The organism is Leptospira koniambonensis, assembly GCF_004769555.1.
GTDB classification, from domain to species: Bacteria; Spirochaetota; Leptospiria; order Leptospirales; family Leptospiraceae; genus Leptospira_B; species Leptospira_B koniambonensis.
In genome coordinates this window covers 171033-286375 of sequence record NZ_RQFY01000007.1, presented here as the reverse complement: position 1 = coordinate 286375, position 115343 = coordinate 171033, and the positions used below count along the sequence as shown (strand labels likewise).

The 115343-nt window shown below is 39.5% G+C and carries 102 protein-coding genes and 2 pseudogenes (2 of these 104 cut by a window edge); 68 read left to right on the top strand and 36 right to left on the bottom strand.

Annotated elements, in window-relative coordinates:
- A protein-coding gene (locus EHQ52_RS16705; RefSeq protein WP_244244938.1) for a hypothetical protein crosses the window boundary here: on the bottom strand, nucleotides 1–1429 show its 5' portion. The gene continues 26 nt to the left of window position 1, outside the view; 1429 of the gene's 1455 nt are visible here — the first part of the coding sequence; the start codon lies at nucleotides 1427–1429; the stop codon falls past the left edge of the window.
- Nucleotides 1430–1610: 181 nt separating this feature from the next.
- Between EHQ52_RS16705 and EHQ52_RS16695 the strand changes: the two genes are divergently transcribed.
- A complete protein-coding gene (locus tag EHQ52_RS16695; protein WP_208653522.1) occupies nucleotides 1611–3089 on the top strand; it encodes a hypothetical protein in 1479 nt (492 codons plus the stop codon).
- Here EHQ52_RS16695 and EHQ52_RS16690 read toward each other — a convergent pair.
- The 6 genes from EHQ52_RS16690 to EHQ52_RS16665 all read right to left on the bottom strand — a co-directional run bounded on the left by EHQ52_RS16690 (nucleotide 3074) and on the right by EHQ52_RS16665 (nucleotide 9542).
- Complete coding sequence (locus EHQ52_RS16690; RefSeq protein WP_135616306.1) at nucleotides 3074–4519, bottom strand: MBOAT family O-acyltransferase; 1446 nt, start codon at nucleotides 4517–4519, stop codon at nucleotides 3074–3076. The genes EHQ52_RS16695 and EHQ52_RS16690 overlap by 16 nt on opposite strands.
- Nucleotides 4520–4619: 100 nt before the next feature.
- Complete coding sequence (locus EHQ52_RS16685; RefSeq protein WP_100707384.1) at nucleotides 4620–4835, bottom strand: hypothetical protein; 216 nt, start codon at nucleotides 4833–4835, stop codon at nucleotides 4620–4622.
- Nucleotides 4836–5643: 808 nt separating this feature from the next.
- The gene (locus tag EHQ52_RS16680; protein ID WP_208653521.1) at nucleotides 5644–6018 is read right to left on the bottom strand and encodes a phosphatidylinositol phospholipase; all 375 of its coding nucleotides are present in this window, start codon (nucleotides 6016–6018) and stop codon (nucleotides 5644–5646) included.
- A gap of 5 nt (nucleotides 6019–6023) precedes the next feature.
- The gene (locus tag EHQ52_RS16675; protein WP_244244937.1) at nucleotides 6024–7013 is read right to left on the bottom strand and encodes a hypothetical protein; all 990 of its coding nucleotides are present in this window, start codon (nucleotides 7011–7013) and stop codon (nucleotides 6024–6026) included.
- 80 nt (nucleotides 7014–7093) lie between these two features.
- Nucleotides 7094–8128 carry a hypothetical protein gene (locus EHQ52_RS16670; RefSeq protein ID WP_135616303.1) on the bottom strand — a complete coding sequence of 345 codons (1035 nt, stop codon included), beginning with the start codon at nucleotides 8126–8128 and terminating at the stop codon, nucleotides 7094–7096.
- A gap of 4 nt (nucleotides 8129–8132) precedes the next feature.
- Nucleotides 8133–9542, bottom strand: coding sequence for a helix-turn-helix domain-containing protein (locus EHQ52_RS16665; protein ID WP_244244936.1), 1410 nt, complete (start codon nucleotides 9540–9542; stop codon nucleotides 8133–8135).
- Between the two features lie 218 nt (nucleotides 9543–9760).
- Between EHQ52_RS16665 and EHQ52_RS16660 the strand changes: the two genes are divergently transcribed.
- From EHQ52_RS16660 to metF, 5 genes are all read left to right on the top strand, one after another.
- Nucleotides 9761–10513, top strand: a complete 753-nt coding sequence (locus EHQ52_RS16660) for a ParA family protein (RefSeq protein ID WP_135616301.1) — start codon at nucleotides 9761–9763, stop codon at nucleotides 10511–10513.
- The gene (locus tag EHQ52_RS16655) at nucleotides 10497–11342 is read left to right on the top strand and encodes a ParB/RepB/Spo0J family partition protein (protein ID WP_135616300.1); all 846 of its coding nucleotides are present in this window, start codon (nucleotides 10497–10499) and stop codon (nucleotides 11340–11342) included. The genes EHQ52_RS16660 and EHQ52_RS16655 overlap by 17 nt, the downstream gene beginning before the upstream one ends.
- 386 nt (nucleotides 11343–11728) lie before the next feature.
- Nucleotides 11729–12622 carry a helix-turn-helix domain-containing protein gene (locus tag EHQ52_RS16645; RefSeq protein WP_135616299.1) on the top strand — a complete coding sequence of 298 codons (894 nt, stop codon included), beginning with the start codon at nucleotides 11729–11731 and terminating at the stop codon, nucleotides 12620–12622.
- 21 nt (nucleotides 12623–12643) lie between these two features.
- Nucleotides 12644–15151, top strand: a complete 2508-nt coding sequence (locus tag EHQ52_RS16640; protein ID WP_135616298.1) for a discoidin domain-containing protein — start codon at nucleotides 12644–12646, stop codon at nucleotides 15149–15151.
- 33 nt (nucleotides 15152–15184) lie between these two features.
- Nucleotides 15185–16057 carry a methylenetetrahydrofolate reductase [NAD(P)H] gene (metF, locus tag EHQ52_RS16635; RefSeq protein WP_135616297.1) on the top strand — a complete coding sequence of 291 codons (873 nt, stop codon included), beginning with the start codon at nucleotides 15185–15187 and terminating at the stop codon, nucleotides 16055–16057.
- Here metF and EHQ52_RS16630 read toward each other — a convergent pair.
- On the bottom strand, nucleotides 16054–16881 hold the full coding sequence (locus EHQ52_RS16630) for a 1,4-dihydroxy-6-naphtoate synthase (RefSeq protein ID WP_135616296.1): 828 nt from the start codon (nucleotides 16879–16881) through the stop codon (nucleotides 16054–16056). The two genes, metF and EHQ52_RS16630, sit on opposite strands and share 4 nt — an antisense overlap.
- Before the next feature lie 247 nt (nucleotides 16882–17128).
- Between EHQ52_RS16630 and EHQ52_RS16625 the strand changes: the two genes are divergently transcribed.
- From EHQ52_RS16625 to hemG, 11 genes are all read left to right on the top strand, one after another.
- Nucleotides 17129–17956, top strand: coding sequence for a Cof-type HAD-IIB family hydrolase (locus EHQ52_RS16625; RefSeq protein ID WP_208653527.1), 828 nt, complete (start codon nucleotides 17129–17131; stop codon nucleotides 17954–17956).
- 303 nt (nucleotides 17957–18259) lie between these two features.
- On the top strand, nucleotides 18260–19147 hold the full coding sequence (locus tag EHQ52_RS16615; RefSeq protein ID WP_135616295.1) for a glutamyl-tRNA reductase: 888 nt from the start codon (nucleotides 18260–18262) through the stop codon (nucleotides 19145–19147).
- Nucleotides 19132–20694, top strand: a complete 1563-nt coding sequence (locus EHQ52_RS16610; protein ID WP_135616294.1) for a hydroxymethylbilane synthase — start codon at nucleotides 19132–19134, stop codon at nucleotides 20692–20694. The genes EHQ52_RS16615 and EHQ52_RS16610 overlap by 16 nt, the downstream gene beginning before the upstream one ends.
- Nucleotides 20691–21656, top strand: coding sequence for a porphobilinogen synthase (gene hemB, locus EHQ52_RS16605; protein ID WP_135616293.1), 966 nt, complete (start codon nucleotides 20691–20693; stop codon nucleotides 21654–21656). The genes EHQ52_RS16610 and hemB overlap by 4 nt, the downstream gene beginning before the upstream one ends.
- Entirely contained in the window at nucleotides 21656–22951 is a 1296-nt protein-coding gene (hemL, locus tag EHQ52_RS16600; RefSeq protein ID WP_135616292.1) for a glutamate-1-semialdehyde 2,1-aminomutase, read from the top strand. The genes hemB and hemL overlap by 1 nt, the downstream gene beginning before the upstream one ends.
- Entirely contained in the window at nucleotides 22948–23874 is a 927-nt protein-coding gene (locus tag EHQ52_RS16595; RefSeq protein WP_135616291.1) for a sensor histidine kinase, read from the top strand. Before hemL ends, EHQ52_RS16595 begins: the two co-directional genes overlap by 4 nt.
- A complete protein-coding gene (locus EHQ52_RS16590; RefSeq protein WP_135616290.1) occupies nucleotides 23871–24563 on the top strand; it encodes a response regulator transcription factor in 693 nt (230 codons plus the stop codon). The genes EHQ52_RS16595 and EHQ52_RS16590 overlap by 4 nt, the downstream gene beginning before the upstream one ends.
- On the top strand, nucleotides 24556–25578 hold the full coding sequence (locus tag EHQ52_RS16585) for a uroporphyrinogen decarboxylase family protein (RefSeq protein WP_135616289.1): 1023 nt from the start codon (nucleotides 24556–24558) through the stop codon (nucleotides 25576–25578). Before EHQ52_RS16590 ends, EHQ52_RS16585 begins: the two co-directional genes overlap by 8 nt.
- Nucleotides 25575–26924 carry an oxygen-independent coproporphyrinogen III oxidase gene (gene hemN / locus EHQ52_RS16580; protein ID WP_135616288.1) on the top strand — a complete coding sequence of 450 codons (1350 nt, stop codon included), beginning with the start codon at nucleotides 25575–25577 and terminating at the stop codon, nucleotides 26922–26924. Before EHQ52_RS16585 ends, hemN begins: the two co-directional genes overlap by 4 nt.
- 125 nt (nucleotides 26925–27049) lie before the next feature.
- Nucleotides 27050–28015, top strand: a complete 966-nt coding sequence (locus tag EHQ52_RS16575; protein WP_135616287.1) for an LA_0442/LA_0875 N-terminal domain-containing protein — start codon at nucleotides 27050–27052, stop codon at nucleotides 28013–28015.
- 81 nt (nucleotides 28016–28096) lie between these two features.
- Complete coding sequence (gene hemG, locus EHQ52_RS16570) at nucleotides 28097–29401, top strand: protoporphyrinogen oxidase (RefSeq protein WP_135616286.1); 1305 nt, start codon at nucleotides 28097–28099, stop codon at nucleotides 29399–29401.
- Here hemG and EHQ52_RS16565 read toward each other — a convergent pair whose 3' ends face one another.
- From EHQ52_RS16565 to EHQ52_RS16535, 7 genes are all read right to left on the bottom strand, one after another.
- Nucleotides 29402–29818 (bottom strand): SRPBCC family protein, encoded by a 417-nt coding sequence (locus EHQ52_RS16565; protein ID WP_135616285.1) that lies wholly within the window; start codon nucleotides 29816–29818, stop codon nucleotides 29402–29404.
- A 4-nt stretch (nucleotides 29819–29822) separates the two neighbouring features.
- Entirely contained in the window at nucleotides 29823–31055 is a 1233-nt protein-coding gene (locus tag EHQ52_RS16560) for an RNA polymerase sigma factor (protein ID WP_135616284.1), read from the bottom strand.
- 33 nt (nucleotides 31056–31088) lie between these two features.
- Entirely contained in the window at nucleotides 31089–31439 is a 351-nt protein-coding gene (locus EHQ52_RS16555; protein ID WP_135616283.1) for a YciI family protein, read from the bottom strand.
- A 140-nt stretch (nucleotides 31440–31579) separates the two neighbouring features.
- Nucleotides 31580–32017 carry a PIN domain-containing protein gene (locus EHQ52_RS16550; protein ID WP_135616282.1) on the bottom strand — a complete coding sequence of 146 codons (438 nt, stop codon included), beginning with the start codon at nucleotides 32015–32017 and terminating at the stop codon, nucleotides 31580–31582.
- Nucleotides 32007–32225 carry an antitoxin gene (locus EHQ52_RS16545; RefSeq protein ID WP_135616281.1) on the bottom strand — a complete coding sequence of 73 codons (219 nt, stop codon included), beginning with the start codon at nucleotides 32223–32225 and terminating at the stop codon, nucleotides 32007–32009. The genes EHQ52_RS16550 and EHQ52_RS16545 overlap by 11 nt, the downstream gene beginning before the upstream one ends.
- A 46-nt stretch (nucleotides 32226–32271) precedes the next feature.
- Nucleotides 32272–33375 (bottom strand): ferrochelatase, encoded by a 1104-nt coding sequence (gene hemH / locus EHQ52_RS16540; protein WP_135616280.1) that lies wholly within the window; start codon nucleotides 33373–33375, stop codon nucleotides 32272–32274.
- Nucleotides 33372–34466, bottom strand: a complete 1095-nt coding sequence (locus EHQ52_RS16535; RefSeq protein WP_135616279.1) for a putative porin — start codon at nucleotides 34464–34466, stop codon at nucleotides 33372–33374. The genes hemH and EHQ52_RS16535 overlap by 4 nt, the downstream gene beginning before the upstream one ends.
- A 187-nt stretch (nucleotides 34467–34653) precedes the next feature.
- Here EHQ52_RS16535 and EHQ52_RS16530 point away from each other — a divergent pair, with 187 nt between their 5' ends.
- From EHQ52_RS16530 to EHQ52_RS16515, 4 genes are all read left to right on the top strand, one after another.
- On the top strand, nucleotides 34654–35580 hold the full coding sequence (locus EHQ52_RS16530) for a ParA family protein (protein ID WP_135616278.1): 927 nt from the start codon (nucleotides 34654–34656) through the stop codon (nucleotides 35578–35580).
- On the top strand, nucleotides 35564–36265 hold the full coding sequence (locus EHQ52_RS16525) for a ParB/RepB/Spo0J family partition protein (protein WP_135616277.1): 702 nt from the start codon (nucleotides 35564–35566) through the stop codon (nucleotides 36263–36265). The genes EHQ52_RS16530 and EHQ52_RS16525 overlap by 17 nt, the downstream gene beginning before the upstream one ends.
- Before the next feature lie 106 nt (nucleotides 36266–36371).
- Nucleotides 36372–36977: an NADPH-dependent FMN reductase gene (locus EHQ52_RS16520; RefSeq protein ID WP_135616276.1), complete on the top strand. Its 606-nt coding sequence runs from the start codon at nucleotides 36372–36374 to the stop codon at nucleotides 36975–36977.
- Between the two features lie 358 nt (nucleotides 36978–37335).
- A complete protein-coding gene (locus tag EHQ52_RS16515; protein WP_100710708.1) occupies nucleotides 37336–37734 on the top strand; it encodes a cyclic nucleotide-binding domain-containing protein in 399 nt (132 codons plus the stop codon).
- On the opposite strand, the gene EHQ52_RS16510 is transcribed toward EHQ52_RS16515, so the two are convergent.
- Entirely contained in the window at nucleotides 37735–38757 is a 1023-nt protein-coding gene (locus EHQ52_RS16510) for a GGDEF domain-containing protein (protein ID WP_135616275.1), read from the bottom strand. It lies immediately after the preceding gene.
- Between the two features lie 110 nt (nucleotides 38758–38867).
- Here EHQ52_RS16510 and EHQ52_RS16505 point away from each other — a divergent pair, with 110 nt between their 5' ends.
- The 18 genes and pseudogenes from EHQ52_RS16505 to EHQ52_RS16425 all read left to right on the top strand — a co-directional run bounded on the left by EHQ52_RS16505 (nucleotide 38868) and on the right by EHQ52_RS16425 (nucleotide 56068).
- Nucleotides 38868–39656 (top strand): SDR family NAD(P)-dependent oxidoreductase, encoded by a 789-nt coding sequence (locus EHQ52_RS16505; protein WP_425269402.1) that lies wholly within the window; start codon nucleotides 38868–38870, stop codon nucleotides 39654–39656.
- Nucleotides 39657–39668: 12 nt separating this feature from the next.
- On the top strand, nucleotides 39669–40184 hold the full coding sequence (locus EHQ52_RS16500; RefSeq protein ID WP_135616274.1) for a low molecular weight protein-tyrosine-phosphatase: 516 nt from the start codon (nucleotides 39669–39671) through the stop codon (nucleotides 40182–40184).
- Nucleotides 40177–41463 carry an NAD(P)/FAD-dependent oxidoreductase gene (locus tag EHQ52_RS16495; RefSeq protein ID WP_135616273.1) on the top strand — a complete coding sequence of 429 codons (1287 nt, stop codon included), beginning with the start codon at nucleotides 40177–40179 and terminating at the stop codon, nucleotides 41461–41463. Before EHQ52_RS16500 ends, EHQ52_RS16495 begins: the two co-directional genes overlap by 8 nt.
- A 50-nt stretch (nucleotides 41464–41513) precedes the next feature.
- Nucleotides 41514–42326, top strand: a complete 813-nt coding sequence (locus EHQ52_RS16490; protein WP_135616272.1) for an SDR family oxidoreductase — start codon at nucleotides 41514–41516, stop codon at nucleotides 42324–42326.
- Between the two features lie 15 nt (nucleotides 42327–42341).
- On the top strand, nucleotides 42342–42764 hold the full coding sequence (locus EHQ52_RS16485; RefSeq protein WP_135616271.1) for an SRPBCC family protein: 423 nt from the start codon (nucleotides 42342–42344) through the stop codon (nucleotides 42762–42764).
- A 151-nt stretch (nucleotides 42765–42915) separates the two neighbouring features.
- Nucleotides 42916–43281: a PLU-1-like domain protein gene (locus EHQ52_RS16480; protein WP_135616270.1), complete on the top strand. Its 366-nt coding sequence runs from the start codon at nucleotides 42916–42918 to the stop codon at nucleotides 43279–43281.
- A gap of 44 nt (nucleotides 43282–43325) precedes the next feature.
- A complete protein-coding gene (locus tag EHQ52_RS16475; protein ID WP_135616269.1) occupies nucleotides 43326–44414 on the top strand; it encodes a DUF1574 domain-containing protein in 1089 nt (362 codons plus the stop codon).
- Between the two features lie 99 nt (nucleotides 44415–44513).
- Entirely contained in the window at nucleotides 44514–45881 is a 1368-nt protein-coding gene (locus tag EHQ52_RS16470) for an LIC20035 family adhesin (RefSeq protein WP_135616268.1), read from the top strand.
- A 162-nt stretch (nucleotides 45882–46043) separates the two neighbouring features.
- Nucleotides 46044–46658: an LIC20036 family protein gene (locus EHQ52_RS16465; protein WP_208653520.1), complete on the top strand. Its 615-nt coding sequence runs from the start codon at nucleotides 46044–46046 to the stop codon at nucleotides 46656–46658.
- An 11-nt stretch (nucleotides 46659–46669) separates the two neighbouring features.
- Nucleotides 46670–47680 carry an AAA family ATPase gene (locus tag EHQ52_RS16460; RefSeq protein ID WP_135616267.1) on the top strand — a complete coding sequence of 337 codons (1011 nt, stop codon included), beginning with the start codon at nucleotides 46670–46672 and terminating at the stop codon, nucleotides 47678–47680.
- 14 nt (nucleotides 47681–47694) lie between these two features.
- Nucleotides 47695–48519 carry a DUF58 domain-containing protein gene (locus EHQ52_RS16455; RefSeq protein ID WP_135616266.1) on the top strand — a complete coding sequence of 275 codons (825 nt, stop codon included), beginning with the start codon at nucleotides 47695–47697 and terminating at the stop codon, nucleotides 48517–48519.
- Nucleotides 48516–49418: an LB_053 family protein gene (locus EHQ52_RS16450; protein ID WP_135616265.1), complete on the top strand. Its 903-nt coding sequence runs from the start codon at nucleotides 48516–48518 to the stop codon at nucleotides 49416–49418. Before EHQ52_RS16455 ends, EHQ52_RS16450 begins: the two co-directional genes overlap by 4 nt.
- On the top strand, nucleotides 49415–50359 hold the full coding sequence (gene batA, locus EHQ52_RS16445) for a VWA domain-containing protein BatA (RefSeq protein ID WP_135616264.1): 945 nt from the start codon (nucleotides 49415–49417) through the stop codon (nucleotides 50357–50359). Before EHQ52_RS16450 ends, batA begins: the two co-directional genes overlap by 4 nt.
- Nucleotides 50356–51354, top strand: a pseudogene (gene batB, locus EHQ52_RS20355) (VWA domain-containing protein BatB); the annotation flags it as partial. The gene batA and the pseudogene batB, both read left to right, overlap by 4 nt.
- A 9-nt stretch (nucleotides 51355–51363) precedes the next feature.
- The gene (gene batC / locus EHQ52_RS20350) at nucleotides 51364–52065 is read left to right on the top strand and encodes a TPR repeat-containing protein BatC (RefSeq protein WP_425269404.1); all 702 of its coding nucleotides are present in this window, start codon (nucleotides 51364–51366) and stop codon (nucleotides 52063–52065) included.
- Nucleotides 52062–53657, top strand: coding sequence for a BatD family protein (locus tag EHQ52_RS16435; protein ID WP_135616262.1), 1596 nt, complete (start codon nucleotides 52062–52064; stop codon nucleotides 53655–53657). The genes batC and EHQ52_RS16435 overlap by 4 nt, the downstream gene beginning before the upstream one ends.
- Nucleotides 53654–55483: a molecular chaperone HtpG gene (gene htpG / locus EHQ52_RS16430; RefSeq protein WP_135616261.1), complete on the top strand. Its 1830-nt coding sequence runs from the start codon at nucleotides 53654–53656 to the stop codon at nucleotides 55481–55483. The genes EHQ52_RS16435 and htpG overlap by 4 nt, the downstream gene beginning before the upstream one ends.
- A gap of 57 nt (nucleotides 55484–55540) precedes the next feature.
- A complete protein-coding gene (locus EHQ52_RS16425; protein WP_135616260.1) occupies nucleotides 55541–56068 on the top strand; it encodes a hypothetical protein in 528 nt (175 codons plus the stop codon).
- Here the strand turns inward: EHQ52_RS16425 and EHQ52_RS16420 are convergent.
- Nucleotides 56049–56543 carry a hypothetical protein gene (locus tag EHQ52_RS16420; protein ID WP_135616259.1) on the bottom strand — a complete coding sequence of 165 codons (495 nt, stop codon included), beginning with the start codon at nucleotides 56541–56543 and terminating at the stop codon, nucleotides 56049–56051. The two genes, EHQ52_RS16425 and EHQ52_RS16420, sit on opposite strands and share 20 nt — an antisense overlap.
- 109 nt (nucleotides 56544–56652) lie before the next feature.
- Here EHQ52_RS16420 and EHQ52_RS16415 point away from each other — a divergent pair, with 109 nt between their 5' ends.
- Nucleotides 56653–58323: a PhoX family protein gene (locus EHQ52_RS16415; RefSeq protein WP_135616258.1), complete on the top strand. Its 1671-nt coding sequence runs from the start codon at nucleotides 56653–56655 to the stop codon at nucleotides 58321–58323.
- On the opposite strand, the gene EHQ52_RS16410 is transcribed toward EHQ52_RS16415, so the two are convergent.
- The 4 genes from EHQ52_RS16410 to EHQ52_RS16395 all read right to left on the bottom strand — a co-directional run bounded on the left by EHQ52_RS16410 (nucleotide 58320) and on the right by EHQ52_RS16395 (nucleotide 63142).
- On the bottom strand, nucleotides 58320–59288 hold the full coding sequence (locus EHQ52_RS16410; protein ID WP_135616257.1) for a GDSL-type esterase/lipase family protein: 969 nt from the start codon (nucleotides 59286–59288) through the stop codon (nucleotides 58320–58322). The two genes, EHQ52_RS16415 and EHQ52_RS16410, sit on opposite strands and share 4 nt — an antisense overlap.
- 182 nt (nucleotides 59289–59470) lie before the next feature.
- On the bottom strand, nucleotides 59471–59818 hold the full coding sequence (locus EHQ52_RS16405; protein ID WP_086445757.1) for an STAS domain-containing protein: 348 nt from the start codon (nucleotides 59816–59818) through the stop codon (nucleotides 59471–59473).
- Entirely contained in the window at nucleotides 59811–60713 is a 903-nt protein-coding gene (locus EHQ52_RS16400) for a diacylglycerol kinase catalytic domain-containing protein (protein ID WP_135616256.1), read from the bottom strand. The genes EHQ52_RS16405 and EHQ52_RS16400 overlap by 8 nt, the downstream gene beginning before the upstream one ends.
- A 47-nt stretch (nucleotides 60714–60760) precedes the next feature.
- Nucleotides 60761–63142: a SpoIIE family protein phosphatase gene (locus EHQ52_RS16395; RefSeq protein WP_135616255.1), complete on the bottom strand. Its 2382-nt coding sequence runs from the start codon at nucleotides 63140–63142 to the stop codon at nucleotides 60761–60763.
- 316 nt (nucleotides 63143–63458) lie between these two features.
- Between EHQ52_RS16395 and EHQ52_RS16390 the strand changes: the two genes are divergently transcribed.
- A complete protein-coding gene (locus EHQ52_RS16390; protein ID WP_135616254.1) occupies nucleotides 63459–63938 on the top strand; it encodes a hypothetical protein in 480 nt (159 codons plus the stop codon).
- A gap of 53 nt (nucleotides 63939–63991) precedes the next feature.
- On the opposite strand, the gene EHQ52_RS16385 is transcribed toward EHQ52_RS16390, so the two are convergent.
- The 6 genes from EHQ52_RS16385 to EHQ52_RS16360 form a co-directional block, all read right to left on the bottom strand.
- The gene (locus EHQ52_RS16385) at nucleotides 63992–64798 is read right to left on the bottom strand and encodes an acyl-CoA desaturase (protein ID WP_135616253.1); all 807 of its coding nucleotides are present in this window, start codon (nucleotides 64796–64798) and stop codon (nucleotides 63992–63994) included.
- A gap of 161 nt (nucleotides 64799–64959) precedes the next feature.
- Complete coding sequence (locus tag EHQ52_RS16380; protein WP_135616252.1) at nucleotides 64960–66189, bottom strand: ankyrin repeat domain-containing protein; 1230 nt, start codon at nucleotides 66187–66189, stop codon at nucleotides 64960–64962.
- A 45-nt stretch (nucleotides 66190–66234) separates the two neighbouring features.
- The gene (locus tag EHQ52_RS16375; RefSeq protein WP_135616251.1) at nucleotides 66235–67821 is read right to left on the bottom strand and encodes an LA_3751/LA_3752 family putative glycosyltransferase; all 1587 of its coding nucleotides are present in this window, start codon (nucleotides 67819–67821) and stop codon (nucleotides 66235–66237) included.
- A 39-nt stretch (nucleotides 67822–67860) separates the two neighbouring features.
- The gene (locus EHQ52_RS16370; RefSeq protein WP_135616250.1) at nucleotides 67861–70032 is read right to left on the bottom strand and encodes a dolichyl-phosphate-mannose--protein mannosyltransferase; all 2172 of its coding nucleotides are present in this window, start codon (nucleotides 70030–70032) and stop codon (nucleotides 67861–67863) included.
- Nucleotides 70033–70048: 16 nt separating this feature from the next.
- The gene (locus tag EHQ52_RS16365; RefSeq protein ID WP_135616249.1) at nucleotides 70049–71002 is read right to left on the bottom strand and encodes a P-loop NTPase family protein; all 954 of its coding nucleotides are present in this window, start codon (nucleotides 71000–71002) and stop codon (nucleotides 70049–70051) included.
- A 3-nt stretch (nucleotides 71003–71005) separates the two neighbouring features.
- Nucleotides 71006–73021, bottom strand: coding sequence for a protein meaA (locus EHQ52_RS16360; protein ID WP_135616248.1), 2016 nt, complete (start codon nucleotides 73019–73021; stop codon nucleotides 71006–71008).
- 108 nt (nucleotides 73022–73129) lie between these two features.
- Here EHQ52_RS16360 and EHQ52_RS16355 point away from each other — a divergent pair, with 108 nt between their 5' ends.
- From EHQ52_RS16355 to EHQ52_RS16335, 5 genes are all read left to right on the top strand, one after another.
- Nucleotides 73130–74461 carry a hypothetical protein gene (locus EHQ52_RS16355; protein WP_135616247.1) on the top strand — a complete coding sequence of 444 codons (1332 nt, stop codon included), beginning with the start codon at nucleotides 73130–73132 and terminating at the stop codon, nucleotides 74459–74461.
- Nucleotides 74458–75138, top strand: a complete 681-nt coding sequence (locus tag EHQ52_RS16350) for a class I SAM-dependent methyltransferase (protein WP_135616246.1) — start codon at nucleotides 74458–74460, stop codon at nucleotides 75136–75138. Before EHQ52_RS16355 ends, EHQ52_RS16350 begins: the two co-directional genes overlap by 4 nt.
- A gap of 130 nt (nucleotides 75139–75268) precedes the next feature.
- Complete coding sequence (locus tag EHQ52_RS16345; protein ID WP_135616245.1) at nucleotides 75269–75796, top strand: hypothetical protein; 528 nt, start codon at nucleotides 75269–75271, stop codon at nucleotides 75794–75796.
- 245 nt (nucleotides 75797–76041) lie between these two features.
- Nucleotides 76042–77235, top strand: a complete 1194-nt coding sequence (locus tag EHQ52_RS16340) for a sensor histidine kinase (RefSeq protein ID WP_135616244.1) — start codon at nucleotides 76042–76044, stop codon at nucleotides 77233–77235.
- Nucleotides 77236–77238: 3 nt separating this feature from the next.
- Nucleotides 77239–77850: a LuxR C-terminal-related transcriptional regulator gene (locus EHQ52_RS16335; protein WP_135616243.1), complete on the top strand. Its 612-nt coding sequence runs from the start codon at nucleotides 77239–77241 to the stop codon at nucleotides 77848–77850.
- Between the two features lies 1 nt (nucleotide 77851).
- Here EHQ52_RS16335 and EHQ52_RS16330 read toward each other — a convergent pair whose 3' ends face one another.
- Nucleotides 77852–78979, bottom strand: a complete 1128-nt coding sequence (locus tag EHQ52_RS16330) for an MBL fold metallo-hydrolase (protein ID WP_135616242.1) — start codon at nucleotides 78977–78979, stop codon at nucleotides 77852–77854.
- A gap of 162 nt (nucleotides 78980–79141) precedes the next feature.
- Here EHQ52_RS16330 and EHQ52_RS16325 point away from each other — a divergent pair, with 162 nt between their 5' ends.
- A complete protein-coding gene (locus tag EHQ52_RS16325; RefSeq protein ID WP_135616241.1) occupies nucleotides 79142–80041 on the top strand; it encodes a haloalkane dehalogenase in 900 nt (299 codons plus the stop codon).
- On the opposite strand, the gene EHQ52_RS16320 is transcribed toward EHQ52_RS16325, so the two are convergent.
- Nucleotides 80042–80794: an enoyl-CoA hydratase/isomerase family protein gene (locus EHQ52_RS16320; protein ID WP_135616240.1), complete on the bottom strand. Its 753-nt coding sequence runs from the start codon at nucleotides 80792–80794 to the stop codon at nucleotides 80042–80044. It abuts the gene before it with no gap.
- A gap of 119 nt (nucleotides 80795–80913) precedes the next feature.
- Here EHQ52_RS16320 and EHQ52_RS16315 point away from each other — a divergent pair, with 119 nt between their 5' ends.
- Nucleotides 80914–81390, top strand: coding sequence for a hypothetical protein (locus tag EHQ52_RS16315; RefSeq protein WP_135616239.1), 477 nt, complete (start codon nucleotides 80914–80916; stop codon nucleotides 81388–81390).
- Here the strand turns inward: EHQ52_RS16315 and EHQ52_RS16310 are convergent.
- Nucleotides 81387–82775 (bottom strand): OmpP1/FadL family transporter, encoded by a 1389-nt coding sequence (locus tag EHQ52_RS16310; RefSeq protein WP_135616238.1) that lies wholly within the window; start codon nucleotides 82773–82775, stop codon nucleotides 81387–81389. The genes EHQ52_RS16315 and EHQ52_RS16310 overlap by 4 nt on opposite strands.
- Before the next feature lie 98 nt (nucleotides 82776–82873).
- On the opposite strand from EHQ52_RS16310, the gene EHQ52_RS16305 reads away from it, so the two are divergent.
- The 4 genes from EHQ52_RS16305 to EHQ52_RS16290 all read left to right on the top strand — a co-directional run bounded on the left by EHQ52_RS16305 (nucleotide 82874) and on the right by EHQ52_RS16290 (nucleotide 91525).
- A complete protein-coding gene (locus tag EHQ52_RS16305) occupies nucleotides 82874–83998 on the top strand; it encodes an oxygenase MpaB family protein (RefSeq protein ID WP_135616237.1) in 1125 nt (374 codons plus the stop codon).
- Nucleotides 83999–84001: 3 nt separating this feature from the next.
- Nucleotides 84002–84682 (top strand): transmembrane-type terpene cyclase, encoded by a 681-nt coding sequence (locus tag EHQ52_RS16300; RefSeq protein ID WP_135616236.1) that lies wholly within the window; start codon nucleotides 84002–84004, stop codon nucleotides 84680–84682.
- Nucleotides 84683–84759: 77 nt separating this feature from the next.
- On the top strand, nucleotides 84760–90018 hold the full coding sequence (locus EHQ52_RS16295; protein ID WP_244244934.1) for a trifunctional serine/threonine-protein kinase/ATP-binding protein/SpoIIE family protein phosphatase: 5259 nt from the start codon (nucleotides 84760–84762) through the stop codon (nucleotides 90016–90018).
- Between the two features lie 82 nt (nucleotides 90019–90100).
- The gene (locus EHQ52_RS16290) at nucleotides 90101–91525 is read left to right on the top strand and encodes a high affinity choline transporter 1 (RefSeq protein WP_135616234.1); all 1425 of its coding nucleotides are present in this window, start codon (nucleotides 90101–90103) and stop codon (nucleotides 91523–91525) included.
- Here EHQ52_RS16290 and EHQ52_RS16285 read toward each other — a convergent pair.
- Nucleotides 91490–92605, bottom strand: coding sequence for a GGDEF domain-containing protein (locus EHQ52_RS16285; protein ID WP_135616233.1), 1116 nt, complete (start codon nucleotides 92603–92605; stop codon nucleotides 91490–91492). The genes EHQ52_RS16290 and EHQ52_RS16285 overlap by 36 nt on opposite strands.
- Before the next feature lie 297 nt (nucleotides 92606–92902).
- On the opposite strand from EHQ52_RS16285, the gene EHQ52_RS16280 reads away from it, so the two are divergent.
- The 4 genes from EHQ52_RS16280 (at nucleotide 92903) to EHQ52_RS16265 (ending at nucleotide 97888) form a co-directional block, all read left to right on the top strand.
- On the top strand, nucleotides 92903–94123 hold the full coding sequence (locus EHQ52_RS16280) for an MFS transporter (protein ID WP_135616232.1): 1221 nt from the start codon (nucleotides 92903–92905) through the stop codon (nucleotides 94121–94123).
- Nucleotides 94124–94664: 541 nt separating this feature from the next.
- Nucleotides 94665–95549: a patatin-like phospholipase family protein gene (locus EHQ52_RS16275; protein ID WP_008589263.1), complete on the top strand. Its 885-nt coding sequence runs from the start codon at nucleotides 94665–94667 to the stop codon at nucleotides 95547–95549.
- Between the two features lie 6 nt (nucleotides 95550–95555).
- Nucleotides 95556–97457, top strand: coding sequence for a glycoside hydrolase family 5 protein (locus EHQ52_RS16270; protein ID WP_135616231.1), 1902 nt, complete (start codon nucleotides 95556–95558; stop codon nucleotides 97455–97457).
- Nucleotides 97458–97609: 152 nt separating this feature from the next.
- Nucleotides 97610–97888: a TIGR04454 family lipoprotein gene (locus EHQ52_RS16265; protein WP_100710754.1), complete on the top strand. Its 279-nt coding sequence runs from the start codon at nucleotides 97610–97612 to the stop codon at nucleotides 97886–97888.
- A 48-nt stretch (nucleotides 97889–97936) separates the two neighbouring features.
- Here EHQ52_RS16265 and EHQ52_RS16260 read toward each other — a convergent pair.
- Nucleotides 97937–98137: pseudogene (locus EHQ52_RS16260) on the bottom strand (hypothetical protein); the annotation flags it as partial.
- A gap of 542 nt (nucleotides 98138–98679) precedes the next feature.
- On the opposite strand from EHQ52_RS16260, the gene EHQ52_RS16255 reads away from it, so the two are divergent.
- The 11 genes from EHQ52_RS16255 (at nucleotide 98680) to EHQ52_RS16205 (ending at nucleotide 110323) form a co-directional block, all read left to right on the top strand.
- The gene (locus EHQ52_RS16255; RefSeq protein WP_008588970.1) at nucleotides 98680–99204 is read left to right on the top strand and encodes an RNA polymerase sigma factor; all 525 of its coding nucleotides are present in this window, start codon (nucleotides 98680–98682) and stop codon (nucleotides 99202–99204) included.
- A gap of 26 nt (nucleotides 99205–99230) precedes the next feature.
- Nucleotides 99231–100259, top strand: coding sequence for a FecR domain-containing protein (locus EHQ52_RS16250; RefSeq protein WP_208653519.1), 1029 nt, complete (start codon nucleotides 99231–99233; stop codon nucleotides 100257–100259).
- 63 nt (nucleotides 100260–100322) lie between these two features.
- Nucleotides 100323–100886: a hypothetical protein gene (locus EHQ52_RS16245; RefSeq protein WP_135616228.1), complete on the top strand. Its 564-nt coding sequence runs from the start codon at nucleotides 100323–100325 to the stop codon at nucleotides 100884–100886.
- Between the two features lie 89 nt (nucleotides 100887–100975).
- Nucleotides 100976–102058: a DNA-methyltransferase gene (locus tag EHQ52_RS16240; protein ID WP_135616227.1), complete on the top strand. Its 1083-nt coding sequence runs from the start codon at nucleotides 100976–100978 to the stop codon at nucleotides 102056–102058.
- Nucleotides 102059–102143: 85 nt separating this feature from the next.
- Nucleotides 102144–102878: a FecR family protein gene (locus tag EHQ52_RS16235; RefSeq protein WP_135616226.1), complete on the top strand. Its 735-nt coding sequence runs from the start codon at nucleotides 102144–102146 to the stop codon at nucleotides 102876–102878.
- 83 nt (nucleotides 102879–102961) lie between these two features.
- On the top strand, nucleotides 102962–103492 hold the full coding sequence (locus tag EHQ52_RS16230; protein WP_135616225.1) for a DUF1564 family protein: 531 nt from the start codon (nucleotides 102962–102964) through the stop codon (nucleotides 103490–103492).
- 102 nt (nucleotides 103493–103594) lie between these two features.
- Nucleotides 103595–104635 carry an ArsR/SmtB family transcription factor gene (locus tag EHQ52_RS16225; protein WP_135616224.1) on the top strand — a complete coding sequence of 347 codons (1041 nt, stop codon included), beginning with the start codon at nucleotides 103595–103597 and terminating at the stop codon, nucleotides 104633–104635.
- Nucleotides 104635–105948, top strand: a complete 1314-nt coding sequence (ahcY, locus tag EHQ52_RS16220) for an adenosylhomocysteinase (RefSeq protein WP_100710762.1) — start codon at nucleotides 104635–104637, stop codon at nucleotides 105946–105948. Before EHQ52_RS16225 ends, ahcY begins: the two co-directional genes overlap by 1 nt.
- 17 nt (nucleotides 105949–105965) lie before the next feature.
- Nucleotides 105966–106265: a DUF362 domain-containing protein gene (locus EHQ52_RS16215; protein ID WP_135616223.1), complete on the top strand. Its 300-nt coding sequence runs from the start codon at nucleotides 105966–105968 to the stop codon at nucleotides 106263–106265.
- The gene (gene metH / locus EHQ52_RS16210) at nucleotides 106262–109999 is read left to right on the top strand and encodes a methionine synthase (RefSeq protein ID WP_135616222.1); all 3738 of its coding nucleotides are present in this window, start codon (nucleotides 106262–106264) and stop codon (nucleotides 109997–109999) included. Before EHQ52_RS16215 ends, metH begins: the two co-directional genes overlap by 4 nt.
- Before the next feature lie 6 nt (nucleotides 110000–110005).
- Nucleotides 110006–110323 (top strand): hypothetical protein, encoded by a 318-nt coding sequence (locus EHQ52_RS16205; protein WP_135616221.1) that lies wholly within the window; start codon nucleotides 110006–110008, stop codon nucleotides 110321–110323.
- Nucleotides 110324–110347: 24 nt separating this feature from the next.
- Here the strand turns inward: EHQ52_RS16205 and EHQ52_RS16200 are convergent, their stop codons facing one another.
- Together EHQ52_RS16200 and EHQ52_RS16195 are read right to left on the bottom strand one after the other, a co-directional pair.
- The gene (locus EHQ52_RS16200) at nucleotides 110348–110968 is read right to left on the bottom strand and encodes a hypothetical protein (protein ID WP_135616220.1); all 621 of its coding nucleotides are present in this window, start codon (nucleotides 110966–110968) and stop codon (nucleotides 110348–110350) included.
- On the bottom strand, nucleotides 110965–112050 hold the full coding sequence (locus EHQ52_RS16195) for an LIC_20087 family outer membrane protein (protein WP_244244933.1): 1086 nt from the start codon (nucleotides 112048–112050) through the stop codon (nucleotides 110965–110967). Before EHQ52_RS16195 ends, EHQ52_RS16200 begins: the two co-directional genes overlap by 4 nt.
- Before the next feature lie 63 nt (nucleotides 112051–112113).
- On the opposite strand from EHQ52_RS16195, the gene EHQ52_RS16190 reads away from it, so the two are divergent.
- Entirely contained in the window at nucleotides 112114–113409 is a 1296-nt protein-coding gene (locus EHQ52_RS16190) for an ATP-dependent 6-phosphofructokinase (protein ID WP_135616219.1), read from the top strand.
- 82 nt (nucleotides 113410–113491) lie between these two features.
- On the opposite strand, the gene EHQ52_RS16185 is transcribed toward EHQ52_RS16190, so the two are convergent.
- Together EHQ52_RS16185 and argB are read right to left on the bottom strand one after the other, a co-directional pair.
- Nucleotides 113492–115240 carry a GAF domain-containing SpoIIE family protein phosphatase gene (locus EHQ52_RS16185; protein WP_135616218.1) on the bottom strand — a complete coding sequence of 583 codons (1749 nt, stop codon included), beginning with the start codon at nucleotides 115238–115240 and terminating at the stop codon, nucleotides 113492–113494.
- A gap of 99 nt (nucleotides 115241–115339) precedes the next feature.
- On the bottom strand, nucleotides 115340–115343 hold the 3' end of the coding sequence (argB, locus tag EHQ52_RS16180; RefSeq protein WP_135616217.1) for an acetylglutamate kinase. The gene runs 869 nt beyond the window's last position; the window shows 4 of its 873 coding nt (coding positions 870–873); its start codon lies beyond the right edge, outside the window; the stop codon is at nucleotides 115340–115342.

The window sequence follows — 115343 nt, the reverse complement described above, 5'->3', positions numbered from 1 at the left end:
AAGCATACTTAGAATTCATCTTATGAGTCCCTTCATACGTAAGATGATGGAAGTCCCAAAAATCTGTAGAAGGCAAAGCCCGGCTTAGATCCGCAAAATTGTCCCCGCCGCCACTGATTTCGCCAAGATAAGACAAATGCTCTTTGTACCATTCCGAATCCCCATACCAGGAAAGGCAGACTGGGTTTTCAGGATTGTTTATTAAGAGAAATGGCAAATCCTTTTCTTTGAAAAAAGAAAGTAACTTCTTCATATAACGAAAATGAAGAATGGGTCGGAACTTTTCTTTTGCGATCTTCTTCTTAGAGTCCGCCAACACCTGAATGTACTGTAAACCTGGTCTTTTTTTTAGGTCTGTAAGAAGTCGAAAGTAAAAATATTCTTCATATTCCTTATCGGACATCCCTAGAAAGCGTAGGTCTTCTGTCCTTTCTTCTCTCACTGGTCTTTTGTTCAAAAGAGAAAGATCATCTTCTTTCCCAAAAAGCTGTTGGAGTCTAATTCCTAAAACATCCCGAGCCCAATCCTTATGTTCAGGTCCCGCAAGATAAGGGACCCAAGTATTAGAAACTTCCGCTCGGATCCAGTGATCCTTCTCCCCTTGTTCCAAAAACTTAGGATCTAAAAGAATTTTTTTCCAGCCAGGGCTCTTAAATTCCAAGGTTTGCTTAACTGTATGAGTAGAATTTTCCAAGTCCAGGATCAGCTTTCCATCCTTCAGGACTTCTTCCACTACCTGGATATAAAAACCTTTTCGAGCCATATAAGGTTTAGGCTGAAAAGAAAAAACTTTCCCGGTCCAACCTCTAAAGGTCACCTTCTCAGGAATATCCACACCGTTGTATTCTATAAAGCTGGAGTTCCTACCAAATCGATGTTCATAAAGAGAAGAAGAAATTTTCCAATAAATTTCCTTATAACGATAAGAACCAAAGATAGAAGCAGCTAGATATTCCGCACTCTTCTCCAATCCTATTAAATCCCAAAACTCCAATAGAGTTTCCAAAGGAAAAATAATCTTAGATTGGGGAGCATCCCTAAAGTCCAAAGCATCCAGGATTAGTTTAGATTCTTCCGCAGTTTCATTCTTGCCGTTCTTAGGATCCAGAACATAAGTCCTGTACAATCTCCAATCCACAAAGTTCACTGGATACACAATAAGATCTGGGGATAAACTCAGGAATTGGTCCTTCATCAAGTAAGCATCCAAAGGAGGCATACCAGCATAAGATAAAAAGACTACCTCTAGATCTTTCCCAGTGACCTTACGAAGTTCTTCCTCCAAATCTTTAGGATTAATAGAATAACCTGTAACGCTGGAACCTATAACTAAAACGCGGAATTTCTGCTTCGGAATTTTTTCAAAAGTCTTATACTCGTGTAAAAAATTATAAAAATAATCAGCTCCCCAGGAAGATTCGTTAGGCAAGAGCCAAAACGAGTATCGGAACAAGAAGAAGTCCAAAAAAATAACTGAGATAATAACAGAAAATAAGATCGTTAACTTGGAACGGGGCACAGTTCCATAAACTGAAAGTAATTGCCTCTTTGTCCAGAAATTGTTTCGTTTTCTACTTTACCTAGGATGAGGCATTGGCCAGGATTCCCAAGTGGTTTGGCTCTGGACTTCTATAATTATTTTCCTAGCCTCACTTATATTCTCCCTATTTACTGCGCCTAAAGAAATTTTCTGGAACGTAGAAGCTCTGTATCTTCCTTCCGTGTTAATCGATGTGCTTAGAGATGGAGGTTCCTTAAGGGCCTGGTCGTTCGCTCCCACACCTTATTTTTTTCCGGACCTACCTATCGTTTTTATATTCGGCTATATAACTGAGAATGTTTTCAGGACATTAACACTCTACGCAATCTTCCAAACTATATTACTCGCTTATCTTTTAGGAAGATTTATACGAGCAATGGAGCCCAAAATGCCAAGGCCCCAAAGTTATGTATTCAGCTTACTCACATTATCTTTTCTGTTTCTGATCGCCGAAAAATTCCCTCTATTATACTTTTTATATTTTCCATCCGTACATATCAGCGCGTTTCTCACAAGTCTCTGGATCTGGCCCTATTTAAAAAGGGAGAAAGTTCCAAAATATTCCATTCTCCCACTTCTTTCTCTACTCACAGTTTCAGATAGGATCTTAATTTTAGAATTATATCTGCCGACCTTGCTTGCTTGGGCGAGAAGGTACGGTCGTTGGGGAGTTTCCTTTCCGCTGATTTCCATTCGATTTTTCGCAACAGGCTTAATCGGACTAGGGCTTAATTCTTTCATAAAAATATTTTTAACGATCAACTCGCCAAATAAATTTTCCGCACTCGAATCAATCTCACATTGGTGGACAGATTTTTTCACAGCGATACTGAGCCTAAAACTTTCAGGGATCTTTCTCGCATTTGCGATCCTTGGCGGGATCTTATGTTTAAGAAAGGGAAAAGAATCCGGGTATAGTTATGGATTTTTAGGATATTTCCAGCTCTGCCTTTGCATATTACCGCCTTTACTTGGGCTATATTCAGGCCAAAATTCACTCAAATACAGCCTGCCTGCAATCGTGATGGTCCCGGTTTTATTTGGGATTTTGCCTTCTATCAAAAACCAAAACTATCTAAGCCATTCCAGAAATTTTGCATTTTTAGGACTGATATTCGGACTTGGGATATTCGCTTCATTTGGAGAAGGAGCCGGGCAATTCAGAGATCCATGGGAATCTCTCCGACCACCTGAAACTATTTGTGTAGATGAATGGAAAGAAAAAGATTCGTTCGTGTTCGTACTTTCAGAACCTCGAAAAGCCAGACGAATACTTACATATTCCGAAAAAAGAGTCCTAGCTTATCCAATAGATTTCAGCACATTAGAAGGATCTTATTCAGTTTCCAATAAAGAATGGTTCCTATTCCCGCCAGAGGGCCCAATCGCGATCTTGCCAGAAGGACTCGGAGAATCCAGGATCAAATCATTCTATGGAGAACCTTCTCGAGTTCTAAATTGTGGATCCGGAAACGGAAAAATTTGGGTCTACGATGAAACTGAGAAGATCAGAGATTATCTGCAAAGACCAGTTCAAAAAACAAAATAAATAAACGGCTGTGACTCGGAAGAGAATACAGCTCCGAGTAAGAGTCCAGTACCAACCAAAATTCCGAAACTTACTGGGTGTAAACTTTCGTAAAATTTCCTAAAACTACCATCTTTCTCGTCACGATTTCCGATCCAAGTCGCGACAAAAAATAAAAAGAATGAGATAAACAAAATACGCAAAGAAGAAATCGTAGGATCCGTACCGTTCGAAAGCCTAAAAAGTTTTTCGAAAACGATCCCTGTAGTCTTCCAATTCGGAGATCTAAAAAATACCCAACAAAGAACCACAGATAAGATCACAAAGATCCTATAAGAGAACCTTCCTAAAATTCCAGATCCATTTTCAGGGGAGAAGAAACCGGGCCAAAATTTTTTACCCAATCTTTCTAACCCTAAGAAAATACCGTGAAATCCGCCCCAAACCACAAAATTCCAACTGGCACCATGCCATAAACCACCCAAAAGCATGGTTAAGAATAGATTTATATAAGTTCTGAGTTCAGATTTACGATTACCGCCTAAAGGAATGTATAAATAATTCCTAAGCCAAGAAGAAAGAGAGATATGCCATCTTCTCCAAAAATCAGAAAATCCAGACGCAAGATAAGGCATCCTAAAATTTTCAGTCAGTTTGAAGCCAAGAAGAAGAGCGGAACCCAAGGCAATATCAGTATACCCGCTAAAATCACAATAGATCTGAAGAGAATATGCAAAAACTGCTGCCCATGCATAGGCACTCGAAAGTTCCAAAGGAGAACGATAAAAAGAATCGGGTAAGATAGAAAGCTGATCCGCAATCACAACCTTCTTCCATACACCGATCAAAACTAAAACGAGGCCTTCTCTGAGAGGGAGTTCCCTCCATGCCACCCAAGTCTTAAGCTGGGGCAAAAAGGTCTTTGCTGGAACGATCGGCCCTGCAACCAACTGAGGGAAGAAGGAGAGAAAGAGTGCGTAGTTCCAGAAATTTTTTTCAGGTAAAATTTCTCTTCTGAACACATCGATCGTGTAACTTAGAGACTGAAAAGTATAAAAAGAGATACCTACGGGGAGCACAATGCGCCATACAGGAAAACTTAAATTTAGCCCAAATGCCGATATTACGGCATTTCCGGACTGCATAAAGAAAATGAAATATTTAAAAAATGCTAAAACCCCTAAATTTAAAATAAGAGAAATAGAAAGCAAGATTGCACGAGACCTTCCTTCTTTCTGATCCATTGTTCTTCCAATCCAATAATCCAGGATAGTAGTCCCAAAAAGAAGGAACCCAAATTTGGGATTCCAGGATATATAAAAGAAATAGCTTCCCGCTAGCAAAAATGGCTTCGGAACCCATTCTGGAAGGAATTTCAGCCTGGGAAGAATCCATCTCAGCCCAAATATAAGCAAAAAGAAGAATAGAAAGAGTGGAGTGGAAAAATTCATTACTTAACTTTAATCATTAATACAAATTCATAAACATGAGATCAATATTAATCATTTATTAGATTATTTTTAATCCAATTTAATACCAATAAAAAGCATATCATATTGTCCATTTGCACCGAACTCCACAATTCGGACAATCAGCGGTGATTTCTGCCTTAACACGCTTTCCTTTAGGAGTTTCTATCTTCCCAATAGCCACAAATTCGAAGTTTACGCCCTCCGGAACGTAATGCCCACCGCCATATTTGGCTGAACCTTCGATTAAATTTGAGCAGGCATGGCATTTGACTCTTAATTTGATTACTTCGGCCATTGGAAGAGGATCTCTAATCCTCCCTCCTTCCGCAAGAAGAAAGCAATATAGGCCTGCCAAAACCTCATGGGTGTGCAAATTTGATACACATGACTTTATGTCATAAATAATGCCAATTCCTACTTATCCCAAATAGCAAAAGGCGCTCTGTTAAACCCATTTTATCGGGTTTTCCCTTTGCCAGGAAGAAGGCAGGCTCTCTCCGACTCGCTGCCCAGGGACGGACAATTTTGCCGAAACGGGGCGCAAGCTTCCCCTTACAGAATGGCTCTGTCTTATGATTGCGTGTGAAAGCGAATATTCGTGCCAAAATGCGAATTCTTGGCTTTTGGAGCCGGCCTCATTGAGGGTCAAGCCAAGCAACTCCCCTATCCCTGCTTTAGCCAGTCCCTGCATTCTCATAAGAACCGGATTTAAACGCTCATTTTTGGGCAGCACGAAATCGCAACCGGATGGACGAACTTACACCCATACAGCAACAGATATCTAATTATCCACCGTATATAACGCCTTAACCTGCAGGCAAATCCAGCTGCCCCAAGGCCAATACTCCTCCTGGTTTTATGCTATTTCGCCCATGCCGCCGCGGCCGTACCCCCAAATTTCAGACTGGCAAATGTCCGATTTTACTGCTTATGATTAGGCACTTATGTAAAAGTCATAATTTCGGCGCCGAAAGCCGATTTTCGGGATAGAATTGCCCATTTATGCAGACATTTGCCCGGATATCGGCATTTAATGGAAGGCGCTGCCCTTTTATGGAATATTACTTTTGCCCCTGTGCGCAGCACAGGGAAGTTTTAAGAATTTAGGCTCTTTTGCGAGCAGGGGCTTGTTTTTTGGAAGGAGCGGATTTTTTAGGAGCTGCTAATTTCTTCTTATCCTTTTTTGATTCGATAGCACTTGCATCGAAGTTCACATCTAATCCCATTTTCTTATTTCGTTTCACCATATATACGAAATGTCTAACGTACTGAGCGTAAGGCTCAGGCACAGATTTAGGATCGAAGTCTAAAGGATTTTCCAAAAGAGAACGAACTACAGTTTGGTTCAGATCTTCTTTGCTAGTGACCATGAGAGTTTCTAATCTGCGAAGAATTTCGTGATCGTTCACCTCACTAGTGACTTTCTTCATCGCATTCAGAAGCCTCTGAAAAGAGGTTCGTTTGATCTTCACGGCCATATTTGTTAAGTTAGAATTTCTGGGGTCGGACGACCAGAAGAAAATTTATGCGAGTCTTGTCCGACCTTAGATGTTACCTTTTCGAGTAATGATTTCAGATCTTGGTTCAGGGTCTGAGCGCCCAATTTCTCTGCGGAGAATTCTCTCTCTACTTGGGATCCAATAGGAACTAATGCGGCCTTCCCTATTTCGAACCCTTGGCTTAGGGTAGCTTGGGAGAAGGTCCGGTTTTCGTAGGATTTCCCAGAAACCAGGACAATGCCCTCTAATTTGTCGAATTCCAAGCATGATCTGGATTCCAGCGCATTCTCAGAGGTTTTCCTTAAATCAGCGCCCTTAGTGGTAGGAACTCCAGGCCCCAAAAGCAGATTTCTTTGATTTTTAGTAGAACAGACTGACCAAGTCACGGCCCCTTCCACACTTAAATATAGGGAAAATAATTCCGCGCATCCAGAGAGAGCATCCGCATAGGAATCTCCTCTGACCGGAGACGCTTCGTTGTCTCGAGTTCGTCCTTGGACTGGGACGCTTGGTAGGAACTCCTGACCAAGACCTTGTCCGACATTCATATTTGCTAATAAAACTTTCAGACCAAGAAGACAGTTTTGGGAGAGGACCAGTGACTCTGAAAAAATTTCGGAGGTTCCTTTTCGATTCTGGATCCCAAGATCCGAGTTGGAGGTTTTCCCCTTCTCTACTTTTTTATCTGCAGAAATTTTTGCGACTCTGGTAGGAACACCTTCATCAGCCAGAAGAGAATCTAGATCCGGAAAGTCGGATAACCTTTCTTCTTCCGAATAAGAAATTCCTTCGGCGAGAACTTGATCCACTTCTTCTTGGTAGATTGATTTTAGTTCTTCCGAAATTGAACCTTCGGCTTCGGACATATTTCGAGAAGAAAATTCTGGACCAGAAGCTTCTTCTGCGAAGGCAGAACTCGAGCCCAAAGCCAAGGAGGCAATAAGCAAGAACTGTGCCAAAAAATTATGTCTCATTCGAAAAAACATGACAGTATAGCCCATTTTTAACCGTTTTTAGGGGAAATGGAAGCTTTTTTTACTGTTTTTCTAGGATTTTAGGCGGTCTTTCGGAACAGTCTCTTGGCTCTGAGCTTCCATTCCCAAAGAACAATTTCTTGCTCTTTGTTCTCTGCTCTGTCTTGTTCTTTTTCCAAAAGTGCATAAACCATACTCGCGATATCTTTGGAGAAACCTTTGTCTAGTTCTGCTTCGAATTCTTTTTCTTTTGTTTCTAAAATTAAGCCAGCGAGTCGGAAACCTTCGTCCAAATTTTTTAATTTTGGCGCCCAGCCCTTTAGCTCTTCTTTATTATCATCATTTCGGATCATCACATCCAAGAAGGTTCGGATGAACGCGACCTCTTCTGACTTCAATGTGAATTCTAAGAGCAGCTGTTTTACTTTTTCTAACTCCATTTTTCGGAGATGGATCCGAGCAAGGAATACTGGATTTTTGGAGTGCATATTCAAGTTGCCCTTCTCCAATAAATCCGTGGCTCGGACCTTATTAAAATCTACGATATTGGATTCTTCTCGGAGACTTTTTTCCAGCTCCTCTTTTCCAGGGGATGGCTTCTCCCCCACTGCCCCAATTTTTTGAGCCACCTTTCTTTTGATGATGAGCATGTTTAAGGAAGGGAACCTGATTTTTAGGGCCACCAATTCTTGGCGTGGGAACTCCTCGTCCAAAACCAGGTGGTGCATTTCTACACCCTCTTCTCTGGCCCTGAGAAGGCTATCCACCCGATCATAATGGTAGATGATTACTGGCAAAATATCGCACTCACTTCCGCTGTTCAGGAAGATGGTCCGGACCTCATTTCCGGAACTGGAATGCTGGTACGGGATCACTAGTTTTCCCTGTTTTACGTTTACGAAACTCAGCTCTCCTAACCTAAAATGGGAGAGATCAAAATCCTCCCCTAAAAATGCGATTCTGGGAACCGGAACCACGATGGACTGGTTTCTGGCTCCTTTCGGGACTTCTGGGCCCTTGGAGGTAAAGACTACGTACGTCATTTTTCCGAGGCGGACTTTTACTAAAAATCCGGCCGGAGTTTTTCTTTCTTCGTATAAGGAATCTAATTCCAAAATTTTAACCCAAACCTAGGTTTTTTAATTTATATTGCAACGAGCCCCTGGAAATTCCCAAGGCCTTTGCCATTCGTATTTGGTTGCCGCCGAATAATTTATCCGCCAAAAGAATTTTTTGGCGCTCCACGGCTTCCACAGCTTTTCGCAAATCAAGATCCTCCGGATCCGGAAGAGAAATCCCTTTTGAACCTTCTTTTTTAAGGTCAGAATTTCGGATCTCTCCCGAGCCGGAATTTAAAACTGCCTCTTCGATCGCATTCCGAAGATCCTCTAAATTTTGGCAGGAACTCCCTCCCACCAAAGACTCTATCGCATCCTCAGAAAGTGCCAAATCGGGACGGCCATGCAACTCGCAGACCTCTCGGAAAATCGGCCGGACCGCCGAAATTTTATCCGATTTTGCCCAGTCTTTCCAGGCAGGTAATTCTAACTTATTTTCGGCCAAAAGAGAACGAAAATATAAGAACTCATCAGTTGATTTTTTGCCTGAGTTTTCTAAAAAAATAAGACGGGATTTTCCGGACTTTCGCTGAGAATATTCGAACAAGGTTCTCTGCTGGGCCAAAGAATAATTCTCTGAATTTTCTAAAATTAGAGTCCCGGATTCGGCCATTTTTTCCCAATCAATTAATGCCTTTTCTAACTTAGATGCCTGCTCCGGAAGGATCGAAACTGTTAAAATTGGCCTGCCTGGAAATTCCCTTTTTTGGATCCATTTTGCTATAGTTTTTTTGCCTGAAGAAGCTGGGCCCGAAATACAAATACTTCCGGACTCCTTGAATTTTTCTAGCTGGGAATTTTTACCATTCCCCAATCTAAAAATCAGCTCCCCCAATGGATCTGGACTAGCGTCCTCGGAAAGTTTATAAACGGTAGAAGGTTCCGATTCTTTTTTCAAAAGCCGGGCTACCTTCTGGCATAATAAATGTAAGAGTAAAATTTGTCTTTCTTCGGCTGGGTTTGGAAGTTCTATCAGGAAAAATCCAAACATTCTGCCATCCAGTAAAACTGGAGATAATAAACATCCCAGGGAATCGTCTCGGAACAGTTCTACTTCTTCTGATCTGGGCAAGAAGAATGGAGATTTACTTCCTTCTAAACGGCTCCGGATTTGTGAACCCTTGGTTAGAAAAGGATAGAAGAATCCATCTTCTCCGTAACCCCAGGAACCCACCTCTTCCAAGGAAGAACGGTCAGATTCGGAAACCAAAGTGGCGAGTCCTGCCAGGCCATCGATTAATCTTAAACATTCCGGAAACGCAAGAGGTAATAATATCCTAAGTTCTTTAGGATTTGGATTCCCCCATATAAATTCTTCCGGAGCGGATAGCATAGAAGGGAAAATGTTTAAAATTAAGCATGGTGTCAACCATGTACCTGGACTTTCTTTCGAATGTCGGACGTCCGACATTCAGGTCCGATATTTCTGCAATTTTTAGAAAATTTAAGAATTAGTTTGAATGCTTCTCCCCTTCTTCTTACATGGAAATATAGTGTTGGCTTCGGTCCCGAAGTTGACTTTTTAATTTTTATTTTTGTTTAAATTCCTCTCATTATTCTTTCGATTTCGTACGGTAGATATAAGGACGGGATGTCGGACATCCGACAATTGAGATACAAGGGAACAGAATGATTGTAGTATCCATCGCAAACCAAAAGGGAGGAGAAGGTAAAACCACCACCTCCCTGAATTTAGCCTGGGGTCTCGCCAGAAGAGGTAAAAAAACTCTGCTCATCGATATAGATCCTCAGGCAAATTCTACAGGGATTTTCCTGAATCCAGATGGGTTAGAAAAATCCATGCATAATATTTTCCAATCCAAAGCGAAGATCAGAGAAGTTATGGTTAAGACAGAAGTGGAGAATTTAAACATCGCCCCTTCCCGTCTAACACTTGCCGAGGCAGAAACAATTGCTGCAATTGTGGACGCACCTTATATTCTGAGAGACGCTCTTGCGGACCTGGAAAAAGAAATGGATTTTTGTGTAATCGATTGTCCGCCTAGTCTTTCCATTTTTACTATTAACGCACTTGTTGCTTCCAACTTTGTGATCATTCCTTTGCAGGCGGAAAAATTTTCCGTGGATGGAATTTTGGGACTCCAGCAAACAATCACTAGCATTAAAAAAAGGATCAACCCTGGTTTGGAAATTATGGGAGCGCTAGTTACCCAGCTCAAACCCCAGACACTTCTTACTAAAACGATCATTCCTGTTCTTACCAAATATTTCAGAATTTTTGATAATAGCATCTCTGACGGAGTGGCTGTTGGAGAATCTCACCTGGCAAGAAAGTCAGTCTATGAGTACAACAAATCCAGTCGTCAGGCCCAGGAATACGAAGGTTTCATTGAGGAATTTTTGAATGAGCTCAAAAAGTAAAAGACTAGGCTCTCTCGCAGACGTTTTCCAGGCAGAAAAATTAGAAGGCACGATCCGCAAAATCCGCCTGGATAAGATCCGTCCTTCTGAAAGTCAGCCTAGACAAGAGAGGAAAAAAGGTGTAGAAGAACTTGCCCAAAGTTTGGACAAGGACGGACTTCTTCAGCCTATTCTAGTTACTAAAAAAGCGGATGAAGAATTTTATACAATCATCGCCGGAGAGAGAAGATTCCATGCGGCTAGCCTTCTCAAATGGCCAGAGGTAGAATGTAAAATTCTAGACAAGGACGCAAAAGAAACTTTCCGCCTAGCGATCATAGAAAACCTTCAAAGGGAAAATTTATCTCCTTATGAAGAGATAGAAGCGATGACCCATCTCAAAACTTCTTTTTCTTATACTGACCTGGAACTGGGAAATCTATTCGGGAAAAGTAGAAGTTATATGACCGAACTTTTAGGAATTTCTTCTCTCTCTAAAGAAGACCTGAAGGTTTGTAAAGATGCAGGAATAGAATCCAAAAACCTTTTAGTACAAGCAGCATCTGCGGCCAAAAAAGGGACCCTAAAAGATTTTCTGGAAAAATTCAATTCAGGCGAATTGAAAACTGTAAAAGACGCAAAAACTTTTAACAGAGCGGAAGAAGGCGGCTTATTCTCCCCTAGGCAGATTGAAACAAAAATTGGATCCGAAAAACCTGTAGTTTCTGCCTACCCTTATAAGATTGTAAAAAAAGGTACAAGCGTCATCATCTCCACCGAAGACGAAGATTTTCTTTCAGAACTTCATAAGTTCATTAAGAAAGAAATTTCCAAAAAATTCGGAAAATAAGATCCGAAATCTAAAAACAAAATTGATTAACACATATTGTTAAACGAAATAAAATAGTACAAACATGTACTTAGCAAAAGATTTTATGAGACTCGGCATGAAAAAATCGGGAATGAGTTGACGGAGCAGAAAAAAGCCCCAATATGTGACATAATATTCTAAACGGAAATGTAGTACTTTCTCCCAACCCGGAAGAGAGGAGGAAGAAACATTGCCGTCGGTCTGAGATAAAAAAACTCCCCTGGCTTACCAGGGGCCGGACCTTCCCGAAGGAATGTTGTTGGATGAGACATAAGTAACCTTATGTCGGATAAATGTCAACTACCTTCGAACCTTTTTGCTTAAAATTAATTTTTTTGCCTCCGGGGCAAAAGAGGATCCAAGGTATGGGCGAGCATTTTCCATATATAAAATTCCTCTCGGATATAATAGATTCCGGGGTTTGGGCCACTTTATCCCCAGCCGCGAAGACTCTTTATCTGGTCCTGCTTAAATTTAGTGACCAGACCTTTAAACCAGTCTGGCCTAGTAATGAAAGTCTGATCCGACTCACAGGCCTAAAGACTAAAAAATCTATTAATGAAGGAAAAAAAGACCTAGTAAGAGCAGGTCTTCTTCAATTTGTCCCTGGGACTGGGCATAAGAACTCCACTTATTATTTTTGCTTCAATTACCCCGGTTCCAGAATTCCACCTCAGGGGGTTATTTTTGGAAACCCCGGAGGTGTGCCAGGATCGACCCCTGGGGTGTTGGCGGGTAGCCCTGAGGGGGGTGGAACTGGAAACCCAAACAATATAAATATAACCATCCATAATACCCAAAACCAAAAACCTAGTTTAGAAAAGAAAGAGTTGAGTTTAGATTCTTTAAAGGAACGTTACGGAGATGAAATTTTGTCCGAGGCAATGGAAATTGCGAAGGCACAAGGACTAGGAGATAACTTACATTATATTCGAGGCATTTGCAAAAACCTGTCTGGAAACAGACGGCCGAATTTTGAGCATACCTCCCCTATCCAGTCCCAGGACCTGAGACATTCTCCAGGAAAAGAAGCTTCTTGGATTGGATTTCTAGAATGGTGCAAGGGGAATCTTTCTAGAAGTAGCGTGGAAGTATTGGAGAAGGTTCAGGTGGAACCGGACGGTAAGACACTTTTAGTGAAGGATCCACTTCCTGAGACACTTAGGATGATCATTACAAAGTACTTCACAGACAAAATCCACCCCTCGATACTGGTTATATTTTCTGCAAAAGCCGAAGAAAACCGGGTACATGTTTAAAAGGACCACGTTAAAGCTCTTATGAATGAAGAATCCATCCGGATCAGCCATCCTCGACAAGTTAAAGTAAACGAAATTAAGACCAAAGGTACGTTCGAATTTAAAGAAGGAGGACTTCGTTCTTATTCTGAGCAATTGGACCATCCTGGTGTTGGGGTCTTAACCTTGGTTTTAAATCCAGGCTCTAGTTTTAATCAGATCAAATTACATCAGTCGGAACAATCCGGCACATTCTTCCCTGACTCTTTTAAATTCGAAATTTCTTTGGATGGAAAAGTTTGGGAGCCGATCCTGCAAGAAACAGGTTTCAGGAGATTGAATAAAAAAGTGGGACAATGGAATTTCTCCTTGGTCCGCGCTAACTTTCTAAAATTGGTCAGTAAGGTTTCTGAAAAAGAAGGAGCCAAATTTAAAGTTTCTATAGGTGCCTTAGAAGTTGGGATCTCAGGGGTCACTAAATTAGAAGTGAGTTCTGAGAAAGATAGATTTTGGGTAAAAGAAAATCTAATTGATGAAAGACCTGATTACGGCTGGTCTTCCGTAGAATCCAATCAGCCTAAGGAAGAATTTTTCCTCATGGATCTTGGCTCTATTAGCAGAGTGAATGAGTTGAGAGTTCTTTCGCCGAAAGACGGTCACTTACCTTTTCCGGAAACTTTTACTGTATATTATAGCGAAGACGATCTGACCTGGAATCAACTTTTGGAAGAGAACCAATTCTTATCTGAATTGGGAACTTGGTACCAATGGAGATTTTTACCTACGAATATTCGCTTTTTGAAATTCGTTTCTCGCCCTCGTAAAATCCAAAACAAAGAAAAATATTCCACAAGCATCGTAGAAGTGGAATTATACGCGGCTCCATACTTAAGCGAGCTGACTCATAAGCCTACTGCAGAGCCACTTCCCTATGCCACTGTTCTTAGATCTGGTTTAGTCCGACTTGCAATTGACGGAGAAACTTCTGAAGGTGCCGCAGTTCAGGCAAATGATAGAAGGTTGAGGGATGGTTCTACTGAGTATAAAGGTATCGTAGAACTTGCTTCCGATGGTGAAGAAAAAGAAGGTGTTGTTGTCCAAGGTAACGACAGAAGATTAAAACATTCTACCGAGGCTTCTTATGGTCTGGTTCGTTTAGCTGGGAACGGCGAAAATCGGGCAGATAGAGTTGTGCAAGGGAATGATGATCGTTTAAAGCCTTCTTCTACCCAAAGTTTTGGTATTGTGGAACTTGCAGAGAATGGTGAAACCAAAGAAGGCACTGTTGTTCAGGGGAATGATGATCGTTTAAAACATGCAACGAATCAAAAATTTGGTTTGGTTCAATTGGCTCCTCCTGGTGATGCAAGTCCTGGAAAAGTGGTCACTTCTGATGATCCAAGATTAAGACATGCTACTACAGAAAGTACAGGTATTTTAAGATTCGCTTCCAATGGAGAAGAATCTGCGGATGCAGCAGTTCAGGGAAATGATAAGAGATTAAAAATTTCTACTCCTCAGTCTTATGGGATTGTGAAGCTTGCTCGTTCCGGTGAAGCAAAAGAAGGTGCTGTTGTCCAAGGTGATGACGAAAGATTACGTAACGCGAGCACCGAATATCCAGGTATAGTAACTGTGGCGCCTAAGGGGAAATCTATCCCTGGTCATGTTGTTTCTTCTGATGATCCTAGATTGTCGGACGCAAGACAACCTCTTCCCCACACTCATGATTACGCTCCAAAAGAGCATGATTTCAGTTCTCATACTGGATATTTGAGATTAAAAGGTTCTATAGAAGCGCCTTATGCAAATATCTCCCCTCCTCCTGAAAATGCAGGACTTGCATATGCAAGAAACGAGAGCGAAAAAGGAGCAGGTATTGTAGGCTCCGGTAGATTCTCCGGGATCTTGGGCTTTGGAGAAAAATTCGGAGTTCGTGGCGATAGCGCTTCTGGAGAAAAAGAATCTGCAGGTATTTTAGGTCTGGCCAAAAGAGGATTTGGTGGATGGTTCCATTCCAGATCCGGTCACGCATTATATGCGAGTGGAAAAGGGATCCCGAGTCTGAACGAAACTGGTTCAGGAAAAGCGATCTTGGCGGAAGGAGATTCTGATTTTCTTGGAACAGTATATCTCCAATCAGGAAAAGGTACAGATTGTATCGCTAGGTTTTTCCCTGTTCAATCTTCTGATGTGATTGCGGAAGGTGATCTTCTTGCAATGGGAGAAGATGGTAAACTTCATAAATCCAGACAACCAAACGCTACCAATATTGTAGGTGTCGCAGTAAAATCTGCAGCATTAGTTTTGGGAGATAAGCCCCAGGCAGAAGGACAATGGCTTGTTGCGATTGCGGGAGTGGTTCTTGCGAATGTAGAAGCTCAATCTTATCCTGTACAGCCTGGTGATCTATTATGTTCTGGTCTTACCGGAGGCCATGCGGTCAGAGTTGCGCCTGAAAATTTAAAACCAGGTGCGCTTGTGGCAAAATCTCTGGGCTTACAAAGAAACGGCAGAGGGCCAATCCAAGTCCTACTCTGCTGCAGTTGAAAAATTCCCCACGATTTGTGGGGAAAGGTTAGAATGAAAAAGATATTAGAAATTTATAAAACGGCAAAAACGCCGGTGTACTCTTTCGAGTTTTTCCCTCCGAAAACTCCGGAAGGAGAGACGAAATTATTCGAAGCTGTGGAAGAATTATCCAAGGTGGCCCCGGGTTATATCACTGTGACTTATGGAGCAGGTGGTTCTACTCGGGATAAAACAATCCGTATTACTTCCGAATTGGCTAAAAAATTTTCACTTCCTGCGGCGGCACATTTTACCTGCGTGGGCGGAAATAAAGACGAGATCAGAGTTATATTAAAACAAATCCGAGAATCTGGGATCGAAAACTTAATGGCTCTCCGGGGAGATCCTCCTAAGGGAGAAGAAGCTTTCAAAAAAGTAGAAGGTGGATTTGGCTACGCAAGTGAACTTATCTCTTTTATAAAACAGGAAGGTTTCGATTTTTGTATGGGAGCCGCTTGTTATCCTGAAAAACATCCGGAAGCTGCAAGTTTAGAATCCGATGTGGATAATCTAAAACGCAAAGTGGATTCGGGTGCGTCTTATCTAGTTTCTCAATTATTTTTTAAAAATTCAAATTTTGAATCTTTCCTAAATCTGATCCGTCAAAAAGGGATCAATGTGCCTGTGATTCCTGGGATTATGCCTATTACTTCTTTTACTCAAATAGAAAGATTTAAGGCAATGGCTGCCTGCGAATTTCCTGAAAAACTAGTTTCTGATCTGGAAGAAGTAAAAGATCAGCCGGAAGAATTTTATAAAAGAAGTGTTAACTTCTCAGTGAATCAGTGCCGTGAACTGGTCAAGATGGGAGCTCCAGGAATTCATCTTTATACTCTAAACCAATCTCCTGCGAGTTTGGATATAGTTAGAGAACTGAAAAATTAAAGGAATAAGTCCTTCTCTTTTTCTCGTGGAAGTAATCCTGTCTCGAGGGCTTTTTGCTGTAATAAGCGGATTGCCCTTTCTCCTTCTTTTCCTAAACTTTTAGAAAATTCATTCACGTACAGATCTATATGTGCATCCGCCACTTCTCTTGTCGTCGTTTGAGAATGTTTTAAAATATAATCGTACATACTTTCTCTGTTTTGATAAGCGAGAGCTAGACTTTCCTTAATCGCCGAATCCAGGTCATGTTTTGTTTGAGAAGGAATATCTCTACGGATTGCGATACATCCGAGTGGAATATGTGCGCCTGTTGTGCCTTCCCACCATTCTCCTAAATCTTCTACTTTGGCGAGTCCTCTTTTTTCGTAAGTGAATCTTTCTTCGTGGATTACAATCCCGAAGTCAGCTTCTCCATTTTTTACTTTGTCCAAGATGAGGTCATAGCGTGTGGGAACTGGTGTGAAATCCCCTTTTAAGTATAGATGTGTAAGTAAGTTGGCAGTGGTCCAAAGTCCTGGGACTAAAATTTTTTTTCCAATAGGAGTTCCTACAGAGGAGCCTGCTTTTTTTACGATGATTGGGCCGCAGTTCCTACCAAGTGCGGATCCGCTGTCCAAAAGAGAATATTTGTCTGCGACATGGAATAGAGCTGCGAATGAAATTTTCGTGGCCTGGAATTTTCCTTGGTTCGCGAATTGGTTCAGTTGTTCTACATCGTATAATTCTTCTTTTATCGAAAATGGCGCCTTGGTTTTTGCGGAGATGAGATGATAGAAGATGAATGTGTCGTTTGGACAGGGAGAATATGCCAGACTGAGTTCCATTCTTCCAGGCAATCAGTTCTGATTCTTTTGGAAACGAAAAAAGGAGGTGGAAGGAACACCTGCCCTTAGGTCTATTGGAAAAGAATCGCAGGCGCACTTGGATATCATTTCGAATTCACATAAGAGCCCGGACCAAAGGGTCCAGGCTCTTGAAGCCCGAGACCAGATACTTATCGATAACCTAAGTATTGGGACGGACTATAAATTTCCAAAATTGGACGGGCTTCTCCCCTTTCATACGATTGCTATGGATCTGGATGGAACACTTCTGGATTCGAGGGCTTCTATTTCTAGTTTGAATCATTATGTTTTGCAATCCGCGTTGGACCAAGGAATTGGGTTGATTATCGCTACGGGAAGAAGGTTCTCTTCTGCTCTTCCATATGCTCAGGAGTTCCGAGGAAATGTAACTGTGGTGGCCAATAATGGGCAGGTGCTCCGAAACTCTCCCAATGGAGAAAGAATTTCGGAAACGTATATTTCTGAAAAAGCGACATTTGCGGTTTTATCTTTGGGAAAGAAGAAGGGCCACTCTCCCCTTTTACATGTGGACCGCTTTGAAGAAGGAATCGATATTTTAATCGAGTCTCCGATCACGGATGAAAAATATCATAATTATTCAGGCGGAGATATTGCGAGGACCAAGTTGGTTGGCGATCTTCTGGATCATTCTTCTGATCGTGCGCTTGTAGTATGTTATCTTTCCTTAATAAAGGAAGAATTGATCGAATTAGAAAAGGAACTTCTGTCCTTGCCTGAGTCTTCTGAATACAGAACTGTAATTACTAAAATTCCAGGAGTTTCTTACTGTTTGGAAGTTTTGGAGAAAGGAGTCTCCAAGTGGACTGCAATCCAGTCATATTTAAAAATTTCAGGTCTGGACAAGGCCGGAGTGATTTCTTTCGGAGACGAATTGAATGATAGGGAAATGCTTTTTTCTTCCGGATATGGATTTGCGATGAAAAATGCAGTACCTGTTTTGAAAGAAGGCGCTTCTTATATTACTAAATATTCGAATAATGAAGATGGGATCGCGATGACTCTTTTGGAATTATCAGTGCTTTCGTTTAGATAAGACTTTTTGATTTTTATCAATCTTTACATCGCAGGAGGAGCAGGCGACTTCGTAACAGCCGAAACTTGTCTCCGCTTTTTGAGTTTTACTAAATAAACTTCTAATGGACGAAACGACCGGAAAGCTCAAATAAACGGCTGTAGAGCCCACTACGAGATAAACAATTTTATCTTGGAAGCCTATGTCCCAAACCATAAGGTCATTTTGAAATTCGTTCTCAACGCATGCAAGAGGAATATTTTTCGGATCTCTCTGACAGTATTTTGACAAATAAGGCCCTGAATTAGGTATGATCGAAGATAGATGTGGTCCACATTACAAGTTTTTCACTCTGAATCTTCCGACAGGGATTTACTAGCTCTGCCTGATGCGTTTTCTTGGAAGACTTGTATGCGCACTGTTCTTGTTTCAGATTCCAGGATCCATCCTCATCCGGAAAATCTTCCTGCTCATTGGGAAAGTAAATCCGGTTATGAAGCATATAGACTTCTTCTAGAAATTATCTCCGGTTTAAAATCTAAATTATTTGGAGAGACCGAAGTTCTCGCGCAGTTCAGACAAAGATTCCAAGAATTACCTGATCTTGCTTTCGGAGATTATTTGGCAAAACTTAGGGACAATTTGATTGAAGATTGCAGAACTCTTCGCTCAGGGTATTTGCAAAATTTAGGAGAACAATCTTACGGAGGTTTGGCGGATAAATATTTATCTGAAGCTGCAACTCCTCCTAAGGAGATCGTACTTTTTGGAACAGGCCAGCTTGCGGAAAAAATCCTTCCTTGGCTTTCTCATTCTAATAGAAATACTAAGATCGTAGGACGTAATTCGAATCGTTTGGAATTTTTATCTTCTGTTTCCGGTTCTTCTTCTCATATGATGGAAGACTGGTCTCCGAATGGAGAAGCTTGGGTCATCGCTGCACCTATGGACTGCTCCGCTTGGATGGATAAATTGGTTCCAGGAAATCTGGTTTTAGATTTTAGAGAAGAACCTTTGGAAGAATCTTGGCCCTCAGATATCGTATATATTTCCTTTACCCAGATGCTTTCTTCCTTGAAAGAAACAGAAGAAAGAACTAGAAAAGTAAAGGAAGAATTAAAATCCGTTTTAGACGAGCTTTTGGAAGAAAGAGAACTGGAAGCTCATCAATTTGTATTCGGTTGGGATGACCTACCTTGTCCGACGTTTTAAGAATCGGTTCCCGAAAAAGTTCCCTCGCAAAATTACAGACCTGCCTCGTACAAGATCAATTGTATAAATTGTATCCTGAGTTGGAGCTCCAACTTTTTTTCAAGGAAGCGAGTGGTGACCAAGATCTAACTACCCCACTTTGGAAAATGGGAACTAGAGGTGTATTCACCCAAGACCTAACCAAAGAACTTGTCCAAGGAAATGTGGATGTAGTCGTTCATTCCTTCAAAGATTTGGATTTAGAAGGTCATGAAGGCACAGAAATTATTATGGTGCTTCCTCGCGCAGACCAAAGAGATGTTTTACTTTTTAAAAAATCTTCTTACGAGAATCCTCCTAAAGAAATTAAGATCCATTCTTCTAGCCCAAGAAGAGAATATAATCTTTCTGCATTTCTTCCGAATGCACTCCCCTCTCGCCTCCAAAATTTACCGATCAGTTTTCATCCTGTAAGAGGGAATGTGCAGACTAGGCTCCGTAAATGGAAGTCTGATCCGGAAATTTCGGGGATTGTAGTAGCAAAAGCTGCGATAGATCGACTTCTTGCAGAGAACTTTTCTTTTTCTTCTAACGAGGAGTATTCTGAAGTTAGAAAAGAAATTAGATCTGCGATCTCGAATGAACTATTTATGGTTCTGCCTTTATCTAAAAATCCGAATGCTCCTGCACAAGGTGCGCTCGCTGCAGAAATTCGAAAAGGTGACGAGAAGACTAAAAAACTTTTACTTCCGCTTTCAAATCCAAAAGAAGAAGCAGCAGTTCTGGAAGAGAGAAAAATTCTCTCTTATTTCGGCGGAGGTTGCCACCAAAAGATCGGAGTTTCTGTTATCTTAGGGGGTCCTGCGGATTTTCTGTTCGTTCGAGGCAAAACGGATTCAGGTTCTGAGTTGGATGCTTTTGATCGTTGGAATGGAGAAGAATTACCGGTTCCTTCTTCCTTGGATCTTGTGTTTCCGAAACCAAGACAGGGTTTTAGAATGAAACGTTCTCCTATACAAGCCTCTGTCCCAAAAGAAAAGTTTTGGTTCGTTTCTCGCGCAGATTCTTTGCCTAAGGACTGGGAATTGCCAGGACCTGATACGATTTATATAGTAGCAGGTGCAAAAACCTGGGAGAAATTAGCATCCAGAGATGTTTGGGTAAACGGTTCCACGGATGGTTTGGGCGAAGAAGACGCAAAAGAAATCGTTAGTTTTTGTGAGTCCAATCCTGACTTCATCAAACTCACTCATGAAGAAAGCGATATCATTGAAGGTGTATGGAGAAGGTTTGTAACTTATAAAGTGGATTTTGATTCAGAACAACCTGATCTTTCAGGGTATTCCCACTTTTTCTGGATGAGTGCTTCTCAATTTAATAGAGCCTACAAAAAAAATCCGGAAATAGGATCTCGCATTCATTCTTGCGGAACCGGAGCCACGTATAAATATATTAGAAAAATATTAGGTGATTCTGCGAAAATTTTTGCATTCCCTAATTTTGAGTCCTGGGAAAGAGCCTGTAAAGGTGAGACTCCGGATTTTCTTACAACAAGAGGTACTATATGAGTTCCGAGAGTTTGTTGGGCCTGAGAAGAAATCGTCTCAATACTCCGCTCAGAAATTTGGTGTCTTCGGAAAGTTTGAATCCTAAAAAACTGGTTCAGCCTTTATTCGTAACTGAAAGTTTAAAGTCTCCAGAAAAAATGTCGTCTTTGCCTGGAGTATTTCGCGACAGCCAAGAATCTATTCTGTCTCAAGTGGAATCTGATCTGAAGAATGGCGTAGAACATTTTCTACTATTTTTGGTTCCCGAGAAAAAGTCGGATGATTCTATTCCGAAATCATTTTATAAAAATGTAATTGGTAATATTAAATCTAAATTCCCGGAGGCTTTTCTCTGGGTGGATACATGTCTTTGTTCTTTGACCACTCATGGTCATTGTGGACTTTTGGATCCGAAAGGTAGAATAGACAATGTATCTTCTGTCAAAAGACTTTCTGAGCTTGCTCTTTGTTATGCAGAGTCAGGTGCGGATGGTATCTCCCCTTCTGATATGATGGATGGCAGAATTAGAAGTCACAGAAGTATTCTGGATTCTAATGGTTTTCAGCATGTTCCGATCATGAGTTATTCTACAAAATTTAAGAGCCATTTTTATGGTCCATTCAGAGAAGCAGCAGAATCTGCTCCTGGTCATGGAGACCGTTCTTCTTACCAAATAGATGTTAGAAATAGAGAAGATTCTATTCTTTCTTCTATCAGGGACACGGAAGAAGGCGCAGATCTTCTGATGGTCAAACCTGGTATGACTTCTATCGATCTTATCTTACCGATCAAAGAACAAACTGGATTGCCTGTGGGTGCTTACCAAGTGAGCGGAGAATATGCATCTCTCGCAATGCTTGCAGAAAACGGATTTTGCAAATTTGAAGATGCTCTTAAGGAAACATGGCAAGTGTTTTCCAGAGCAGGTGCATCTTATCTGATTACATACGCAGCAAGAAGAGGAAAGGAGATTTTAGGCTGATGTTTCCAAGTTCTAAGGAACTTTTTGAAAGAGCAAAAAAAGTAGCGCCGGGCGGGGTACATTCTCCCGTTAGATCCTTTCGTTCCGTAGGAGGAGATCCTATATTCTTCCAATCTGGAAAAGGTGCTAAACTTACGGATGTTTCCGGAAAAGAATATATAGATTATTGTTTAAGTTTTGGCCCTTTGATCTTGGGCCATAGGGACGAAGATGTCCAAAAAATTGTTTCTGAAACTGCAGAACTTGCCTGGAGTTTCGGAGCTGCAGAACCTTATTCATTAGAACTTGCAGAATGGATTGTGTCCAAAATTCCTTGGGTAGAAAAAATCAGATTCGTGAATAGCGGAACTGAGGCCGTGATGAGCGCGTTACGTGTGGCTCGTGCTGCAACAGGAAGAGATAAGATCCTAAAATTTGACGGATGTTATCATGGCCATTTAGATGCGCTGCTTGTAAAAGCAGGCTCAGGACTTGCTGGAGAATCTTCTTCTGATAGCGCTGGAATTGGTTCAGAGTTGATCAAGAATACTTTGGTTCTTCCTTTGGACGATGAAAAAGCAGTCGAAGAGCTTTTTGCTAAAGAAGGCAAAAATATCGCTGCCTTGGTGATAGAACCTTTGCCTGCAAATTACGGTTTATTAATACAAAGAAAAGAATTTTTATCTAAGATCGTTGAGATTGCGAGAAAACACGGAACTCTTGTGCTCTTTGATGAAGTGATTAGCGGATTTCGTGTAGGACTAACCGGAATGAGCGGAGAATTAGGGATCGCTCCTGATCTTGTTACTTACGGAAAGATCATAGGCGGTGGATTTCCAGTGGGAGCTTATGCGGGAAAAGCTGAACTATTGGATCTCGTCGCTCCTCAAGGACCTGTATACCAAGCAGGAACATTAAGTGCTAGTCCTTTTGGAATGAGGGCCGGTCTTGCTACCGTCCAAAAATGTGAAAAAGATAATGTGTGGAACGTTTTAGAAAATCGCACCAAATCTTTTGTTTCCGGGATGGTTTCTATTTTAAGGGAAAGGGATCCAGAGGGAGATTGGGATTCCAGTGTACACTCTTCTTTGTTTTGGTTCCATAAAAAGTCCTCCTCTCCGATTCGTACTGTGGATAAGATCCCAGTCGGTCATAAAGAGGGTTTTGCAAAAGTATTCCATGCACTTCTCGCAGAAGGAATTTATTTAGCTCCTTCCGGCTATGAAGTTGGTTTTTTGAGCTATGCTCATTCTGATAAAATACTTTCTGAAACATTGGAGAAAGCGGACTCCGCATTAAAAAAATTGAAAGTATGAAGGTCTTCGATTCCAAAAAGATTGTTTTGCCGGTAATCTGGGTTGTGACCACGGTCTCACTCGGGGTCTGGTGGCTTTTTTTGGGATTAAGACAGAATAGAATGGCGACTGAACTTGCCTCTCGCCTCGGATCTCAGATCGATATTGATTTTTTAGAAAAATTAGAAAGGCAAAGTTCCATGATCAAGATGGAGGGGACCTTCTTTCTATTTTTACTAGTGAGCGGTGGGGCCACCTTGATCTGGCTTACTTTTAGAGAAGAAAAGCGAAACAAACTCATTCACGATTTTTTCTCTACAGTAACTCACGAAATGAAAACACCTTTAGCGAGTCTTAGACTACAGGCAGAAAGTCTGTTGGAAGAAGGTGTGGATGCAGGTAAAGACAGACTTCTTCATAGATTACTCAAGGACTCAGATCGTATAGAATCTCAGATGAACAAGGCATTGTACCTGGCAAGTCTCATGAGATCCGAAGGATTATATTTAGAAGAGTTGGACCTCCGACACTGGGGAGAAAGTCTAAGAGAAGAATGGTCCGAGTTGGATATCCAAACAGAATGGAAAGAAACCAAAGTGTTAGCAGATAGAAGAGCACTCGAAAGTATTTTTAGAAATCTTTTGGAGAACTCTGTGCAGCATGGAGGCGCCACTAAGGTAAAAATTCTTTCTGAGCCAATTTCCGGAGATAAGATTAAATTCAGATTCGAAGACAACGGAAAAGGTTTTTCGGGCGATTTTAAATTATTAGGAAGATTGTTTTTAAGACATACGAGTACCAGTGGTACTGGAGTTGGATTGTATATCGCTGAAAAATTGGCCGGAAGAATGGGTGGGAACTTCTCCGTTCAAAATTCTGAGTCAGGAGGATTTTTGGCAGAGCTTACTCTCCCCTCTTATTCTTCTCAAAGGAGAAGTATATGAAAGCGAAATTACTATTAGTAGAAGATGACCGCTCTTTAGGTGAAACTTTAAAAGAACGTTTGGAAAAAGAAGGATACGAAATGGTCTGGACCGTTTCTGCTCAGTCTGCAAAAGTTTTAGCTGCAGATTCCAAACCTGATCTTATACTTTTAGATGTTCGTTTACCTGATGGAGATGGCTTCGAACTTGCTGAAGAATTAAAATCCAGAAAAGATTGCCCTCCATTTTTATTTTTAACTGCACATTCAGGAGCGCCTGAACGTTTGAGAGGATTCGAACTAGGCGCAGAAGAATTTATACCTAAGCCATTTCATTTAAAGGAATTGCTGATTAGGGTAAAACACGTATTAGAATCTCATAAACATTCCATAAAACAGGCTAAATATTCTTACGAAGGTTACCTTCTGGATTTTTACGGATATTGTATTCTTACACCATCCAAAGAAGAGATCCATCTTTCCAAAAGAGACTGTGCTCTCTTAAACTTTTTGGTAGAAGAAAGGGGAAGAACAGTCAGCCGAGATGAGATCCTAGATCGCCTTTGGGGAGAGGAAAAATTCCCTACAAATAGAACTATAGATAATTCCATTGTTAGATTACGCCAAGCCTTCGGAGATAAAGGCGAAGATGCGATCCGTTCCGTGAGAGGAGTCGGCTACCAATGGATCGGAGACTTAAAAAATGTCTAATACTAGATTCCAAGCAGCACTTAAATTAGAACCTCAGGCTACTCCTCCTATCTGGATGATGCGCCAGGCAGGCCGTTATCATTGGCATTACCAAAATTTAAGAAAAAAACATTCTTTCGAAGAACTATGTAAGGTCCCAGAACTTGCTGCAGAAGTTGCTTTTGGTCCCGTAGATGATTTTGATTTTGATACTGCAATTTTATTCTCGGATATTCTTTTTCCTTTAGAAGCATTCGGAATGGGCCTACGTTTCGGAGATGAAGGTCCAAAACTTGGTTGGCATCTTTCTACAGTAGAAGATCTGAATAAGTTTTATCCTTTGGAACAAGCAGTAGAATTTATGGGATTCCAAAAGGATGCAGTCATTCGCACCAGAAAAAGGATCTCTAAAGATAAATCCCTGATAGGATTTGTGGGAGGACCTTGGACCTTATTCTGTTATGCTACACAAGGGAAACATGATGGAAATCTAATACTTCCTAAAGTTTCTGCAGAGCTAAGAGAAGGTTTTTACGAGAAGATCCTTGCTTTATTAAAAGAAAACATACGCCTACAATTAGAAGGTGGCGCCGAGATCGTAATGATCTTTGATACTGCGGCTGGAGATGCTTCTCCTGTATTCTTTCAAGAGGCGATCTTGCCTACCATCAAAGTTTTAGTAGAAACATTTCCAGGTAAAATTGGTTATTATGCTAAAAATCTTGCACCGAGTTCTTTACAATCTCTAAGAGAAGTTTCGGGTCTGACTGGTTTTGGGATGGATCATAGGACTGATATCGTTGGCTTCTTAGGGAACGGTTCCCATTTTGTTCAGGGGAATTTTGACCAGGCATTATTATTCATGGAGCCTGGAGAATTTAAGAAATATTTAAGTCGTTGGATCAGGCCGTTTTTAGATCTGGCCCTAGAAAAAAGAGCGGGATGGGTCTGTGGTTTAGGACATGGAGTCCTGCCAAAAACTCCCGAAGCGAATATTAGAACTTTCGTAAGTACGATACGTGAGGCATTCGTATGAGTTCCAAATCTGATCTAATTCGAAAATACGATGTTCCGGCGCCTAGGTATACTAGTTATCCTACAGTACCTTATTGGGAAGATAATCCAACTAGAGAAGAATGGATAGATGCGCTTCGCAGAAGGTTGGTTCCTGACGATTCTTCTCTAGCATTATACATTCATATTCCATTTTGTGAGACTCTTTGTTCTTTCTGTGGATGTAATACTTCTATCACTAAAAACCATTCTGTAGAGGATCCTTATGTAGAAACGGTTCTGCAAGAATTCAGAAAATACCAAGAAGAACTTCCTGAACTTGCTAAACGTGAGCTTAGAGAATTACATTTAGGTGGTGGATCTCCTACTTATCTTTCCGAATCCAATTTGGAAAGTTTATTAAAGCCAATTTTAGATTCTTGGAATGTCGCTGATTCTCCAGAATTTTCTTTGGAAGTGGATCCAAGAAGGACTCGACTTTCTCAACTTGAGGTACTTGCAAAATACGGATTTACAAGAATTAGCTTGGGAGTCCAGGACTTCGATCCAGAAGTGCAAAGATTAGTGAATCGTATCCAGCCTTATGAATTAACTGCGGCAATCACCGAGGGTTCTCGAAAATTAGGATATCATTCTGTAAATTTCGATCTGATCTACGGGCTTCCTAAACAAACCAAAGAAAGTATGAAGGAAACTATCCGAAAAACTTTGGAACTTAGGCCCGATCGTATCGCATTCTATAGTTACGCTCATGTACCTTGGATTAAAGCAGCACAAAGATTATTCACAGAAGACGACCTTCCTAAGGGAGAAGAGAAAAGAGAACTCTATGAGATCGGTAGAGAGCTTTTCTTAAGCGCAGGATATAAAGAAATTGGAATGGACCATTTTGCTTTAGAGTCTGATTCCTTATACACCGCTTACCAAAACGGAAATCTCCACAGAAATTTTATGGGTTATACCACCAAGTCCACTGACCTACTTTTAGGTTTAGGAGTGTCTGCAATTTCGGATAGTTGGGATTGTTTTTATCAGAACGAAAAGATCCTGAAAAAATACCAAAGAAGAATTTCGGAAAATGGGCAGGCAATACTCAGGGGACATAAATTAAATTCAGAAGATTTGGTCCAAAGAGAACTCATTCTAAAACTTTCTACTTTGGGAAAAGTAGAGGTCCCGGATCCGATTTTTGAAGAGGTTCGCCTCTATTTGGCCAGTATGGAAGACGATAATTTAATAGAGTGGAAAGGAAAAACCCTTGTTTTAACAGACCAAGGAAAACCTTTCTTAAGGAATGCATGTACTGGTTTGGATATGCGTTTGAGAAGAAAAAGTCCTGAAACCAAGGTATTTTCTCAGTCTATTTGACTCTCTTTCTGAAATATTCGGGTCCAATAGCTGTTTCTTCCTTTAGAAAGGACTCATTTGGAAATTAATTTCTTTTCGTCCAATACTTTGGGGACTTTAGTGGCGTAACACTTTTTAGTTTTGAAATGTCATCTTTGCGTTTAAAAAAAATAATTCCGATCTTGCTGATCGTTTTTGCTCCTGTGGGAATTTTTCCTGTCACCATTCTATTGAGAGAAGGTGGAAAAGTAAAAGGAGATATTATAACTCAGAACCAACATTCTGTTCTTCTTCAAACAGAATCAGGAAAACGTAAAGTAGATAAGGACCTGATCCTTAAAATCCTTTTCCAAGACATAAATGATGACGAAGAGGAAAAGATCCGTAAAGAAGAAGAGGACAAACTCGCTGCGGACAAAAAAGAATTAGAAGATAAAGAAGCAGCACAGAGACAACTGGAAGAAGATAAACAAAAAGAAGAAGACCTAAAAAAACAAGCAGCAGCGGAAGAAGAAGCCCGTCGCTTGGAAGAACTTCGTAAACAAGAAGCAAAACGTCCTTTAAATGCGCTCTGGAGATCCGCGGCCGTTCCAGGTTGGGGACAATATTATACCGACAGAAAGTTCCAATCACTTCTCTACCCTACTCTATTTGCTGCAGTTGCATTTATTGCCTATGATAAGTTCAGAGTTTATAGGACTTCCGTAAAAGAATACGGAGATCTGGGAAATCCATATACAAAAGAAAGTCTTACACTTGCTGCACTTGGCCAAGCCCAAGCTGCTGCTACTCCTTCTTTATCTCCTATCGATGCTTATTTGGCGAATCAATCCAGTCAGGTCCAAATAAAAAGAGAAGAAGCTGATAAAAACTTTAAAGAATACCAAGGCACCTTATTTGTGTTAGGTGGTATTTATATTATAAACCTGATCGATTCTTATATTTTTGCAAATTCTGTCAAATCAGTAGTTCAGTTTTCAGATGGCCAAAGTAGAGGTATGGTAATATCCGCAATGCCTTCCAGTATTGGAACGGGAGGCGGATTTTCTGGTGGAGGAAGTTTCTCCGGAATGGAAACCAAATATACAATGGGCTACAGATTCGATTTCTGATCTTGATAAAAACTTTTCTTCCTTTTAAAAGAAAATCTAGGATTTAATTGCCAATAGTTTCCATCCCATTACTTTGTATCCGTGGCGAAATGGGTTCCGGATCATATAGTAATTGGCGCAGGTTTTACTGGACTTCTGCATGCATTCCTTTCTTTAGAGAAAGGTGAGTCCGTATTAATACTTGAAAAAAAAGAAAGTTCCGGAGGACTGATCCGTTCCGTGAGAACGGAATACGGGATCGTAGAAAGGGCGGCCAACGGGATCTTAAATTGTTGGGAGTTAGAAAGCCTCGCCTCTCGTTTAGGGTTAGATATCCTTCTCTCCAACCCTACATCTAAAAAACGTTATATATTCTCAGGCGGAAAAATGAGAAGAATGCCTCTTTCCGTTTTCGAAATAATCTCTTTTGCGTTCTCTGCATTAACTGTGCCTGCCCAACCTCTCCCGGGTGAATCTATTCATCAATGGGGAAAAAGAGTATTGGGAGAAAATGTAATGAATAAAGTTCTGGAACCTGCATTAGGCGGAATATATGCGGGTGATCTGGATGCAATGTCCGCGGAACTTGTTCTCGGAAAATTTTTACCTGAGCAAGCTCCTCTTTGGAAGAACATTCTTCTTCTTAGAGAATCCAGAAAAGGAAAACCGAAACTTCTTCCTGGCAGAAGAGGAACTGTAAGTTTTAGAGGCGGCTTAAGCAGTTTACTTGGCGCATTAGAAGCAAGAGTATCTTCTCAGGGGAAGATCAAATATAACCAGGACATTTCTAACTTAAAGGAATTGAGAGCTAGTTATCCTAAGTCCAAGATCACGATCGCTACAAATCTCGGAACTGCATTAAAACTTCTGAAATCAGAATTTAAAGAATTTAAATCCTACCAAGGGATGTTGGAAACTTTGCCTATAGTAAGTGTGACCCGTTTCGGAAAAGATTCTATCTTGGATGGAAAAAAAGGATTCGGAGTATTATTCCCTAAGGATCATAAAAGTTTTTCTTCTGAATTAGGAATTAGATCCAGAGGGATCTTGTTTAACGATTTTATATTCTCTGGTCGGACCTCAGACGGGATCCATTCAGAAACTTTTATTATGGGCGGCGCAGGAGACAGAGAAATTTCCTCCAAAACGGAAGAAGAGATCATCTCAGTAGTAGAAGAAGATCGTAAAAAACTGTTCTCTGAAAGCGGAGTTCCTTTAAACCACTATGTAACTGTTTGGAAGGATGCACTACCAGTGTATGGGCCACAGCTTCATGCATTCAACCGGGACCTGGATAGAGTTTTACCTCCAGAGATCAAGGTAGAAGGGAATTTCAGGAATGGGATCGGTCTAAAATCCATCCTGGAACGGGCCTTCTCTTTATATAATCCGGATCTTTCGGCATGATCAGCTGACAAATTTCTTTATTAAAATTCCTTTAAGTTCTTCCAGATCTTTTTTGATCCAGTTGGAATCCTCTTCAAATTTTTCGGAAGTCATTCCTTCTGTTTGGAATAATGTAAAAATTAGTTCACTCCCGTCTCCATTCTCAATGATCCTAAGAGGATTATAAGAAATATTTTCAGGACTGAATATTACATAATGATCCAAGATCCCGTATTGGTTTTTATCTGTGAATTTTGCTGTTAGTTTGCCCATGGGAGAATCGATGGACCACTCTCCGTTTTTTAGGGGAGAAATGGATTTGCATAAACCGGATGCCCATTCCGGAAAATTTTTAGGGTCGGAAAGATATTCGTAAGCGGTCTTTTGTGCAACAGGGATAGTTACGCTGATATGTTTTGTTTTCTTTGTATTAAGCATTTGTTTACTTTGAGAATTGATCGATCTTTTTTTGGATACTGATCTTGGCCTGAGAAGTTTTTGCAAGTGAATATGCTTTGCGAAAATTTTCCTCTGACTTTGAATTATCTATATCTAAATACAATTCTCCTAAAAGAGCAAAGTAAAAATGATTTTCTTTCAGATCTAATTTTGCTGCTTCGATGATTGCTTCTTCTTTTCCATTTGCCTTAGAAAGAGCGTATGTTCTATTCAAAGCGGCGATTGGTGAATATTGTAATTGAAGTAGACGGTTGTATAACTGCAAAATATTTTCCCATTTTTCTTTTGTGTCTTCCTTTTGGGTATGCCAGTATGCAATTCCTGCTTCTAAATGATATTTTGTGAGTTTGGTCCCAGTTGCTGCCTTGGTCAAAAAAATTTCACCCTTAGCAATCAGATCGAAATTCCAAAGATTTGTGTTTTGGTCTTGGTAAAGGATCTGTTCCCCATTTTCATCCTGTCTTGCTTCAAATCTAGAAGTATGAAAGCACATTAATGACAGAAGTGCATATACTTGAGGTTTATCGGTGATCTGGTTTTCTGCAAGCATGCTGCAGAGACGGATTGCTTCTAAACAAAGATCTTTACGTAAAGTTTTGTTCTGGCTGATAGAATGATATCCTTCGTTAAATAATAAATAGATCGTGGAGAGAACCGAATCCAATCGATCTTCTAATTCTTCCGACACTGGAAGTTGGATGTTGATCTTTTCTTCTCTTAATTTTTCTTTTGCTCTAAATAGTCTCTTATTGATCGTTTCTTTATTCGTTAAGAAGGCATCGGCTATCTCTTCTATCCCGAACCCACATAAAACCCTAAGTGAAAGTCCAACCTGTGCCTCAGGTGAAATAGAAGGATGGCAAACTGCGAACATCATTCTGAGTTGGCTATCGTATATATTCTCTGGAGAAAGATCAATTTCAGTGTCGAATAGCTCAAATTGAGATTTAGTGAGTTCAGGAAGGATTTTATTTTTAAAAACTGAATTTCTTTGAAGGTAATTTTTAGCCTTATTCTTTGCCACTGTATAAAGCCAGGCTATTGGGTTTTCAGGATTTCCTTTAATTCCCCAGGTTTCAGTTGCGGTTAGAAAAGTCTCACTTGCGATCTCTTCTGCAATATCTATCCTTTCGAAACCTATATGTTTGCAAAGAACAGAGACAATTTTAGTATATTCATTCCTGAATAAATGAGGTAATATCTCCGGACTTTGCATAAAATTTGAATCAGATAAATGTGTCGGTTAACGTTATTTGTCTACACCTACAATTTTTCTCACTTCTACACTATTTCCAGGGCCATTTAGGATAGGGCATTCTTTGGCGATATTGGTCGCTTCTTCAAAATTTTTTGCCTTGATTGTGATAAAACCTGCTATGGATTCTTTTGTTTCTGCAAATGGTCCGTCAGTGATGATCTGCCCTGATTTGATGACCTTACCTTCGGTCGATAGTCCTGTCCCGCCCACAAATTTGTTTTGAGCGGCAATTCCTCCCACCCAGTCCTGGTACATTTTCATATACACTTGCATTTGTTCTGGCGAAGGTTGTGCATCCTTTGTGATCAGATCCAATCGCATTAAGATTAAATATTCGTCCATATTTGTCTCCTATAGAAGATGATTTTAACTATAGATCAATTGAGTTTTGAAAAATTGGACAGGCATTTGGAGAAAATTTGGGCTCTTTTGGTTGCCTTATTGGAGTTCCTACAAGCGGTACTTGAGAAAGATAAAAGGTATTATTTCTTTTTAGATCCGACTTTGAAAGGATTTATAATCTGCAGTCCTTCCAATTTTTGACCAGTTTGCAGATCTTCCGAATAGATCTGTGTACATCCTAGTCTTTTGGCTGCGGCCAGAATAAGGCTATCATAAAAGCCGTATTTATATTTGTTCTTAATTCTCAAACCTTCTAGATAAAAATCAGCAGAAGGATAGAATTTGCAAAGTGGGATTAGAATATCTTGTAGATAACTTTTCAATTCTGGAACGGAAAAGTATTTTTTCTTTTCACTCAATGCAACGTTCGAAAATTCTTGGATCACTTGGTAGCTGATGACGTAGTTGTCAGTTTTTACGGCTCGAGCTATGATATCAATTGCTTGTGATCGTTTTTCGTTATCTTCGCCGAATTGATACAGTAGGATATTCGTATCTAAGAATATCCTATCGCTCATTCATCTGATCTCTGGAATATTTCTCTTTGATCTTGATATGAGAGTATTTGCTAATATATTTTTTGTAATCCAAGGATTCGCGATTATCGTTCGAGAATGTGGTAAGCCACTCTACAAAAAGTTCATTCAGCGATTTATTTAAATCGATCGCTTTTGCTCTGGCTTTTTGGATCAGGTTTTCATCTATCCTGAATGTGACATTTTTCATAATATTTTAAATTTGCACGATTTCTGTGCAAATGTCAATATTAATTTTATGCACAATCACAGGATATTTTTTCCTTTTTCGGGTCCCAGCCGCCTGAAGCCTTGCAGATACAGCTTAAGGTTCTACCGTTCTGTGCAGAATGTTTTGCCTCAAATACAAATTTTGCCAATGCTTCTAAGAATGCTGGATATGTTCCTGGAGCTGGAATTCTGTAATACTCCGAGATCCCATTTTGAAGAGCATGGTCTCTAATCTGGACTCCGATCTCCTCTAAGGTTTCTAAATGATCGCTGATAAAACTGATCGGATACACTGCGATCCTTTCGGTTCCTTTTTGTCCCAACTCTTGGATCTTATCAAGAGTGTTAGGAATGGTCCATTTGCTTGGCCCTACCCTGCTCTGATAAGACAGATGTATTTGTCCTTTATAACCTTTTTCTCTTAAAAGAGTAGTGAGAGCTTTTACATTTTCTTCGATCTCTTTTGTATATACGTCGCCTTTTTTGATTAGGCGAAGCGGGATTCCATGCGCACTGAATACTATATCCAGGTTCTGCCAATCTGGGATTGGCTCTTGTTTGATATGTAAAAAATCTTTTTCGGAAAGTTTGCCTTGGAAAAAATCTAAGATCAAGTCTCGGATGGACTCTAAATATTCTTTTCTGTCTGAGAATGGTCTCACCCAATGCGGATTGGAAGCAGGGCAGTATCCTAATTGTTTTTCCATTAGCATTGCTGTGGAAAGAACTGTTGATCTGGAAAAATGAGGGAATAATGGAAGAAGTACAACTCCTTTATTCGGATCCGTCCACTCAGAAGGTAGTTCTCTGATGTCCGGATATCCGCAGCACATCGCTGTCTTGACTTCCCATTTTTCTCCTGACTCTTCTAAAAGTTTTTTTAAACCTTCTGCCTGTTTTTCGGTTTGCGCGACAAGAGGGGAGCCTCCTCCGAATCCCATGGAGGCGTAAGTCTCTTCTACTTTTTTAGCCCTTGTCTCTGCAATTTTTCTAGCAAGTCTGATCCTAAGAAATTCAGGAAGAGGAAGATCGAATACCAATGGATCTTCGAATAGGTCTTTTAGAAATTTTGGGATTTCTTCGGCGTTTCTGGGTCCGCCTAAGTTGATTAGTAAAAGTTTATTTTTCATAAAAAATGGCTCACTTGGAATTCGATGGAATACTGTTTTGTACTCAGATAATTTCTGTATCTTCCTGAATAATTTGAAAGAACGTCTTCTCTGCTCAGGCCACCTTGGGTAGCAAAACTTCCTTCTCCGTACAATCTATGCTCCGTTAATTTTAGGAAAAATAGCCAAGAGGGTAGGACATACCCCGCTCCCAAATTTGTTTCTACTCCGAAGCCAGAAGAATCTCCAATGAAGTTTAGATTTCTTTGGTAATGATAATCTCTGAAATGTGAATACCAAACATTTCCGGAAAGACTTGCTTCTAACATCCATGTCCCGTTGGAATATCTATAACCAAATCCGAATGGAACTTCCCAAGTAGAGATAGAATAGCTGAGCCCAATTCCGATTGGACCATACGTTACTGGTGAGGTCGCGATCCATTGCATCACATCATATAGATAATATTTATAATAGGTATAGTAGGCGCCGCCTGTAAGATAAATGCCTGAGCCTGGTTTTCTTGGATCAGGATTTGAGCCGCCGAAATATTTTCTGGCAAGGAAACCGATCCTATCGTCTTTCATTTTAAGTTTTCCTCTTCCATCCGCAAAGTTTTGGGTGCCTGTGAATGTATAAGGTGTATCGTAAAAACTTGTGTTCGCGAAATCGATCTTTGTCCCCTTCTCCCTGCTTATATTACCAAGAAAAAAGTCTTCGTCTCTGCCCTCTCCTGTTCTTTGGTTCTTGAAAGTTGTCCTATATTCTAGGTTGATCTCCCAAGTTTCCCACCAATGTTTTAAGCCGATCCCGCCGTATTCGAATTCTCTGTTATAGGTGATCCTGGATCCCGCTTTTAACCCGGAAAGATTCGGGAACTTTGTGCCGGATTCGAAAATATGTTGGCCTCCGTTTTCTCCGGCAAGACCTGTGATGGAACTTCTGGTCAATAGTTCGGATAGAAGGGCCTGGATTTTGGATTGGGGCGCCGCGGTTCCAGAGAGATTCGTATCTGATCGTATCTCTTTTGGGGCCACTGGTTCTTGTGCGAGCAGATTACCTGTGGCAAATAGGCAGAATAGTAAGCTTGTAATTCGAATATGAATTTTCATTTCATCCTAGAATAGGGGTGAAATGATTTCATCCCCCTGTGAATTCCTTTTCCGAGAAGAGACCTTAGCATTTTCCCCTCCCCTATCGTTTCAATTCGGTTTTTTCGCTCTTAAACCAATATGAGACATAGGTTTTCTTGACAAATTGGGTCTTTAAAGGGATCTATTATCAGGGTTAAGGTCTGAAGTGAAAGCCAGAGTTTTAAGTGTGGAAGAAGTCCTCTCCGAATACGTTTTAAGTTCGGAAGATGAGTTTCTAGAGAAGGCAGAAAAATGGTCCCTGCCAAAAGACAATAAGGGCAAGTACAAGACCGATGTTTTGGATAAGTACTTCTCCAAAAAAATGAAACACTCCTACGAATCAGTGATCATTGCGGTATCCAATCAAAAAGGTGGAGAAGGTAAAACCACAGTTTCCATCTGTCTCGCGGAAGCATTGGCAAAGGCAGGCAAAAAAGTTTTACTATTGGACTGGGATGCTCAGGCAAATATCACTCAGTTATATGTCGGCCAGGCGGATAAATCTGTTTTTCATAGTTTGGGTTATAAAGAGGAATCTAAAGTAGATATTTCCGAAATTATTGTAACTCTTGCTCCTGGTTTGGATCTGGTTCCTTCTTCCATTCATTTGGCGAATTTTACAACTCCGTATGAGAGAGACGATTTTGATCTTTTGAAAGAAGCATTATTGCCGATCCGTTCTTCTTACGAATATATTATTATAGATTGTCCTCCATCTTTAGGTTTGATCTTGGAGAATGCTTTGATCGCTGCAGATCTTGTTTTGGTTCCGATCCAGACTCGCGCTTTTAGTGTGCAAGGTTTGAAAGATCTTCATGGAACAATAGAGAAGATCCGTAAAAAAGCAAATCCTGGTCTTGGACTTTTGGGAGCGGTCTTAAATCAGTATGAGGATTCGAGAGCACTTTCTGGACTTGCTGAAACTGTCCGGAAATATTTCCCAGTGTTTGATTCTGTTGTGTATAGAAGAGAGGCGATCCCTCAGTCCCAGGCAAAACGTAAACTTTTATCCGAATATGATCCTAAAGCAATGCAAATGTTTTCTACCTTGGCGGAAGAAGTAATGAGGAGAGCAAATGGCAAAAAGATCTGATTTTGCAGGGCTGGATCTATTAACAGCTTTCGGCGGGGACGAATCCCTCAAAAAGGAAATTCTTCTCTCTGATATTATAACGAATCCAGAACAACCTAGGGTTTTCGGAAAAGAAGATGTGAGCGATCTTGTGGAATCTATGAAACGTTTGGGACTCATAGAGCCAATTGTTGTTCGTAAATTAGGTAAGAAATTCCAGATCGTTGCTGGAGAAAGAAGATTCCAGGCAGCTAAGATCATCGGCTGGAAATCAATTCCGGTCGTAGAGACCGAAGCCTCCGAAGACAGATGTTACGAGATCGCCTTGGCAGAGAACGAAAAACGTAAAAGTTTAAATCCCTGGGAAGTAGGAAGAGCGATCCAATTCCTTCGAAAAGAAAGAAAAAAAACCGCAGAAGAAGTTGGAAAGATCCTAGGTTATACGGAAAGGTATGTGAAACAGTTGAGCTCAATTGCAAGGCTGGACCAAAAATCAGTTTCAGAATTACTCAAAAGTGGGAGTGATCTTTCCGTCAAAAACCTGGAAACCCTCCTAAAGAAAAAAGAAGGACGGGGGGGTGAAACGATTTCACCCCGCAAACCTGGAGAAAGAGTTACTCTGGATCTTAAACCACTTACTATAAAGAATAGAGAATCTTTCCTAAAAGAACTTTCTAACTTAAAGAAAAAGTACGGATTGAGCTAAGACAATTTTTTTCTCGTTGGAGAAAAGTAGAGGCTTTCGAATCTGTTCTCATACGCTAGTTCGGGCGAATATTTATAATCGCTCGGATCTCTATTAAAGGAATAGAATGAAAATTGGAATCATCGTTGGCTCCCAACAAAAAGTATCTCAGTCCGCTAAAGTAGGTGAATTTTTAAATTCTAAATTAAAAGAAATGTCCGTGGAAACTTGGACATTGGACTTGGGGAAAAATCCTCTTCCTCTTTATGATTCTACTCAGACAAGTGATGATAAGGCCTGGACAGATCTTTGGAAACCTATTGATGAAAACTTAAAAAGTTCTGAAGGTTTTGTGATTATCACTCCTGAGTATGGCGGGATGGCGAGTCCTGCTATTAAAAATTTCTTCCTTCATGCAGGGCTTGTCCAGTTGGGCCATAAGCCTGGACTTCTAGTTTCTGTTTCTTCTGGTAGAGGGGGCGCTTTCCCAATCAACGAGATGAGAGCAAGCAGTTATAAAAATACCAAGATCTGTTATATCCCTGAACAATTGATCTTTAGAGATGTGGAACATCTGATCAATGGAGGAGATCCAATTTCTCCAGAAGATAGTTTTATTAGAGAAAGAAGTGGATTCGCTCTGAAAATTTTAGTGGCTTATGCGGACGCTTTGTCTGAGATCCGTGAGTCTGGCGTAGTCCATGATCCTAGGTTTAAAAACGGAATGTCTTAAGGGTTCGCACGGAGACCGCTGAGGTCACAGAGATACTAAGCGGCAGCGATGCGTAGATCTTTAGTCCGGGCGAAGCCCGGATGAGCGCTAGCGAAATCGAAGCAGCGCGACCCGAGCGATAGCGAGTGGGGCCGCCCCCATACCCCAAGTTATCATTTTTTAATGAGACATAATCCTATCGAGGCCCAGCGCCAATTTGTAACGAATCCAGCAAGTCCCTCTTGCAAAATTGAATAGGGGAGGGGAGTTCCTTCCCCCAGGAATTGGCTCAAAGATTGTCTTTTCTGACCCGATGATATATCCTGAGGGCTAACGCACTCGGTGGGAAACGAAACGTTTCCAAGTCAGATAGGAATTCATGAATAAAATTAATATCCAGGCCGGACAAATTATTTTCAGAGAAGGTGAGTTGAATAATTCGATGTACATCATCACCTCTGGAACAGTTGAAATATTTTTTACTCATAAAAACTCTGCCACTCGTTTGGCTTTGATGAAGAAGGGAGATTTTTTCGGTGAGATGGCTTTGTTCAGGGCCAAACCGAGAACTGCGACTGCGAGAGCGGTAATGGACACTGAAATGGTTGCGGTGGAATCCAAACAACAGCTGGAAAGATACTTACTCGCAAACCCTGAGTTTGCTGCTAAGATGGTGAGGATTTTGGCAGATCGTTTGGCGAATACGAACGAACTTTTGATCTCTAAATTAAACGAAATTACTACGAAAGAAATCGAATATCAGATAGAAGATACCTGATCAGGTATAAGTAATACGGTCTTTTCCGGCTGCTTTTGCTTCATAAAGTTTTGCATCGGTAAGTGAATATAACCTATTACTTTCGTCAGCATCATTTGGATATTCTGCTACTCCTCCGGATACAGTAACTTCTATCCCGAAATCGTTTTTGGAGGAGTTTCTTAGATAAGTCCTGAATCTTTCGATAGCTACTTTCGCGTTTTCTTTGCTGGTTTCCGGAAGAATGACTGCAAATTCTTCTCCTCCGACCCTGCAACTGATGTCTTCTGTTCTGAAGGCATACATTAGAGTTCCTGCCACGAGCTTAAGGATATCGTCCCCGAAAGAATGTCCTTTGGTATCATTGATCTTTTTGAAATTATCCAGGTCAAATAGGAATAAGCAGAAACTTCTTTTATATCTTTTACTTCTGGTGATCTCTTTGTTTAGCACCAGATTAAAATATCTTCTATTATAGATCCCTGTTCCTTCGTCTATGACTGCGTTTAGGATGATTTCTTCGAAGGAGTAGATATCCACGATCTTTGGGTTTTCGATGAGGCGATTCTTTAAATAAATATAATCTAGAAGGGCCACTACGAAGTTCATACTTCTGCCAAGCTGCTTGCTTAAGCTCTCTGCGTGGGCGTAGATCTCTTTCCAAAGGGATCTGGCTTCGGATTCTGGCAGGTCCAGGTTAGCTATAATTCTGAAAAAGTCGGAGTAGAAATAATCATCCTTCTTTCCCATCTCCTCGAATTTATTTGCGAGGCTTGGAAGAGGTGCCTGTTTATCGTTTACTATCTCTAAGATTGCATTTTTTCTTTCTGAGTTTACCTGACCCAGGCCCTTAAACCTGTCCCTCATTTCTATAAGTTCATTTCTGGCTAGATTGGCCGTGGTCTCGTGAGCATTCAGGGTCTGTTCAGCTGTGAGTAACTCTACTTCCCCTAACTTGGAAACTCTTTCGTAGAGCTCCAGAAGTTCCTTGAGTTTTTGGATTTCCTCTTCTTTCTCTTTTAGTTCTTCTTGTAGATTTCGCATTTTGGTTCCGGGGTATGGTCCAAGGTCCTTAGTAGGAACTCCTAAGTTTCCAGTTTGTTATGGAATACTGGTAAAATAATTCTTTTCCACCCTAGGGGTAAACCAATTTAATGAATTACTCGGCGGTTTCATCTATGTCCAAAGGTCCTCATAAGAAAAAAGTTATTATCACGGGAGCTAGTTCTGGTATTGGCAGAGAGCTTGCTTTATTGTATGGAAAAGAAGGTCATGATCTGGCCATTACTTCCAGAAGGAAAAATGTTTTAGAAGATATCGCAAAGGAGATTCGCTCCTTTAATAAAGGTGGCAAGGTAATCTTAGCTTCCTTGGATGTTTCAGAATCAGCGGATAATTTTAAAGTCCTTCCTAAACTAGCTAAGGATCTTGGTGGTGTGGATCTGTTCATTGCAAACGCTGGGATTTCTACCAACTCTTCTTTTGGCCAAAAAAGTTTTGAAGCGGATAAGAAGGTAATCGATACAAATTTGATCGGTCTTATGGCAGGCATCTCTGCTTTGCAACCGGTCTTCAGAGACCAGAAAAGTGGACAGATCGTAGGAATTTCTTCTGTCGCTTCTTTTAGAGGTCTTCCTGGTTCAGCAAGTTATTCTACTTCTAAGGCAGCAGTTTCTACTTATCTAGAAGCGTTAAGGGGAGAAGTTCGGAAGTTTAATGTGAAGGTCACAGTCATTCACCCAGGTTTTATAGATACTCCAATCAATCAAAAGTTAGAAACCCGCCCTTTTCTTGTTTCCGCAGAAAAAGGTGCTAAAAAAATTTACAATAGGATAGAATCTGGAGTTCGATCTGCTACTGTGCCTTGGTTCCCTTGGGCATTGATTGGAGTCCTGATGAGATCTCTCCCTGAGTTTTTATGGGAGAAGATCGGGCCTAGATAAGGGTTTTTGAATATGGTAGGAACTCCAGACTCTTCGAATATCTACAAGGTTCTCTTCGTATGTCTGGGGAATATCTGCAGATCTCCTGCGGCAGAAGGTGCATTCGTGGACCTTTTGGAAAAGAGAGGATTTTCATCTCTATTCGAAGTGGATTCCTGCGGAACTTCTCGTTATCATCTGGGTGAATTGGCCGATCCAAGGACCAGGCAAACAGCTCGCAAAAAAGGGATAGAACTCACTCATAAGGCGAGACAATTTAAAAAATCCGATTTTGAATATTACGATTTTATTTTAGCGATGGACAGATCCAATCATAAGGATTTGGGAATACTCGCTTCGAATGAAGAAGAAAGAAAAAAAATTCATTTGTTCAGAAAGTTCCAAAAGGGCCAAGGAAAAGAATCCGAAGTCCCTGATCCATATTATGGAACTTTAAAAGACTTCGAAGAAGTTCACCAGATAGTTTCCGAGGCTTCGGAAGGATTTCTGGAATACGTTTTGAGTAAAAATGGAGTAAAGAATGCCTAAGGGTGAAAAAAAGAAAGTAGTAGTAATCGGAGTAGGTTTTGGCGGATTGCAGGCGATCAAAAAATTATCCAAAGAAGAAGATCTGGAAATCATCGCTATCGATAAAAAAAATCACCATTTGTTCCAACCTTTATTATACCAGGTAGCTACCGCGGTTTTAAGCCCAGCGGATATCGCAATCCCAACCAGATCTCTTATCGGAGACAAAAAGAACGTAACAGTTTATTTGGGAGAAGTGGAAAAGGTAGATATCCAGGCCAAAAAAGTATATTTCCAAGGACATTCCGAAGATTATGATTATCTAATATTGGCTGCGGGTGCTAAATCGGGCTATTTCGGAAATGATCATTGGAAAAAATATTCTATTGGTTTAAAATCACTGAAAGATGCGCTTTCTATCAGAACTAAAATTTTAACTTCTTTCGAGCATGCAGAACTTGCAGGTGATCCTGAAATTGCTAAAAAACATTTAAATTACGTAATCATTGGTGGAGGTCCTACAGGTGTAGAGCTTGCAGGTTCTATCGCAGAACTTTCGCATGAGATCGTTAGAAACGAATTCCATACAATCGATCCTGGTTTAGCAAAAATCACTTTGATAGAGGCTTCTCCTAGACTTCTTGCTGCGTTCGCTCCTAAATTAAGTGAATTTGCAAAGGTCCGTTTAGAGAAGAGGGGAGTGGAAGTACTAACTGGAACAAAGGTCCTAGAGATAGATCAAAATGGAGTCAAGATAGAAGGCAGAACAATTGCTTCTTCTACAGTGATTTGGGCTGCTGGAGTTCAGGCAAATGCTATCGGTGCTACCCTGGGAGCTCCTACAGATAGAATGGGAAGAGTGACGGTAGATGAGTTCTGTAATGTAGAAGGTCATCCAGAAGTTTTTGTAATTGGTGATATCGCAAATTATTCCAAAGGTTTAGAAAAACCTTTGCCTGGTGTTTCTCCGGTTGCAATGCAGCAAGGAAGATATGTTGCTTCTCTTATTCGAGGAGATCTAAGATCCAAAAAAAGAAAACCTTTCCACTATCTAGACAAGGGAAGTATGGCGACTATCGGAAGACAAGACGCAGTCGCTCAAGTTGGTAATTTCAGACTAAGGGGATTTTTTGGATGGTTCGTTTGGTTATTCATCCATATCTTCTATCAAGTAGGATTTAAAAATAAGATCTCCATCTTCATCACATGGGTTTGGTCTTATATTACATTTCGTGCAGAGGCAAGATTGATCCAAGACGAGGTTGAAGCTAGCTCCAACGGGTCTTCTACACCGAATTAAAGCTGAAAATAATCCTTGAATAGGTCGTACATAATAAAAGAATAAGCTCGATGCGGACTGATCTTTGGAAAGGCAAGACAATCGTAATTACCGGAGGCTCTTCCGGTATCGGGCAAGCTTTATTAGAAAGTTTATCCCAGATTCCCTGCAAGATTATCAATCTTTCTAGATCGGAGCCAGAGCTTATTCGTAAAATTTCTAAGAAGAAAGAAAAACGTGCAGCGGAAATTTTCCATATTCAGGCGGATCTTTCTTCTGAAAAAGAGATCAACAAAGCAGTTGCTAAGTTGGCAAAACTTACAGATGGCATCGACGTTCTTTTTAATAACGCAGGTATAACCGCTCATTCTAGATTTGACCAAACTCAGATAGAAGCGTTTCGCCAGGCGTTTGATGTGAACTTTTTCGGTCCTGTTTTCCTCACAATGAGACTTCTTCCTTTTTTGAAAAAGAATAAGGGAGCAGTAATGGTAACTTCTACAGTTAGTGGATTGTACGGGGTCCCTGCAAGGAGTGCTTACTCTTCTTCCAAATCTGCGTTACACGCCGTTATGGAATCTGCACGTATAGAACTTTCAGAAGAAGGTCTTAGATTTATTATATTCTGTCCTCCTTATACCAAAACAAAATTAAGAGCAAATGGTATAGATGGAGATGGGCAGAAGCTGGGAGAATCCCATTACTCAGGCAAAAGTAAAACTCCGGAAGAAGTTGCAGAGAAGATGATCCGCTCGATCGAAGATCCAAACTCAAGACTTGTAGTAATGGACAAAAGTGGATTCTTCATGAAATGGATGAGAAATATTTCTCCTTCATTTTTGGAAAAAGTATTATATAAAAAACTTTATAAGGACTTTCATTAAAGGACTTAAGTCTATATGGAAACTAGAAGCATTATTAAAGAATTCAAATATGATTTTCCTTTGGAAAAAGTTTGGAGCGCTGTCACTGTTAACGAGGAATTGATCCATTGGTTGGCGGATAAGGTGACAGGACGTCCTAAGCTCGGCGGCACTTTCTCTTGGACTTGGAATTTAGGTCCAGAAGGAGAACTTACTTCTACAGGTATTTATAAAAAGATCGTTCCTTTCCAAGAGTTAATACTGCAATGGCAAGACCATCCAGCAGGAGATATAGAACTCAAATTAGAGTTCGAAAAAGAAGGTGATGATGTCACTCTTCTTAAACTTACAAACTCAGGATATCCGTTGGGAGAAAAATTCGACCATTGGATCGAGGCTGCTTCTGAAGGTTGGGACGAAGAAAGTATGCATCTACTTCAATACCTTAGAAAGAACTGATATCTCTTTAGTGTCGGATTATGTTTTTATTTTCCGCTTGAACTCTCGGGTCCTTAAAAAAAGATGACATTAGAGCCCCGATATAGGGTGTTCGCGGTCTTTTCTCCATAAGAGGCCAAAGACTGCGAGCTGCTTTTCAAGGCGGTATACAGTGAACTTACCAGAACTAGACCCTTATTTTCAAAGTCTTACGGATATCACCGATACGATTTCGATCATAAACTCTCCATACGAGTCCGAATTCGATTCAGATATTTCTAAGATGGAAAACTTCTTAAACGAGATCCAATCCAACGATTGGCTCGCAACTGAGAAAGAATACTTTAACTTATTCACCAGTCACTTTTCCTTTCATATCAAAATAGTAGAAGAGATCGTTCGTGAAGCTAGAGAGATCTTGGATCCTGAGCGCCGTATACATGTAAAACGTTTGGTAGGATACTGCAAAACAACCGAAGAATGGTTGGCAGATCTTCAAAAGCGCCGTAGAGCCACCGAAACTCTCGCAACTGCTTGATATAATCTATTGACATCCCCGGTCAGCCGGGGAGTCTTGAGTTCGTGTCTGAGAACGAACTCCAATCAAAAGAAAAAATTAATTTTTTCACCCATCCGTTTCTATTTTATCCCGTACTTCTTTTTATATTCATATTCGCTCTAGATAAAATTTTCTTTTTGGATAAGGTCAGAGACTACGTAAAAGTAGAATTGACCTATATCTACTACGACGTTAAGCAGGATCTCCTAAAAGAGATGATCTCTAAGTTTGGCAAAAACGCGGAGAGGAAGTCCAACAAAAAATTGGTACTTCTTATGGGTTCTTCTAGAATGTTATATTTCAAGAACGAGGAGATCTTGGACTTCTATCCTGATTGGGAAGTTTATAATCTTTCTTCTGCAGTAACAACTCCTGCATACTATCTCTACTTTTTAGAAAGATTATTCGAAGCAGGAGTCAAACCCGACTTTCTAGTTTTAGAAGCTGATCCTTTTCAGTTTAATGCAAACAGCACTACATTCAAAAAATCGAATTTAGCGAATAGTTTCGATCTTAGATTCGTTCTTTCCAATTCCTGGGATCTAGGTAAGGAAAATGTGAATTATTATCTCGCGAATTATTTTTTTGGAGTGAGTAAGAACAAGCCGTATTTCACGAATGTTTACGCTCATCTTACCAATAAAAAATTCGAATATGCCGACCAGATCAAAAAACTGACCATAGAATTTTTGCAAAGAGATAAGGGAAATGCAATCTCTCCTGCTGGCGGTTTTATGGAGAAGGACTACGGCAAACTGGAAGCAAGTTCTATCCGTACAATTGGTTGGATCTATCCGAAATATTCTCCATCTGAAATGCAATTTTCATTTTATGAAAAGATCTTGGAAAGGGTGAAGTCAGAAGGAGTTCCTACCTTAGTAGTCCGTCCTGAAGTATCTCTGCCTTTGGAAAATCTTCTAAAAGAATTGAATATACCGGCTCCATGGTGGGAGAGGGTTCGCCCAATCAATCAAAAGTTTGGCGTCCCTATCATAGATATGGCTGAAGCAACAGACTACGAGTGTAATACTTTCGCGGACAGTGGTCATATGGCCGTGGACTGTTACCGTCCATTCTTACGCTTTTTAAGAATGAGATATCCAGGAGAGTAATCCGCTTCTTTCTATATATTTCGCCGGGGAAAGGAGGTTGACGAGAGGAATTGTCTGCCTTAATTTTGCTTCGTTAGATTTTCCCCAAAAGGCGAACCCATGAAAAAAATTATAGTCTGTCCTAAATCTTCGGTTATCGATAACAATAAAATTTCAGGCTTCAAGAGCTTGGCTCCGTGGGGGCAAGCTCTTATATCCACAGCGGTTTCAATCTCTCTTTTGATCGGTTGTTCTTCGGCAACTGTCGTTGAGAACAAGGGCAAGAATGCCGAATTCCAAATTTTAGAGCCGAATATCAGAGTAGAAAAATTCAAAGAAACATTCAATTTAAAGGCAGAAGGTCCGGTTAATTTAGATTGTTCCGGAAAACCTTGTACTCCTGACCAAGCCAGCGCTCTAACTCCTGATCAGATCAAAAAACTAAAACGTAATGGTTCTTGGAAAGAATATGTTGAGAAGGAAGATCTTCAAAAAAATAAATTCTCCGTTCTGACCCGCGTAGGTGATTACAAGGACGATAAAAGAGAAGGTATCTGGAAAACATTATACGAAACAGGAGAAACTTTAAGAGAAACTCCTTATGTTGCCGGTTTAAAAGAAGGGGAAGAGAAAAAACTCGCAAAAGACGGGACCCAACTTGAAAGCACAATCTATAAAGCTGACAAGAAGAATGGACCATACTGGTCTAAAACAGACAAAGGGATCCTAAGCGACGAAGGTACTTACGCAGACGATAAAAAGGTAGGGACCTGGAAAGATTTTTATAATGAAGACGGAGCTAAAAAATCCGTAATCGACTTCAAAGACGGCAAAAAAAGCGGTAAAGAAACGAACTATCATAAAGACGGAAATACTGTCTCTTCCGAAGGAAACAATTCGGATGATCTAAAAACGGGTTATTGGAAAAACTATTATGAGAATGGCTCCCCTCAATCAGAAGGTAACTACGCTCCTAAAGGTACAGGTGCAGATAGAAAATCTCTTAGAATAGGCGCTTGGAAAGAATATTACAAAAACGGAAAGGTCTTTGCTGAAGGGCAGAGAGATCATACTCGTAAGGGAGATTGGACTTTCTATTGGAGCACCGGAAATCCTGCGTATAAAGGAACCATGATGAACGAAATGATGATGAGTTCCGCAGAAGTATACGATAAGGACGGAACAATCCAAGGAAAAGGAAAACTTCTTTTCGACCTTTTACTTATGGATGAAAAAACGGATGAATTGAAGGCAAAATACAAGCCTGATTTCCCTTTTGCATATTATAAAAATGGAAAGAAGTCCTTTGAAATTGCTGCAAACGGTACTGCGGTCGAGTATGACGAGTCAGGAGCAAAGATTGGACAAGGGCCGATTATGCCTGGGACAAACCAAAAAAACGATTGTTGGACCACTCCTCAGGGTAAAAAATATTACGTAAATGGTAGAGAAAATCCTAAAATGGGAGAACTACAAGGCTGTAAGTGATCTTTGGCCTTAAGTCACTCAGTTTCTCAAGTATAAAAAGCTCGGGGATTTTTCTCCGGGCTTATAATATTTAGAAAGGCTTTTCTCAATCTGTAAAATTCTTCTCTGATCTGTGTGGGAATTCCAACATGGACTCAAGAATCGAAAAAGGGAATTCTTGCCTTGGAAAAAATTATCACAAATAACGATCTCAAAAAAATCAGCCTAGGGATACTGGTCGCTGCTCCTTTATTCTTCCTGCTTGGATATTTTGTCCGAGGATGTAGTTCAGTAAATCGGCAGGCAAAGGTAACCTATAGCGGCTCCTTTACTGAAGGAACTTTGGTTTCTTTAAATTCTAAAAATGTAATATTGCAAGATCCTGATTTTTCTATTCCTTTAGAAACAGTGGAGAAGATAGAATTTCTGGAAGACGCCCAAAGTTTAAGTCCTAATCAGGTCCCTTTGAGTGACTCAGAAAAATCATTTGTAGGAACTTATAAGATACAGATCGGGACTCATAAAGGTGTATTAAGTATCTTCCCTCGTAAGACTGGAGGGATCGGAGCTACTTTACGTTTTACGAACTGGGGAAAAGGATCAAACGAGATCCTCACAGGCATTCGAGTCACAGGTAAGTCGATTCGGTTTGTAAGATCCTGTGCAGGAGCAAGATGTTCCGAAATAGGAAGTAATGTACCTTTCACTCAAACTTATACCGGAGATCTGGACGGCAAAAAAATTGAAGGCGCATACCAAGGTACTAACAGTTCAGGCCGTTGGATTGCGGAACGTTAATAGGAAATAATATGGAATCAATCGCCAAAGATCGTGAGAATATTCCTTTATCTGAATCCGATATTCATTTTGCAAAAGATACATTGGACCGGATCCGCCAGGAACTAGCTGGAGAAATTACTGGCCAAGAAGCAGTAGTTAAAAATCTGCTTATCTCTTTGGCCTGCCAGGGTCATGTTCTTTTGGAAGGAATGCCAGGGCTTGCTAAAACACTTTTGGCAAAATCTTTATCTTCTGCATTGGATCTGGATTTTAAAAGAGTGCAGTTCACGCCTGACCTTCTTCCTGCAGACTTGATCGGAACAGTTGTATTTAATCCTAAAAATGGAGAATTCACAACTCGCAAGGGTCCAATCTTCACTGGAGTCTTGCTTGCAGATGAGATCAATAGGGCACCAGCAAAAGTACAATCTGCTCTTTTGGAATGTATGGAAGAGAGAACCGTCACAATAGGAGAGAATACTTTTCCGTTAGAGAGACCTTTCTTAGTATTAGCTACAGAAAATCCTATCGATCAAGATGGGACTTATCCTTTGCCAGAGGCGCAAATGGATCGTTTTTTTATGAAGGTTCTTGTAGATTATCCTGATATGGATGAAGAACTCGCTATTCTCGAGCAACATGGTAGACTTGCAGCTGGTCCAAAACGTATTAAAAAAACTGCAACTGCTAAGGATGTATTAAAGATCTCTTCTCTTGTAGATAGGGTTCATGTAGAACCTAAATTAAAAAGTTATATAGTTCGTCTGGTAAGGAACACTCGCCCGGAAGAAAAGACTGTACCGGATCTTCTTCCTTATGTAAAACATGGAGCTTCTCCTAGAGCAAGTTTAAGTTTGCTGAAAGCATCCAAAGCAAAAGCATTATGGGAAGGAAGAGACTATGTGGCTCCGGAAGATGTGAAAGCAGTTCTTCCAGAGATACTTCGTCATAGAATTTTACTCACTTTCGAAGCAATCTCTGAAGATGTGGGGATCGAGTCAGTGGTTCGGATCGTTTCAGATGCAACTCAGGTGCTTTGATCTAATTAACTAAGATGTTCCGTAAAGAATATCAAAACCTGATCCAACTTTTGGATTTTAAGGAGAGAGGATTTTCTCTTAGGAGTAGACAAGGTACAGCTACAAGTTCCAGAAAGGGTAGGGGAGTAGATTTTAAAGATGTGCGCCCTTATGCTGTCGGCGATGATACAAGGCTGATTGATTGGAATGTTACTTCTAGATTCGGAGAATTACATGTAAGAGAGTTCTACGAAGAGAAAGAAAGACTCGGAGTTTTTTTTCTGGATGTTTCTGAATCTATGGATTGGAGCAGCTCAGAATGGACCAAGGCGGAGAATGCTTTCCAGGTTTTAGCTCTATTAGTTTTACTTTATGTTCGAAAAGGAAATCTTGCTAAGATCCTTCTCTATTCAGATCGATTAGAATGGGAAACTGGTTATATTCGAAATATGGAAGAAGCTCTCTCTTCTCTAGAAAAGGTTCGTTCTTACCCTCATCGAAAACTAAAAACAGATCCAAAACTTCCATTTATACTTTTAAAGAATAGGATCAGAAGGTATACTGATTCTTATATACTTTCTGATTTTCATGGACTTCCCTCTTTAAAAAAACTCACAGGTCTCAGAAGATTCCATACTCTACATGCGATCCGATTCAAGGACCGTTTGGAAGAGAGTGCGCCCAGAGGTTTTTTCCAATTTTTCTTATTAAAAGACCCAGAAACTGGCTCTATTCCATCTCCCTTAGGTGGAAGTATCAAAAAGAATCTAGAATTTTTATTTAAGTCCAGATGTTTGGAGTTAGAAGGAAAGGACACAGACCCGAATAAACTTCTAGAATATTGGAGAAGTATGTCATGAAGGCGGAAGGTTGCCGTCGGAGATCCTTGGATCGTATTCAATTTTTCTACTATATATTCTATGTATTTCTTTTATTCTTCGCAATACCAACATTTGCTTGGAAAGAAGATTGGGAACCTAAAGAAGTCGGGATCGGAGATCAGGCGCAATACGTGTTGGAATTCCAACAAGGAGAGATCCAAAATCCGGAGCTACCGTCTAAGGGAATGTATCCTGATCCGGAATCTCCAGATCTTCCATTATTCGAAGTAATCTCCTCTGAAATTTCAGATACAAAGATCAAGTTAAGCGTTGCTTATTATGCATCCGGGACTTTTTATTTGCCCATTGTTTGGAAAGATAAGGACGGAAAAGAATTTCATTCAGAACTGGCTTTGACTGTTCGTTCTTCCATAGGGGAGAAGGACAAAACTCCTGAGGAGATCCTACCACCTCTGGAATTTTCAGGAAAGTACGGTTTGAAGCTTGCGGCAATCCTCGCGGGTTTGGCTGCATTGGGTTTAGGGCTCTTCTATGCTTGGTATCTAAACCAAACGGCATCTAAAAGAACTATGGACGCACTCGTAGAAGCAGATCCTTGGATCCAGAAAATTCTAATATACGAAAGTAAACTAGACGAGATCATAAATACTCCTCCAGTATTTGCTCGGACCTTTTATAGGGTTTTATCTGGTTATATTCGAGAGAATATGTCTAAAAAGATGAATGCTCCATTTGCACATTTCACCGAAGCAGAATTATTCCAACGTATTTACGATTCATTTGGATTGGAAGAAGAGGCAGCCAAAAACTGGGAGAATATTTTCCGTAAAGCGCAATATTCAGGAGAAGAATTGCAGATCTCTTCAGACGAGGCTTCGAAAGCCTGGGATTATTGGAAGGAGGCTCTTTCCAAATGACGGAATGGGAGTCTCCATATTATCTTTTCCTAATTCTACCTATCTGGGCTTGGACATTTTATTCTTATTGGAAGAATGAACCAGCCCTTGGAATAGAACTTAGGATCCCTGGCAAGGTTCACGCTCAAACATTCTACTTAAAACAATTTTTATCTTCAATTGCTCCTTTAGTTCGTCCGATTGCGTTAACATTATTCGTGATCGCAGTTGCAGGTCCTGGGAAAAGATATAGATTTCTTCCGGATGAGACTAAGGGAGTGGATATCATTCTTGCATTGGATGTATCCGGTTCCATGTCTAAAAGTAGGGATTTCTTACCTGAGACACGTTTAGGAGTTTCTAAAAAATTACTCAAAGAGTTTATTAGAAAAAGAGAAAATGATCGTTTAGGATTAGTAGTATTTGCAGGAGGAGCCTATCTGCAATCTCCTTTGACAAGCGATAGAGAAGTATTAGAAGAAATATTAAGCCAAGCAGAAGAAGAAACAGTTCCAGAACAAGGAACTGCTATAGGTGATGCACTCATTCTTTCCTGTTATAGATTACGGAGGTCTCCTGCAAAATCCAAGGTGATAGTGCTCATAACGGATGGTGCTTCGAATACTGGTCGTATAGATCCTGTGACAGCAACAGAGATCGCAAAAGGTGTAGGAGTTAAAATTTATTCCATTGGTATTGGGAAAGAAGACCAATCTTATGAGGTGAATTTCGAAATTTTGGATATACTTTCCAAAAGAACTGGAGGAGTATTTTATAGGGCAGAAGATATCAGTGAGCTCCGAGAAGTTTTAGCTTCTATCGATTCTCTGGAAAAAGACCTCTTGATCCTTCCTCCTGAAGAAGTAAGAGAATCGGAATCCTTAATTTTTCTGACCTATGCACTTGCATTATTGGGTTTGGATCTGCTCTTAAGATCTTGGGTGTTTCGGTATTACGTATGAGCGAAACTTTTTTAGAATCTTTTTGGATCTCACTCGGACTCATATTCTTTGCTTATTCTTTGTTTAAGCTTGCTTTTTATTTTTATTGGAGCCGCTGGAAAAAATCCTATCCGGGCTTGCAAAGAGAATCCAAGGTTCCTCCTTTTTATATAGTTCTCGCAAGGATCTTGCTGCTTGCCTCTGTATTTTATCTTTCTTATTTTGCATACCAAAGAACTGAATCCACTAAGTCTAAGGAAGAGGAAGTCTCCAGGGGTGTGGATTTTCTATTCTTGGTGGATGTAAGTCTTTCAATGCAATCTGTGGATACTCGTCCTTCTCGAATCATAAGAGCAAAAGAAACAATCTTAAGACTTCTTCCTCAACTGAATGGGAACAGATTTGGTATGATCGTTTTTGCTGCTTCTCCATTTGTGTATTGTCCAATGACTTCAGATGCCCGCGCATTTTCCGAGTATGTGAGAGGTTTGGACGTAGATATAGTAGGAGATCGAGGAACTGATTTGAAGTCTGCGTTTAAAAAGGCAGAAGAAGTTTTGAATTCTAATCAGGTTTTACGAAATCGGATCTTAGTTTTAATTTCTGACGGAGAGGATATGGATTCTCCTGGTATTGTAAAATTTCCCGCTGAGGTTTGGGTTTGGTCTGTAGGAACTCCAACAGGAGGGCCTATAGGATATTCTGAAGATGGATCCAAAGTATACGGATTTTTGACCAAGGATGGATCTTTGGTTCCTTATGAAAATTCTCCAGGTGTTATTGTATCTAAATCCAATCCTGGATTTTTAAAAGAACTGGCATCTGCAAATGAGGGTAGATTTTTATCTTTAGATTCGGAAAGCCCTGAGACTAGTGATGTAAAATCCTGGATCAGTTCCATGGAAAAAAACACAGGACAGAGAATTAGAAATTTAAGAAGGGCAGAAGGCGCTAAAAAGTTTTTAATTCCTGCACTTTTACTTTTGTTGTTTGATTTTTTTGTATTAGAGTTCTGGGGGAAATTTTTGGTAAAACTTTCTAAAAAAATTGCTCCTGCGCTCCTACTTCTTTTTTCATTTTGGGGAAGAGATATTTATTCATTCGAATTAGATCCTGGAGGAAATAGGATCAAAGAGGGTAGGAACTCCTACGAGCAAGGTGATTATAAAAATTCCTTAGAGAGATATAAGGAAGCAGATCCTTATTTTCCAGAAGATCCTAGACTGGAATTCAATCGCGGAGATTGTGAATACAAATCAGGGAATTTAGATAAGGCAATCCGTCATTTTGAAAAGTCCTCTGATTCAAAAGATCCCGCATTGAGAGCACAATCTCATTTTAATTTAGGAAATTCTTATCTAAAACTGGGAGATCGTAAAAAAGCAGCAGAACATTATCTTCGTTCTCTGAAAGAAAATCCTAATTTAGAATCTGCTAAAAAGAACTTAGAATGGTTGCGTAAACTTCCTCCTTCAGAGGGGAAAGAAGGTTCTGAAAATAAAGAAAGTACATCTGAGGAAAAGGAAGATAAGTCTTCTGTTTCTAAACAAGGTCCCAAAGGAAAAGAGAAGGCGGACAAACAATCCAAGTCCGGTTCTGGAAAAGATCAGAAAGATAAAAACAAATCTAAAATGGAAGACGAATTGGACCGTATCATGGAGTCCATGGATTTGGATTCAGTAAAAAGAAGAAGCCCAGGCTCTCGGAACAAAGAGGTGTTCTGGTGAAACGTTTCCTTCTTCTTTTACTATTGGGAGCTTTTCCTTTATTTGCGCAAGGTCCCAAATTTTATCTTAGCCAGACCAGAGCGGATCTGGGAGATGCAGTATTTATAATTTTAGAAACAGAAGGTGGTGCGCAGGTCCGTTTAATAGAAAAAGAGTTTAATGGGCAGGGAATCAAAGCTGTTTATTGGGGCACAGAAGAGAATACCACCATCATAAACTTCAAAGTATATCGCAAAAAACTAATTAAGTATAGACTAACAGTTTCTGCACCAGGACGATTTTCTGTTCCAGAAATAGAAGTAGAAGTGGACGGACAAAAAATAGGATCTGGAATGATGGCCTTGGAAATTTCTCCAAGAAGTTCCACTGCAAATAAATCTTCCGGATTTTTTTCGAATCGTTATTTTTTTAGCGAAGAAACAGAAGGTCCTGAAGACGGAGACTTGAAAGTTCTTTTCAGAACAAACAAAGATCAGGTCTGGGTAGGGGAGCCTATATTAGGATTTTTTACTTTATATTACAGAAATGCGATACGTCCTTATATTGACCGGGATTTTTCAAGCTCTATAGAATTTCCTTATTTTAGAAGTGAAGCACTTTCTGGAATTAATCTTTTGATCCCGGAACAAGTGGTTTACGAAGGATTAGAATTCGAAACAGCAGTTTATAATAAAGAAACTTTCATTCTTACACCTTTAAAAAAGGGGGAATATTCTTTAGGATCTACAGTATTCCATTTAGAAGGAAGACAACAGTCATTCTTTCATATGAGAAGTATTAAGACGATCCCAAGCAGAATTTTTGTAAAGGATTTGCCTTCTCCTTCTCCATCAGAATTTAAGGGAGCAGTCGGCAATTTTAAAATAGGTTTAGAGGAATATCCTAAGGCAGCTTTTTTAGGAGAGCCATTTCAGTTTAAACTAACTATCTCAGGAAATGGAAATCTTTCTTCTATTAAAGATCCTTTATTGAGTGTATGTGATCCTAGTTGTTATCCTGAGATTACTTATTTGCAAACAAGACAGCAAAGAGATTTTAGAGAACTTGGTCCTGGAGAATTTGGATTTTATTTAAATCATTCTTATCATTATTCAGTACTTCCTAAAAAAGAAGGGATCTGGAAACCAGAAGATCTGAAATTTACTTTTTTCAATCCTGGTTCTGGAAGATATGAATCTGCCGCTCTTCGTTTTCCTGGTTTGGAGATTGGACCTCCTAGACCGAAGCAGGAAATTGCGATTGAGGATACTGTAAGTAAGGGAGGATCTTTTCTATTAGTTTCTGTTCTTCTTTCTTTTGTATTTATTGGAGCAGGTGCGTTTACGGTTTTAACATTGCGTAAGAAGTATCAAACCGAGGCAGTATTGAAACGACTTGACCTCTGGATAGGTTCTAAAAGAGGTTTTGTTTTGAAACATTCTGTGATGACCAAGGGATTACCTGAGGAAGAAGCAAGTCTTCTTGCAGGTTGGAAGTCCGACATGGTTCCATTGACTGAAACCTATAAGAGTTTGGGACCTTCTTCCAAAACGACTCTGATTAGGATATCAAATTGGTTGTCTGATAAATTGAAAGAGGAGCAATCCGAATGAGCGAAGAAGTAAAAGGTAGGATTTCCGTAGAAACGGAGAATATTTTCCCTATCATTAAAAAATGGTTATATTCTGAAAAAGACATATTCTTAAGAGAGCTAATTTCTAACGCATGCGACGCAATTGCTAAACTTAAGAAAATTTCCTTGAATGAAGAGTTCGAGGGAGGAACGGATTATAGGATTGATCTGGACTTTGACCAAGAAACCAGGATCTTAACTATCCAAGATAACGGGATCGGGATGACCAACGAAGAGGTGAACCGTTATATCAATCAGATCGCATTTTCTGGTGCAGAAGAATTCGTAAAAAAGTACCAATCAGAAGGGGACAAGCCTGAGATCATCGGGCATTTCGGTTTGGGATTTTATTCCAGCTTTATGGTTTCTTCTAAGGTTAAAATAGAAACCAAATCTTATAAGAAGGGGAGTACCCCTGTTGTCTGGGAAAGTGAATCGGGTACTGAGTTTTCTTTAAAGTCTGGTGATAGATCAGACAGAGGAACCAAGATCAGTTTGTATCTAGATGGAGATTCCGGAGAATATTTGGATTCTTGGAAACTAAAAGAATTAGTTCGTAAATACTGTGATTTCCTTCCTGTTCCAATTTACGTAAAAGAGGAGAAGGCAAACAAACAAACTCCATTATGGAGTGAACAACCTTCTTCTGTTAAAAAAGAACAGTATGATGAGTTCTATCAGTATCTATTTCCTTTTGCAGGAGAGCCTTTATTTCATGTTCACTTAAATGTGGATTATCCTTTTAGGCTGCAAGGTATCCTTTATTTCCCAAGACTTAAACATGAGTTAGACGCAAATCGAATGGGGATCAAACTTTATTGTAATCATGTGTTTGTCTCTGACGAAGCAAAAGAGTTGGTTCCTCAATTTTTAACTGTTCTACAAGGAACTCTTGATATTCCGGATCTTCCTTTGAACGTTTCCAGATCGTATCTCCAAAATGATCCTTTAGTAAAAAAGATCTCTTCTCATATCGTTAAAAAAGTTTCAGACAAATTGCTGGAAGAATGGACCAAAAATCCGGATGAATTCCGCAAGAACTGGGACGAGATCTCATTATTTGTTAAATATGGAATGATGACTGACGAGAAATTTTATGAGTCAGCAAAAAGTTTGATCTTCTTCCGATCATCTAACGGTGATTTAACGAAATTAGAAGAATATTTGGAAAGAAATAAAGAGAAGAACTCAGGCAAAGTATATTATGCAGGAGAAGCAGAACTTTCTTCCGTGTATATGGATCTTCTCAAATCTCAAGGACTGGAAGCTTTACTTGTAGATTCTCGCATTGATAATCATTTCCTTCAATTTTTAGAAGGCAAAAATCCAGATCTGAAATTCCAAAGAGTAGATTCAGAACTTGCAGATCAGGTTTTGGATAAGGATGCAAGTCCTGATCTTGCAGACCAAGATAACAAAACTACTGAAGATAGGCTTAAGGAAATTTTCGCTAAGGCAATTGCGAGAGAAGGTGTGGAGATCAAAACAGAGGCATTGAAGTCTGAAGATATTCCTTCTGTAATTCTATTGCCGGAACATCTAAGACGTTTAGCGGAGATGGGCCAGATGTATGGACAAAAACCAGGGGATTTCCTGAAGAATCATACTCTTCTTCTGAATCGCAAATCTAAATTGGTCAAAAACATTCTAGGTCTTTCTAAAGGTGTACATCCGGAGAAGGCGGAAAAATTGGCTCGTTCTGTGTACGATCTGGCATTGTTAGGTGCCAAGTTGATCGGAGAGGACGAATTGAGTGATTTGATACGCCGTCAAAGGGACTTGTTGGAAGATCTTTCCTCGGATTAATATCGAAAAAAAAGGGGGGAAATTGGGGATCGTACCGATATCTTTAATGGTACCGGTATGCGGACACCGATTTTCCCGATTTTAATAGCGCTGATTTTACTTACCTCTGCCGGTTTACATTCTCAAGAACCGAGCAAGGGCAAACCGTCCTCTGAGGACGAAGGCGAAGTGCATAAGGACGGCAGGTCTTTAGATAAGGAATATTACGAATATTATTTTAAAACTCTTCCCAACTTAGATGTTTTGGAAAAAGAGAAGTTGGAATACAACTTGATCCGTTCCTTAAAACTTGAGTTGAGAAAAAGAGATCCGGAAAAAATGACTCCGGAAGAACTTAAAAAAGTAAACGCGACCTCAGTACGATATGAGCGTGTGTTTGAAGATTCCATTTGGGTGCGAGGGATCAGAAAACAAATGCAGTATTTAAAATTTAAAGATTTTATGTTCGTGATTGTCTACGAAAAGTATTACTGCTTTATTTCGTATGAGATGAATCCTGCCAGATATATACAAGAGCCTTATCAGGTGCAGTTGATCTTTAAAAAGGACAGCGCCTTTAATACTACTACTCTACCTCAGCCTTAAACGTTCTGAAATAAAGACTGACCAATACTAGTCCGAAAGAGAACAAAATCCCGAATATAAAAAATTCCTGCATAAAGCCGAAACCGGGAGGTGGGGCAGTATTCCCTACGATCCTGCCTAGGATCTTTGTTTTTCCGAAACTATTCCAGACTAAAGTGCGGACTTGGACTGTATCTCCCACTCTCATTCTTCGGTTTGTGGTTTGGTCTACCTCTTCTGTGACCTCGTGTTTTTTACCTTGTTCGTCTGGTACTAAATAGGTGTACACATTTACAGTTCTGCCTAACTTACTGAGTTTTGTATTCTCTACCAAAACCCCGAACTCTTTGTTTCCAGGAAGAGATAAATTTTTGTAGATCGATTCTAAACTTTTGTTTTCCCAATAAACTGCGACGGACAGAGGAAGAAAGAACGCAAGAGAAATCCAGCCCATGATAAAAAGGATCTTATAGAATGGGGTAGAGTTCGTTTTCATTCTCAAGCTTTATGATCTTTTTCGACAGGGATTATTACAACCAAGTTTCCTTTTTCTGTAGGAAGAAAAAACGAATGGTCTAGAGAGTTAGGTTCAGTATTCTTAGGATATGAAGGTATCTAGATCCGACTTTTTGAAATATATGGGAAAGGGGATGTTGGCTGTGACTGCGGCCCGGACCTTAGATCTGTTTTCGGAGCCCGCAAATAAACCTTCTAATAAAGTACATTCTTCACATCCTTCTTCTCCAAAAACGAAAAAGGAAATCTCTTCCAAAATTCCAGGAAGTAATTTTAAACCTCTAAGGCCAAATACAAACGATGAACTGATCTTAGCTGCTGGTTTTACATACGATTTGATCGCAGTGTATGGAGATAAGATAAACTCTAAAGGAGATACTTTCGGTTATGCTGCTGATTTTAACTGCTTCTTCCAATTTCCGAATGATCCAAACTCTGCACTTCTTTGGACAAATCACGAATACTTAAACGAATTAGAATATTATGTAACCGGTTATGATTATAACCAAAAAGGTCCAAATAATAGAACTCCTGAACAGATCGAAAAATATTTGTATTCATTGGGCGGATCTATCATTGGACTACGCAAATCCAAAGGGACTTGGGTATTAGATCCAGAATCTAAATACGGAAGAAGGATAAACGGAAGGTCGGAATTCCAACTGAAAGGGCCAGTTGCCGGCTCTGAAACAATTTCAGGTAAAACAAAGGTGCATGGAACATTTGCGAACTGTTCCGGAGGACAAACATTGTGGAACACTGTACTCTCCTGCGAAGAAAACTACGAAATGGTTGTCGAAGATTGTAAACTGGAAGATCCAAAAGAGTACGGTTGGATCATAGAAGTCGATCCTTTTGATCCTTCTTCCATTCCAGTAAAACATACTGCACTTGGAAGATTCTCTCATGAGAATGCTGCATTAACTGTTTCTCCGTCCGGAAAATTAGTGGTGTATATGGGAGATGATTCTAAGGACCAATGCGTTTATAAGTTTGTCTCCGAGAAAAATTATGATCCTAAAAAAGGAAAATTAAACTCCGAACTTTTAGATGAAGGAACCCTATACGTAGGTAATTTCGAAAAATGTGTATGGGTTCCATTAGATCTGGAAAAAAATCCAAATCTCAAAAACGCAAAAGATAAAGAAGGGAGTATTAAATTCAAGACCCAAGCAGATGTTCTGGTATCATGTAGAGATGCCGCAAAAACTGCAGGTGGAACTCCAATGGATAGGCCAGAAGATCTAGAAGTCCATCCATTAGATAAATCTGTTTTTGTATCTTTTACAAATAATGATTCTCATGGAAATTTTTACGGACAAATAGTTCGTATCAAAGAAGAAAATTCTGACGCCGATTCAGTTCGTTTCGAGTTTGAAGTGTTTGTTGCCGGGGGAGGGAAGAGTGGATTTTCTTCTCCAGATAATTTGGCTTTTGATTCTTCTGGAAATCTTTGGATGGTTACCGATATGACAACTCGTTTACTCGGAAAATCCATCTTCAAAAAATTCGGGAATAATGGTATGTTCTTTATTCCTACAAGCGGAGAAGATGCAGGAAAAGCCTTCCAATTTGCTTCTGCTCCGATAGGTGCTGAACTTACAGGTCCATGGTTTACACCTGACGAAGAATACCTATTTTTGTCTGTGCAGCATCCAGGAGAAGACACCAGGGATTATGATGTTCCTACAAGCCGCTGGCCTGCCAGAACGAAGGGAGATATTCCTAGACCGGGAGTGGTCGCGATTAGAAGGGCTTAGTTTCCCTTCTTCATCCCAGACTTTCCTTTTAATAGCTGCTGTAATATTTCTTTTGGAGGAGTCATCTGTTTGATCTCTTCTTGGGAAGGCGTTAATTGTTTTTCAGTTTTTCCCGTTGTAATGCCGTCGCAAGGGCTCTCTTGATTCGCAGGTTGGGCTTTGATTGCACGGATCCATGAGCATGCTATTTTCAAATATCCATTTGCACTAGGATGGATCCCGTCATTAGAATAATCTTGCCCAGGTTGCAGCGTACTGTGCATGTCTACAAGAGTCATTCTTGCTCTACTGGCAGGAGGGAGATTGATCCAATTGCTCGCGATATAGTTATTATATTTAAAAATTACTTTATTAACAGTTTCGTAACCGACCAAAGGAGGAGCTGTCTTGATGATCTGGGCAACGAAAATATATGTCTTTGGATTGCTGTTCAGCAAGGTCTGCAACATATTGAATAAATTTTGACCGGTAGTTGTAGCAAGTTGATTGATTTGAGCATCAGTTGGATTTTGAATTTCTAAAATTGGCCACATATCGTTTGTTCCAGCATGCACCAAAGTAATGTTAGCAAAACTGGCCCTAGCGGCAATTGGTGTTAAATCTTCGACTGTCCATCCAGGATAACCATCATGGGTTTGAGTATTCGTGAGCCATTGCTGAAAATAAGATCCTCCGCTTTGATAACCTTCTGTAGTGAAAACGATACCGTCTCCGTTTAACGAAAGTAGAGTCATCCATCCACGATACCCACCACCTTTTGTTCCAGGAGGCATACATACATATTGGAAGATTTCATACATTGGACATTGCCAATCGTTCGTAAATCCGATCCCGTAGGTAATTGAATCACCAAATGGGCGAATTAAAATAGGATTGGTTAATTTGTAAGGAGCAGGCTGAGCGCTTATGATCGTGCTGAATAATAAAGAAATTATAATAAACGTCCAGATAATAGACTTTTTCATTTTTACAAGTACCTATCGAGTGGATGATAGTTTTCCCCTTGCCGGATTAGTCAATTTATTTTAATATATTATGTAAATATTGTGTACTGCCTAACTTAGGCGAAAAAGTTTGGACTATTCTTTAAGGAAAATTTAAAGTATAGATCGAAAGTCTCGATCTAACGAGCTGGATTTAAAAAAGCTTAGTTTTTAAGACAAGCAGCGATTGCGTCTTCTTCTTTTTCGAAATGAGCGAAAGGTTTCCAAAGGCCTAATAAATTGAAGATCTGTATTACCTTTTCTCCAGCTTCTGTAAGAAGAAGTTTTTTGCCTTCGCTTGTAAGTCTGTTCTTTAATTCGAAGATTGCGCGAATTCCAGAACTAGAAACATATTTAAGATCAGATAAGTTTAGAACAGTATTGTTTGCATGACTTACATCCAATACTTTTTCCTTAAATAAAGGGAAGGTGGATTCGTCTAGTCTGCCGGAAACCAAATATACTCTGATCTCTTTACCAGCATCCTGTTCTAGAATTTTCAAACTATCCATTTTTTTGCACCACCACCCGCAATCTTTCCGGAGAAACGGAAAAGTCCGCTTTGGCCCCGGGAGGGAAATCGTAAATACGTTCCGCCAAGGAATCGATTGAGATCCCCCCGCGCATTTCGGATATTAGACGGAAAGACTTGCGAACTGTGAAGTGATCCAGCTTGTACTGGAAACTTTCCTTCTTACGCAACTCTCTACAGTACACTTTGAAATATGGCTCCTGCTTGTCAAAGCTTACGTCTTTATTTTCGCAAGACATAACCCAACCGGTAGAACCCGCTCCGGTATATACCAGAAGGCCTGAACATTTCTGTTCTTCCGAGACATTCTCATGAGAGATTAGAAATCGGCTCGTTAGATCAGGACTATTATTGCGGATAGAAATTTCGCTGATCCCTTGGAATGTCTCAATCGCTTTTCCATTCGGGTATTCGATCCTAACATTGATCCTGGGCCATTCTTCTATTAGGATATTTTCCCAATTTTGAGAAACTGCCTTTGAAATATCGGAGGTATGAAAGGATAGAAGGGCACCTACAGAAGTTTCAGGATCAGAGTTACAACCCAGAACTAGATTGTCTAAGGCATGATGTGCGACATAGGTGAAATGGTTATCTCCACCTAACGCTATCACTAAATCATAGATCGCTATATCTATATTTTCTAATTCTTCTCGGAAGATGAACTTTCCATTCGGGAAAGTAAGTTTTAATTCTTCTCTGCTTTGGATCTGTCTAAGATGGGAATTGTAGATCCTAGAGAAGGAATCGTTTTGGATCTCTGCTACTCTTCTGAATTCATCCAGAGAGCCATAACTCTCCAGATCTAATTCATACTTTGTTCTTTTGATAACTACCAGAACAGATTCGATCTTTTTTCGCTTTTCCGCCGACATGGATTACCAATTTGGACGGATCTAGGTCTCCCAGAAAACGAAAAAAATCAAACCAATGCGGGTTCCGAAGAATTATTTGCCTTAGGATCCGAGTCCGCCAGGATCAATTTCAGAACGGACATAGTAGCTCTGAACTTCATTCGATTTCCTGTAAGTCTGTATAGAGCCACCAAATGTTTCAGGTTTCTAATATTTTCGGGTTCTCTGGATCTGAGTTTTTCAGCGAATTCCAAAGACTTCCAATAATCTTTGGTCTTTCTAAGGCAATAGGAAAGATAGAAGATATACTCGTTATCGAATGGGATCTTGGAAAGATAAGCCTCTGTATAGTTTGCACCTTCTTCGAATTCTTTTGCGTTGATACAGATCCTTGCCATTTGTTTGTAAAGAGCAGGATCAGAATCATCTATCTCTAATGCTTGTGCAAAAACTTCCTTGGTCTTTTCGGTATTTCCTTTTTTATATTCTTTGATACCAATTTGTAGAAGTCTGTTATATTCTTCCGAAATCGCTTTTGTGCGAGAAGAAGAAACTTCTGCTTCTTTATAACCTATGCTCAAAAGACTTAGATCATCTGAAATTTCTCCAGCTGCACTGATCAATCTTTCTAGATCTTCCAGATTCCCGCCAGAAAGTTCTACAAATCTTAAGAATAAGAACTCGTCCTCGTTCATCACAGGTTCAGAAGAATTAGGATCATAAAGTAGAATATCATCTCTTCCGTCAGATCCTAAGAAAATTTTGTCTCCTGCTTCCAGTTTATCGACTCTTACTAAAGGTTCTGTTGTATTCTCAGAAAAACCAAGTTTACGAATAGGGAAATCAGAATCCAAGAAACCTGCTTTTGCATCTCTATACAGAACCATATTAGGATGTTCTGCATTAATAGAATATAATGCTCCTGTTTCTTCATCCAGAAGACAGAGTAGGGCAGAAACAAGCATTGTTCCGTCGAATGTAACGAATACGTTTTGTAATTCCGTATAACAGTCTTTCAGCCATTTTTCAGGAGTTTTCTTTTGGTTACTTCTGGAAAGTTGAGTCCTTGTTACGATTGCCTTGAATACGGTTCCCATTACGAGTGCGCCACCCGCACCTTGTATGGATTTACCCATTGCGTCTGAGTTCATAACGCTCAGATATTTTTTACCGTATAATGTGATCTCGCTAATAGAAACTAGGTCTCCGCCGATATCTGCCTCTTTCTTTCTAAATACAAAGGTTTTCTTTTGTCTTAAGATACCGCTGATCTTAGTATTAGGACTTTCATATTTAGTAGTAGCAAGTGGGCGAAGAAGTAGGGAAGTCAGATAATAGTCTCCGTCTTGCTTTTCTTTCAAAGCACGAAGATCATCCAAAGTTTCCTGCAATTCTTTGGTCTTCTCCTCTACCTTCTTTTCTAAGAACATTTGGTGGTCTAAGAGATCCTTCTTCATTTCGATGAATACTTCTGCCATTTCTCCCAATTCATCTGAACGATTTAAATCCACAATTTTGGATTCGTCCTCGTTAGGATTCTGCATTGCAAAGTTGAGGGCCTTAACTGCATCGATGATATCTCTGGAGAATCTATAAGATGCGAATAAGATCCCTCCGAATACTGCAAGAGCGATCAGTCCACAATAGAGCCAAAGATTTCTGGTAGATTCGTAAAGTTCAGTCTCATCAATCAAAAGAACGAAATCTAGTTTAAGATTACTTAATCCTTGGTTTTCATAAGGTACTTGAGTGAGATAATAATGCCTTCCTTCTAAAGTGAATCTGGAAATTCCTGAAAGATCCTTAGGTTTTCTATCTCCCAAATATTTGGAGATGGTTGCATCTGAGAAGGAGATCAACTTATCTTTTTCATAAATGGCAAGATGAACATCTTCTGAACCTGTGATTGTTTGGATAAATTTATCATCCACCACTTGGCCGACCATCATGATCCCACCGTTCTTAAGTGGGGCTGTGACCCTAAGCCCAAGACCGCTATGACCGATCTCTAGGGTAGAAGCGATCCTGCCTTGCAGAGCTTCTTGTACGATCTTCTGCCCTGACTTATCATCTCCGTAATCGGCAGGTCTATGAAATCTAAAATAAACATGCCCAGTCTTATCGTGTATCTCAAAGATAGAGAGGCCATATTGTGTCATGATCCCTTTGATATATTCAAGATTTCCTTGAAGTATACCTCTGTTCCCCAAACCGTTTTCTAAAATAGAAAGAGTCTTTTGGTTTCTTTCTATTTCTTTGAGAAGAAGTCGGATAACTTCTTCCTTATGTTTGAGTTCCTTTCTGAACTCCAGGGAGCGGTCTAATGCTCTTTTGTCCTGAGGTTCATTTTTAACTTGGTCGATCATTTGGATGAATGTGATCGCAAGAATAAGTACTAATAGAAGCTGACTTGCTCCCAGGATGAGAAAAATTTTTTGTCTAAAGCTCATAAATTGTTCCGGAAATGGAATCTCCCTAGATCGGGAAGGCGCGCTTTGTATTTTTAGCCTTTTCTCTTCTTTAAAAAAGAGACCCAAAACTTACACTGGGAAGATCCCATTCGTACTAAGGTTTCGTGAAATTCAGGTTACAAAAATGTTCCGCCTAATAAGCAGTTAGTTGGTAATGAAGACACAGAAATTTTGAATCAGCGGTCCTAAAACTTTGCGGCTCCGCGGCTCTGCGTGAGAATAAACGCTGCGACTTATTAAAACTCTGCGCCTCCTAACACTTGACCGCAGACCAACTGTTCCGGACCCTAACAAGATGGAAGATCAGGAACCTAAAAAGCAGGGATTTCCGTTTCACCCTTTAGAGGACTTCGTATTAGGAGAGGTCCTCGGTCGGACCCTAGTTTCCTTAGGGCATTCTAAAGAAGAAATAAACAAGGCAATTCATTCACATCTGCCGGAAGGCCAGCCAGAATTCCTTTTTACCCCGAATGCAAAAAAGCAACTTCTACTACAAAGTATGCCAGTGGAACTCAGGAGTTTCCTGGAAGCAGGAAAAGAAAAAGAAGTCTTGGACATCTTCCGCAAAACAATCCAGGTAGAAGGTAGATTGGACCTGGCATTGGAACTTCTGGAGTGGATCTGCACAGGCTTTGAAAAAGAAGAATTGGTCCGTTCCTTATTCCAACTAGTATTGAACGGTAAAATTGAATTAAGCCCGGAATTTTATCCTCTCTTAATGGAAGAATACGACAAAGAGATGAGAGGTGACTTGGACAGGATCCGAGAAGAATAAAAAAAGCCGCCTGTTTCCAAGCGGCTTACAAAAACTCACTAAGTTAAAAAATCTTAAGCTACATCAGCTAAAGGAGAAGGTGCCGTACCAGAAAGTTCTTTTCTTCCTTTTTCGGTCCACACTGCTCTCTGGATGGTGATGATTCCCATAAAATGTAGTACCTTCATCACTTGATACGTAAGATCTAGCTCAAACCAACGGAATGCGAAGTTTGGAGAGTTCGGGTGAGCATGGTGATTGTTTTGGTACAATTCTCCCATGATCAAGAAATCAACTGGAAGCGTGTTCTTAGAATTATCAGGATTTTTTGCGTGGTTGCGGTAACCATACATATGTCCACACCAGTTTACAACTGCACCATGAGTTGGTCCCATTAGATAATGGATCGGTAATAAAGCATATAACCAAACTGCATCTGCAGGAACGAATGCCATATAGAAAAGAGTATAACCAGTTCCGAAGAACAAACGAATATACCAAGAATCAGCAAAACGATCGAACCAAGGGATCTCTGGATAATTTCCTTTGAATTCCTTTTCTACCACTTCTTTACGATCTAGAATGTTTTCGTAAACGACTGCGGTGGTCCACATCATATCTAAAAACCCTTTAGAAGCTACAGGAGAATGTGGATCTTTTTCTGTATCACTGTAAGCGTGGTGTCTTCTGTGAAGAATTGCATACGCTCTTGGGTTAAGGAAAGAAGAACCTTGCACAACAAAAGTAAAGAAATAGAAGAACTTTTCCCAGAAACGGTTCAGTTTGAACATCTGGTGTGCAGAATAACGATGTAAGTAGAACGATTGAACGAAAGCGGCTAAAATCCAGTGTGCCGCAAAAAAACTTAGAATGATTGCCATGGAGGGCTCCCTTTTTTTCTAAATGATAGGAGCCATTTTGGGATGGTAGGTTGCAAAAAATGTGAGGGGAAATTTGAGATTTATAGGCGATTATGGTCTCATTAAATGGATTTCCCCGCAAAAAGGCAGGATTCTTCGCATAATATAAGATGTAGGACCTTCTACTTTTTTAAACCCGGAATATTCGGTTTCTTAGATGCAGCCCTGCTTCTGGTCCCGCCTTCTTTCTCCAAAAACTCGGCAATCTCTTTACGCTCATAAGCAAGTGCCATGGATAAAGGAGTGTAACCTTCTGCTTGAACATTGATAGAAGCTTTTTTGCGAACAAGTTCTTTCACTACATTCGGAAGATCGAATACAATCGCAAGATGGATCGGCTTCCAACCTAAATAATCTGCATTTGGATCTGCACCTTTTTCGAGAGACTCTAAGGATTTGTTTTCATTCTTATCGTAAAGGCTTGCGATCAAGATACGATTTTGTTTTAGCCTTTCTTCTTCCGTAATTTTAGTTTCAGTGTCTGTATTTGAATTTTCGGATCTCAAAACATTAGAAGGATCTCCTGCAAATGCATAATCATAAACAGGTTTAGAAGCGGGAGGTCTAGTATGATAATACAAAGAAGATTTCGAAGAAGTTGGATGAGAAATTTTAGTTACTTCTTGAGGATTTGTTTGGCTGAAATAAACATCTCCATAGTTTTTATTAGTAAATAATAATGCTAGAATTGTTTGAGCTGTCCAAGGTGCCCAGGTAGCATAATAACCTTTAAATCCAGTCTCCAGAAAAGGAGAAGAATACATAGAGATCCTTTTTTTGGTTTCTTCGTCCCGGATCACTCCCATATCATAGGCCATATTCCCCGCAGTAAAACAAGCGCCTAAAAACAAAACAATAGCTCCAGGTGCAGGTTTTAGTCCTGAAGAAATTTGTTCATTCGAAACGAATTCTTTTCCTAGATAAAAACCACCCACTGATCTTTGGTCGTAAGGTGGTTGGTCCAAATTAGTTCCGACACCATGTCCTGCATATAAAACTATATTCGCATTTTGTGATGCTTCTTTAATTCCTGACCAAGGGTTATTAGGAGGATAAAATTCAAATACAGAAACTCCTCTGTCTTTTAAAACTTTCACAAGGCCCTTGATATTATTTACATATTCTCTGGTTTTTGGGCCTTCGTTTCCATCTACTTCTCCAACGATTGCTACTGCTTTTAAACCTGAACCGGAAACAGTAGGGGAGGGAAGTTCTGCTCTTTTTTTAATCCCAGAGAATGTTCCGCCAACCGCATTTGTTGGATGAACAAATTTGATCTCTTCTGAAAAAGAAGGACTGAAAGAGAACAATAGTAAAATACTAAATAGGAATAAACTAGACGGAAATTTCATCCAATGATTGGACAAAAAAATCCGTCTTTATCAATCAATAATTTATTATAATTTGGAAGAAGATCCGAAATCTCCTACCCATATATCGAAATAAGGAGAATCTATTCTTTGTACATTTGGATAATTTTCTGAAATTTTAGAAGAGATGTTTTTACTTTTCCAAGGTTCTGTTTTGAGCATGATGTCGAAAACAGGGCTTTGTCTGGTTTTTTCTAATTTTTCAGGAGTGATCAATTCTTCTTTGATCTGGATGAGTGCGATCCTTTTTCCTTTTTCTTTTTGAGAGATTGTTTCCAATAATGGAGAAAGAGATCCTTCCTTAGGAACGCATAGAACATTCTTAGATAAATAATCATTTCCGATGAAGTACATTACGGAAAAATCATGGAATACGAGTGTATCTGCTTTTAATTCATGGAATAAAGTATATGTTTTCAGAAGTTGTTTTCTGGACTGGTTTAAAAAGCTTATTCCAATAAATGTCATGATCACAGGGATCGCAATTAGAACTCCAAACCCAGACTTTTGGAAGAGATTATTCTTCTTTCTTGCAAAATAATTCCAGAACCAATATAGAACCAAAGTCACGGGAGGAATTCCTGCACTTAAATATCTAGGCCCCCATTCCCAGAATCCATAGTTTGGTGCTAAGAATGGAATAGTAAAAAGAAAGAACACCGCTCCGAGAACGATTGTTTTTTTTCTCACAGAAATTTTGCGGATATTATAAAGAAGAATACCTAAACCGATTAAAGCGAATGGTATGTAAGTAAAAAATCCTATCCTAACAGTTTCATCTATCTTATTCAGAAATAGGAACCCGATCGCCCATTGGATTTTATCAGTAAAGCCTACTCCGGTTTCTCCATAATTTGCGTGGAATCTTGGTCCTAGTAAGGAAGAATAACGAAGATAATTGAATATTACGAAAACTAAAAATATAAACGCAAATCCAAGACCAAACCTGAAAGATTGAGACTTCTTCAATTTTACATTTTTACTGAATGGAGGAAATCCTTCTGAGATCCAAGATGCAAATAGAATACAACCTGCGAATACAATTCCCTCGTGTCTGAACCATATGGATAAACCTGCAAAAATTCCTGCGTAAATCCCATTTCTTTTATATAAGAATGTAAGACTTGCGAGCAAGATCGCTACGAATAATGTATGTTCTGCAAATTCCATCATCAAGATGGGAAGATAAGATCCAAAAAAGGCGAGGGCGATAAAGGTATTAGATGCTTTCCAAAATTTTCTTAAGATCCAAAGGAATATAAATACTCCGAGTAAATTGAAATAAGGTAATCCTTGGTTTCCTGCTAAATAATAAAAAGGAGTCGCAAGTGTTGCGAGTAAAATTGGGAAAACGGATATAGTAGATTCTCCTAATTTTGTATAATTATTCGCAGGCATTGGAAGGAATTCTTCTTTTGGATCAATGGACTTTGCAGGGTAGGGAAGTTCTTCTGATCCAAAATGTGAATGGATCAATGCATGAGTTTGAATAGATTTAGTTCTGGAATCGTAAGTAAGGGATACTTCAGGCTTTGTAGATTTGATAAGAAGAGTGCAGAAGAGAAGTAAGGATAAAAATCCTAGAAGATTTCTTTTTTTAAATATAGATCTCATCTATTTCGCCTCTTTTCCATTCTTTAAGAAACTACAATATCATTCGCAATTTCCCTTTGTAAGGGTTAGGCCTGCGAATATGATCGGGTCTGTTCCTTTTTTGAGAATGGAAATTTTAGTTTTGCCCGATTTTGTGATATCGAATTCAAATTTATTTTTTTTCAGAAGCCCCGAACTCAAATTTTGATCTAAGAATATCTTGTCTTTTTGAGAGATCAAGATCTGCATATTTTCATCAGAAGGATTCTTTTCTTTTTCAACTTCTGAAAAGACCCGGGCACAATAATGTCCCGATCTAAAATATGCCGTTGTATCTTGAAAGATCTTTTCAGAGCCTAATAAAACCGAATTATTATCAAATTTGAAAGCATTTCTGTTCTCTATCGATCCCGCAGCTTCTCCTAATTGACACTCATTAATCGGTTCTATATCAAGTTCTCCTGTTATATAAGGATAGTATGCTCTGAAGGGCATTGTGTAGGGGACTCTTTCCCATCTCCAGGCCTTTTCTCGGATTGGTAATCTTTTGCAGGCTGCCCATTCCCTAAAAGGTGCATCTGAATACATAGCAGATGTATGTGCCCAAATTGAAATTACAGAGAATAATATGAGCAGAAATTTTAAGAAAGTTCTTTTATAAGAGATCGTTAATGCAGGCAGAAGTAGGATTGAAAAGAAAGGCATAAGATCGCTTAAGAATCTAGTCGCATAGGACACTCCTCCCCACCATACAAAATGTTTTCCATAGATGTACAGATAGACAAGAGTAGAAAGGAATGTAGGAAAGATCAAAAATCCGATTTTGTTTCGTGCTCGGAAAAGTCCGAAAAAAGATAATAATACGAAAGGAGAGAATATGAATAGGCCGAATCCTGGGCTGATCAATAATCCTCCAACTCCTTCCCATAGGTCTCCAGTAAATCGATCGGTCATTCCTGTAAGCGCGAAAGATTTCTCCATGAGATAATATCCACCCATTATTTGTCCGTATTCTAGATAGTTCAAGAGCCCTAAAGAACATAAAGGTAAGAATGCTCCCGCTGCAGAGATAAGAACAAGATTGATCTTGTTCTTTGCCGGAAGGGTACGAAGTCTCCACAAAAATACTAGGCCAAGAAGTCCTGCGATTATGATGGAAGGAGGTCTTACGAAGAAGAAGGTGCCTAATATTATTCCAAGAAGTAATGTTTTTACAGGAGTTAAAATATCTTTAGAAAGAAAAAGAAAGATACTAATAACAATCAGTAATTCTACGAATCCATGTTGCCATAAAGTTTGGGACGTATTCGAAAAATGTGTTGTCCCGAAAGAATAAAGAAGAGTGATCAGTAATGAGGTTCTTGCAGAAGCGATTTTGGAAATTGTACTAAAAAGTAAAATGGAAGTGATCGCAAAAAGAAGCGAAGAAGAGAATTTTTCTAAATAGAAAAAATCTTTGATTGAGTGTATTTTAGGGCCAGGACCGGAAAGATCGATCGTATCCGGGATAGTAATCTCTACTCCGATCAATTTTAAAGAAAAATAAACAACTGAATTGTATAAACCAGGCAGTAAGGGAAAGGCACTCAATAATTTACCTTCATAAGCAGTAAGAAAGAAAGGATGTTTTACATAATCCCCAGAAGGAAGCTGAGAAGGTAGCAAGAGAGTTTTTTTGTCCTTAGCCCATTCTGACGCTGGTATGATAGGAGGATTTATATAAAATTCAGAAAGATCTAGATTCCCGTCTTTTTCTAAGCTGAAAGGAATTAACTTAGCTCCATTGGAATCGTCGCTGGAGAAAAGTCTAGATACTGAAGTTGGTATTGCAAATAGTAATAAGAATAAAGTCAAAAACCCCAGCTTAGAAAAGTTTTTCCAGATATCTGAGACTTTCTTTGTCTTATAATAAGAAACTCCAATAGAAATAGAAAGTAAAACGAGAATATAAAAAATTTTAAAGTTTGCAAATAAGTTCCCGTATGCCGTTGGAGAGAAAAAATAAAATGCAACGTACATTCCGGTTAACGCGGAAATTGAAGTTTGCGATATTAATTCTTTCTTAGATTGATCTTTTATTTTGTTTTTATAGAAAAAGTATGAAAGGAAGCCAATCCCTAATCCAAAACCAAACCATGCCAAGTGCCTGGAAAAACCAGATAAAATTTGGTTTGTAAGGGAAGAAGAGATGAGTAGGATACTAATGAACAGTGAGTTAAAAATTGCTGGCATAACTGGATAAGTATCCTTATTGATATTTTTTTTCGATTTCGGTCTTAGTAAAAGTTTCTACTTCTTCGAAAGAACTTTTTGGATCGAAATGAGTTTGGGCTAAAACCTTAAGTCCAAAATTTCCATACTCAGTTTTGATCCATTTTTCGATTTGAACCTTGGTTTCCGCAGATCTTTTAATATGAGGTTTACTTTTCAAAACAAAATCTAATAGTTCTTGGATCCCTTTTTTCGTTTTTACACTGGTTAGGAAAATAGGGGGGATACTTCCTCCTGGGGTAATATCTCTTAAAAACTCGAGTGTAGTGGAAAGTGTATGGTAACTTGCTCTGGCTAGATTTTCTTCATCACATTTGTTTAATATGAATGCGTCAGGGACTTCCATGATCCCACTTTTCATGAATTGGATTTGGTCTCCTCCCAAAGGGACCATGACTAAAAAGGAAAGATCTGCAAGTTTGGAGACTTCTATTTCGTTTTGACCGATCCCTACTGTTTCCACGAATATAAAATCGAAAAAACAACGCAGTAATCGGATCACATGATACGTGTAAGGATTTAATCCTCCTAACTCCAATTGACTTGGCTGAGATCTGAAAAATATCCTCTTTTCTCTGACTGGTAAAGAAAGTCTAGTTCTATCTCCTAATAAAGATCCACCGCTGATATGACTGGAGGGGTCAATGGCAACTACTGCCATTTTTTTGTCTGGGACTGATTGTAAGAAGTTTGTGGAGATCTCTCCTAATAGAGAGGATTTTCCTGCTCCAGGAGTTCCTGTAAATCCGATCGTTACGGATTTGTCTCCATTAAAGCCAGAGTTTTCTAATTCTTTGAATAGAACTTTACGAAATTCGAATGAATCTGGTCTTTCCAGTTCGCTGATCAGCTTCGCAAGAGGATATTTTTCCCCTTGAGAAGCTTCTTGGATCAGTTCTTTGAGTTCCTTTTCTGCAAACCGTACGGTCATGCCTTAAACGGAAGCTGGGATTTTCTCAGATACGATGTCTATGATACGATCCATCACATCCATCAGATCATAATCTTTAGGAGTAAAGATTGCTTTCACTCCGATAGAATGTAATTTTTCGAAATCAGGCTGAGGGATAATTCCTCCGAAGACCACAGGTATATCCGCTTTATAATGTTTTAATTCTGCGAATATTTGCTCTGCAAGTTCTACGTGAGATCCGGAAAGTATAGACACTCCGATCACATTTGCGTTTTCTTCGACAGCAGATTGTACAATTTCTTCTGGAGTGAGTCTGATACCGGAATAGATCACGTCGAATCCTGCATGTTTTGCGGATACCGCGATCATTTCTGCACCGTTAGAATGGCCGTCTAACCCAGGTTTACCGACTACGATCTTAGGTCTTGCACCTGTTGATTTTTGGAACTTCTCCACTTTTGCTCTGACATTAGATACTTTGTCAGATTCCAAATTGAGTTTTTGCCCTTCTACTCCAGTGGATGGACGATATTCTCCGAATATTTTTCTGAGTGTATCTGCCCATTCTCCTGTAGTTACAAGAGCCTTAGCACATTCTACGGAAGCGAACATCAGGTTCTTTCCGTTTTTAGCATCGTCTTCTAATCTAGCTAGAGTTTCTGCGACCTTCTTCGCATCTCTTCTTGCTTTTACATCAGAGAGTACTTTTAAGGTTTGTTCTGCGGATTTAGGATCTACTTTGAAAATCCCTCCGTCAGGATCGTTTGTAAGAGGGGAAGGGATCCCTTCTTTCCATTTGTTTTTTCCTACGATGATAAGTTCGTCGTTATTGATCTTAGCGAGTCTTTCTGCCTGGGATTTTACGAGTTGGGCTTTCATATAACCGTTCTCGATAGCCTTGATAGCTCCGCCCATTTCTTTGATCTTTTGGATCTCTTTGTTAGCATTCTCGATCAGATCTTTTACTTTACTTTCTACAACTCTGGAACCTTCGAATAGGTCCGGATATTCAAGTAAGTCTGTTTCGTAAGCGAGTACTTGCTGCAAACGAAGTGACCATTGTTGGTCCCAAGGACGAGGAAGTGAAAGTGCTTCGTTCCACGCTGGAAGTTGGAGCGCTCTACATCTTGAATCTCTGCTTAAGGTAACTCCTAAAGCTTCGATCAAAATTCTCCAAGCATTGTTTTCAGGTTGTTCTTCTGTTAGTCCAAGTGAGTTTACTTGGACTCCGTAACGGAAACGGCGGTATTTTTCGTTTTTGACCTGATAGATCCCTACTGTGATCTCTTCCCACATATCGGAGAAGGCGCGCATCTTGCACATTTCTTCGATGAATCGAATACCTGCGTTTACGAAGAAGGAGATCCTACCAACACACTGCTCGAATTCTTCGTGAGTGAAACAGTTTCTTTCTTTCACTGCGTCAAGGATGGCCATTCCTGTTGCGAGTGCGAATGCCAACTCTTGGACTGGAGTTGCTCCTGCTTCTTGTAAATGGTAAGAACAAATATTGGATGGGTTCCATTTTGGAATTCTTTTCAAACAATATTCATACATATCCACGATGATCCGGATCGAATGTTCAGGAGGGAAGATGTATGTCCCACGAGCCAGATATTCTTTGATTATGTCGTTTTGAGTGGTTCCTTGGAGTTTGGAAACGTCTTCTCCTCTTTCTTCGGCTAACGCCACATAGAGAGAAAGAAGCCACATTGAGGTTCCATTAATGGTCATGGAAGTGTTCATTTCTTCGATCGGGATCTGATCGAATAGGATCCGGAAGTCTTCCAATGTGTTGATTGGAACTCCTACTTTTCCGATTTCCGGTCTAGCAATTGCGTGATCTGAGCTATAACCGCATTGTGTGGGAAGATCAAAGGCGATGGAAAGGCCTGTTTGACCCTTTGCCAGGTTTTTTCTAAAGAGTTCGTTGGACTCCTTCGCGTTTGTATGACCTGCATACGTTCTAAAAATCCAAGCCGGCTCTTTGCTAGGATTTCCGGTCTTATCGTAAAGGATATGGTCTTTTTTTTCCATCTTCTTGCCCTCGGAATATGCCTCTTAGTTTAGTTCAAAATGTGTTGGTATAATTTCACCTAAATTTTTAACGTAGCTCCGAAATACGTAGGAGAAGAATTCCGCCGCATGGACTTGGAAAGAAACAGAAAAGCAAACCCCGCGCTCATTTCACTCTCGACGCTGTTTCTCACAGGTCTTCTGACCCTTCTCTATTCTTGGCACGGTGACCCGTCCAATGGAGAAAGTTTCCGAACATTGGCAGAATTACGTTCTCTTTCAGAAGACGGAAAATTTTTCTCACTTCAAGAACCGCTTCCATTTTTGCTTTTATCCTTTTGGAAATCCATTTTTGGTTTAAATTATATACCGGCTTATCTCTCTTTCGCGGCGTTTTTCCTGAGTTTAGGGATACATCTTTGTGCATACATCATGGAAAGAGAAAGCTGGAAACTGAATCATTATCTGTTCTGTTATTTAGCTGCGATCAATCCATTCTCCTATTTAGTTCCTTTGAATATGCTGGGAGAATTAGTTAGTTTTTCATTTTTATTAGTGTTATTTCTTTCCTTTAGAATGGAAACAGTAGTGGATCTTTTGATCTTAGTTTCCTGTACTATTCTTGGATTTTTCTCTCATTTTACTTTTTTCCTGATCGGGTTTACAATTTTTGTGATCAAGGCCGGAACAGTAGGAATAAGAGAGAAGAAGAAGCAACAATCTGTATTCTTCAAAAGAAGAAACCTTCCTAAACTTTTCTTATTCGGATATCTATCCATTCTCGTGCTTGGGATTATTCTATTAGGAAATCTTAATTTTTACGGAGCCCATTCTTTTGGATATATGGGAGGGGCCGTTTGGAAGTACCTTTTAGGTTTCGGTTCTTTCATTCTGATTTTGTTTGTAGGTAATTTTTTACTTCGTTCCGAAAAGGAATTAAATTCTCTCCCTGCTTCGATCGGGATCTTTGCACTCATTGCAGTTTCTGGATATTTTACGATCCGTCCTATTTTAGGTGTGGATAAGATAAAATTAAACTCTCTTGCTAAGGATATAACATCCTTAAAAGGAAGATTGATCGTAGATCAAGACGAAAGGATTTATGTTTCTCCTGAAACTTCTGCCTATCTATATTTTGTTTCTAAACAAAAAACCCATTTCATTTCTTATCCTGAAATAAGAGAAAAAGATTATATTCTTTTATCAGAAGTTTGGGCAGTAGACAGAAAACTTTTACAAAGAGAAGTAAAAGCAAAGAATACCCCATATTTGTTTTTATCTGGAGAAAGAGTGCTGATCAATGGACTCTTATGGAAAAGAATACAAACTGATCCTAGTTTAAAAACTCTAAAGGCCAGATCAATTGAAGCTAAGTCTGAGCTTTCCGATCAAAAAGGTTATGATGATCTGAAAGCATTCTTCATATCTTGGCTTTCTTCTTCCAAGGCTCCTGATGTATGAGTAAAAAACCGCAAGACTCCGATTATATTGCTTACGGAGCTAACGGTCTGCCATTCGAAACTTCCTACTGGGATGAAATTTACGGAAGCGGGAAGGACGTGGATGCTTCTTTCAACGCGAAAGAACATGCAAAATACATAAAGTCTGTTTTTGATCTGATGCAGGTCCATCCTAGGAGTATTGCAGACTTTGGGTTCGGCAAGGCACTGCTTTTAAAAGAATTTGTAAAAATATTCCAGCCGAATCGTGTATTTGCAGTAGATCCTTCCGAAGACATGATAGATGCGATTGCAAAACAAAAATGGATCCGTTCTTATAATCTTTCTTTTTTGCATTCCACAATACAGGATCTGGAATTAAAACATATTCAACTTCCTCCATTCACTCTTGGCATTTGTAACTCAGTAGTTCAGTATATAGAAGATAAACATCTTCCAAAGGTTTTTGAAAAACTGCATAAGATCACAAATTATCTCTATTTTACGGTTCCTACTAAGAACGATTACACAAGAATGAAGAAGGAGATCTACTTTACGGATCCTTATGCCCACCAAAGATCCAAAAAGTATTACGAAAAACTAATTAATCCTTATTTCAGAAGAGTTGCATTCAATCTTCTGGAAAGTAGGATCACGAAAGAGAGCCCTTTTTGTGATGAGCTGTTCGTGGACGACTAGGACCATTTTCTACGGGTACACATGCATATTTTATTTGTCTAACATTATGCTCGGGCCTTTTTCCCATTTAATTTATTTTTCATTAAAAAAGAGGTTTCCGAGTAAGTAAAATGTAGTAGCTTGCTCACTTATGAAATCAAAAACCTATGATTATAGATTGATCTATAGTTTTTTTATCGTTATTTCCTTTTCAGTTTTATTTTCCTGCAAAACAGCGGAGACGAGGCAAGGTCGTTTTAAAAATCTCCCTCCTGACGTAAGTCCTGATAGCCCTGTAAGTTTACAATATAATGAAGAACTGGAGTCCGATGGACAGTTCCGTTATGTTACTGTTAAAGATAAAACGTACATGGTAGGCACCCGGATCCCAACGAATCTGGATGGAGTGAAATATATATGTCCAAAATATGATATGGTTATTCCGTATATACCGGAATTAAACGATCTATTTGAAGCGGGGGAATTTAAAGAAGATCATTACAAACTACCAAATTCACAAGTATGGACTGCTCATAAGCCTACTAAAGGGACCGCTTATTTTCATTTTATTACTTCTAATGGAGGAATTAGCCAATTGGATACCCCGTTAGCGCGAGTTTATTTTGTCTGTGTAAAAGTGGATCCTAAGGACCCTTCCAATAAAAATAGACTTAAATGAAATTTGGCTGCTGTCTCTTTCGCTCGATGTTAGGAATAATAGGCAGCACCAGAACCACTGGTGCTATATTCGCACTTCCGCCTAAACATACTCTTCCAAAGAAGCCAAACCGATTGATTTGTAAGAAAACAAAAATTAGATTCTATGTCACTAAAAGGCTATAAGGGGCAAATATTCGAATAGAGTTTTAATCTTCCATAGATACGATGTGCCAAACGATGTCTGTGCGTTAGCCAAAAGCGAATATGGAAAGTGTGAAAGAAAAGGAAATAGATAGATTTGCAAGGGAAGAATTTTATTCCCAAAATTACAGGATAGCTTCTTATTTTTTTGGGATAGTATGCGCGATCACCATTTGGGGAGCGATTTTAGAATACGTTAGATCCAATTTTCTCTTACTCTATTTAGATCTGATCTCCGCTTTTATATGTTTATTCAGCCTGGGAGTGATTCATTTTTACTCCAAGAATTATTTTAAAAAGAACCTGATCGTATTTGGTGGATTATTTATCCTCCTGGTTTTGGAAGTAGAAACTCAATTCCACGACAACGAATATTATTTTTATGATAATAATATGTGGATCACTAACCAAGTGATCCTCTTTTTGGTGAGCTTGTTCTTTAACGGAAGACCAATCTTCTATACAATCTATTCATTCTCAGTAGTTGCATTTTATATTCTTAGGATCTTTCCAGAAGGAAGTGGATATTTCTCAGACAGGACCTTATGGGTGCAGATCAGCAATATGAGTGCGCTCCAATTGTTTATCTGCTTATGTAATACTTGGTGGTATGGATATAGGATAGAATCTCTAAAGAAGACCAAAAAACTTCAGGAAAGATTACATGATGAGAGAGAGGCAATCACTAGAGATCTGCATGATTATCTAGGAGCAAAAGTAACCGATCTGAATCTATTGGTTCGTTCTATTCAGGGTTATAAAAGCGGCGATACAGACGCACTTCTACAGTTGGAAAAATTGTCCGAAGATATTTTTAAAGGGATCAGAGAGATCACTGCAAGTATGGCGGATGTTAAACTGATCTCAGAAGATATCTGGAGTGGAATTAGGGTATTATTATTGAGAAGATACGGTAACGCAGGACGAAAGGTTAGATTTACTAGAGAAGGAGAAGAAAATTTCAATATAGATACCGAAAAGGCAGAACAAATTTTAGGGATAGTAACAGAGATATGTTCTAACGATCTAAAATATGGTTCTGGGACTTCACATTGGATCTTCTCTCCTAAAAAAGATTCTATAGAGATATCAATTCGAACCCACACAAATTTCCAAGAGATGAGGATAGGATCCAAAGGAAATAAAACCATACAATTCAGGACCTCTGCGATCAATGGAGAATGGAAAGAAAATTTAGAAAATCGGGACTTTAAAGGATTTCTGGAGATCCCGATCCGTCAATTACGGAGAATTTGATTCGTGAAATTATATAAAATAGCGATCCTGGAAGATGATCCTGTATTCGCGAGCCAGTGCAAAGAAAGATTAAAAAAAATGAATAGAGTCACAAAGGTAGAAGTTTATAATTCTGCCGAAGAATTTCCTAATGAAAAAGAAATTCCTTATGATTTGGTATTCGTAGATATAGATCTTCCTGGAAAAAGTGGATTAGATTTTATTTTAGAAAGATATTCCGCAGATTCTAAAACAGGTTATGCAGTTTTATCCGCATTTGAATCCGAAGAAGCTTTATTCAAGGCTCTAAAAGCCGGAGCAATAGGTTATATATTAAAAAAAGATGTAGGAGACATCCAAGAAAAAGCAGAGATTCTTCTAGAAGGGGGAGGTATACTCTCTCCAGGACTTGCCGCCAGAGTGATCCATTCTTTCCGCAAAACTTCTCACAAGGAAGTAGAAGTTCTATCAAATAGAGAAAAGAAAGTGTTGGATATGATCGTGGACGGTAAAAGAACCAAGGAAATTGCAGCTTCCTTAGGTAATAAAGAAGGAACTGTAAGAGTACAGATCAAAAGTATATTCAGAAAACTGCATGTAAATTCTAGATTGGAATTAGTGAGAAAATTTTCTTAAATTACTTTACCTTCTCCCACCAAGTCTCCGAAATTTGATCTTTTTGCAAATCTAACCATTCCCCCGGTTTAGGAGTGGCCAGACGAACGCCGTTTTGATCCGCTCCTTGTTTTGTTCTCAAGATTGGTTCATCCCAAGAGTGAATCGCAAGATTGAAAGTTGCCCAATGTACTGGGAGCATTGTTTTTCCTTTCAGATCCAAATGAGCTTGTACGGCAGATTCAGGATTCATATGGATCCCTTCCCAGGTCCAATCGTATGCTCCCACTTTGATTGAAGTCAGATCGAAGGGGCCAAATTTTTTACCGATCTCAGTAAAATGGGGAGAATAGCCTGTATCTCCACTATGGAAAAATTTATGTTTAGGTCCTATCAAACTCCAAGAAGACCAGAGAGTCGATTTTCGATTGAATAAACCTCTTCCTGAATAATGAACTGCAGGAGTGCAGATAATTTCAATATTCTTAATACTTCCTTTTTCCCACCAATCCAACTCTATAATTTGATTTTCAGGAATTCCCCAGGATTCTAAATGAGCGCCGATGCCAAGAGGCACAAAATATTTTGTGCCCTTCTTCGCTAAAAATTGAGCAGTTACCATATCGAGATGATCGTAATGATCATGAGAGATTACGACTGCATCTATATTAGGAAGTTCTGATAGTTCTAATGGCAGAGGAAACAGTCTGCCTGGCCCTATACTTTCAAAAGGAGAAACTTTCGCTGAAAATACAGGATCAGTAAAGATTCGTATCCCGTCTATTTCTACCAAAACAGAAGAATGCCCGAACCAGATTGCTCTTAATCCTGGCGTTATCGGATCTGAAAAAGTTTTTAGATCTGGTTTTTGAACAGGAATAGGAGAAGGAGGAGTTCTTACTTCAGAACCGAAAAATTGTCTTTTTAAAACTGCAAGATAAGTGCCGGCGCGAAGTTCAGGGACGAAAGGATCATTTTCAAATTTTCCATCGTGAAACATCTTGGAAGTTTTCATTTTTTCTAATCTTGCACCGCTTGGATTTGCTCCGAAGGAACTCAAACAAGCTGTTTGGCATAAAACCAATAAGAATAAACCGAATAGAACGAAAGAAGTATAAATAGTAATATTCTGTGCTTTTTTTCCGAACATAAAACTCTCTTTGTAGGAGGTCCTACAAGATCTTATTTTCTAAGTTTTTAAAATCAGAAAATTTGAGTTAGCCGACTTTTTTGGGAAGATATTTGACAAGATTTCCTTAGGATCTATGATCTGAGCCCTTATGTAAATTACATCCGTTCTGGTAGATTTGGTATGCAAACTTATTTAGAAACTCCTTCCGAATGTTTTTCTAATCTAAAGGATTATCCTTTTTCTCCTAATTATATTTCAGCTGGGGAATTCAAAATGCATTATGTGGACGAAGGTCCTAAAAATGCAAAGGAAACAGTTTTATTATTACATGGAGAACCTAGTTGGTCTTATCTTTATAGAAAGATGATCCCACCTTTATCAGAAAAAGGTTATAGAGTGATAGCACCAGATCTGATCGGTTTTGGAAAATCGGATAAGCCTATAGATCTGAAAATTTATACATATAAGAATCAGGTAGACTGGCTGAAAAATTTTATTATAGGTCTGGACTTAAAGAATATCACACTCTTTTGCCAAGATTGGGGAGGGCTTTTAGGATTAAGAGCGGTAGCAGAATTGGATTCTAGATTCGCAAGAGTATGTGCTGCGAATACTTTTTTGCCTACAGGAGATATTCCGCCTAAGGAAGATTTTTTTAAATGGCTTCGTTTTTCCCAAGAGGTGAGTAAACTCCCAGTTGGAAAGATCATCCAAAATGGATGCGTAAGTAAATTAGGCCCAGATATTATTCATGCTTATGATTCTCCTTATCCGGATGAATCTTATAAAGCTGGCGCAAGGAAATTTCCGACCCTTGTTCCAATCTCTCCTGATAATCCTGAAACAGAACGAAATCGTCAGGCTTGGATGTTTTATAAAAATTTTAAAAAACCTTTTATTACTATGTTTAGTGATTCAGATCCAATTACAAAAGGTGGAGATATATTTTTTAGAAGGACTATTCCTGGTGCAAAGGGACAAAAACATACAGTAATCCAAGGAGCTGGGCATTTTCTTCAAGAAGAGAAGGGTGAACTACTTGCAGAACTTCTTTCTGAATTTATCCAAAATAATCCTTAGTTAGGCTTTCTGCTTTATAGATTTCGCATATTCTGAAACGATTTTTAAAAAATTCGGATCTTCTAAAAATTCTTTAAATAGATCGAATTCTTTTTTTAGATTTTCATAAAGGTTCCCTTGAAAAAAATTATTTGAGATCTCTTTTTCTGCTCTAATAAGTTTTGGATTCCATTGAGAAAGTTTTTCCAATACTTTTAAACCTTTCGCAATTGGATCACCTTCTGTAACGATTTCGTCTATGATCCCTAATTCTAATGCGTTTTGGGAACGAAGTGGATCTCCTAGTAATGTTATAGATAATGCTTTTGTGGGTCCTACTTTGCGAGCCAGAGTGGTGATCAATGGAGGTCCTCCAAAACGAATTTCTGGTCGGAATAAGAATGTTTTCTTTTCCGCAAGAATATAATCTCCTGAAAGTGCGAGATCAAAACCTCCGGCAGAACAAAAACCTTTTATAACGCAGACTAAAGGTTTTGGAAAAGAATAAAGTTCATAATGATATTCTAAAATACGATGTTTGAATGATTCTAGTTTTGTTTCGACTACTTCTTCTAAGTCGTAACCGCTGCAGAAGTTTTTGCCGTTCGCTCCTAAAAGTATTCCTCTGATCTTAGGATCTTTTTTAGCTCCTGAAAAAACAGTTTCTAATTCGTCTCTAATCCTTATATTCAATGCATTATTGGATTCTGGACGGTTTAAAAGTACGATCAGTAATCCATCTCGATTCTCTAGACTCAGATGTTTATAATCCATGAAGAGATTTAATAAGATTTATTTTAAAAAATTCAAATGAAAATGGATCCTTTTTTTCAGGAAATTTGGTAACCTTTTTTGTTCGGAATAGAAACTAAAGGAAATGAAAGGAGCTCACTATGTTATCTAAGATCCGATTTTTTGCTTTAATTTTAGCTGCATTAACTCTTGGAATGAGATTTGCGCATGTAATGGAGGCCGCGCCCAAATTACATTGGGAAGCTGAATTGTATTTTCAAGTCCAGACTAGTTTGTATAAATATTTTGCGATCGTAGGTCCTATTGTGCAAATCGGTTCGATTCTTCTTATTTTTACGATTGCCTATCTTTCTAAAGGCACAAAGTCATTTCGTTACTCGATCTTAAGTGCCTTCTCCTTTATTTTCTCTTTAGGAGTTTGGTTTTTTTTCGTGGCACCTGCTTCTTCTCAAATCAAAGAATGGACTGTTACTCATACTGTCCCGGAACATTGGAATAGTATAAGATCAGCATGGCAATTCGGACAAGTGGGTGCATTCAGCTTTGATCTGATTGCATTTTGTCTTTTAGCAAGTTCGGTTCTTCTTATAAAAGAAGACTCTATGCAAAAATCTTAATCAAAAGAATAGCTGGCTCCAAATAATATCGCAGGGATATCCGATCTTAATGAATGTTTGAATTCCGCAACTCGGATATCATCTTTTGAAAATACTGCATGGTTGAAGTTCCAATCAGCAGAACCACCATTATAAACTCTTACCGGAAGATAATATAGAAGAGTAAAATCAAATTTCCATTTTCCGGTTGAATACCCGAATCCTCCAGAGACAAGATCTTGGACCATGATTCCCGCTTGGAGCGCATTCGTTCCTTCTGATCTTAAAACTCCAGAGTTATGCCTTGCACCTAATCTGTAAGTCCAATCGTTTAGGGTCCATTCTCCTCCGATTCCTAATGCCCATGAATCATGATAAGCTAAATTTTGAGGGATCACATTTGTTTGTCCGAATGCAGTTGGGAACACTGGAGCCGCTAATGTTTGTTTATAAGTAGAAGTGTAAGAAGCATAATTATAATATAATGCGTCTACTCCGATCTTGAACGTTTCTGTTCCATAAGAAAAACCTAAACCATGTCTTTCTGGAACCGCAAATACTGCGGAAACTCCAGTGCGGCTCGGATAAGAGCCAACTTGCATACTTCCATCCAAAGGAATTTTTGCAGAAGTTTGGTAAGAATAAGCAATTTTTAATGTTTCAGTGATCTGGTAAGTAGTTCCGAAGATACCGCCGAGTGCGTATGCGTTTTTACTTTTATAATCAAAACCTTGACCGGGAACTTCAATATTTCCTGTAATATCATGAAACTTTTGGTAAGCGATCTGTCTGGAATAAATTCCTTCGACTCCTAACGCTATAGAAAGTCCGCCAATTTTGTATGAGAGCGCGTGAGTGGATTTAACCAGATAAAAAGTAGAAGAGTAACTTTCCTGTATTCTTCTGGAATCTCCTATCGGGCTCGGTAGTTTCATCCCTGACCAATCGTTCAAACTTTGGCCGTTAGGTGTGATCCTTGTGAGTCCGGAAACTTCTCCATTTCCGCCGCCTGGTATGTAAATCCCTCCGCCGTAAGTCCATTTTTCGTTGATTGGAATTCGGATCGCAAAATAGGGAAGTGGTGCGAGCACGTTATAGGATTCTGAGTTTTCGTAAGAATAATTTGGGTCCGGATCTGAGAACTTGTCTTTGTATACTGTACGGATGTACGGTAAAGAAACTCCGAACTCCAACTCTTTTCGGTTTTTGAGACTTAAGTTAGCCGGATTCGTCCCTATATCCATAGGAGATCCCCCGATTGCTAAATTTACTCCTCCCATAGCACCATATCTTGCATTATGAGAAGGCTGAAAAAGTCCAACAGCCTCTAACTTAGGAGCTAGGAAAGAAATTATAGCCAAGAAAAATAGGGAGAATTTTTTACGAACTCTAGATCCAAAAAGCATGCTTCAAGTAATTCGTTACGGTTTTTTTTACAAGTGCTTTCTTTTTAAAATTCAAAATATAAAACTGGCGCATTCCTGAGAAGAGGTTGGGTTTTAGAATGAATTCGAGTGAGTTACGTGCATTACGAAAAGTTACTGATCCATTGGCGGATGAAATAGTCACAAAATATTTTACCGAATCCGCTTTTGATAGAGAAAAAACGATGCTCTTTTTCGATGCGCTTTCTAAGAACTCAGATCCAATTCCTGCCGGTCTACCTGATTATCTTGAAAAATATTTTTATGAAACTGAAGATCTTCCTCCTTGGGCAGATAAGAACAAGATCGCAAAAGGGGAGCAGTTATTTTCCACTTATGGTCCCCAGATCTTAATGATGCTTTGTGTTAAGTCTCTTCCCATGGCATATTCTTGCGGAGATGGAGCACAGGTACTTTACAAAACTGGAAGATTAATAGAACAGAATGGTGTAATAGACGGAGTCAATCGAAGGTTGATGGAAACAACTCAGTTTGTAATCTCTGTTGCTCAGGAAAATGGACTGGGGCCTCAAGGTAAAGGAATACGCACTGCTCAAAAAGTAAGACTGATGCATGCATCTATACGTTATTTTCTGGGGAAGGGAAAAGATTGGGATCCTGCTTGGGGACAACCAATTAACCAAGAAGATATGGCAGGCACTCTACAATCTTTTTCCAGTTTAGTGATCGAAGGTCTTGGCCAATCTTCTCTAAAACTAAGTCCGGAAGAAAAAGACGCATACATTCATCTTTGGAGAGTAGCGGGACATTTTATAGGAGTAAAACCTGAACTTTGCCCGGAAGGATATGATGCTGCACATTCTTTAGGTGAGTCCATATTTAGCGACCAACAAAAGCCATCGGATGCCGGCAAGATACTTGCAAAATCTCTGTTGGACTTTATGGAGTATATGCTTCCTGGAAATTTATTTGATAATCTTCCATTATTTTTTCTGCAAACATATATGGGACAAAAAACGAGTGAGGTGCTTGGGTTAGGATGGCCCCCTAAAAATCCTTTGGGTTATTTTATGGAAAGGATCTTTAAGGATATAGACTCACATGTAGATGATGATGAAGGGTTCGGAAAGTTAGTCGCTTATTTTGCTTCCAAACTTCTTTTTTCTATGGATCATTTTTATTACGGCGGAAAAAAAGCAAGATTCTGGATCCCGCCTTCATTAAGAGAGAATTGGAGACTATAAAGGATGAGTTTTTGGCAGACTTTAGCAACGGACCCGGAGTATTTCGGACGTTATACGCTTATTGAGAATATTTTCCTGCTACTGGGCGTGGCTTTCTGGGCATATATGTATGCAGTTCTTCTAATAGAACCTTTTAAGAAAAAATTTGTAGAAATGCCCGTTTTTATCGCCTGCGGGAACATTATTTGGGAATTATTATGGGGCTTCTGCTTTAAAGAGCCAATGGGCGCGATATTACTCTGGGGCTATAGACTTGGATTCGTATTGGACATAGTGATTTTCTACCAAGTGATCCGGTTCGGTAAAAAACAAATTTCCTTGCCAATGACTAATAAGGGATATAAATTTCTTTTGGGCATTTTGGTGCTGTCTTGGGGATTATTGATCTATACCTTCTATAAGGGAGGTTATGATCTTTTTACCGGATCTAATTCGGCTTATATCTTAAGTCTGATCATTTCGGTGATGTATCCGATCCTTTTCTTAAAAACTGGAGATCCGAACATGTTCTCTTATTCGGTTTCTTGGGCAAAGTTTTTAGGTAATGGATTTTTTACGATCTTCATCTTTCTATACTTTCCGGATAAATACTTTGTTCAAGTATTGAGTGGGCTGGGAACGGTAGCCGACATTTATTATGTTTGGATCTTTACACGCCAAAAGTATTCGCCCTCTAAAGTGTGAACTCTAAAATTTAGTTCGGGTGAGGTTTCGAGGCCATATTGGTTTCGAAAAAGATAAAATTGGAAACTACTCAGGATTTGTCCAAAGACAGAGTTCCTTATGAATTGGGGGAATTGTTGTACGAGGACAGTTTTTCTCAAACGTATAGAGGAAAATTCGGTAGGACTAGAGAACCAAAGATCATTCGAGTACAAAGACCGGAGGGGAAGGAAACCTCTTCGGTGTATTTCTTGAATGAATTCGAATTGGGTAAGCTGGTTAGTGATCCTGGCATTCTTAAACCAGAAGATATGTTCGAAAATTCGGATGGTATCTGTTTGGTGTATGAAAATATTCCTTCTAAACTTTTACATCAAAGTTTGGCAGGATCGATTTCTCTGGAAACTTTTTTAGAGATAGCGTTAGCGATCACAGAGAATCTCGCAAAATTACATTCTTTTGGTATTGTTCATAACCAAATTTCTCCGCGTGCTTTTTTTTATAATCCTGATACGGGCGAAACAAAACTTGCCTGGTTAGGAGGAGCATCTCTTCTTCTTTCCGAAAAAGGAAGTTATGCACCTCTCAGATATACATTCGATATTCTACCATATTGTTCTCCCGAAAATACAGGAAGGCTAAATCGTCCTGTTGATTTTAGATCGGATGCTTATTCTTTAGGTGCATTGTTTTATAGGATGATCTCAGGAACTCCTCCGTTTGAAACGGAAGATCCTTTGGAGATGGTCCATTATCATATTGCAAGATCTCCTGTTTCTTTAGTGAAAAAGAGGGAAGATGTTCCTGGTGCGATCTCAACCTTGGTAGACAAATTACTTTCTAAGATGCCAGAAGAGAGATATTTTTCTTTAGAAAACTTGATACATGATCTAAAGAGTATTAAGGATTCTTTAAAGTCCAAACGTAAATTATCCGAGTTTGTCCCTGGTGTATATGAAAGAAAAGTAGGCTTTAGAGATTCTCCTAGGATCTATGATAGAGACAGAGAAAGAAAAGAGATAGAATCCGGGATAGTAAATGTAACTAACGGAAAAAGATCCGTCATATTCATTGGGGGCAAGTCTGGCACAGGTAAAACTGCCCTAGTAGAAGATGCGATCACTTATCTGGATATTTATTCAGTAGTTTTATTGCGCGGGAAGTTTGAAGAAGATAAAAAAGAGATCCCTTATTACGCATTTCGTCAGATCATGGATGATCTTTTAAGAAGGATACTCCAGAAAAAAGAAGAAGAGATCATTCTACTTAAGAATTTTATAAAGGAAACTCTAGGAGATAATGTAGAGATCCTAACCCAATTTTTGCCTGACCTGGGAAAAACTTTAGGGATCGAAATACCAATAAAAACTAATAAGAGGCAGAAGGATGAAAAGATCTTATTTGCAGTCGCTCTTAGATTTTTAACTCTTTGTTTTGATCGAAAAAATCCAGCAATTATACTTGTAGATGATCTACAATGGGCGGATTCCGCTTCTCTCGCATTACTAGAATTCATTTTAAACAGTGAAGATTGGGAAGGATTATTATTTGTTCTTACGAGTCGTTCAGAAGATGCAGACTTCTTTCCGAATGTAACTGTAAAACAAGGATCTTCAGGTTTAGATCTGAGAGAAATACGACTTACTCCTCTAAATGAACATAGCGTTTTTAAATATGTTTCAGATAGTATCCATGTTTCCGCAGAAGATGCAAATCGACTCGCAGAAGTCCTTGTTTCTAAAACGGGAGGTAATCCTTTATTTTTACATCAGTTCTTAAGATCTTTATATGAAGAAGGTTGCCTAAGTTTTGATCCAAAAACCGCTTATCATAGAGTTGATTGGGATAGGCTTTTACAAAGAGCAGTTACGGATAACGTTCTAGATCTATTTCTAGATAAGGTAGGAAAACTTCCAGACGAAACCCTGGAGATCCTGAGAGTAGGTGCCTGTATCGGTGCAAAATTCGATCTGAAAGATATGTACGATTTTTTCAAAACCCGGCCTGGAGTTTTGTCTAGAGGAATTCGAGAAGCAATCAGAGAAGGAATCGTATTTTATAGAGAATCTGGAAATATGCTTTTCCCGGCTCTACAATATATTTCTCAAAAAAAGATAGAAGAATCCGGAATGTATTCTTCTCTTTCAAATGTACAGTTCCATTTTTCGCATGATAGAATGATCCAAAGTATTTTGGATGCGACTGATTCCGCAGAAAAAGCGAGGATCCATAATACACTTGCAAAATTGCTAATAGAGCGTGAAAAAATTTCAGGAGGATCTGAACAAGTCTTAGATATTGCAAATCATCTTTTGCGATCTAGAGAATTGCATACTAACGGACAGGAGAATGAGGACTTCTTCCATTATACAATACTCGCAGGGAATTCTGCAAAAGCAGGAGCCGCATATGAGTCTACTTATTCTTTTTTTAGCCTACTTGCATCTCAACTCAAAGACTCTTATTGGCAGAAAGATAGAAAGAATGCGATTCATATCTTAAAATCTCTTGCAGAATCAGCATATTATTTATCTAGGAAGGAAGAAGCGGAGAAGATAGTATCTCATCTACTTTCCAAACTCCATAGCCCATCCGAAAAAGCAGACGTTTATCTAATGCAATTAGAAGTGATGAACGTTTTTAACGATTTGGATTCTGCCTCCAAAATTGGGATCAAAGCTTTACAATCACTTGGGATAGGTTTCAAGGAAAAGCCGGGATTTTTAGCAGTATTCGGCGAAGTCCTGAAGATGGTCTTCTACAGCAGAGGAAGATCTCCAGAAAAATTAGTAAATGCAAAAGATAGTAAAGACCCATATAAAACAGAAGCATTAAACATTTTAGTTAATCTTCTGAATTACGGAAAACATATGGATATGAAGGTGATGGCTTATATTTATTTAAAGCTTATCAACCTTACTTTAAAAGAAGGAAACGCACCATTTAGTTTCTTTGGTTATGCAGGATTTGGTTCTATTCTTCTTTCCATCAATGGAAATTTCCAGCAGTCCATGAGATATTGGACCTTAGCCGAAAAGATATTAAAAAAGTTTAAATCAGATGAACTATACGGAAGGTTTGTGTTCGGCCGGACAATTCTTCTGGATTATTTCATGTATCCTTTTCGGTCCATAGTGGATTATACGGAAGAAGCATTTCATAAATGTATGCAGTATGGAGATTATCTCTGGGCCGCATTTGCACTTTTTTCACAAAATACGAATCAATTATATTCTGCAGAGAACTCGATTTCATATAGAGAGAAGATCAGAGAAAATTTAGAAAGAGGTTCCAAGCTAAATTATGATATTCTGATGATCATGCTGCATTCTTCCGACTCTTATCTGGATCGTTTAGAAGGGAAATCTACCGAAACTGTCAGATATAAAGACAGTTTATATACAGATCAGGAATTTGAGTCCAAAGTTCTGGAATCCGCAGGGAATGGAACTGCTAATTCCTGGTATGCAACCTTATTTGGATCTCTTGCATATTTATCAGGTTATTATTTAGAAGCAGAGAGAATTTTCAGAAAATATCATCCTGATCTGGAAAAATCTAGGATCATGTTTATTTATTCTGAATATAGATTTTATAGATCTTTAGGTCTTTTAAAATTACGCAAAAAGAAGTTAAAATTAACTGAAAAGTTCTTTTTTAGGTATTCATTATATTTATTTAAACTTTGGTCAAAGATATACCCGCCCAGCTTCCAATTATTCTATTTTATATTAGCAGGGCTTTACGAAGATTACGCTGGAAGAAAAGAAAATGCATCTGAGTTCTTTGATATGGCGATGCAGCAAGTGGAATCAGAACCTAACGATTTTAGAAAAGCTGTGGTATATCAACATATCGCAGAATGGAGTATAGGGCAGGGTCGGACCTCCTACGGAAAGTTTTTAATGCAAAATGCGGTTCGACTTTATGGATCTTGGGGAGCCAAATCTATTGTGAACTTACTCAGAGACGAATACGGAGAATTGCTCCGCCCTCAAGGGGCGCCAAAACGTTCTGTAGAAAAGATCCTAGCAGATTCTATGCTTTCCACATCTTTTAGTTTGGATTTAAGAACTGTGCTTAAGGCTTCTCAGAGTATTTCGGGAGTGATCGAATTAGGAGAATTACTCAGGCAGCTTATTCGGACCATCATGGAGAATGCGGCTGCTACTAGAGGATTTTTGATCCTTCCTCAAAACAAAGAACTGTTTTTGATGGCAGGTTCAGATATAGAAGAGCCAGGATTTTTGCCTAAGCCTATCTCACTCGACGAAGCGGGACATCTTCTTCCATTAGAAGTAGTATATTTCTGTTTTCGTTCTGGGCAGAAGGTTTTGATCTCAGATGCAGCAAAGGATTCTTTTTATTCTGTAAATCCTTATATTAAAAGAAGTAAACCTAAGTCTTTACTATGTATGCCGATCACAAAACAAGGAAGAACATTATGTGTTCTTTATTTAGAAAATCGACTTACAGCTGGAATTTTCGACGAACATAGATTAGAAATTCTGGAAATACTTTCTGCTCAGGCAGCAATTTCATTAGAGAATGCAAAATTATACGAAGACATTACTCGTATGAACTCTGAATTAGAAAGAAAAGTAAATGAAAGAACTGAAGAATTAGCCAGATCTCTTTCTATTATCCGAAAGGATATGTTATATTCTCAAAAGATCCAGAGAAGTATCCTTCCCGAGCTGAAAAATATTCCTGGCCTTAGATATTCTGTAAATTATCTGCCGATGGACGAAGTAGGAGGGGACTTCTACGATATATGCAAATTAAGTAATGGAAGATATAGATTTTTCTTGGCAGATGCTACTGGTCACGGAGTCCAAGCGGCGCTCGTTACGATGGCAATCAAAGGAGAATATGAAAGTCTAAAATCTTCTCTGGAAAAACCAGGAGAAATACTCTCCAGCTTGAATAATTCTATTTTAATTAAATATAAAACACTCTATTTCACTGGTGCGATCTGTGATGTGGATCTATCCGAGAAAAAAGTATATTTTGCATCCGCCGGTCATATCTCTCAATTTTTAGTACGCTCTTATCAAACAGAAGAGATGCCTAAGACCGGTGCTATCTTAGGATTTGTAAAAGATTATCCATACAGAACTGAGGAATACAAAATAGAATCGGGAGATAGAATATTCCTATTTTCAGATGGGATCTACGAACAATTTGATGAGGACAAATTAGAATACGGAGAAGAAAGATTTATCCATTCTATCCGCGCAAATGCTCAGTTCGAACCTCAGATCCAAGCAGAAAGAATACTTTCCGATCTGCAAAATTTTATTTCTAAAAGTTCGATCCAAGATGATATCACTCTTTTGGTATTGGATATAGATTGATTATACATCTATTATCGCTTGCGTTTTGATTCTCTAAATTTCAAGTTCACAATTAAGAAGTTTTATAATAGGACACTCTGAATTGCTCGGCCTTTTCGTTATTCTATATATTGTTGTTACCATTCTGATAGGAGCATTTGCTTCAAGATACGTCAATAGTTCCCAAGACTATGTATTAGCAGGGAGAAGGCTTCCTCTTGTGCTTGCATCTTCTGCTTTATTTGCCACTTGGTTTGGATCGGAAACTTTGATGGGTGCTTCTTCCAAGTTTGTAGATGGAGGGATCTTGGCTGTGATCGAAGATCCTTTCGGAGCAGCACTTTGTCTTTTCCTAGTCGGTATATTTTTTGCTAGGCCATTGTATAGGATGAATATTCTCACCTTCGGTGACTTATACAAAAATCGTTTTGGCCGCAAGGTAGAATTTCTTTCTGCATTATTTATGATCCCTTCCTATTTCGGATGGATCGCGGCTCAATTAGTTGCGATGGGGATAGTTATCCATTCGCTATTCGGATTCGATATATATGTGGGGATACTTCTCGCATCTGTTGTAGTATTGATCTATACTTATATTGGAGGGATGTGGGCGATCTCCATTACGGATTTCTTACAGACTATATTGATCATAGTTGGGCTTTTGGTTTTGGTCTGGGATCTGCAAGATAAGGCGGGTGGATTCGAGACAGTTATATCGACTGCAAAGCCTGGATTTTTCTCCTTTTTCCCTCCTTTAGAAACAGAAGCGGTTCTTGCTTATATCGCAGCATGGATGACGATTGGGCTAGGCTCAATTCCTCAACAGGATATTTTCCAAAGAGTGATGTCTTCGAAATCTGAAAAGGTTGCAGTGTATTCTTCTTTTTTGGGCGGGGGAATGTATCTAACCGTTGCATTTCTTCCTTTGCTGGCTGGATATTTTGCAAGAAGAGTTTATCCTGAGATCGCAGCGGGCGATAATCAGATGATACTTCCTCATGTAGTACTCGTACATTCTACTTTATTTATACAGATCTTATTTTTTGGAGCATTACTTTCTGCGATCTTAAGTACTGCTTCCGGAGCGATATTGGCGCCTGCTTCTGTTTTAGGCGAAAATTTGATCCGTCCTACATTGAAAAATCCTTCTGAAAAATTGTTATTAAGAGTGATGCGTTCTTCCGTATTGATCGTAACAATTGTTTCTACTGGAATGGCCTTAAGCGAAACGAATATTTATCAGTTGGTTGCTGATTCTTCTTCCATTAGTTTAGTTTCTCTTTTTGTTCCTTTAGTCGCCGCTTTATTTTGGAAAGAAGCAAATGCAAGCGGAGCAGTTTATGCTATGTTTTCCGGAATGATAGTTTGGTTAGGTTTGAAATTTTTCGGACCAGAATGGCTGCCGCCTACAATCCCTGCTTTGGGGATCAGCTTTTTAGGGCAATATTTAGGAAAATATATTAAGATTTCTCTATTTGAATCGGATTTGGAATTAAGCAGAGACTCTGTTCCTTCCGGCGGCCTTTGATTCGTATAATTTTTTATCTGCTGCTTTTAGGAAATCTTCTGGAGTCTCATCACTTTCTCTTGCAGCAACACCAATACTTACAGTAATTGTCCAAGGAATTTCTTCGAAAGTTTCGGTCTCGATTCGAGCTCGGATCCTTTCAGCCACAAATTTTGCTCCTTCTATATTCGTGTTAGAAAGTACTACGCAGAATTCTTCTCCGCCGTAGCGAGCTGCTACGTCACAATCTCTCACGAGTCCGGATAATAATCTTCCGATTGCGGCGAGCAATTTATCCCCGGCTTGGTGCCCGAAAGAATCATTTGCCTTTTTGAAATGGTCCAAATCTAGTAGAAGGACCGATAAAGGGAAATCATATCTTTTAGAAGCCGCCAGAAGTGTACTTAATGACTCCATTAGATGTCTTCTATTAAAAAGGCCCGTTAGCGAATCTTTATGAGATAACTCTTTTAGATTTTTATTGGATTCTTCTAATTGTAATTGGAGAAGGTTACTTTTTAATCTGGTACCTTCTACATTTATTGCGGCTCCTATGCTCGCAATTGAAAATGCTATGATCGGAGTTGCGACTGCAGAGCTAAGTTCTCTTTCTATAATATAAGAATAACCTAATGAAAAGAAGAGAACATTTATAGAAATAATAGCAAGATAGGTCACAAAACTTGCTCTTAAAAATAGAGGGAGCAAAAGTAATCCAAAGCAGAAAGCAGAATAATCAGAAGTATGGTATTGGTCCACCAAAGTTGCGAAAGTAGTAGTGAATGTTAGAATTCCTACATAGCCGATCATAGCGAAGTAAGAAAGTTTTTTACCTTTTATGTCCTTTAAGGCAAGTACAGCCAGCATCAAACTGGAGAATAGTGCAGAACTTCCGAAACTTAAACCGTATAGAAGTTGAAGATGCCCACCGCTAGGTGTTCCTGGAGAGAGCGTATTCTGAGCTAAAAGAATGCAAGAGATCAGAAAAGCGAAAATACTTAGGATCCTGACAGACTTGTCATTATCTAAGGTTCGAAGTTTGCGGATTTCTCCTGATTTCGAATAAGAAAAGTCTTCCGAAAGATATCTTCTGAGTTTCATAGCGATACTCAGATAGACGGATGAAGATTTATGTTTATACGCTTCTGAAGAAGGAAGTGAAAAATCCGAGGGACAAAAATAGGAAAATTATTTTTATAGTGTGGAAATAAACTTGGGTGTCGATTCGTCATCCAAATCGCATTTTATAATTTTGGAAATTTCTTGAACTAAGTTCTAGATGATTCGTCCGAATCTATTTAGTTCCCAAACTTTGTAAGAACAAATTTATATGAGTAAAATGCGGAACTTCTAAAAAATTATCTCTTTATAATTCACCTAAAAAAATCTGGTAAGTATATGGAATCCGTAGCTTCACTTCCTAAAACAAAAATAGTCCGTCATGAATTGTTCCTGATACTGCTTCTTGCGAGCATTCAGTTCACGAATATCATGGACTTTATGATCATGTTCCCGCTTCAGGATTATTTTTTGAAGCAGTTCCAGATCGATACTGCGATGTTTTCCTTAGTTCTTTCTTCTTATTCATTTGCTGCTGCAATCGCGGCTTTGATTGGAGCTAACTTTATAGATCGTTTTAATCGTAAGTCTGCTGCTATCTTTTTATATGTAGGGTTTTTGATAGGAACTGCCCTTTGTGCGGTCGCTAATACATATTCATTTCTTCTTATTGCGAGGGTGATTGCAGGGATTTTCGGTGGAATGGTAAGCGGAGTCATCCTTTCTATTATTGGTGATGTTTTCCCGATCGAAAAAAGAGGGAAGGCAATGGGTGGAGTGATGGGTGCTTTCTCCGCTGCTTCCGTTTTAGGAGTTCCTTCCGGTATCCGAATTGCTATGAGTTCCGGTTGGAATTATACATTTGCGTTTATCGTAGTTTTAGGGCTTCCGATCCTGGTTCTTGCCATTCTATATTTGCCCAGTCTGCCTTCTAAAATGGAAAAGCAGAAGGTAGCGGATTTCAGCCAACTAATCAATGTGCTTTCTAAGAGGGACCACTTGGTGGCTCTCGCGTTTTTTATGAGTGTGATTTTGGGTGGGTTTACTGTCGTAACTTCGATAGCAGTTTTTATGGAGAGGAATATGGGCTTCTCTAAGACCCAAGTCAGCCATATCTATGAGATTGGAGGGATTTGTACTTTCGTTTCTTCCTGGATCGTCGGGTTCATGTCTGATAAGTTCGGAAAACATAAGGTTTTTCTTGTTCTAGTTCTTCTCGCTTTGCTTCCTATCCTTGCAATTACCCATTTGCCTAAGGACCTTCCGGTGTACATGGCTCTAGGAGTTACGACAGTTTTTATGGTACTAGTATCTGGTCGGGTCATTCCTTCTATGGCGATGTTAACTTCTGCCATTCGACCTGAGGTCAGGGGAAGTTTCATGTCTGTGAATTCAAGCTTGCAGAGTGTTGCAACAGGTATTGGAGCTCTTCTTGCAGGAGCGATCCTGGTCCAGCTGCCGAATGGAACTTTCGAAAGATTTGATATAGTAGGTTACTTCGCGGTTGGTTTTAATCTTCTTGCTCTCTATCTATCCAGAAAGGTGAAAATAGTTTCCTAAGTTACGTTTAGGAAACTTGTTTCTGAAATCCGTAAAAAAATACGGACATTTCTTGACTTTTTAATGTGACAGAATATGGTCTGGCCACACGTTAAAGGAGGTGGTTTAGTTGAGTAGCGACAGTTGCAGCAAGAAAATGACCTGTGAGGTGGCTGAGCAATAGCCCAGGCCCCTGCAAAAAGGCCCTCTTGGACCTATTGCAATACCATCAGACCACTGGCCTTTCTGAGTTCCGAGAATTGGTCACTTTCGGGCATTTAGCATAGCTAGACGCAGACACTCAGGAGGTTTTAATTTCTTCCTTTTTAGATATTGTCGAAGTTCGGGGAAATCCCTGATGCGATATCTGTAGTAACTTCGACAGTAATTCCGAAATTCCCGTTCCTTCTTCCAAAACCAAAGCCAATATTAGCTACCGATATCAGGGCCAAGGTGAACTTCTGCGAAAATCGTCGAAGATACTACAAACTTCCAAATCAATATTCCGTCTTGAAATTTACCTGAGGAACCTAAGACTGACTCCGGCAGGATCATATTTGGAATGAAGCGGGCTTTGGTATTATCCGGTGGAGGCGCTCGAGGCGCATATCATGCCGGGGTCCTAAAATATTTAGAAGAAATCGGATTCAAACCGGATGTAGTCTGCGGAACTTCCGTGGGAGCGATCACCGCTTCCGCATTAGGTTGCGGAATGGATGCAGCAAGGATCATAGATCTTTGGAAATCCATCGAAATCCAAAAGGTAATGAAATATTCCATCTGGAATGATTTCCTGGACCTGATCTTTCGTAGATTTTCCCCGCTCGCAGATACAACCCCCTTAAAATATTTACTCTATTCTCAATTAGATTTTCGTAATATGCGAAAAAACCCAATGGAGATCATCATTACAGCAGTGAATATTCTGACTGCTGAACTCGTTTTTTTCGGAAATAAGGATATCGATATAGAACATGTGATGGCTTCTTCTGCCATACCTTTGATCTTTCCTTGGCAGTATGTGGATGGAAAACCTCATTGGGATGGGGGGGTGATGGCGAATGTTCCCATTCTTCCCGCAGTAGAAAGAGGCGCAAAAGAGATAGTGGTAGTATTGTTGTCTCCTGTGGGAGGAGTGAATATGGGCCTTCCACGGAACAGAAGGGACGGTCTTGAGAGGGTGTTTGAACTTTCTTTGATTGGGTCTTTCCAAACTATCATGGCGAATCTGCAATATCAAAAAAAACAAAAGGATAATAAGAAGAAGGGATTCACCAAATCATTATTATCCTTCTCCGAACCTGAAAAAACAGATTATAAGATCAGAGTGATCGGGCCGAGAACTTCTCTCGGTTTTGGAAGTATATTAAATTTCTCTCAAGTACAAGCGGATTATCTGATTAGCCGCGGATATGAAGATGCTAAAATCCAATTCGGGGAAGATTAAGAACTAATGCTGGAAATCAAGGTAGAAGACGGGAATTTTATAGATTCAGAAGGATATATTCTCCAGTTGAGAGGAGTGAATCTTTCAGGAAGTTCCAAACTTCCATTCAAACCGGATGGAACTACACATTTTGATCAGTCCTTAACATTTCACGATCATAGAAAAGTTTCCTTTGTTGGAAGACCTTTAGAAGAGAAAGAAGCCGCAGAACATTTGGATCGTTTGAAGAAGTGGGGATTTAATTTTCTACGCTTTCTTGTAACTTGGGAAGCAGTGGAACATTTAGGTCCGGGAAAATACGACCAAGCATATTTAGATTATATTGAAAGAATGGTGGCACTCGCCGACAAAAAAGGGTTCTACGTTTTTATAGATCCTCACCAAGATGTTTGGTCCAGATTCACTGGAGGAGATGGTGCTCCCGGTTGGACTTTGGAAGAAGTCGGAATGAATATTGAGAATATTAAAGATTCCGATACTGCAATCGTTCATCATTTTCAAGGCAGGAATTATAAAAGAATGTCCTGGCCTTTAAACTACCAAAAGTATGCCTGCGCTACTATGTTCTCTCTATTCTTCGGAGGAAAAACATTCGCACCTAAATTATCTATTCATGGAAAGAATGTAGAAACCTTTTTACAAGATCATTATATAGAAGCGATGTGTCGAATAGCGAAGAAGGTTGCGAAATACAAAAACGTATTAGGATTTGATTCTTTAAATGAACCTTCTCCTGGATGGATAGGTAAAAAAAATATAGGAGAGTTTTCTGGACTTGGTTTCGGGAAAGTCCTGACTACTTCTCCTTTCCAAGAAATGTTTTTGTCCGAGGGAAGAACGGTAAGAGCAAATAATGCTTATATGCTCGGGTTTACCGGATTCAATTTAGGAAAAACTAAAATAAATACAAAGTCAGTTCCTCTTTGGCAGGAAGGAAAACATTGTATTTGGAGACAACATGGAGTTTGGGATTACGATCCGAATGGCGCTCCAATGCTACTTCGCCCAGATTATTTTAATAAGTATAGAGGAAGAAAAATAGAATTCTATCCTGAATTCATGCTTCCTTTTATCAAAAGATTCAAAACTAGAATTCAATCAGTTCAGAAAAAATTCTCCATCTTTGTAGAATCCGATCCAGGAAGTTTAGAATTGGATTGGGACGAAAAACCAAAAAAGGGAGAAGGAACAGTAATCAACGCGACTCATTGGTATGATGTTTCCGTTTTGATGTTCAAACGTTTTATCCCTTGGTTCGGAGTGCATATCTTCAAGCAGATCCCAATATTCGGAAAGAAGAATGTGGAGAAGGCTTACGAAGATACGATCAGAATGATCAAAGAAGTTTCTATCAAGAAGATGAATAATTGTCCTACAGTGATCGGAGAAACCGGGATCCCAATGGACATGAATGGACGTTTAGCTTTCCGAACAAAAAGTTATTCTCACTTAGAAGCTTCTCTAGATCGTATCATAACTTCTATAGAAAAAAACTTCGTACATTATACACTTTGGAATTACACTCCTGATAATACTCACAGTTTAGGAGATAGATGGAATGAAGAAGATCTTTCTCTCTATTCTTTGGACACTCCTAAAAGTATAGATGAAGATGGGGGAAGGGCAGTCAGAGCATTCTCCAGACCTTATCCAGTCCGGACCAAAGGAAATCCAGAAGCGATCAGTTTTAATATGAAAAAATCCATGTTCAAATACTCCTTCAGAAAAGAAGGAGATGAAATTCCAGTAACAGAGATCTTTCTTCCCGAAATACATTACGGAAAAGGATTCGATGTTCTAGTCAACGCGGGAACTTGGAAGTATGATTCTAAAAAACGAATACTGACCTTCAAGGGAGAAAAGTCCGTTTCTTATTACGGCATAACTATTTTCCCGACTAAAAAATAACTTTTCTATAGAATGGGAATCATTAGAATGGCCTTCGTCGTTAAACTGTCGGAATTCTCCAAGGTTTTGGAAATTTTCGATTTAATCTAGTTAGAGATTCGACTCGGGCTAATATTAGCGACATAGAATTAAAAATTCGCAGAGGTCTTTGCATGAAAAACACGTTTTTTTCGATCCTTACGATTCTAATTTTTGCAGGTCTTATTTCTTGCGGCGGAGCGAAAGTGAGCCAAGCAGAATGTGATCCAGTTGTAAACGAATTGATTTCCAACCTTGCTGTTGGTCAAACTCCAGAGCAAGCTGACAAACTGAAAGCTATGCAAGGTCAAATTTCCGCTCATCTACTCAAAGAGTGTATGACTGGTAAATACGATCTTACTTGTTTAAAATCTTCTAAAACACTTGCGGCTCTTGCTACTTGTAAGAAGTAATTTCTAATAATAAAGGGCCGGGTCGTTCCGGCTCTTTATCTCTTCTACTTAATCTTCTTTTATCAAAAAGAAACCTTTCTCTTCAGAATAACATCCATGTTCCCTATACAATCCAGAAGGATAAAAATGTATCCTTTGAGCATACCTGTATCTACTGGAAACACATCTAAGGCAAACATCCCAGCGAATCGCCCAATCACATTCTTCTTTCCTGAATGCGGGAAGGACTCTTAAAAGAGGTTTTGATTCAGGAGTTTCATTTGGGAAGGAAACCTCTGGGGAAGGGTGGAGAAGGGGGGTGTACAGGATGGTCGAAGTTACTACAAAAAAGGCTAGGACTTGAAGGGTTCGACTCATTCTAACTTTGCTTCTCGGAGGCAGATACGAATTCTATCGGTCTAATTGAGAAGGACCTGGAGTGTTTGGGGGGAGAGAATTATGTCTCATCAAAATCGAGTAAATTCAGTGAAGTGTAGTAACTTCGACGGACATTGAAGATCTCTTTTTCTTGTCGAAGTTACTACAAAACTCAAATCTCATCCTGCTAACAGAATTCACTTTCTCTGAACTCAGTTCGATCCACTTTCAGACTCTTCCTCCTTCACTTTCCCAAAATCGAAGACTAGAAAAAATGTAAACCTTCCTACAAATTTTTCTCCTTCATGTAAAAAAGTATGACCCGATATGTTATCTCTATCAAAGCCCATTCGCGAAGAGGAGAAAAGGGTATAGTTTAGAACAGTCGCCGGAAATTACTTGAATTAAGCGTTTCGAGTTGGAATCTTTGTGTAATGGCATCCCGAAAAGATTTTATGGAAACCCTGTATCGGGAATCCAACGGGAGAATTTTTGATTTCTTGTATAAGTATACCGGAAATCCAGAAACCGCCTCAGACCTAATGCAGGATACATTTCTTAATTTTTTTAAGAAGTATTCCAATTCCGACTTAAACAAAGAGCAAGCCCTAAAGCTGTTATACACGATCGCGAGAAATCGATCGATTAACTATGCTAAGAAGTTTTCTACGGTGAAAGAATCCGGAACGGACGACATGGGAACTTATAGAGAAGAAGGACAAAGTTTCGAAAGAAAAACGGAACTTTCCGACTTAGAATCTAGATTGATGGATTGTTTGGACGACTTGGAAGAAGGAGAAAGATACGCTTTAGTATTAAAGAATATAGAAAAATACACGTTGGCTGATATTGCAGATATTATGGGGATCTCGATTGCAACTGCATCTAGATTGGTTGTGAAAGCGACCGGAAAGCTCGTAGAGATCGCAAAAAATAAACAAATTCTGCCGATGGAATAATACTAAGAAGACTGTTGAAGGGAAGAATGGACGAAAATTTCGAACATAAAATTAGGAAAGCGATTGAAGGTGAGAAGAACGAATATAGTTCTTCTATCGATAAATTGTCCGACATGCTTTCCAAATCTTGGGTTTCGTCTCCTTCAAATATTTCTTTCGAGGAAATTTACGAAAAGGCCCAAGCTTCTAAAGTTATCAGCTTTAAAAAACCGTTTTTATATACTATTGCGTCTGCTGCTGCGATCTTGATTGGAGCATTCAGTTTTCTTATTTTACAAAATCCTAAAGATGCCCCGGTCAAGAATGAACTCGGAATATCTGTGACTAAAATTATTGGAAAGGGATATTTGTTCTCTTCTGATTCCGAAAAACTTTTAGCATTAAACGAAGGCGAATCCGTAGGTTCCGGCCAGATCTTGAAAACCGAACCAGGATCTAAACTTTTCCTAAACATTGCAAAGGGAGAAGGTATGGTCTTGGAAGAATCTACAGAGCTTGAGATCATGAAAGAAGGAAAACAATCCTTCAGACTTCGTAATGGAAGCATTTTAGTCCATCTGCATAAGAACCTTAAAAAGGATGAATTCAGGATCATAACCGAAACAGGTTTGGTTGAAGTCAGAGGAACAAAATTTGAAGTTAGAGAAAGTTCGAAAGATGGAACTATAGTCTCCGTTTTAGAAGGAAGGGTCGCAGCTAAAAGTAGCAACGAACCGAATCGTGGAGAGCAAGTTTTGGAACCAGGCCAAAAGATCCGCTTAGAGTCAAAAGGATTCCAGAGAACTTTTCTATCTTCTGCAGAGCAAAAAGATTTAGGGTTTAAATTTTCAGAACTTCATGTAGATGAGATTGCTAGGAATTCCGAAAAATCTTTCTCCAATAAAGATGATCTATTTAACGAATACCAAAGATTGGAGAGGGTCATACTTTCCAATGGCGAGTCATTAGAAGGCGTAATCGTCGACATGGACGAAAATTTTATGTATTTGCAAACTCTTGAGAAGGAAATAAAAATCCAAAGAGATTCAGTTATGGAGGTGATTCAACTTCGTTAAAATCGAAATATTTTTGACATGTGGAGAATTTTAAAGAAATTCTACCAAAGAAGGCTAATTCCCATGTCTGAAGAAACTGCAAACCCCTCCGCAAAGACCCCTCGTTATAAAAGACATCTTGCCAATTATCTGATCGATAAGGACTTCCAATTAAGGTTCTTCTTAAATTTCTCTTTATTATTTATCTTCGGGTTACTTCTTACTCTTGGATTCTTATTCTGGATCCATTCTACCAAATACGACAAAGGGGTCGTTTTCAGACTTCGCCAAGACACTGTTAAAGTCTATCAAAAAGGATTCGAAATCGTTAACGGAGAAGAGAAGGATAAGTTCGTAGAGAAGGAACTTGCGCTTCCAGATTACGATCATGGATTGGATCTTTTTTCGATCCAATTTAAAGGAATTCTACTATTCTCTATGTTGTATCTTCTACTTTCTGCGATCTTTGTCTTGGTCTATTCTCATAAGATGGCTGGGCCGATCTATAATATTAAGAAGAATCTAAAGTTACTACTGGAAGGTAAGGACGTAGATAAGATCAGGATCCGAAGTGGCGACGAGTTTCAGGATCTTGCCGATCTTCTGAATGAGTTGATCGATAAGAAGATCCACGGCAAAAAGAATTGAGGGGATTCTGTCGTATCTTCGACTTATCCTTCTTCTTATCTAAATTTGAATAGCCAATTTAAAGAGCTCTTGAAACATGCAGAACGTGTATGAAGGATATACTCGTTCCGGAAACTTCTCATATATTATATAATTCCGATTCGAGAAAAATGGATAGGCTTTCGTCCGAAAGCGTTAACCTCGTATTAACCTCACCTCCTTATCCCATGGTAGAAATGTGGGATGATCTCTTCAAAAGTTGGGACAAAAATACTAAGACCGCTCTTTCCAAAAACTTGGGGAACGAAGCCTTCGATGCAATGCATTTGCAACTGGATAAGGTCTGGGCCGAATGCTTCCGTGTTTTGAAAGAAGGTGGGATCCTACTGGTAAATATCGGGGATGCCACTCGGAGCATAGGAGGGGAGTTCAGTTTATTTTCGAATCATTCGAGGATTTTACAGGCTTGTCGTAACTTCGGCTTTTCTTCGCTGCCAGATATTCTTTGGAGAAAGCAAACCAATTCCCCAACTAAGTTTATGGGTTCGGGAATGTATCCAGTAGGGGCCTACGTTACCTATGAGCATGAGTATATTTTGATCCTTCGTAAAGGGGGATTGAGAAAGTATTCCAAATCTGAGACGGAGATCCGACGAAGTAGTGCCTTTTTCTGGGAAGAAAGGAATATCTGGTTTTCAGATGTCTGGGATTTAAAGGGAGAAAGGCAGATTTTTAAGGATGTCGGAGCTTCGCGGGAAAGAACTGCGGCATTCCCTTTGGATTTTGCATATCGATTGGTGAATATGTTCTCGATAAAGGGGGATACAATTTTAGATCCGTTTTTAGGAACAGGAACTACATCGTTAGCTTCTCTTCTTGCGTCCAGAAATAGCATTGGATATGACGTAGATGAGGGGATTCTTGAAATTGCTAGGAAGAAACTTCTTAGTGGGGTGAATGTTTCGTCGAAGTTACTACAAAACAGATTGCAAGGTCATCTTGATTTCATTTCTGATAGGAAGAAGCAAAAGAAAGAGATTTCACATAAGAATAAACACTATGGATTTCCAGTAATCACTTCTCAAGAGACAGAATTGACCTTTGAGGTAGTAGATTCATTGCTCGAGAATGAACATTTTTCCTTGAAGGCTAGTTATTCCCGATTTAATCTGCAAAATTCTTCCAAAAAGTAAGTTTCAAATTGTTGCTATTCTGAAGGATCTAGTAGATCCTACTACAGCTTTATCGAATAAATTAGTTTTGTTGGAAAACCCTGATATGAAATACCAAGCACTTATATCCACATTCTTCATTTTATCTATTATGATTGCTTCACCTTCTGCTTTATATGCAGAAGAAGAGATCGCGATCGTACTTTTCGTCGCGGGCGACGCGTCTGGAATCCAGGATGGGAAGAAAGTGAGCCTCAAAAAGAATTCGATCCTAAAAAAACAGGACGAACTTGAAACGAAAGAGGGAAAAGTAGATCTTCAAATTGGTCCGTCAGTCGTTGTTCGTATTGCAGCTTTCACAAAAGTCAAGATTGCCGAGCTGAGTTCTGACAAAAAGGCGAATAAATCAAAATTGGAACTCGTTTCCGGCAAAGTATTTGCTCGAGTGGATAAAGGATCTAAGAAAGAAGATTTTACGATCACTGCCCCATCTTACAATGCAGGTGTCCGAGGAACGCAATTTGTAGTTTGTGAAGAAAGTGAGGCTCAACGTAAGGAAAATCCTGATAATGAAGATTCCGATGTTCCAAATGGGATTTTTGTGAAAGAAGGAGAAGTCGGAGTTACTACAGAAAATGGAAAAAACTTTCCATTAAAACGAGATGAAGAAGCTGTCGTATCTCCTCAAGGCTTACTGAAGCAACCTTTAGAGGAATTTATGCGTGAGAAAATGAAGATCTTAGATGGCTTTAAAAAGATCATAGAGGAGAATTATAAGATTCTCCGAGATCAGAAGCTTCAAAACCAGGAACTATTAAATCAAACTAAACAGGATATATAAATTTTTCCCGCGTAGTAACTTCGACAAACTGAGAGAAATAAAAATCTTCGCGCACTAACTCAAACATTGAAAATGAGAAGAGTATGAACTCTACCGTTTTCCAAAATGAGAAACTTAAACGAAAGGCAAAGATTGTTAAGAATCCATATCCTTCTACGGCACTGATTCCGGAACGGCTTTGGAGAAAAGTCCCTATTGATTGTAAACGAAACTTTCCTCGATACTTGAGGCGTTTGCAAGAGAAGTATGGTTTATTACTTCAGTCCCAGAAATATATGGGAAGAAATCCGCTCAGAACTTCTTTTCAGGCAAAAGGCCAAAATCTGGTTCGCCACAGTTATCGACCCAAAGAAGAAAATTACCAAGGGCTGAGAAACGTAGCACTTGCGCATGGTGTTTCGATGAATTGTATAATCGTATTAATGATTCAATGGGAATTGCTTGAAGTTGATGAAAGAATTCTTTCTCACTTTTGGCGAAATCGAAAACCGCCCACTTCAAGGATCATAGATATTCGTCGTGTTTTGAATTTAGAAACAAGAGAAGTTCAAATTATTTTAATAGGATGGCCCCGGAAATTCACCTTGGAGAGGGGATCCCCAAATTGGAGGTAGCATTTGGCATCTGATTGATAAGACATAATTACATTCCTGGAAATGGGAATTTTTGCTTGAAGAAATCAAGATATCTTGATATCTTGTATGAAGGTCTTGAAAATGTCGTTAAAGGATACGTCTTTAGAAGGAGAGTTTGTCGAAACTTACTCAGATTCAACCCTTGCTACGCCTTCTGCAGCAAAAGAGACCTTTCAGGACCGCGATATTCTGCTCGCGATCAAGGCATTATCTGATGAAACCCGTATTCGGGTTCTGCGGATACTTTCTATTGCCCCGCTTAATGTTCAGGAAATAACAGAAGTTCTGGATATGGGCCAATCCAGAATCTCTCGGCATTTAAAGATTCTTGCAGATGCCGGGTTTCTAACATCCCTACGTGAAGGTTCTTGGGTATATTATAGTCCTAAGGTTTCGAATGACGATTCACAAGATTTTTCTATGAGATTTCATACCCTTCTTTTGGATTATGAAAAAAGCCTTCCTTATTCGGACCAAGACTTAGTTAAGACTAAAGACATTCTCAAACAAAGAGATCTAAAAAGATCAAAATACTTCGATGATGTTGCTCAGAATTGGGAGAGCATCCAAAGTGATGTTTTGGATCCTGTGTTGTACAGGAATAAGATCCTGGATTTACTACCTGAACACTCTAGTCGGATCTTAGACCTTGGATGCGGCCCTGGCGGTTTAATTCCTTACTTATTGATGAAGAGTCAGGAAGTTATCGGGATAGATTCTTCTGAAAAGATGATTAAAGAGGCGAGAAGTTCCTTCTTAAATAATTCCCAAGTTCAATTGTTTACATCAGAGATTGAAACTCTGCCCGAGAATTTGATCCAGTCCGCAGATTCTGTCGTAGCTTCGATGGTCTTACACCACCTCTCAAATCCACCTCAGGCTATGAAAGAAATTCATAAAGTTCTGAAGGATGACGGCACTTTCATTATTGTCGATCTTAAGAAACACAATCAAGAAATCATGCGCGATAATTTCGCCGACTTATGGCTCGGATTCGAGTCGGAACTTCTCACAGATTGGCTGAACCACACAGGTTTCAGTCTTGAATCTATCGAAGAAGTGGAATCTCAGAAATACTTCAAAGTATTAATAATTAAAGCTAAGAAAAGAGGAGGACTTTAATGTCCGCTACAATACAAGAAAAAGGTTTAAAATATAAGGTTAAAGACATTTCTCTCGCGGACTGGGGTCGCGAAGAAATCATTCTGGCTGAAAAAGAAATGCCAGGTCTAATGTCCTTACGTAAAGAATATAAGGGGAAACAACCTCTGAAAGGTGCGCGTATCGCGGGTTCCCTTCACATGACTATCCAAACTGCAGTTCTGATCGAGACTCTAACAGAGCTTGGCGCAGAAGTTCGCTGGTCTTCTTGTAATATCTTCTCTACCCAAGACCATGCAGCAGCTGCTATCGCAAAAACTGGAGTTCCTGTGTTTGCTTGGAAAGGCGAAACCGAAGAAGAATACTGGTGGTGTGTAGAGCAGACTATCTTTTTCGACGGCGGAAAAGGTCCGAACATGATCCTGGATGATGGTGGTGACCTGACCATGTATGTTCACGAGAAATATCCTCAACTCCTTGCTGAGATCAAAGGAGTTTCTGAAGAAACTACTACAGGAGTAAAAGGCCTTGAAAAACTCCTCAAAAAAGGTGAATTGAAACTTCCTGCAATCAATGTGAACGATTCCGTTACCAAGTCCAAGTTCGACAACTTATACGGTTGTAGAGAATCTTTAGCAGACGGTATCAAACGTGCAACTGACGTTATGCTTGCTGGAAAAGTAGCTCTTGTTTGCGGATACGGAGACGTTGGAAAGGGTTCTGCTGCTTCTTTACGCAATTTTGGAGCTAGAGTGATCGTTACTGAGATCGATCCTATTTGCGCTCTTCAGGCAGTAATGGAAGGATACCAAGTTCTAAGGGTAGAAGATGCGATCGAATTCGTGGATCTTGTAGTAACTGCGACCGGAAACGACGACATTATTTCCCTTGAACACATGAAAGCAATGAAAGACGGCGCGATTCTTTGTAATATCGGACACTTCGACACTGAGATCCAAATGTCCAGATTGAATGCAGAGAAAGGTGTAGTGAAGAAGGAAATCAAACCTCAGGTAGACAAATACACTTTCGAGAATGGTAGATCCATCATCGTTCTTGCAGAAGGTCGTTTAGTTAACCTTGGTTGTGCAACTGGCCACCCATCTTTCGTAATGTCCTGTTCTTTCACGAACCAAGTATTGGCTCAGATCGAACTTTGGAACAATAAATACGAGATCGGCGTCTATAGATTACCTAAACAATTAGATGAGAAAGTTGCAGCGTTACATTTGGAGCAATTAGGAGTTCGCCTAACCACGTTAAACGCTAAGCAAGCTGAGTATATCGGAGTACCGGTAGAAGGTCCGTATAAACCGGAACACTACCGCTATTAATTGATAAAGGAGAGGTTGTGGCATACGTAGTAACTGAACCCTGCGTTGGGTGTAAAATTACTTACTGTGCTGCTGCTTGTCCTGTAGAAGCTTTCCGAGAAGGGAAGGATTACTTAGTCATAGATCCGGACATTTGCATCAATTGTAATGATTGTTTGAGAGAATGTCCGGTGAATGCCATTTTCCCGGAAGATGAGGTGCCGGTAATATGGAAAAACTGGATCGTTTTGAATGCAAAAGAATCTAAAACGTTACAGATGATCAACGATCTTAAAAAACCTCTTTTAGATAAACACTGCAATATTAAAGAATTATGAAACATAAATTTCCCACATATACAAACCCCAAAGCGCAAGAACTCCTAAAATTATTAGAAGAGCGGATACTTGTTCTTGATGGAGCAATGGGGACCATGATCCAGAGATATGGTCTGGGAGAAGAAGACTTCCGAGATGAAAGACTCAAGGATCATCCTTCTGCACTAAAGGGAAATAACGATCTACTTGTGATCACTAAACCTGAAGTGATCGAAGAAATACATTATAAGTTTTTAGAAGCAGGGGCGAATATCTTAGAAACGAATACTTTCAGCTCTAATAGGATTTCCCAAGCAGATTATAATGCAGAAGCATATGTAGACGAGCTGAATAGAAAGGCAGTCAAGGTGGCTCGTGCTGCAATGGAGAGGTTTGCTAAAACTCATCCTGACCAACCATTATTCCTTGCGGGATCGATTGGACCTACAACCAGAACAGCTTCTCTTTCTCCGGATGTGAATAACCCTGCATTCCGCGCAGTAACCTTTGACGAGCTGGTAGAAACATTTTACGAGCAAGTAAGAGCGCTGGTGGAAGAAGGAGTCGATATTCTTCTTTCCGAAACGAATATCGATACTTTGAATTTGAAGGCCATCATAGTTGCTATTGAAAACGTATTCAAAGATTTGAATGTACGAATCCCTGTATCACTTTCTGTTACAATCACTGACGCTTCCGGAAGAACTTTGTCAGGACAGACAATCGAGGCATTCTATAATTCCATCTATCATGCAAATCCTCTTTCCGTAGGAATTAACTGTGCCTTGGGTGCAGGCGAGATGAGACCTTATATAGAAGAATTGTCCAGGATCTCAGGTTGTTACATTAGTTGTTATCCGAATGCAGGTTTACCAAACGCATTTGGGGGATACGACCAAACTCCAGAAGAATTCGGGAACTTCTTAAACGATTTTTCCAACGAAGGTTGGTTGAATATTGCAGGAGGATGTTGCGGAACTACTCCTGCTCATATTAAAGAAGGTGCTAAGGCAGTCCAAGGCAAAAAGCCTAGGATCATACCGGAGATAGAAGGAAAAACCAGATTATCTGGATTAGAACCTTTGAATATAGATGAAACAACCGGTTTCGTCTTAATAGGAGAAAGAACTAACGTAACCGGTTCTCCTAAATTCAAAAAACTGATCTTAGAAGGAAATTTTGAAGAAGCAGTATCAGTTGCATTACAGCAGGTTGAAGCAGGCGCAAACGTAATAGATATAAATTTCGACGAGGCTCTTTTAGATGGAGAAGCCTCCATGAAAGAATTCTTAAACTTGATCGCAGTCGAACCTGATATCGCAAAGGTTCCTTTCATGGTGGACAGTTCCAAATGGTCTGTTTTGGAAACTGGATTAAAATGTATCCAAGGAAAACCGATCGTAAACTCCATCTCCTTAAAGGAAGGAGAAGAGAAGTTTCTACAACAGGCAAAAACGGTTAAGATGTACGGTGCTTCCGTCATCGTAATGGCTTTTGATGAACAAGGCCAGGCTGCCACTAAAGACGATAAGGTCCGAATTTGTAAAAGAGCTTATGATCTATTAGTGGAAAAGGCGGACTTCTCTCCGTTTGATATCATCTTTGATCCAAACATTCTCACTGTCGGAACTGGAATAGATGAACATAATAACTACGCGGTCGACTTCATAGAAGCGATCAAAGAGATCAAAGTTGTCTGCCCTGGTGCAAAGATCAGCGGCGGTTTAAGTAACATCTCCTTCTCTTTCCGTGGAAATAATCCGGTAAGAGAAGCAATGCACTCTGCATTCTTATTCTACGCAATCAAGGCCGGAATGGATATGGCGATCGTAAATGCAGGTATGCTTGCAGTTTATGAAGAAATTCCTAAAGATCTTTTAGAAAGAGTAGAGGACGTTCTCCTGAATAAAAGACCGGATGCTACCGAAAGATTAATCGATTTTGCTGAATCAGTTAAGTCGGGTGAAAAGGCTGAGAAAAAAGAAGAAGCTTGGAGAGAAGGGACAGTAGAGCAAAGATTAGAATATTCTTTAGTAAAAGGAATTGTAGAGTATATAGACCAGGACACGGAAGAAGCGAGGCTTAAATATGACCGACCTCTTCAAGTGATCGAAGGTCCTTTAATGGATGGAATGAGAGTAGTGGGCGATCTGTTTGGATCCGGAAAAATGTTCCTTCCTCAAGTTGTCAAAAGCGCGAGGGTGATGAAAAAATCAGTATCTTATCTTCTTCCTTTCATGGAAGAAGATAACAGCAAAGATGCTCAAGCCTCCACAAAACAAAAATTCCTGATCGCCACAGTGAAAGGTGATGTTCACGATATCGGTAAGAACATCGTTGCTGTGGTGCTTGCATGTAATAACTACGAAGTGATTGACCTCGGAGTGATGGTCCCATGTGAGAAAATTCTGGAAGAAGCGAGAAAAGAGAAAGTAGATATCATTGGATTGTCTGGTCTCATTACTCCTTCTCTAGATGAGATGGTTCATGTCGCTTCTGAAATGAAAAGGACAGGCTTCGATATTCCTCTATTGATTGGAGGGGCTACTACAAGTTCAGCCCATACCTCCGTAAAAATTTCGGAAAAATATGACCAACCTGTGGTCCACGTAATTGATGCTTCCAGAGTCGTGAACGTCGTAGCAAAACTTTTGAGTCCTTCTTTAAAACCTGATTATATAAAACAGATCAAAGAAGAGCAGAAGATCCAAAGAGAAATTTACTTCAATACAAGAAGTGATCGTAAACTTGTTTCTATCTCTGATGCCAGAGAAAATAAATACGTTACCGATTGGAATGTGACTAAGGTAACTAAACCGAATTTTGTGGGGGTTCGAGTTTTTGATAATGAGATCTCTCTAGAAGAATTGGTTCCTTATATAGATTGGTCTCCATTCTTCCAAGCTTGGGAATTAAAAGGACGTTATCCTTCTATTCTCGAAAGTGAAACGTATGGTAAACAAGCTAAAGAATTATTCAAAGACGCTCAAAAATTATTAGAAGATATCATTTCTAATAAAAGATATACAACCCGAGGGGTGATCGGTGTCTTCCCCGCAAATAGTGTAGGCGACGATATTGAAGTTTATGAGGATGAAACGAGAACAAATATTAAGACCGTTTTCCATACTCTTCGCCAACAGATCAGCAAAGAAGAGAAAGACGAGCCTAACTATTGTTTAGCGGACTATATTGCTCCAAAAGAAAGTGGAGTAGCAGATTATATTGGCGGCTTTGCGGTCACGGCTGGTCATGGAGTAGAGGCGTTCGCTTCTATCTTCGACTCTAACCTAGACGACTATAATTCCATCATGGCAAAGGCTTTGGGCGATCGTTTTGCAGAGGCTTTTGCCGAATATATGCACCTAAAGATCCGAAAAGAAATTTGGGGTTATGTGGCCGACGAAAATCTTTCTACCGAAGAATTGATCCGTGAACGTTATCAAGGAATTCGTCCTGCTGCGGGTTACCCAGCAAGTCCGGACCATACTGAAAAGAGAACCTTATTCGATCTATTAGAAGTGGAGAAGAATACAGGCATTACTCTTACGGAACATTTCGCGATGATGCCAGCGAGTTCGGTGAGTGGTTTATACTTTGCTCATCCGGATGCTAAATATTTCGCAGTGGCAAAGATCAATAAGGACCAAATCCAAGAGTATGCAAATAGGAAGGGAATGACCGTTTCCGAAGTGGAAAAATGGCTTTCCCCGAATTTAGCTTATGACCCCCAAGAGGCGGTTTCAAGAGTCTAATCTTTAATGAAACGATTTGTCGAAGTTACTACAAATCCGGTTCATTCTGAATACCAGGATGAATCGGAGCCTGGAACGGAGTTTCCATTCCATCCTTGGTTGGCATCTAAGATCAGAGAGAAGCTGGGACGGGAAGATCTACGTTTGAAGCTGAGTGAGATCAGCTGCGAGGAAGTCGCATGCCCGGTAATGGAGACTAGGATCGAAGTCGTAGATACTACATCTGGTAAAACGACGTCTTTTCTCAGATTTGGAAGAAAGAAAGAGCAAATCAACAAGTTAGATCTGCAGCTTTCCTTTCAGAGAATGCAAATTCTGCAGTAATTTCCGTCGAAGTTACTACAAACCTCAATTCAAAACAAACCCAGAAATCACTTTCTCAAAGTTCGCCTTCTCTTTTTCGAACTGGCTTTCCAAGGTAAAAGTGGAGAACTGAATGGAACCGAAATTACCGCTAGCTAAAAAGGAATAAAAAATAAATCTAAGACCTTTGATTTGAGCAGTATAGGTTACGATCTTCCCCGCCACTCCGTTCACTGAGCAATCTTCTACATTGATGATCCTCGCATCCGGATCCGTTTTAATCACATTCAATAAAATTAATTCAGGAAAAGATTCCATAGGGATTTCTAAACCTTCATAGATAACCATCGCATTTCCTGTTCTTGCTTGGTTTACAAAATGGAATTCCGCAAACTCGTGGTTTTCAGTCACGCTTGTCCAAAGGGTTGGATTATAAAAAACGGAGTACACGCCCGATTTACTTTTTATCAGGCTTGTTTGGTCGGTTCCTTTTTGAATAGATCTAACCGAGTTCGATTTTTTAGAAGGATCTATATTTGGTTCAGGTGCATACTGCCAGGTGAAATTTTCTTTGAGGATTATCTTCTTTCCGGTTTTTGTATAAACCACTTCGTCGCCGAGTATCGTACTCGCAGCACAAAGCAAGATCAGAAACTTGATTTTCATTTTTGCAAATTAGGAGAGCTTTCAGAGAATTTATATTTCACCCCAAGAATACCTTGGATTTCAGGAGCTAAGAAACCATCCGTAGTTGGAAACGGTTGTTGGTGAAGAGGTAAACGTACTAAACCTTCGAAACTTAAGTTTTTTGTAGAGATGGAAAACCCAGGGTTTACGTAATATTCGTAACCTTGTAACCATCCTTTGAAAGCTTGGGGCGTATCGATTGGTAAAAAACTTTTATCGTTAAATCTTTTGATCCCGGAAACTTGCAAAAAGAAATCCATTTTATTCAAGCTGCTGGAATTTGGGATCAAAGAGTAGCTGATCCCGATCGAAGATTTTGCAGACTCTGGGATCGCCAAACCGACGTTATTCCCAGCCATTCTCCAGCCTAAGTCCATTTGGATCCCAGCTCTTCCAAGTAAATATCCGAAGAGTAAATTTCCTGCTTGGTTGTCCAAACCTCTGGAAAGGTTAGATCCTAAACCCGGCATAACGGAAGAAGTGGCTCTCATGTCCGTAAGAGAATCATAAGCTCTTCTTTCTGTATTAGCTCCTACATAAGCCTCAGATTTATTTTCTTTGCTCTGGGCCATACTCATTATAAAAACTTCTTCTCTTCCAAAAGCAGGATAAAGAGCAAAAAATTCTTTTTTCTGCAAATGTATCTTTGGTTGGTTTGGGAACCTGTTAGGTAGTCCTGGAATAGAGTCGAAAAGTGCAGATTCAGTCGGGATATATTCCTGAAACGCTTTCATTTCATAAGGATATTTGAATGTAAGAGAAGAAAAAAATCGGACCTTATGTTCTTCCTTCTCTTCTGTTTGTTCAGATATTTCCTTTTGAGAAAATAGGGCCTTGTTTTTAGAAAAGTTGTCGAAAGAATCCCAGAAAAAAGTAGAACGGTTCTCTCCGTAGATTACGGATAGGCTCGCAACAAAAGGAATAATCACCTGCAAGAGGGAAGGAAAGGTCTTTCTAAAAAACGAGCGCTTACGTTTAGGAAGAGATTTGGAATCATATGTCATCTTCTCGGTTCTCATCCTATATTTATTGATATATGACGGAATATTCTGCTTTGCCAATGAAAATTCCGTCGTATTTACCAAAAAATAAGACCTTCTATAATTCACTTGGAATCGGTATAAATGAACACAAAGATCAGAAATTTCGGACCCTGCAAAATTGAAAGTCCGGCCGCTTATGAATATTACACTGGAGATGAATCTAAGGTAGTTTTTAAGACAGTATTCGAAACAGAAGAAAGCTGGAAGGAATATATAGGAGAAGGTGCCGAATTTTTCGAACAAGCGGGTCCCAGAAAGAAGATCTATTTCGACCCAAAAGAAGTGACTGCTGGGATCGTGACCTGCGGGGGGCTTTGTCCAGGGATCAATGACGTGATCCGAGGCATCGTAATGGAATTAAATTATAGATACGGGGTCAAACGTATCCTTGGATTTCCTTACGGCTACCAAGGTCTTGTCAAAAAATTTGACCATAAGCCCATGGAGCTGAATCCGGAAAATGTGGCTCATATCGGAAGGGACGGAGGAACAATTCTCGCTTCTTCCAGAGGAAACCAAAATGCTTCCGACATGGTGGATAGGCTCTCTTTGTATGGAGTTAAGATGTTATTCTGCATCGGAGGCGACGGCACTTTAAGAGGAGCAAAGGAAATCGTAAGAGAGATAGACAGAAGAGGAGAAGAGATCTCTGTCATTGGAGTTCCTAAAACGATAGATAACGATATCAATTATGTGCAAAAAACTTTCGGGTTTTCCACCGCCTTCTCCAAAGCAATGGAAGCAGTAGAATGTGCTCATGTGGAAGCAAAAGGAGCACCGAATGGGATTGGTGTAGTTAAGTTAATGGGAAGACATTCCGGCTTTATTGCTGTGAACGCAGCCCTCGCTTCTCAAAACGTAAATTATTGTCTGATCCCTGAAGTAGATTTTGATATGAAAGGAAAAGGTTCCTTCCTAGATGTTTTGAAAAATAGGATCTTAACTAGAGAACATGCAGTTATCATCGTGGCAGAAGGAGCCGGACAAAAGTTTTTTGGAAAAACAGAAGAAAGAGATGCATCCGGAAATTTAAAATTAGGAGATATAGGCGTTTATCTCAAAAATTCAATCCAGGACTTCTTCAAAGCGGAGAAGATAGAAGTGAATGTAAAATATATAGATCCAAGTTATATTATCCGATCTATTCCTGCGAATCCTGAGGATTCTATCTTCTGTGGGTTTTTAGCTCAGAATGCAGTGCACGCTGCTATGGCCGGTAAAACTGATATAGTGATTGGTATGTGGAATAATGTGTTTACTCATCTTCCGATTGATATTGCTATCCAAGAAAGAAAAGTGCTTCAGCCAACTAAGAGTACTTTATGGAGAACCTTATTAGCTTCTACAGGGCAACCTGCTCATATGGTGGCAGAATAATACAAGAGTAGGGTTATCGTCGGAGATATTACGAGATCAAATAGATATCGGGGTCTCGGTTTCAGGATTGAATTATAAAATCCTAATTGAGTCTGACCATTACTAAAGTGTAATCGTCATGAGGATCCGCTTCTCCTCTGAATGCGTCAGTAGTATCTAAGATCAATTCTTTTAGATTTTCTACGGGCATGTCTCCGTTTCTTTCTATGAGTTTTGCGAGATTTTCCAAAGAATACATTTCTCCAGCTTCGTTTGTAGTCTCGCTCACTCCGTCAGTGTATAGAACTAAAAGGTCTCCAGGTTGGTATTCCACTTCATGTTCTTCCACCTCTGATTCTTTGATACCTAGAGGCATTCCTTTTCCGGAGAGAAGTAGTACCTTCTTATCTTTTGCCTTATATAATAACTGCTCATTATGACCCGCGCTAGAGAAACGTATTCTTTTCTTAAGCATATTGATACGAGTGAGCATCACAGTAACGAACATAAAATAGCCGGACTTCTCCTGGATGATCCGATTTGCGCCCATAAGACTGATGCTTGTAGAAGAGTTACGTGCCACTTCACCAGCAATAATCGTTTTGGAAAATTCCATAAACAATGCAGCTGAGATCCCTTTTCCGGAAACGTCTGCAATTAAGATACTTACTTCGTCAGGATTATGATAAATGAGATCATAAAAATCCCCACCGATCTCTTTAGATGCTGTATAAGAAGTTTCAATCTCCAAAAGATGCATCTTCTTAGGAATATTAGGCAGTGAGTTTAACTGTATCTGAGAAGCAATTTGCATATCTCTTCGGATAGAGGTTAACTTCTCTTTTTGGTTTTTTGCCAAAAGACTATTATAAGCTTCTGCAATTTGGTTAGAGATCGTGCTTAAGATAGAAAGATCCTGGTAGGAAAAACTATCTCCGCTCATCTTATCTGCAGCATTCAATACGCCTATGATTGTCCCATCCTGACGAATCGGAACAGAAACGAAAGATCTAGTCTTATAACGATTTGGTGTAAGAAGGTCGGGATTGATATCCGTTTGTCCCTGTACTAAGATTGCTTTTCCTTGGGACAAAATTTCATTCAAGATCCCTCGGGATTCATCCACAAGATGGGATTCTTCTTCCAAACTGAAACCGATAGATTTAGAAAGTTCGAATGCTTTTGTTCTAGGATTTTGGAAGATTAAAGAAACTCTTTCCGCTCCCAAAACATCTGAGATCGAGTTTACTGTCAGATTTAAGAATTGATCCAACTCGCTGATATTGGAGATCGCCTGGCTGATCTGATAAAGACAATCCAATTCTCTTGCACGGTCTTTTAGATCGCGGATTAACCTTCTGTTCCTGATCGCAATTGCTGCAAGATCAGAAAGATATTCTAATATTTTAATATCTTTATTTGTAAATTCAGGCCTTTCTAAAGAGTTTACTGCTTCCAGAACTCCTTGGATCTCTCCTTGTGCCTTCATCGGAACGCAGATCAGGTTCTTTGTGGTGAATCCAACTGCGTCGTCTATGTTTCTATAAATGCGAGGATCGTTTGCTGCGTCGTTTACGATAACTGGCTCTAGACTTTCTAACACCATTCCAGCAATCCCTTTTCCTCTAGGGACTTTTAATTCAGTGAGGGATTCTCCCTTATCACCTTTTGCAACTTGGAATACTAGACAATCTTCGTCCGGATCATAGAGTAGAAGGGAACATCCTTCTGTATTGAGTACATCTTTTGTGGTCTCTATGATAATTCCCAAAAGTTCTTCCAGATCATCGGTGGAATTGATCCTGGCGGTAATGTCTGAAATAAGAGCTAAGGAGAGCTGTTTGAAACTCATTTGGTCCGGGAATACTTCTTTTTTTGAGAGATTTTCAAATCGGGAGGGCTTATTCCAGCCCAAATCCAACTCCTGTCAAGGAGATTCGAAACTTTCCTCTTAA

What these genes read in the sequence shown, in the direction of transcription:
- EHQ52_RS16520 (WP_135616276.1), top strand. Translation starts at nt 36,372, where the DNA reads ATGAAAATTGGAATCATCGTTGGCTCCCAACAAAAAGTATCTCAGTCC.
- EHQ52_RS16310 (WP_135616238.1), bottom strand. Translation starts at nt 82,775, where the DNA reads ATGCTTTTTGGATCTAGAGTTCGTAAAAAATTCTCCCTATTTTTCTTG.
- EHQ52_RS16500 (WP_135616274.1), top strand. Translation starts at nt 39,669, where the DNA reads ATGGTAGGAACTCCAGACTCTTCGAATATCTACAAGGTTCTCTTCGTA.
- EHQ52_RS16585 (WP_135616289.1), top strand. Translation starts at nt 24,556, where the DNA reads ATGTCTAATACTAGATTCCAAGCAGCACTTAAATTAGAACCTCAGGCT.
- EHQ52_RS16255 (WP_008588970.1), top strand. Translation starts at nt 98,680, where the DNA reads ATGGCATCCCGAAAAGATTTTATGGAAACCCTGTATCGGGAATCCAAC.
- EHQ52_RS16425 (WP_135616260.1), top strand. Translation starts at nt 55,541, where the DNA reads ATGCGGACACCGATTTTCCCGATTTTAATAGCGCTGATTTTACTTACC.
- EHQ52_RS16565 (WP_135616285.1), bottom strand. Translation starts at nt 29,818, where the DNA reads ATGCTTAATACAAAGAAAACAAAACATATCAGCGTAACTATCCCTGTT.
- EHQ52_RS16625 (WP_208653527.1), top strand. Translation starts at nt 17,129, where the DNA reads ATGGATCTGGATGGAACACTTCTGGATTCGAGGGCTTCTATTTCTAGT.
- EHQ52_RS16640 (WP_135616298.1), top strand. Translation starts at nt 12,644, where the DNA reads ATGAATGAAGAATCCATCCGGATCAGCCATCCTCGACAAGTTAAAGTA.
- EHQ52_RS16410 (WP_135616257.1), bottom strand. Translation starts at nt 59,288, where the DNA reads ATGAAAAAGTCTATTATCTGGACGTTTATTATAATTTCTTTATTATTC.
- EHQ52_RS16660 (WP_135616301.1), top strand. Translation starts at nt 9,761, where the DNA reads ATGATTGTAGTATCCATCGCAAACCAAAAGGGAGGAGAAGGTAAAACC.
- EHQ52_RS16230 (WP_135616225.1), top strand. Translation starts at nt 102,962, where the DNA reads ATGAACTCTACCGTTTTCCAAAATGAGAAACTTAAACGAAAGGCAAAG.
- EHQ52_RS16575 (WP_135616287.1), top strand. Translation starts at nt 27,050, where the DNA reads ATGTCATCTTTGCGTTTAAAAAAAATAATTCCGATCTTGCTGATCGTT.
- EHQ52_RS16685 (WP_100707384.1), bottom strand. Translation starts at nt 4,835, where the DNA reads ATGGCCGAAGTAATCAAATTAAGAGTCAAATGCCATGCCTGCTCAAAT.
- EHQ52_RS16345 (WP_135616245.1), top strand. Translation starts at nt 75,269, where the DNA reads ATGAAATCAAAAACCTATGATTATAGATTGATCTATAGTTTTTTTATC.
- hemN (WP_135616288.1), top strand. Translation starts at nt 25,575, where the DNA reads ATGAGTTCCAAATCTGATCTAATTCGAAAATACGATGTTCCGGCGCCT.
- ahcY (WP_100710762.1), top strand. Translation starts at nt 104,635, where the DNA reads ATGTCCGCTACAATACAAGAAAAAGGTTTAAAATATAAGGTTAAAGAC.
- EHQ52_RS16470 (WP_135616268.1), top strand. Translation starts at nt 44,514, where the DNA reads ATGAAAAAAATTATAGTCTGTCCTAAATCTTCGGTTATCGATAACAAT.
- EHQ52_RS16450 (WP_135616265.1), top strand. Translation starts at nt 48,516, where the DNA reads ATGAAGGCGGAAGGTTGCCGTCGGAGATCCTTGGATCGTATTCAATTT.
- EHQ52_RS16675 (WP_244244937.1), bottom strand. Translation starts at nt 7,013, where the DNA reads ATGAGACATAATTTTTTGGCACAGTTCTTGCTTATTGCCTCCTTGGCT.
- EHQ52_RS16190 (WP_135616219.1), top strand. Translation starts at nt 112,114, where the DNA reads ATGAACACAAAGATCAGAAATTTCGGACCCTGCAAAATTGAAAGTCCG.
- EHQ52_RS16275 (WP_008589263.1), top strand. Translation starts at nt 94,665, where the DNA reads ATGAAGCGGGCTTTGGTATTATCCGGTGGAGGCGCTCGAGGCGCATAT.
- EHQ52_RS16555 (WP_135616283.1), bottom strand. Translation starts at nt 31,439, where the DNA reads ATGGACGAATATTTAATCTTAATGCGATTGGATCTGATCACAAAGGAT.
- EHQ52_RS16690 (WP_135616306.1), bottom strand. Translation starts at nt 4,519, where the DNA reads ATGAATTTTTCCACTCCACTCTTTCTATTCTTCTTTTTGCTTATATTT.
- EHQ52_RS16495 (WP_135616273.1), top strand. Translation starts at nt 40,177, where the DNA reads ATGCCTAAGGGTGAAAAAAAGAAAGTAGTAGTAATCGGAGTAGGTTTT.
- EHQ52_RS16245 (WP_135616228.1), top strand. Translation starts at nt 100,323, where the DNA reads ATGTCTGAAGAAACTGCAAACCCCTCCGCAAAGACCCCTCGTTATAAA.
- EHQ52_RS16460 (WP_135616267.1), top strand. Translation starts at nt 46,670, where the DNA reads ATGGAATCAATCGCCAAAGATCGTGAGAATATTCCTTTATCTGAATCC.
- EHQ52_RS16375 (WP_135616251.1), bottom strand. Translation starts at nt 67,821, where the DNA reads ATGAGATCTATATTTAAAAAAAGAAATCTTCTAGGATTTTTATCCTTA.
- batA (WP_135616264.1), top strand. Translation starts at nt 49,415, where the DNA reads ATGACGGAATGGGAGTCTCCATATTATCTTTTCCTAATTCTACCTATC.
- EHQ52_RS16550 (WP_135616282.1), bottom strand. Translation starts at nt 32,017, where the DNA reads ATGAGCGATAGGATATTCTTAGATACGAATATCCTACTGTATCAATTC.
- EHQ52_RS16235 (WP_135616226.1), top strand. Translation starts at nt 102,144, where the DNA reads ATGAAATACCAAGCACTTATATCCACATTCTTCATTTTATCTATTATG.
- EHQ52_RS16270 (WP_135616231.1), top strand. Translation starts at nt 95,556, where the DNA reads ATGCTGGAAATCAAGGTAGAAGACGGGAATTTTATAGATTCAGAAGGA.
- EHQ52_RS16185 (WP_135616218.1), bottom strand. Translation starts at nt 115,240, where the DNA reads ATGAGTTTCAAACAGCTCTCCTTAGCTCTTATTTCAGACATTACCGCC.
- EHQ52_RS16560 (WP_135616284.1), bottom strand. Translation starts at nt 31,055, where the DNA reads ATGCAAAGTCCGGAGATATTACCTCATTTATTCAGGAATGAATATACT.
- hemH (WP_135616280.1), bottom strand. Translation starts at nt 33,375, where the DNA reads ATGAAAAATAAACTTTTACTAATCAACTTAGGCGGACCCAGAAACGCC.
- EHQ52_RS16360 (WP_135616248.1), bottom strand. Translation starts at nt 73,021, where the DNA reads ATGGAAAAAAAAGACCATATCCTTTACGATAAGACCGGAAATCCTAGC.
- EHQ52_RS16365 (WP_135616249.1), bottom strand. Translation starts at nt 71,002, where the DNA reads ATGACCGTACGGTTTGCAGAAAAGGAACTCAAAGAACTGATCCAAGAA.
- EHQ52_RS16370 (WP_135616250.1), bottom strand. Translation starts at nt 70,032, where the DNA reads ATGCCAGCAATTTTTAACTCACTGTTCATTAGTATCCTACTCATCTCT.
- EHQ52_RS16525 (WP_135616277.1), top strand. Translation starts at nt 35,564, where the DNA reads ATGGCAAAAAGATCTGATTTTGCAGGGCTGGATCTATTAACAGCTTTC.
- EHQ52_RS16300 (WP_135616236.1), top strand. Translation starts at nt 84,002, where the DNA reads ATGAGTTTTTGGCAGACTTTAGCAACGGACCCGGAGTATTTCGGACGT.
- EHQ52_RS16330 (WP_135616242.1), bottom strand. Translation starts at nt 78,979, where the DNA reads ATGTTCGGAAAAAAAGCACAGAATATTACTATTTATACTTCTTTCGTT.
- EHQ52_RS16350 (WP_135616246.1), top strand. Translation starts at nt 74,458, where the DNA reads ATGAGTAAAAAACCGCAAGACTCCGATTATATTGCTTACGGAGCTAAC.
- EHQ52_RS16280 (WP_135616232.1), top strand. Translation starts at nt 92,903, where the DNA reads ATGGAATCCGTAGCTTCACTTCCTAAAACAAAAATAGTCCGTCATGAA.
- EHQ52_RS16340 (WP_135616244.1), top strand. Translation starts at nt 76,042, where the DNA reads ATGGAAAGTGTGAAAGAAAAGGAAATAGATAGATTTGCAAGGGAAGAA.
- EHQ52_RS16615 (WP_135616295.1), top strand. Translation starts at nt 18,260, where the DNA reads ATGTGGTCCACATTACAAGTTTTTCACTCTGAATCTTCCGACAGGGAT.
- EHQ52_RS16655 (WP_135616300.1), top strand. Translation starts at nt 10,497, where the DNA reads ATGAGCTCAAAAAGTAAAAGACTAGGCTCTCTCGCAGACGTTTTCCAG.
- EHQ52_RS16265 (WP_100710754.1), top strand. Translation starts at nt 97,610, where the DNA reads ATGAAAAACACGTTTTTTTCGATCCTTACGATTCTAATTTTTGCAGGT.
- EHQ52_RS16395 (WP_135616255.1), bottom strand. Translation starts at nt 63,142, where the DNA reads ATGAGCTTTAGACAAAAAATTTTTCTCATCCTGGGAGCAAGTCAGCTT.
- EHQ52_RS16400 (WP_135616256.1), bottom strand. Translation starts at nt 60,713, where the DNA reads ATGTCGGCGGAAAAGCGAAAAAAGATCGAATCTGTTCTGGTAGTTATC.
- EHQ52_RS16285 (WP_135616233.1), bottom strand. Translation starts at nt 92,605, where the DNA reads ATGAAACTCAGAAGATATCTTTCGGAAGACTTTTCTTATTCGAAATCA.
- EHQ52_RS16510 (WP_135616275.1), bottom strand. Translation starts at nt 38,757, where the DNA reads ATGCGAAATCTACAAGAAGAACTAAAAGAGAAAGAAGAGGAAATCCAA.
- EHQ52_RS16405 (WP_086445757.1), bottom strand. Translation starts at nt 59,818, where the DNA reads ATGGATAGTTTGAAAATTCTAGAACAGGATGCTGGTAAAGAGATCAGA.
- EHQ52_RS16680 (WP_208653521.1), bottom strand. Translation starts at nt 6,018, where the DNA reads ATGGCCGTGAAGATCAAACGAACCTCTTTTCAGAGGCTTCTGAATGCG.
- EHQ52_RS16305 (WP_135616237.1), top strand. Translation starts at nt 82,874, where the DNA reads ATGAATTCGAGTGAGTTACGTGCATTACGAAAAGTTACTGATCCATTG.
- hemL (WP_135616292.1), top strand. Translation starts at nt 21,656, where the DNA reads ATGTTTCCAAGTTCTAAGGAACTTTTTGAAAGAGCAAAAAAAGTAGCG.
- EHQ52_RS16505 (WP_425269402.1), top strand. Translation starts at nt 38,868, where the DNA reads ATGAATTACTCGGCGGTTTCATCTATGTCCAAAGGTCCTCATAAGAAA.
- EHQ52_RS16315 (WP_135616239.1), top strand. Translation starts at nt 80,914, where the DNA reads ATGTTATCTAAGATCCGATTTTTTGCTTTAATTTTAGCTGCATTAACT.
- EHQ52_RS16545 (WP_135616281.1), bottom strand. Translation starts at nt 32,225, where the DNA reads ATGAAAAATGTCACATTCAGGATAGATGAAAACCTGATCCAAAAAGCC.
- EHQ52_RS16240 (WP_135616227.1), top strand. Translation starts at nt 100,976, where the DNA reads ATGAAGGATATACTCGTTCCGGAAACTTCTCATATATTATATAATTCC.
- EHQ52_RS16665 (WP_244244936.1), bottom strand. Translation starts at nt 9,542, where the DNA reads ATGTCGGACGTCCGACATTCGAAAGAAAGTCCAGGTACATGGTTGACA.
- EHQ52_RS16200 (WP_135616220.1), bottom strand. Translation starts at nt 110,968, where the DNA reads ATGAAAATCAAGTTTCTGATCTTGCTTTGTGCTGCGAGTACGATACTC.
- EHQ52_RS16325 (WP_135616241.1), top strand. Translation starts at nt 79,142, where the DNA reads ATGCAAACTTATTTAGAAACTCCTTCCGAATGTTTTTCTAATCTAAAG.
- hemB (WP_135616293.1), top strand. Translation starts at nt 20,691, where the DNA reads ATGAGTTCCGAGAGTTTGTTGGGCCTGAGAAGAAATCGTCTCAATACT.
- metF (WP_135616297.1), top strand. Translation starts at nt 15,185, where the DNA reads ATGAAAAAGATATTAGAAATTTATAAAACGGCAAAAACGCCGGTGTAC.
- EHQ52_RS16630 (WP_135616296.1), bottom strand. Translation starts at nt 16,881, where the DNA reads ATGGAACTCAGTCTGGCATATTCTCCCTGTCCAAACGACACATTCATC.
- EHQ52_RS16645 (WP_135616299.1), top strand. Translation starts at nt 11,729, where the DNA reads ATGGGCGAGCATTTTCCATATATAAAATTCCTCTCGGATATAATAGAT.
- EHQ52_RS16485 (WP_135616271.1), top strand. Translation starts at nt 42,342, where the DNA reads ATGGAAACTAGAAGCATTATTAAAGAATTCAAATATGATTTTCCTTTG.
- EHQ52_RS16385 (WP_135616253.1), bottom strand. Translation starts at nt 64,798, where the DNA reads ATGGCAATCATTCTAAGTTTTTTTGCGGCACACTGGATTTTAGCCGCT.
- EHQ52_RS16415 (WP_135616258.1), top strand. Translation starts at nt 56,653, where the DNA reads ATGAAGGTATCTAGATCCGACTTTTTGAAATATATGGGAAAGGGGATG.
- EHQ52_RS16590 (WP_135616290.1), top strand. Translation starts at nt 23,871, where the DNA reads ATGAAAGCGAAATTACTATTAGTAGAAGATGACCGCTCTTTAGGTGAA.
- EHQ52_RS16595 (WP_135616291.1), top strand. Translation starts at nt 22,948, where the DNA reads ATGAAGGTCTTCGATTCCAAAAAGATTGTTTTGCCGGTAATCTGGGTT.
- EHQ52_RS16355 (WP_135616247.1), top strand. Translation starts at nt 73,130, where the DNA reads ATGGACTTGGAAAGAAACAGAAAAGCAAACCCCGCGCTCATTTCACTC.
- EHQ52_RS16455 (WP_135616266.1), top strand. Translation starts at nt 47,695, where the DNA reads ATGTTCCGTAAAGAATATCAAAACCTGATCCAACTTTTGGATTTTAAG.
- EHQ52_RS16535 (WP_135616279.1), bottom strand. Translation starts at nt 34,466, where the DNA reads ATGAAAATTCATATTCGAATTACAAGCTTACTATTCTGCCTATTTGCC.
- EHQ52_RS16225 (WP_135616224.1), top strand. Translation starts at nt 103,595, where the DNA reads ATGTCGTTAAAGGATACGTCTTTAGAAGGAGAGTTTGTCGAAACTTAC.
- EHQ52_RS16320 (WP_135616240.1), bottom strand. Translation starts at nt 80,794, where the DNA reads ATGGATTATAAACATCTGAGTCTAGAGAATCGAGATGGATTACTGATC.
- EHQ52_RS16390 (WP_135616254.1), top strand. Translation starts at nt 63,459, where the DNA reads ATGGAAGATCAGGAACCTAAAAAGCAGGGATTTCCGTTTCACCCTTTA.
- htpG (WP_135616261.1), top strand. Translation starts at nt 53,654, where the DNA reads ATGAGCGAAGAAGTAAAAGGTAGGATTTCCGTAGAAACGGAGAATATT.
- EHQ52_RS16205 (WP_135616221.1), top strand. Translation starts at nt 110,006, where the DNA reads ATGAAACGATTTGTCGAAGTTACTACAAATCCGGTTCATTCTGAATAC.
- EHQ52_RS16515 (WP_100710708.1), top strand. Translation starts at nt 37,336, where the DNA reads ATGAATAAAATTAATATCCAGGCCGGACAAATTATTTTCAGAGAAGGT.
- EHQ52_RS16490 (WP_135616272.1), top strand. Translation starts at nt 41,514, where the DNA reads ATGCGGACTGATCTTTGGAAAGGCAAGACAATCGTAATTACCGGAGGC.
- EHQ52_RS16420 (WP_135616259.1), bottom strand. Translation starts at nt 56,543, where the DNA reads ATGAAAACGAACTCTACCCCATTCTATAAGATCCTTTTTATCATGGGC.
- metH (WP_135616222.1), top strand. Translation starts at nt 106,262, where the DNA reads ATGAAACATAAATTTCCCACATATACAAACCCCAAAGCGCAAGAACTC.
- EHQ52_RS16380 (WP_135616252.1), bottom strand. Translation starts at nt 66,189, where the DNA reads ATGAAATTTCCGTCTAGTTTATTCCTATTTAGTATTTTACTATTGTTC.
- EHQ52_RS16250 (WP_208653519.1), top strand. Translation starts at nt 99,231, where the DNA reads ATGGACGAAAATTTCGAACATAAAATTAGGAAAGCGATTGAAGGTGAG.